A 92,897-nucleotide genomic window follows, 5' to 3' on the forward strand; every position below is an offset into this window, starting at 1 on the left:
GACATGTTGCTTAGCACCCAACCTTTAGCCATTCGCTCACAGTGCGGGTACTCGCGCCTGCATGCATAATTTGCTGAATCGCTTCTACGTTATGTTTTTCAGTGACTAGGCCTGTGTAGCTTTTCTGCATATTCCATTTGCCGGCGCATTTATCTTCACAATTCACTGTGGCTAAATACACAGGTCCCATGCCAGGCATTTGCAATGGGAAGTAATTTACCCTGGCAAACGTAGTGCGCAGGTTTTTAAGCTGGTTGTATATGTAGTTACATTTCATGCTGGACGTATCCTTGGCTGCGCTGGTTTTCTAAAAGCTTGTCTTCTTGTTCACGTCGCTTGGCATCGGCCAGCAACCGTTCACGCTGACTGGCTATTTCATCGCGCAGTGGCTTAAACGCTTTTTTTACGAAAATCATAGGGCTGCCTCCTGCATGCTTTTGCGCATGTCGTCTCGACTGGGCTGTGTATAAACTTGGGTGGTCGTAATGTGCTCGTGACCTAGCACCTCTTGCACTTCACGCAGCGCTGCGCCGGTTGATGCATTCTGTAAACGACGAACTGCCCACGTGTGGCGAAGCCAATGGGGTGACGCTTTTACGATGCCGGCAACATTGCACCAGTGCGTCATGCGTTCTTGGTAACTGCGAATACTCATGCGCTGGCGACGTCTAGATAGAATGAGCGCTGTATCTTCGTACGCTTTTTCAGGTGCTGCAGCAATCATGCGCTTGCGAATTTTTAGCAGCGCTTCAAGAGCACGACGGGCCGCGTCGACAAGGTAAATTTCTTGCTTCTTATTTAAGCCGCGCTTGTTGCCTTGCTTGCCACCTTTTTGCATGTGTGAGGCAATGTGCAGGTAGCCTTTATCTAGCGCTAGCAGCGCGTCGTCTACGTTCAGCAAATGCACCGTTTCAACACGCCGGGCCGTGTAGCGCATTAATAGCATCCAGTTAAGGTCGCGCTCTGCTTCAATGTCTTTGAATTTACGGATAGTACTAAACAGCACTTTCTCTTCTTCACGAGTAAAACTCTTAACTTCAGCCATGCGCACGCTCCTTTTGCTGTTGCTTTGCTAATAAACGCTCTGCTAGTTCATCGCCAAAAAACAAACCTAGTGCACCAGGCTTAAGGGCAATAGTTTGATTGGCGCCACAGTTCGTGCTTACTGAACGAATGCCAGCTTTACGCAATGCGGTTGGAATGTTGGTTTCGTTACTCATGGGGCAACTCCATTTTCAACATACCAGCATTGATACGCACAATTTCGTGCAAGCCTTTACGTTGACGCTCGTTAAGATCTGCGTATTGCAGATTAAGCAGCGCTCTCACCATGGTTTCATGCACTTGAAGCTGCATTTTTTGACGTTTAATAATGAGCTGTAGTTGAAGTGGTGACATTTCGCCTTGCTCTCGTTGTGGCGCATCGGCAGCAGGCACAGGTAACATTTCAACGTTTGAATGAGCCATGGTCAGCCTCCGCTTTGTTTTGAAGCACAATTTGCATTTTGAACCAGTGGGCAACTTTGATGTTGCCAGCCCTGGTAATACGGTTGAGCTCGGTTGGGGTAATTACGTCGTCTTCGATTGCGTCGTAAATGGTTTGGCAGGTCTGCCCTACTGACGCTTGCCACGAACAAAACTGGTCGAGTAATTTACCTTCTGCTTTCGGGCTAGCATCAACCGGCACAGCAACGAATCCCAACATGGCGTTAATCTGATAAAGCAGCGAATAACATTGGGTGGAAGCCATCATTTCAATAGCGTCGATTAGCCCTAGCTTATAGCTGGGTAAATTGGGGTTTAGTTCGTTGCGTACTGTATTCGCCGTCTTACCCAATGCGCATGCAAACACCTCTGCAGCGTGTGGGTGGCTTTTGAGTAGCAGGTGCGCAGAATGCAAAACTGCGTTATAATTCCTTGGACTTTGCATTAGATCATCCTCATGGTTATGCATTGTTAGTTCCTGCCATGGGCACCTGGTCCGTGCTCGTGGCAATCACCTCTTCTTCGCTTGTACCAAGCAAATTCAGTTCATCGTCTACCTTCTCGGGGTTAAATGCGTGAAATAACGCTGTGAAGTCGTTTAGTGAAATGGATTGAACGAACGCAATGCAGCCGTCAAACATGAAGAACATTGACGCTTTCATTACATCGCCATCAGGCAAGCTCACTTTAAAATTTCTAATTCTTAGCGACGAGCCATAGGCCATTTGATAACGGCCAGATTCCATACACGTTATGCTGTAACCGTTGTTGTCTTTGTCTACAATGGCATTGCACGAAAGTCTGACTCTCAACTGGCCTTTGTCGGCATGTGAATTTTTAGACTTTTCTCTTACAGCCGAATGCGCACTGCTGTGCTTTACTTCAGTTAATGAAGGCATGCAGGTTACTCCTGAATTGCAGCTGAAGTGGTGGCTTCAAAATTACGAATACCTGCCTCGACAGCCAACGCAATGATTTGCGAGTTAGAGCGCTTTTCACGCTTAGCGGCCGCCTTGATACGTTTTTCTAATTCAGCACTGGGGCGAAAACACATGGGTTTGTTTTTTACGCTAGACACTGCGAAATCCTCTTTTTTGAGTTAGTATGTTTACAAATGAATACATTGTTATTATAGGTTCAATATTTGGGATTTGAATTCATTTATTGGGATTTTTAATACCGATTTTGAATAAGACTATGAATTATCCAAACGAAAAAGAATTTACGCCGCGTCTTGAATGGGTGTTGGCTGACAGAAAAATAACGCCGTGGGCTAAAAAATTGGGCTTATCATCGGGTACGGCTGCACGATTATTAAGTAACGTTGTGCCAGGTACCGACATTCTGACGGCTATCATGCGCACTGAGCATGTAAATTTGAATTGGTTGCTGGAAGGGAAAGGCACGCCGTTTATGTTAGATAGCTATACGAATGCAGACGCCTTCGAAAATATGTTATCTATTCACGCACAAGACGCCCAATACACTGCATATCTATCCGTTGATATGCAAAGCAGTATGGCTTCTGTTGTGTTAGTACAGCCAGCCACGTTCGAATTTAAAAACAAGTCAATTGAATATCAGCAGATAGAAACACTCTATGGTCCGTGCAGAAACCCGTTGGCATTATCTGAGGTATTAAAGGGGTGTGACATTCACAGCTTCAGTTTAACGCAACTTGATGCAATGGCATTTAGCCGTGGTCAGTTTGGTACCTATAAGCTGCTGGGCGACGACAAGCACAAGGGATTGGTGAGTAAAAGTGGTGGCGTCGACTTCATGGTGCAAGACGGCAAGGGCGTCTACTTTGCTGAGATGAAAAATAAGGCAAAACGTGACGCTATGACAGTTGACCACCTTGTGCCCAAGAACTTTACTTTTTCTATAGATGATAAATTGGAAGTACTCAACATGGTGATCATGTGTGCCGAGGAGCATCATATTGCTGATAAACTGGATAAAGCCACGAAAATGGAAGTGGTAGAAACACTCGAAGAAATGCATAAGCCCGTTTCGCAAATAACTCCCACTGAAATAGAGTTTGCGCTACGGGCCAGTGTTCACTAAGCTCGTTTTTGTGGCCGTTGGCCAAACCACCAAAAGAATATAGTGGTGGCGATGTACGCCACCATTCGCCAAATCTCCATTGCCGCGGCTAAACGAACGTCTTCACCCAGTCCGTCGACCGATTCAACCAGCGCATTGGCTTCTACCAAAATAATAGTAATTGCAACAGCTACGTAAACCGTTAATGAAGGTCGTACTAGCCCCCGTATCACATCAACTATACCAAGCAAGCCAATAATCCACGTTGGAGCCCCGTTCTCTGGCATGTATTGACGCTTGTCGTGTTCGTAGCTTACGGTTTGCATGGCATAAGCGTTGCTGTCAGCTTGGGCGCTGGCTTCTTGCTGAAGAATACGCAGATTCGCGGTAGATTCTAGTTCTACCATCTTCGCGTCGTGTGCCAGGCGCACATTCTCTTGTTCAATATCCAATGCCCGGGTTTTGTATTGAAACAAGCTTTGCACTGCAGAGCCTAAAATACCCGTTGCACCACCACCCACTACCGCCATTAATGCGTCACCTATCCACTCAATCATGCTGTTTCTCCCAAGCATTGATAATTGTTATGCGTGCTGGTTTGCCAGCAAGAATGTTGTTGAAGTCGCCTATTGCCCTGCGTGTATCGAAAATGGCGCGTTGGTTTTGGTAGGTACCGACGCGGTAACCCATTAATACACAGCCTAGAACGCTTGTCTTAAAGCCTTTTTCTTTGTTGCCGGCAAACGTGCCAGCATGAGCGAGAATACCGCTTCGTTCTGGTACATTTTCAATTAGATAAAGGTGTGAGCGGCCACCAATTGGTTTACGGGTTTTCACCAAACGCATTGAATACGTGCCTGCTGTAATGCAGCTAAGATTGGGTAAGTTATTGCGCCACGGCAATTCAAGGGTGTGTGCAGACCAGGGGCCAATGTAGATATTGCCTGGTGTACCTTGGTCGTCGGTCTCGTGCCGTATTAGCTGAATATTCAAAATTTCAACTCTACTTTGACCAGGCGATCGTTAATGTCTTTGTTCACCAGCTGCTGTTCACGCATCTGAGTTTTGACTTCTTCAAACTGGCGGCGCCATATTTCTTGATCACGCGCTGCGTCTTCGGTGGTATAGCGTTTTTGATTGACCAGGTTAAAGGTGGTGATAATTGGTCCAATGCTAGCTTTAAGCTCGGCCATTTGAATATTGAGCTTTTTAACTTCTTCCTGCAGCTGATTGTCTTTTGACTGAATATCTTCAAACACAAAGTTACTAAGAAAAATTAATAACGACAGTATTAACGTTCCCGAGTTGTGATAGAACCAATTCGTTGGCCCTGTTTTGTCTATGTCTGCCATTACCTTACCTGTTGAAATAACGTAGAAGTTAACAGGTTGCATTTTGACAATTGAACACGCGCAGTGTTAGGGCAATAGTGGCGTCTATTTTATCTTCACAGACGTAACAGCTTCGCGACCTCGGCCCCAATCAATGTGCTTTATTCCTCGTAGTTCAGCCCACTGACGAATAGCGACTTTTATAGGAGGCGATAGGTTACCGTGCCCTAGGTACACGGTAACGCCATCTACCCCTTCAGATTGAGCAATAAATTTAAACACGCCCTCTGGTGATTTCAGTCGCACAATCCTTGCTGTTACGTATTCTTCAACTTCAATATCGTTCAACTGCGTTACCTGATAAGACATGCTTATGCCCTCATTAACCTTGCTTTCTGAAATAAGACGCTTTCTGATATGGCTCTATGACTTTGGCTGTCATTACAAGACCGTCTTTATCGTCGGTGACATACAGCACGAATGTCAGTGTCAAATTACCGTTTTCATCCGTTTGCAAATCACCAATTCTGGCTGCGATAACGTCACCACGTATCATGTGAGGGTCGTCGACAGAGCTTATTTTTGACGTTGGTGTGGATATGACTTCGACAGCATGTACACCTGGTTGGTCAAACAAAAAGTAACCCTCTGCAGATGTTTGTATTCCATCGCTAGGGGTAACAAGGAAGCGGAACGCTTCTCGGTTAGAGCGCCCTTCAAATGCTTGTACCGAACCGTCGTTAACCACAGTCCATTGACGTGTATCCAATAGTTTAAGCATTTCGCTAACAGCGAAGGCGGCCACATCGATGTTCACGGTACCAGGACTACTTTCTGCACCTTCATCGTCAACAGTAACCAGCTGAAACGTTAAGCGCTGCGACGTTGTTTTGCTGGGCGACGTTGCCGTAGGCCGTGCAGGGTCGTCTAGGTTAAGGGTTACTGTATCGCCAGCAGTTTGTGTCCAGCGCCATTCTACAATTGTGCCGTCGGTATCTTGCGAACCCGTGCCATCGAGCGTGAATTGCGTAGCTGCTGCTACTGACTGGTCGGGGCCAGCGTTTGCGACTGGAGGTTGGTTCACTGGTTCTTCACCTTCGATGTATTGAATTAATGACGCCAAAGCTATATCGGCTAATCCATCCATTTGCACAGGGTTACTTAAATGTACGCCATCGCCACCCGTAGCCCCAAGCACAGTGGTAGGCTCAGTAATAAAGATATTATCATCTTCATTAGCAGCTTCTATCTGCCCTGCACGAATACCTGCTTGACCTGTTGTTGTTCCGTTACCGCTCCAATTGCTACCCGTTAACGTGTGTAAAGCAACGATAATTGTATCAAGGCCCATATCGGACTTTACAAAGCCAGCGTAACGAATCACACCATCTTTATATTCTGTTGTTGTTGTGCTATTTGAAGATAACGCATCATTTTCACCCAACTGCAAAAGGTTTAAGGTCGCACCCCCAACAAGGTTTGAGCGGCGTAGCGATGACATATACAGGTTATTTTTACCAGCAGGAACGGTATCCCCCCGCATTTCTGTAGCGTCTTTCTGCCACTCAGCTATCGTCGTGCCACCTCTCGCTGCGGGAACACAGATTACCGGCTCTGCGTACTCAGCAATAAGCTTGTTAGCTAGGTATATCATCCAAGCGTTACCAGGGTTCCCAACCGGTGCAAGAAAATCATCTACTTGATCTGTTTTATCACACCAAACATTCTTCATTGGCTGTGCAACATCGTTCATACCCAAAAGCCAAGAGGTGTTGCCGCTTCCATCGGTATACAAAGGTTCTGAGGCACCAGAGCCAGCGCCCGCCATATTTGATTGACCACTACCCAAAATAACCAATCGGCTCACCACTGCTTGATAACCCGAGTATTCCGTGTCTTCCCCCTCTATTTTGAACACTAAATTATACGTGCCTATATTTAGAGAAATTGAACGGGTTACTACTCCGCTGGTCGCATTAGTGGCAAAGCTGGAAAACGTTACACCACCGTTTGTACTGTAAAGTATATTTACAGGTGAATCACTGGTAAGGGTTACCGCGACTATTCGTGATGTAGTGAATAAAGCTAGATTTCCGGTAGACCATAAATTTATAGGGTCAAGGGAAACGGAAAGCGTAGGGCTGCTGCCTATTTGCTCGGTGAATGTGCTAGAGCCTTCACTCCATAGTGCTGAATTAGCCATGATTACACCTCAACTACTGTTGATGCATCCCAAGCGATAACATCTGTATTATCGTCAGCCGCTTGTTTATCTGTGGCTATCATTAGAAGATTATCGCCTACCGATACACTACCGAATGCGTTTAGGTTAAACGTTATTGTTGTACCGCTTGTGTCTAACGCCCCGCTGGTAATTGAGTCGCCTAGAGGGTTTGGTGTGATGATGTAGTTAACGCCGCTTAGCCCTTGAATTGCATCTGGCAACGCAAAAGTTACGGTTTTTACTGCTGCGCTAGGTAAACCGTTAACCGTAAAATTGTCATAAGTTGCGCTTGTGCCCCCAGTTCTAATTCCTACGTAGATATTCCCGTCATTTAATGTTGAGTTAACAGTGCCTAAAAACTGACTGTTAACGTAGCAATCTACGCTGCCATTTCTAAAAACGGCTTTCAGTGTCCTAGTAGCTGATTCAGATATACCTGTTGTATTAGTGTCCAGCAAATCCTCTGCTGTTGAGCCATTAACGGTACTAATTAACCTAACTCTTTGGTCGCTGGGTTTATTTATTAGGTGTAATGAATTTCTCCAATCCGATGCACCTTTTATAACTATCCCATGATAAGGAGTCTTGTCTGAGTTAGGAGTAACGTCTACGGAGACCTCGCCCTCTGCTAAATGTTCCATAGTAATAAATGTTGCGGGGTTACCAAATGAGGTGGCTCTTAAAGCACCATTTTCAGCAACAACCGAACCTAGTTGAACATTAAATTCAGCAGGGATTTCATTGTTTTCAAAAGTGTATACCGGCATTTTTTAATCTCTCTATACTGTGATTGTGATTTCGTTAGACCATGCGCCAGTGAGCGCACCGTTTAGGCAACGGCATCTGATCTTGTATGTGCCTGATGAACAGTTAATTGAACGTTTGAAACAACCGACAACCCCAGGTAATCCGGTGTTAGGAACGTCTAAGGTTGACCAACTAGAGCCGCTATCGCTTGATATTTGAAATTCCATATCGGTCATAGCTGCACGGCAAAGGTCTTTCATTGTTGGGTAAGTTTTTAGGACGTGAACAAGCTTTGAGCGTATTCTTACAGGGCTATAAGTGCTGTATGTGCCAAAACCTTTAGGCTGATTTTGAAGCTGCTCGGTAGAAACACAGCGAACACCATCAACCGCACAGTTCCATATTTCTATGTATGGGCTAGAGTGGCTTGGCGAAAATACTTCACGGACTCCCGAAGTTCTAACAAACTCGGTATTAGCAACCGTAGCTGAACCTTTGGCGTGAGTACGAAGCATTTTACAAGCACCTTCGTAACGCGAATGATTTATTTCAGATCGTTTTTTTAAGTCGGTCACTGAGTCAGAACCGTTTTTCAAATCGCATCCGTAAATGTTTACAGAGTATTTGAACGCTTCTTCACCGTGATAATCACCGTTAACAACAAAACAATCGGAATTACCAAACCGGCTGTCATAGTTTCCAAAATTAGACTCTAGCAGTAAGTCAACATCACAAAAATGTAGTTGCTGCTCTTTTACGAAAGGTCCATACAAGTCACCTGCTACTGCTGTCTGCCATGTTTCGTTACTACCTTCATAACCGCCAATAAAATCCATTTTGTAAACTTCAAGCGACTCAGCACCACGAAGGTTAATTCCGTTTCTGCGATTTCTAACTGTTACGTTCTCAGCAAGATAGTGAGCATTAGCGTTTGAACCTCTATACCCGTCACGTTCGTTCTGTTCAAGAACACCAGATAAGTAAATATCTGCGGTATACAGGTCTTTTAGTCGTGTTACAGGCAACACATCAAACATCAAATTAACGTCGTTACCGTCAACCGTAGCACTCAACTGCGGCACTGCGGGTGTTTCGGTTCTTAGTAGCTTTCGCACATAAATATTTTGAACGTTACCTTTGTAGCCGTTGGTTGTAACTTGAACTTGTGTTGCGTTAGCTGGCGCACGAATAAGCCATACCTCGGTACCTTCTAAGCTATGGCTGTATTGCCCTACGGCACTACCGATTTTCGGTGTGACTGAACCACTTTTTCTATCAACCAGTTTCAAAGAGATTTGATAAACTTCACCAACTTCAAAATTGTAGTTAGCACTTAGCGGGTTACTTGTGCTGTTCGCATAGTAGTTACTGCCGCTTTTAGACCAACCCAAACCGCTAAATCCATCAGGCTGCACAACCTTTGCACCTACCTCTGGTGAAGGCAGTATTTTAAAACGGTGCATGTAGATAAAGTTTTCAGTGCTATATCTGAAATAGTCTATAGCTTCTTCGCCAGGGTCTAAATGCAACCAAGCATCTAAAGGCATATAGCGCAAAGAACCCTCACCCGTAGGTACTATTCTCGCGCCGCTGGGTAAATCAATCTGGCTAGAAAACGCATTTTCAGCACCTTGTACCGAAACTGCATCCTCCATTTGCGGGATATGCATATATGGTAGTGCAAGCGTTTTGTTAGCGTATACTGGCAACACATCGTCTTTAACTGTGGCTTTCACCCCGCGCCAACTTTCACCTTCCGTGAGAACTACGGTTTCATTGTATAATTCACCGTTCACCGTAACGTTGTTTAAAATAAATGTACTCGCACCACGAGCGTATACAAATGGCAGAGGTGCTAGTGCTTTATAGTCCCCACCGTTTATTGTGATGGTAGAACCTGCATGACCGACAATTACACCAAGGCCACTGGTTTCATCTAAGTTACAACCGCAGTTATTTAGTTCACCGTCTTTTTTAAATTCGTAAGCAAACCCATCACCCTGTAATCTTCGCGTCCATGAGACCATGCAGTCACGGGCCGTAGAAGTTTCAGAGAAGTGAATACCCTTACAGTCGTAAGTTGAGGTTAAACCTTTAACATCAACCTGACATTCAAACCTAAAACCTTCGTCACTAAACCCTTGTGTTTCTACATAGCGAACAATAGCTTTAGAACCCTGCTCCAAGTGAACACCGATAAACGGTATAGGGTTTTCGGCAAAAAGATTATTTTCGTTTACAATCTTGCCGCCTACGATTTCTATTTCAGAGTGACCCGCCCTTACAGCAATGCCAATGTCGCCCGAACCGGTAATATCGAACCCTTGCATTGATACATTGCTAGAGCCTAAGGGGATAATAAGTGCTTTAAGCTTTGTTTTAATCCACGTTAAGCTTCGTAAAACCCAATCAAACATACGATACCCGCCGGTATTTATCAGTCCTGCGTTACTTAAAATGGCACCGTGAATTTCAGTACCCCGATTGTCTTTGGTGAGCGTTAAAAAGTTTTGTGAGTCTTTAAGCTTTACGCTGTAAAAACGGTGATAATCCGCACTAAGCAAAATAAACTCAGACGGTGCATTAACGATCCACGGAGAGCGGTTTTCAAGGCTTGTATCAATTTCACTTTCGCCCACTTGTAGGCCGAAGTAAAACGAGAACCATGCGCCCTCGGTTGCTTCATCAATGTCGAAATTCCAAGGCGCAGTTCTTGGTATCCAGTCTCGTATTTCAGACGGGTGAGACCCTATATAGAAATTGTCACCGCGCTCTATTCGATAGTTCGGGTTTTCTCCGTCACTGTCGTTATAGATTCGGTGATATATGCTATTTATATCTTGAACAGGGTTACATTCCGCCCAGTCTTCACCTTGCGTCCACCCATCCGCAGTTTTTAAATTCACATCAAATAAACGATTAATACTCACTGACAGGTATCCTTATTTTTATTGATTCAACCGTCATACTTCCGGTAATACCGTTGTTTCTTCGTTTGAAATAAATACGCTCGGCGTTAGTAAGAAAACGATAAGGTTCAGCTTCATAAACGATGTTTGGAGCGCTGTTAGAAATAGTGACAGCCATGTGCCGGTTCATGCTGTGAACAACTAAGATGATTTCAAAACTGTAATCATCGTAATCGTCACCAAAAAACCTGAGTGCATCGGTAGAACCATCTGCGTCATTTACGGAATAGTTACGGTAATTGTTAGGGTCTTGCGTCCAGCTTAGCCCCATATAATTAGGCGTTTGTGGTGTTATATCTTCGCTGTACCAGTAACCGTCAGCTTTCTGGTAAAAGGTTCTGAATGGGCTTTTTAGTGTGCCGAACGCCACATCAAAATAGCCGTTTAACGAACGATAGTAAGAACGGTCTGCATCTAATGTGGCCCATGAATTATCAAGTTCAACGTAATCAATAATCCCTTCAAAATACTCGCTGTTAAACTCCCCTATTTTGTACAGTGGGGTTTCTTCTGGGATTGTAGTCTCATACTCATGCCACTGGTGATTAGCCAACGTTGGGTTGTTGGGTAGCCCTAAGCCCCCGTTACCCATAGGATAAACTCTAAGCTTAATGCCGCCTGAGTAAGCAGAGTTAAGGCGTATAATTGTACCCCTCTGAAATATCGCGAACTTTCGTGAGCCTATAACAGTCGGGATAGTTACCCATCTATCGGTTAGTGAAATATGCACCAATCCGCGCACATCATCGTAACGAATTTGAGGTTCGTTATTAGGGGAATCCTCGGGTAACACCTCGGTCTTTTTAAGCGTTGGGTAATCGCTCAAAATATGCGTAAGGCTTAGGTTTTGCTTTACTGGCGGGCTCAGTGCCTGCGTTCGTTTATTGTCCGTATCAATATCATCGGGCAGCTGTTCAATCGAAACTTTACCGCTCACTTCCGAAAAGTCAGGAAAACGAGTAGCAGTTTCTGGCAATACTTCGTTTATATCCCCTTGAACTTGCGTCCAAGTAGGCCACTGCGTAGCCGTTGTTGGTGGGTCGACAATCATTGAAAAGCTAATTTCACTAACATTACCAGGACCATCACCGTATGCTTCGGCTAGTCCGTTTTGTGCTTCTGTTAGTGAAGTAATAGCGGACAATAAGGCATTGTTTTGACCAAGCGGTATAAGGGTCGCGCTTTTCTCTACTATGTCATTGCCCGTATAAGCAATAGCCAGCGTTAAGGTGCGATTAACGGTGTTTCCGCTTGTAACCACTCGAGGTCTATCACCTGCAATGAAAATCACGCTACCCGGCACTACTGAGAAGTTAGAATCGTTGGTGTTTATCTGTACCAGATTACTATTGTTTGTAAGTGTAACGCTTGGGAATTCTCTCACTGTGCTCATGACGGACGCCCCTCGACGCTAATTAGACTCAACCTTTGAGAGTCGATAAATTGCTGCAATAGCGCACGTTGTTGACCTGTAACCCTCAGACGGTATGAAAATGTTCCCAGTGAAGTATTAGTATCTGTATAAGTGAACGAACCTCCCGTTCTATCTCTTTGATTACAACTAGGCTCAGCTCTATCATCCTGATAGAACTCGTTATACTCCACTGTGCCTGTAATAACCTTTCGCTGAAGTTCTGACCATCCCCCACCACCAAGGCTACGTTCAAGAATAAGCGTGGCTTGGGGTACGAAGCTTGAATCTGTAGGGCACGCACCATCAGACGTGTGGTTTCCATCCCACCCAAAACTACAGCTAACCGTTTTAGGATTTCCATTGGTTGTGAATGGGCCAACTTCCACTGAAGGGTTAAGAGTTAGAAGTGTTGAGTCGCCACCATTTATCAATTCACCCGTAGTTAACGAGCCCCCTAGATATTCATTAGCAAAACTGTCCTTCCAACCGTATTTACCGTTTGATTTGCGCAGCTGGCTGTAGTCTGGCTCACCGTCTGTATTTAAAATAGGGTCGCCTTCCCATATCACTAAATTATCAGGACCAAACCCGTCATAGTCTTGAACACGCATAAAATGCTCACGAACGGTTACTTCCCGAGCAGCTCTAATAGTTCCCGTAAACTCAGTATTTGCACCTATTTCTAACTTGCCAGTAATAGTATTGAGGTTAAAAAACACTACGCCTGCTTGACTGGCGAACTTAAGGTTGTCCATGTAAAGGTGAATTGATGAATTGTTGTTCCCGCCCTGAATACTTAAGCCAGTAAACTCTTCGTTTTCGTCTACCACGCCTAAGTAGTAAGTGCCGCCAAGCTCACCAAGCTGGTCTTCCAACGCCTGCATGAAGTTAATAACAGAAAGTTCTTCACCCGCCCTGTTTGTCACTTTTACTTCTTCAAACGACCGAACCAGTGGTGCGCCGGCAATCCAATCGCCGTTCTCATCTTCATAGCCGATATTTACCTGCTTAAAGTCTGCAAATTGCGCCTCAACTGTCTTGGTACCTACTTTCTGCTTAAGCCCAATTATCTCTGTGCTGTTGATTTGATTAGCGCTAACCGCTTCGGTAACGTTGTAAATAAGCTGCTGGTACTGATCGCCCTGCTCACTGGTTTGGGTACTCCAATAAGACACATCATTAGTAATCGCTTCAATGTGATCACCTAGTGCTGCGGGTAAGCCAGGCCACTGCACCAAAGCAAAGGTTTCTGGCACAAAATCTTGTGCATCAATACCAATCAGGTTGGGAATAGTCACCGATAACCAATTAGGGTCTGCAGCTGTGTCGTTTACCAGTCGGTACCAAACCGTTACCGTGCCGTTGTGCGGCGTGTTGGTGATAGTAATTGTAAGGTTACGACCAGCATTAATGGCGGCGTCAAAGTTCTCTTGTGTACTACCTTCAAATGAGTACTTCCATTCGTAGGTTGCTCGGCCATTCGGTGGAGTTGGGCCATTAACTATTACGCGCCCTGGCAAAATATTAATGCCAATATCATCGGTCGGGGTTGAGGTCGCTCCTACGTTAAACGCCATTTGTGTAGCCACACTGTTTTTTTCAAAGCGGTTCTGAGCAGAAATTGCAACGCTGTAGTCGCCCAATGCTAAATTGTTAATATCCAATGCAGGTAGCGTCGGGTAATAGACCTGGCTAAAACTATCTGCAGGTTGTTTGGTGATTAGCACTACATAACGGCGAACGCTATCTGGTGCGCTATGCTCCCACGTTAGTAAACCTTGCCGATAAGCATCGTTTGGCGTTGGCGAATAATTAATATTCTGTGGCGCTGACACGTACGTATTGTCTATGTCAGTGTTTGGCGTTAAGTCTCGCTCTGAAGGTATAACGCTATCGCTATAAATCTCTGCAGTTGTTTCTTGTAGAACCAATGTCCAAGTAAATGATTCAGTGTCAAAGTCGAAGTCGATAACTTCGTATTCTTTACCGATAATATTGTGCTCTTTAAACTCAATGTTCACCACTTTGCCAGGAGAACACTTAATACCTTTCCAGCCAACCACGACCTTAAGCGTATCGCCAGCGGCTAACCGTTCCATGTAGACTCTGTTTAAGCGCTGACACATGGTGTCAGAATTGGTGAATGCCAATTGTCGTGCATGCTGCAGATATTTTTTATCGCGTGTATCACGGTAATATTCACTGAAGATTTCAGTGCTATTCGTTTCTTGATAAAAGGAATCAGGGTCGATGAATTTGGCAACAACAGCATTGCACCTGTCTTCAAGCGGTGTGTATGGCTGACGGTCTACGTCAGCTTTTAAATCATCTTCAGTTAGTGTAACGGTTGCAGGACCTCGATAAGCTGCAGTTAAAAGCCAATACTTACCGCCAGCTTCAACCCAGCGACCACCGCAGCTTTTAAGTAGCTCGTCCTCAACAATCCGTTGCCCTTGTGATAGGTCTATTACACCGTTACAAGTCCAGCGCTTTTCAGTGTGCGTATCGCCGTTCTTATCTTCGAAGCTAATAACTTCATCGCATAAATTTGCTTCGTAGGCCAAGTTAGCCAGGTCAAACATTTCAATGGGTAATACTTCGTCACCGCCGAAGCGCTTCCAGTACAAATTGATAAGAACAGGGTTTTCGGTCCATTCCCACGTACTTTGGTCATCGGCTCTATGGTCACCGCTGCCCCCTACACTACTGTCTTTTCTTGGGTCGTAGCACTTTATGCCGGCAACTAAAAATTTAACGTCCTGTACGCCGTTCGGGAAGATGTCAGGGTTCACTTCGTACTTGTGATAAGCGTACGTTATGCCGAAACCTATGCAGTCTTCATCTACATTGGTCATTTCTGTACGGGCAGTAGCGTTTGCTGTTGTTTGGTCACCTAGCGCCACTTGAATTCTGTAGCCGTTACCACTTAGTGAAGACGTGTCTTTTCCATCAAGCTGGTAAAGCTCTACGCTCTCACAAGGGTGTGCAGCCAATGGTGTGAAGAACAAGTTGTATTCTTTCTTATTAAGCGTGCGCTTTTGGTACTTAGTAATAGGCCCACTTGTCACTGTTTTCCCCACAATCATAAGTCGCGGTGAATTACTTTCTGTGCGCAGGTCTTGGTGGCCAGTGCCAAGGGCGCTGGTATCTGGTATTTCTGGCTGAAGCAGTGAGCCGAACACACCACTAATTAAACCAAACGCAAATTTTAGACCGCCGCCGACTAAGCCAACCAATGCGCCACCAACGGCTTCAACCGCTTTACCCACTAGCCAACCCTCCAAACATTTTTAATTAAAAGTGGAGAGAATGTTTCTATCCCATATTCACCCGGGGCGAGTACTTCACCAAACATAACGCCTGCTATGTCTCTGCCGTCATTTTCAAATAAAACAACATCACCGCGACGCACCTCTAGCCTTGAAACGGTTGAACCAAAAGCGTGGGTTAGTACCGCTTCTACACTATCGAATCCCTGCTTTTTCAATTGTTTCATAGCGCCAAGTTCGCTCTTGTATTTGCCGCGAAACGTGGCTGCAGGATCAACACCTGTAATAGCAAGCGCCATGTCAGCTACAAACAAACAGCAGTCATTCACACCCCACTCAAAGGGCGTGTGCTTTTTACTTTTTACAAAATCTGTCAGACGAACTGTCCAGTCAGTGTGTCTTATCATCGCTGCCTCGTTGTTGTACCGCCACCTCTACCACCGCGGCCACCACTGCTTACGGCGTTACTTCCGCTGTAACTACTTAGCGGCCCTTTAGCTACGGCTTCGACGTCATCTAGAAAGCTGTCGTTAGGGTAAATTGCACGCTGACTCGCTGCGCTGTACGTGGTGTAGCGTTTTGGTTGGCTCCATCGATGGGTGTAGCTAACACATTCGACAGAAATAGTCGGTGGAGCGCTGTACTTGGCAGGGGTGTTGTTGACGATGCCGAGATAGATAAGCTGCTTTGCAACCAGCTGCTGGTCGTCATTAAAGACGCCAAGGTACAAACGCACTTCCCCGCCTGCCGCATCATCTTTAAGCGCCTCAGCAAGTACCGACGTGTCGGGGGTAATAAGTGTTAGCGTTACTCGAGGAGCGCTACCCTCTTTAATTACACTTACCATTCCATTGTTAGCTACGCCCCAATAGGTTTCGCCGTCTGATTTGATTGGGCCTGCACCATTGTGAAACCGCGCCATGCCAGCAGGCCACTCGATAGTACCCATAATGCAGGCGCACTTTTCAGATTGGCTAAGAATGGCTTCAACTTGCGGTTCGAGGTGATAAGTCATGCGCGAATACTCGTGTAGCCGCTGATAGAAAAATCATTCAGCACCAGTTTTCGTTGCGCGAAGCTCGGCCCCTGCTGGTTGTCAGGCAGCATCATTTTATTCATTGGGTCGTTAACGACTAAGCCGGTACCGCTTATCGGAATACTTAGCAATTGAGGCCTAAAGCGAAGCGTACATTCACCGATGTTGTCGGCAACGGCATCTTCTAAAAGTTTGTATAGATAGTTGTCTAGCTGGAAACGATCGCCAGCAGGCGCTATCAATGTGTTAGGAATGGCGTTCTTAATTTTTAATACCGTGCCTGATTGGTCGTTTCCATCAACCACGATGTTACCTGCCCAGTCACCTAACTGAGTATGGGTACTATCCCACATCATAAATTCGCCGCGGCTACCGTCTAACGAATCAATAAAGTTTGAAAGCTCTCGCCCTTGTGCATATCGAACCTTCGACCATGAACCGCTAAAGGTCCAATAAGCACCTGGTCGCGTCCACACTTCAGAGGTTCGCCCAGGGCCAGTCGATACACTTGAATTGGGTACAATTTTAAATTGCAGGGATGAAGGCAAAATATGCCGTGGGAAAATAGGTAAACTCATCGCGATGCCCTATAACCTGAATACACTGGGCCTGTACCCGTCTTAAATTGCTGACCGACTTTCGCTAACGTTTCTTGCTGCTGACGTTCAAGAATAGGTGCTAGCTGCGTCATTACCTCTTCAGTGTTGCCACCTGAAACATTGATTGTTCTGTTGTCGTTGAATACAACGCTGCGCCCACCGCCATCGTTGGCCGCTTGTCTGTTTAAAATGTTGGCGGTGTCTACACGGCTAGTAACGGTCGCTGGGCCTTTTACGAATTCAGGGCCATATTCACCGGCAATACCGAACTTACCTGATGGGATATGCCCACCTTTATCGAATAAACCTGCAAACATTGCGGCCATGGCTGCACCTACTGCGGCAATGGCTGCTATTGAGCCTATTGAGTTTGTACCAGCTGTTGCTAAGGTGGTGGCCGCTGCAGCTGGGGCCATGGCACCGGTAATAGTTGTTGCTGAGGTTGTTGCCGCGGCAGTGGCTACTGCATTTTCAGAAAGCGCCGCTTTCTTGTTAATGAGCGCGAGTACTAGACGCCTTGCGCCTATCTCAATAAGGCTTGCGACAACTTGCTTTGCCGTGCTTCTAAACACGTTTTTAAGCCCATCACCAAGATTCTCACTTTCAAATAACGCGTCTGCTGTTGCCTGCCCGATACGCATAGAGAAATTATTGATTGTGCTTTCCCACATTTTTGCAAACTCATCAGATAGAGACTCTTGGATATCCTCCATAGCATCGGAGTGCCTTTTCTGTTCGGCTTCAATCAACTGATTTATTTCTTGGCGCTTCGATAACTCCTGCTCTGGTAAACTATCTCGATAGGTTTCTAAATCGTTGATGTTGTTTTTGTGATTATTAACCTCTCGTTGCGCTGGTGTCATGGTACCCACAGCAATACTTTCAACCCGTGATTGAAGCGACTTCGCTTTATTTAAGTTATCCAGCTCCTGCCCTTGGAGAATCAGCTTTTGCTTTAGTGCATCGTTAATATCTTTCAGTGCACCATGCTCGATGTCGTAGCGAATTTGAGCCTCACGACTGGTATCGCCATAGAGGGCAAGCTCTTCGTCGTTTTTAGCAATTAATTTATTCACTTCATCTGTAAGTGACGTTACCGCACTTTTTTGCTCAGTTCTGATATCTACATCTTGTCTATGAGCGTCGTAACGCTTTGCAGCAACGATAAGCGCTTCTTTTTCTGCAGCAGTAAGGTCTTTTAGCGAGCCGTGGGTAGTTTCATATGAGACACGAGCGACTTCGCCTACTTGACCGTAAAGAACGCGCTGACGCTCAAGGTCAGCGAGTAATTTTGCAGCGGATTCTCGCTGCTTTGTAATGTCTGCCGTATTAACAACAGGATCATTGCTGGCGTTACCTTTTGATAAGATAGACTGAAGTTGAACAATAATATCGGTAAGACGCTGCACTTCTTTTTCTGCGGCAATAACGTCTTCAGTCGTCGTTTTAAAGTACGGATTTTCGAAGCGTTTACGCAATTCCTCTGCTTGTTCCTTAGCAAGTTCTAACTGACCTGTGTAGCGTTGAAGTGCGCCTACTGCCTGCGTTCTTGTGTACTTAGAAAACGGGCTGAGTGTATTTTGAAGCGCCTTTACTTCATCATTTAATTGTTTAGTACTGTTTTTTGCTTCATCAGACGATGTGGCCCATTCATACAGCGCATAGGTACCTAATAAAACCACGCCTGGTATGCCACCTATAGCAGCCCATAAACCACGAGCTACAGCTGTCGCGGCTCTGCCTACTACCGCATATTGCGCTGTTGCAAGGTTAAGGGCTTTTTGACTGGCGATAACTGCTTGGTTAGCAGCGGCTAAACGAGTAAGAGCGCCGGCACGCAATGTATCGTTGCTGGCAACTTCAAGCGACCGTTTGGCCGCTAATTGAAGTGAGAGGTTATGCTCATGCTGCCTTTTCGCTGCTGCGAGTGTTGCTGCTGTTGCTGTTTGCTGTGCAACCGTTTTGCGGCCAAGTTCAACACCGTAATTACTGATAGCCGCTGCACCGCGAACCAGCGCTACGGCTGTTAAGGTTTCGACAGCAGTCGTTAGTGTTTGCGCGTTATCTCTCACAAACGTGAGTGCTTCACCGGTGGTTTCAAGCAGCTCGCCGTAAACATTGCTAATGGGTTGTTCAAATGCGGCAATGGTTTGCACGCGCAAGTTCTCTAGCGCGTTTTCTTGTGCGGTTATGTTGTCAATGTTTGCTTTGGCTGCACCATCATATTCACCCAGCGCTTTAATGAGATCATCTCTGAACATGGCACTGGTTACTTCGCCGTTTACTACTAAGTCTCGATAGGTTTTACCCTGAAGGCCGGCCGCTTTGGTGATAGCTTGCATTAAGCCAGGGATAGGCTCCATCACCTGGTTGAATTCAGCAGTTTGCACCGTTGGCTGGGAAAGCGCTTGGCCTAAGCCATACATTAGGTTACCCAGTTGATCGGTACTCACGCCCAGTGCGCTTTGCGCATTACTTAAACCTGTCATTATATCGTATTGCTGTTGCTGATTAATGATGTCGCCTTTACGCAGTGCAGCTAGGCTGGCATAACTCTCGCCCATAACCAGTACAGACTTGCCATGATCATCTGCTAGCTGCGTTAAGAAACTCAGTGAATTAGCGTAGTCTTGGGTGTCTACGCTTAAGAAGCGAAGGCGTGTGCTGAACTGCTGATAATCAGAAAGGGTGTCTTTAATATTTACCGCGGCATTCTGCGCTGCAAGCACACCAAAAGCACCGGCAATGTAACCGCCAAGTGGCCGAACGGCTGCGCCCAGGCTTCGGCTTTGTACTTCAAGTTGCTTAATGTTTCGCGTTGCTGCAGATGCTGACGTATCAGTAGTACGTAAACTGCGAGATAAACTGCTTTGACTGGCAATAACGTCGCGCATTTCGCGCTGTAATTGCTCTAACACTTGCTCATAACGGTCTAGGCCATCACGGGCGGCATTCGTGTTTTGCTTAGAAAGACTAACTTCCTTGTTAAGTGCGGCCTGTTGGCTCACTAATTCCTTTAGATGATTATCCAACTTACCAACCGCGTTTTCCAAAGTGGTAAAACTGCCAGCTTGGCTAGTGGCTTGCGAGGTTCCACGGGTAAGCTCTTTATTAAGGGCTACCTGCTGTGCAATGGCCTGCTGATACTCCTTGCGCATACCTTTAGTATTGGCAAGTAAGTTAATCATTATATCTAGGTCACTTTTGCTCACTGGCACGCTCGTTAAGTGTTGAGACTACGTGACGGCTAAGAACCCTTAACTTTTGGTAGTCCAATTTGCTGTACTTGCGGCCTGTTGCTTGTGCATCGGCCATTACTGCAGGGATATCTAGCGCAACTCTGAAACCTTCGGTGTAAACCCATAGGTCATCAACATCTAAAAACCAGTAAAATGCAGCTTGGTTTTCAGGAAGAAGTTCTAGCACTCGGTCTTGGAAGTCTTCGTCTTCTTGGAGAACCGCTTTTATCTGCGCTTCGTCCATCCCGTAGCCGTCTCTTAATTGCGCTATGTATTCCTGTTTGTCGCTACTTGTAACGCTAGGGCCTACCCAAAACTGGGCGGCCTCTAGGAGTTTTTTTCCGCTACGCCTGCGTCCATCTTTAAGTAGGCGTTATAAAGACCAACACGGTAATTGGTATCTGAAAGCAACTCTGCTTTGTCTTCATCACTTAGCTTTTCTAGATTGGCTTCAGTTTCACCAGCTTCTAGCATCACAGCTTTAAGTAACGGGGTTTGGCCTTCCTTGGCCGCAGCATCGAACTCTTTTTCAGATAAGCGCTTAAACCGAGCAAAGAAGTTATGTTCTTCAAGCGCCCCGCCGTCTGCAGGTACCTTTACAGATACAGGCCACACGACACTTTCTTTTCGTTTAATTTTTAATTGCATTAGCTCACCGTAATTTTGTTTTTACCAATGGCGCCATACGGCATCACAAACGTGCGTTTACCTTCAAATTCGCCGTAGCCCACGCCTAAAATTTGTAGCTCGGGGTTGGAAAAGGTAACGATATTGCCTGCTGTGGTACCGTGCTGAAGCGAGAAAGGTAGGAACACCTCCGCTTCGCTATTCACAATCGCGAACGGGTCGAAGTCGCTGTGATCAGGCACTAGAATTTCAATTTCACCTTCTGGCGCAATGTCATCAATGCTCACACCTTCATAACCTGGCAAATCGGTGTAGTTCACTTCGTTGTTTTGGTCTGAAGAGTAGTTAATAAGCGCATATTCACTGCCGTCTAGCGTGAACGTGGTGTATTGGTTACCCACCTTTACAGGCTTAAGTTGATTGAAAGAAGGAGTGGGCATAGCCTCTTTTAATACACCGCCGTAGGTACCTGTAATGGTTAGGGTGTAGGTAGGCAGTGCACCGTTGGCAACAGCAACACTTACATTGGCCTGTGCACCCAATACTTTATGGTTTCGGCCAGCGTGGTAGAAATAAATAGTCGCATCGGGCCAACTATCATCGTCCAGTTGTTCGTACTGCACATCAGTGCCGGCATTCACCGTTTCTGAGAACGCACCAATTTTAATTAGGTCGTTATAAACGGGGGCAGTACCAGCCGTACCGGAACCAGCAATTTCTACTTCAGTTGAAATAGTAAAATGCTGGCCCACTAGCATTTGGGGCTTATAACCTAGGGTTGCATCGTCCAGTTCACGGTCTAACGTTTCAATTTCTAGCGAAAGTTCGGCGTTTTTGGTTTGGATGTGCTTCGGCGTTTCGCCTGCCGCAATATAATCTTCACCAATGACTAGGGCTGGATTCGCTGCAGCGTTAAACACTGCCATGGTGAGCAGAAGGCGTTTCACCTTATACTTTTGATACTTAGCACTCATTGCTTAGGCTCCTTTGCTAATTTAGCGACAGGTGCCTGCTTTGCGGTGTGCTTTGTACTCAGTACCTTAACTGGCGCTAATTGGGCTAGTTGGGCACTGGAAAGCTCACCGTCTTCAAAAGTGTTTACACCTGGTGCGAAGTTAATGCCGGCGCTGCGCACTGGCTTCGTAGATGAATTGGTTACTGTAATAGGCATGGTCGCCCCCTTTTTCTGTAGTGCTCAGTGTCGCAATGAGGGGGGCGCAGCGTTAGGGCAAAAGTTAAAGGTCGTTAAAGCGCAGTTCGAATAAAACCCAAGCGTGAATAGGATCCATCTGGCGCGAGGTTCTGGCGCTGACCAGTTCAAGGTTAAGCGGTTCGTTCGCTTCACCATCTTGGGCAACTAATTCTTTAATTAATTCGAGCATAGAAAATTCAATGGCTTCTTTTTGCTCGCCAGTGGTGTTCTCGTTCACCAGCTGCTGGGCCACTATCATAAAGTTATGCACTTCGTCTTCAGTGTCGTACAAGCTACCGAACTGCGGAAAGCCAGAGGACAATACGGCATAAATGCGTTCGTGCTTGTCCATTTCGGTGTCTAAATCGCTGTAATTTCGTGTGACATGGTGAATGCCAACTATTTGCTTAAGGTTATCTTTAACCGTGTTAAGCCGCTGTTCGGGGGTCATTTTGTTTTAACCTCTAATGCAGATTTAAAGTAAGTCAACGCTAGGTTTGGCGCTTTCGCTTTGATATGTTCAAGCGCTGGCCTCATAAACGGCTGCGCTGGGGTGCCTTGATAGAAAATTTTGGTCTGTATGAGATAGGCCAGCTGCTCAATGCTCATGTCTTCGTCGTCGGGGGTAATACCTTTAACGTCCATCCAATCTAAAATAGTTTGGTCTGGTACCCATCCACCGCGGCCCGTGCCCTCTTCCACATACCTGGCATAATGAACACCAGCTACCACTTGATGAAAACTAGCGGATTGCTGCTTAGCGCGAATTGAATTGGTTAGGGTGCTTTCTGCTTTCGGGGTGTGGCGCTTCGCTTCTCTGGTACCTTCTTGCGATAAACGGCGAAGTAATTTTGCGGTAGTTCCATCGATGGCGTTAACACTGCGCTCTAAATAGTTGATTAGAGCGCGAGTGTTAAGGTCTAGAATGATTTCGTTCATAGCGTTTCAGCTATACGGCCAGCTTCCTCTTGAAGCGCTTCAAACGCTAATTTGGGGCTGCCATACTGAATCTTGCCTGCATTCCCTTTGGTAGTAACTTGCGTGCCAGGCTCTCGCAGCACTAACAGTTTCATTACTTCCATTTGGCAGAGTAAAAGTAGTAGTGCCTGCTTGCGTGGCTCTATCTCTATGGCGCCATTATTCACTTGGTAGCGAGCATAGTAGAAATAGGTAAATCGACTGCCGAGATTACTAATCATCTGCGCAGTAGGTGCAAAGCTAAAGTAAATACTCCCTTCGTTGTAGGTCACATCAGGTAACCGAGAAATATAGCCAGGTTCCCATGGTGCTGCGCGCTGGTCAAAGCCCCACGCCGTTTCCTTGTACGCCCAAATGTTAGAGGGCGCTGGGTATATCTGCACGCCAGGCTGCAAAGAAATGGTGTCGATACCTGTTGCCGGCGCAAGTCTTGATAGCGCATCAAGTGCGTTATCAACAATGGTGCTGGTTATCGTGATATCGTCAGTATCAAGCAGTTTAGTACTGCTTGATACCGATACCAATAAGCTTGCTACAAGATCCGCTTTACTGATTGACATGCTTTTGTTGCTCTGCCCGTTTTGCTATTTCATCGTTTACCATTGCTACCTTGGCTTCATCTTTAGCAACGTCAAGCAGCAATGCATCTAAGTCTTCAACGCTAGACAATGCTAATGCAAATTCCTCTAGCTCAACGCTGTACTCACGAGACTTAATTTCATCTGTAATGGCATCAATCGCGCTAGCACGGTTTTGGCCTTGTTCCTCTTCAGCCTGAAGCTGTTGAAGTTGGTCTTGGGTGAACGATTCAAGCTTTTCTTTCAATTTAGCTACTGTTGTAGCCAGTTCGCCCTTCGCATCAAACGACATAGCTGCCACTTGGCTAGATGCTGATTGCTTTGGTACTTCAACAATACGTGTTTCGCCAGGAGGAATCATTTTACCAGCTACAAACATAATTGCTGCAGAGGTATTGGTAATCGCTTCTTTAACTTTCATGGTTTTTACCTTTTAGCCAGTTAATAAAAAAGGCAGGCAATGTGGCCTGCCCTTTTTGGGTTACATGACTGGCTTAGCGGCCAGTGCCCGAGTACACAACAACCGAGGTATAACGATCGGCCAGTGGCTTAGGCGTGTGAATAGCGTTGTATTCTTCACCGTAGGCTTCTTTGGTACCGTTCATTTCACCCGTCTCAGGGTCGCGACCTTCTTGCATTTCGCTCATAGAAAACGCTTTTGCTACACGATAATGCGTAGTACCACGTTGGCCCATAAGGATACGTTCGTCACCTAAGTCGATGCCTGGCGCATTCGTAGACCATGCTGGCATTGCTTTAATGGCGGCCAAATCACCCATACCGTTCGTGTCGCTACCGTCACGCTTAAGGCTAACAATGAATTGGTCTGCGTTGGTACACATGTCGTTAAGCGTGTTGCTCATAAGCAGGAAGTTAGGCGCTTGGAAGCGGTCGTCTTTCATTACCGCTTTACGGTTACCAATCTTACGTAGCAAGCCGTTTAAGTGCTGCTCAAGCTTAGTGTCTGCTGGCAGGTCAATGTCGAACATTGCCACGTTTGTTGCACGAGAATATGAAATTGTTGCATTTGTCTCGTTAGGTGTAACCACTTCACCCGTTTCATCAACAAACTGAATGTAGCCCAAGTTACAGTTAGCCAATACGTAATACGTACCAGATGCCTGGTTACCCGTTCCGTCAAACGGCAAAATTTCTGAGCCGCCGAACATGATAGTAATTGGGTTAGATGTATTGCCCACAGTATTGCCTTGAAGGTCGAATACTTGATGTGGACGAACCACTGGGAACGCGCTGGTTTTCACTACTGTATTTGAGCCGTCAAGCTGTGAAGCGATGTTCTCTGCAGTAACTTCAACCGCTGCTAGGCTGTCTGAAATACGTAGCATTTCATTGGCTAGGCGACGCACTACAATTTCACGTAAAATACGTGAACAAGACGCCACATGACGGCCCCATGCATCCCAGTTAATACCGCTTACACGAGTAAAGTGCATTAATTCATTAGACACGTTGAACGCGATTTTCATTGCGTTTACGTATGCCATATCGAAGCGAGTTTGAACACCTGCTTTCGGAATACCACCGCGCTCAAACACTAGGCCATCGTTACGGCCTTTGAACGGTTTACGCTCTTCATACGGAATTTGCGTGGTTGATTGTGCACCCGGGTCTGTCTCGGCTGCTACCAGCTGAAGAATATTCATGTCGTGCAGGGCTTCACGAATTACTTCACGACGGAAAGCATAAGGTAGCGCTGCATCAGAAATACTGCCTTCTTCACCGTTTAGTACTTTGTATTCGCGGTTAAGCTGCTGGTTATACTGACCATCAAACAAGGTAAGTACTTTATCTACGAACGGGTCAACCGTTTCAGATAGGCGAATTGAGCCGTTTGAGAATGACGACGTTTGCTTAAGTTGCTTACGCACATCTTCAGCAAGTTTCATTGCATTAGCATTGTGACCAGAAGCCAGTACAACAGAACCCATCGGGCCATTGCCGCCTTGGAAACCCATGCCAGCCAGTTTGGTTTGCGCTTCTAGCTCTTCACCCAGCACAATTTGCTGTGTTGCCAGTGCTTTTACTTGGCCTTCTGTCATCTCTGCAGTAATAAGATCAGCCGATCTAAGCAGCTTCGCTTTTACACCTTCAGAAAGGCCTTCGGTGCCATTCACTTGCTCAGTGAATAGTTTAACGTTTGCATCGCGCTTAGTTTGAGCGTCAGACAGCACTTTGGCTTTGTCTGCTTCTAGCTTTTCGAATAGCGCTTTAACTTCAGATTCAGACAGGCCAGTACTGTTTACGTTAACAACAGGCACTGCTTCTGGTGAAGTTTCAGCAAGTGCTAACGCCGTTTCTTGCAGACTCGCCATTAACGTTTTTTGCTGGGTTTCATCTGAAATGCCTTCAAGCACTTTCTTAGCTGTATCTACCCATTTAGATATTGCCGACTCGCTTAGCTTTTTATTCGCAAGCGCCTCTTTAAATAACTTAAGTAATTTTTCCACGTTTGATTCCTTAGAGAATTGAACCGCCAGCTGCTGTGAAATTAGCTGCATGCCATCGAAGTCTTCACCTTCCGATAGCTCTACACGGTCTAGATTTTTAATACAGGGGCGAACCACCAAGCCAGCCGCCAAAAGCGTGGGGCCAAATTCGGTATGGGGCTCTTCGTTGCTGACGAAATTTTCAATAAATTCCGCTGACAAGTAGCGATAACCTTTCTTTTCAATCAGTTCTTGACCGAAAGGCGTCCACGCCACTTCACCACGCAGTTTGTTCCCATCCAGGAATAAGCGTGTAATTGTGCCTGCCGCACCGTCACTCGGGTTATGGGCTTTATCTATGAAAATGTCCTGACCAAAAACACCTTTATTGAAGTTATTCACCATGCTTTGCAGCATTGTGGTGCTAATTTCAAAGTGTCCGTAGCGAGGGTCAAAGAATTTACCCGTTCGGGTGATAGTAACCACTGAGGTCTTTTGTTCGGCATCCACCGAAACTGCAGAGGCAAGAAAGCGCACCGTCTTCGTATGAGTAGGTGCTTCCAATTGGATTTTTCGGTTGTGTTGGGGCATGTCCACACTCAACTATTATTAACCTAGTTTGAGTGTGGCAGTGTAGAAAACGCAGCGTTAGGGCAAACTTTTAACCAAAACGGTTTTTCAAGGCCTTCACTTTCGACCTGATCATGGTTTCTTTTAACAGGTCATTTTGTAGCAAGTTGTTCTTATAAACACCCAGTACACCAATGCGAATATTGCCCGATTGATTGCTTAACCACTCTATTCGGTCTTGCTTGGTGGCTCGGTCTTCGTCGGTCACTTCATCGGTAAATACAGCTTCTACATAGCTAAGGGTATTCGGGTGAGCAGGCCACGGGTTTTTGCCTTTTGGATAAACGCCTCTGCCTAACCCAAATCGGTTCACACTTGCATGCATGTCGCAAATATCCACCCTTGGGTGATTAGGGCTAAGCATAAAGCGTGTACCGATAATGTCGTCATCATCTTCCAGGCTATTCTGAAAGGCGATACCATGAGCGCGATTTAGCTCTGTTCTAAACAAACGCCTAGCTTGCCAATAAGCCGCACCTTCATCCTTACCTTGTGCTTTGAGTACGTTTCCTATCTTCTCTGCAGATGCATTATTAACTTTGTTTTTAATTTCTTTAGTGGGCAACTCGTTGTTGGATACCAAACTGGCCGCTGCTTCGCTGGCCGAATGCCCTTGAATAACTGCGCTGTTTATTGCTCGTAGTACTTTGTTCTTATTGTTGTCGTTAATTATCCAAAGTCGGTCAGATAGCTGTAAGCCGTCGTCTTGGGTGAACTGTTTAACGAAACGCGTAGTTCGCTGGGCAATATCTAGCGCCGATTGTGCAACTGAATGCGACAAAAATGGCTTTACACCAGTATTAGCCGACGCCAACAAACTTCTGTTTAGCAGTTCGGTTTGCAGACTTGCCAAATTATTAAGCGCACGTTCTATGTCGGTGCGTAGTGCGGAAAGCTGTTGTAAGCGAATAATGCCGATACTGTCAGCGTAGAAAAGGAGAATACTAATCACCTCTTCTAAGCTGCTCTCATAGTAGCTTTGCAGTTCAGCCAGAGCGCTAAGGTCGAGGGCAAAGTACTCTTTTAAAGCCAATGCCTGTGCCCGTTTTATTATTGCTTTCTTGCGTGATAATTCACTCATGATCACTCACTCATAATATGGCTTGCACATCATTAATAGAAAGCAGGCGTACCGTGGTATCAGCAAGTTCATACCTAAAGCCAGCATACCTACCTAGTAAAACTCTATCCCCTGGCTTAACTATCATCGGCGCCCTTTTACCGTTTTTAAGCACGCGGCCTTCGCCAACCGCTAACACAGTGGCTTGGTTTGACGGGCGACTGTCAATAACATCTAAGACAGACGACGAATTTTCCGGTTTTTCATCAGTAACAACTAAATTATCACCAATGGGTTTAAGCGTTTCGGACATAGGTTGCAGACTCACCTTTAGGCTCATTACCTGGTGTAACTTTAACACGAGGTTTTGGGCTGTCGTTAGTTGGTGTGCCGTCATCATCGTCTTGTTCGCCAGGATAAGGATCACCACTTGATTTCTGGTCTTTGATTTTATCCATAACGTAAGCAGGTTCGAACCCTGCCGTTTCCCATACTAATGAGTCTGGTACACCCAGCGCTTGATACTTAAGCGCCAAGTCTGCTTTCTGATTACGTGTTTCTGTTTTGCGCTCGGTAAACTGCACATTGAAGTTATAAGAGTCGGGATTAATACCGGCTAACAGCAGCTGCAGGCGAAATCCCTCAAAGTAAACTTGTGAAAGGGTATCTTGCAGGCCCTCTATTTCTTCAAAGTAGTCTTTTTTAAGGTCTTCTAGAATGTCTCGGCTTAACCCATCTGAATAACCAAATAAACCTTTTGGTGCTGGGGCGCCGCTAAAGAACGTATCGAGCAAATGCACAACATCGTTAATTTGGTCTAGGTTAGCATCGCCATTAACCCCAGTAACGCCACCCTTTCTGTTTGAATAGAAATCTGTGGTCATTAACCCCTTTTCGTTTTCAATGCCGTTTTTATACTTCTGAAGTTCTTCCGCTGTGGCACCATCAAGAACGTGGCTAAAGCGCTGCGGTGCGCGTGTTCGTCTGCGAATTACTAAATCGTCTTCGGTCATTTGCAGCTGCTTCCACGTTTTTCGTGTGGCATCTAAATAAGGGCGACCATTACAACCAAAATCGTCGTAGTTGTCGGGGTCAATTCTGACAACGGAAAGCTGCCAAAAAGCAAACTCAGCAATAATCTGGTACCCACCAACGGGGTCTAATTGCTTATAGGCTGCGGCGATGTTTTGAAGTTGGCCTGTTGGCAACGTATCAGCAAGAATGGTTTCTGCTGGCATGCGAAGGCCAGACACCATGTTTCGCTGGTCATTCACAACCCACTGCATGGCAAGCGCACCTTCCATCACTGCACCTCGTGCGTCAGAGTGAAGCTTTTGAGGATTATTAAGACCAAGACGGGCAACCCAAAGCTTAAATAGCCGGCTAATACGGTCGTTTTCTTTTCCATTCCACTGCAGACGAATACCGTTTTTTGTTGCATCTCGGGCCATGCGCCTATGAATTCGTTTAACACGAGGGTCGGTGCGGTCCATTTCTCTTATGTGGTGAACTGACGCTTTATACTCAGGAGACACATAAAGTTCATTGTACAAACGTCTTACATAATTTTCAGTGTTAACCGTGGTACCACCACGCGTGTTTGCTTTGTGCTGGGCCTCTTCGCTCTTACTTACAGCATCTACCGAGGAAGTATGGCGGCCAAGCGCTCGGTTAATTGTTGCAATAATTCCCATACTCTCTATACCCCTGGTAATAAAATGGTGGTGCCTAGCAATTCTTCGCGACTTCGGGAAGATGACATTACGGCTGTATTTGGTTTTGGTTGGCCTCGTGTAGCAAGCGCCCACACAGACGCCATAGCAGCGTCGAATAAGTCATCGCCTATTTTCTTTAGCACCATTACGTAACTTGAATAACTCTTACTGGTTTCTTCTGGCTTAATGTTCGATAGCTGCTTAATAAAGGTTTTCATATCTGAAATCGCTAAACTATCGATATCTAAGCCGGACGGCTCTAAATGTTCGACGTAAGGAATAACGGCGTGGCCGTGGTGGAAAACCCCTCTTAATGCTTGCGCCATACTGTGTTTTATTGAGCCCTCAAAACGCAAGGGTGCAAAGGCCCAATCATTCCATGCTGAAGCATTCGACTCACCATCATTAATCGCTCGTATATCAACTGGGGTGAGGCCTTCATAATAAAGGTCGTGGTTTAACTGGGTAAGCATACCTAAGCCGTAAGCATCGCCTATGGCGTAGTCGGGACGAAAGTAACGCCAGAACGCAAGCAAGTCATTTTTAACAACCGAGTCGTCGGTACCTGCAGCCCATGTCTTTGCAAACACAAAAACAACATAGTTTCCGACTTGCTCAGTAACAATAAATGCATGCTTTGATGCCGTAGCGCTCTCACCATGGCCTGCAGCATCGTAACCAAAACTTAATAAACCGCGTTTTCTATATCTGGCACCAGGCTCGGGGATAACCATTTCAATGTTGGTTTTTGCGCCCATCTGAATGGCTGCACGAATATACTTTTCCCAAATTAAGTTAGTAGAACTGGTGTTAATGCACAGCAGCTGGCGAATGTACTCTTCGGGTGAAAGCTGAACTTTCATGTCGTCGATAAACTTACCGTTTAGGATCCCAAGCTCTACCCCTAAGTGACAATCGACCGTAGGCAATAAGTGATATTTCTTCGTTTCTAACAAACTTGAAAGTACCGACGCCCCTTTAAATACACCTGTAATTCTAATTATTGGTTCGTTCTTGGCGTTTTCGTCAGCACCTAAGCGGCGTGTCGAACCCATGGTAAGTAGGAAACGGGAATTAAGGCGCTCTTGGTCTAAGTCGTCGACCTCTTCAATAGAGGCCAAGGTTAAATCGCCGCCGTCGATTTGGGAAAAGATACCGTAACCTCGCGCTATGCTTCGGTTGCAGAACCTAAAATAAGTATCGCTCATTTGCTTACGGCCATTACGGTATTCAATAAAGTTACCGAGAATTTCAGACCGACGAATAGCGTCTAGGTGGTAGTTAAGGTTAACCAGGCTTTGTGCTTCTTTGGGCGCCACAATCCCCAGTTCTTGGTCGGGATTCGTTGCCAGGTATTCGAGGTTCCACATTTCTTTAACTGCGGTTTTACCTGTACGACGGCAACTGTTATCGATGGTGTTTGGGTACCTATCCATTTCATAACACTTAAGTACCTGCATTGGGTCTAGTGTTATGTCGTGAACATGCTTATGCCAAAGGGAATGGTCACCCTTGTAACGCATAATTTCAGCTTCAGCCAAATGCTGCAGGCGCTGCCTTTCTTTTGCGGTTACACGTTCAGCCATCGCCGTTCGCTTTCTTGTGTTCTAGCAATATTTCATCTTGGCTAAGCGCATTCTGAGAATTCACTATTTTTTCGCGCAAGCTATCGAGTAATTCATGCTGTTTATTTTGGAAGTCGGCCAAGCTCTGCTTATCTTTGCCTTCTTGCTGTAAGCGGCCCATCTGAATTTCATTCTCTTCACGCACTTTTTGCGTCATGCCCAAATCAGCCAGGGTAAGATTGTTTTTGCTCATTAGGTCGAAGATATGCTTAAGCAGCGGATTGGCTTTCGTATCCATAATGGTGGTTTTCTTGCCAGTTTCACTATCAGTGTACTGAGCAAGGTGAAAGCCACCGTCTTTATCAAATGAGAATGCCGGTGTTTCTAGCACGACACCTTTATTAATTACGCTTATCAGCATGTCATCCATTAACGAAGCAAAGTTAGCCTGTTGCATCGCTTGGTGCTCTCTCAGCATTTTTGGGTCGTGACTTTCAATGGCGATCAGATGGCGCATAAATAATTCAGTTTTGCGCATGCATGCCACTTGCTGGCTGCAGTAGTCAAAATCGATATCGCATGTTTCACACGCATCATATTTGCCAGGCTTCGCAGGAAAATAGAGCGCTTGCTTTGCCGCTGCGCCGTGTTTCAACGCATTAAATCGCGTTCTTAACGCTTCCTCTGGTGTAGGGTGGCCGTCCAAGTTTGCTGCAGAGGCCGCTTTACCTTCCAGTGTTTTGGGGCCTGTTGATTTCACATAGCTGCTGAATAAGCCGCGCTGCCATGGAATTTGCTGCGAATGCGCTCTACATGACGGGCAAGTGGCAAAATAACGGTAAGGGTGAGCTAAATTTTCATCACTAACCACTTCCTCGGGCTCTGAATCCCACACGTGCAAACACACATCACATTTAAATGTAATGTGGTTACGTGGCTCTAAGAACTTGCTTTTGTCCGTTTTCATACTGCCATTTTGGTGCAGCAGAAAAAGCAGCGTTAGGGCAAATTCACATTAGGGGGGAACTATTTAAAAAATATACAGCTATGCCGCTTTTCTCAATTGTGGCGGCAACTTACGCCTAAATTCGACCATTGGCACGTTAATAGTTCCCAGTAAGGAGGGCTCGGGGAGCCACTTAGTTGGCTCTCAAATCGTCCTACCCACATCCATTTATTTTAATTCCCAAAACAACGCGTTTAGACATTAAATAACCCTAATTCAATCAAGTTGTTAAACCCGTTCTAAAAAGGGATAATAGAAACAATCTATCTTTCTTTTTAAAGCACGGGCAATGTCCGTCTAGATTCCTCGAAGGAATTGCGTTTTTCATGACTGAATTTTTACTGCTATTGATTGGTACAGTACTGGTTAACAACTTCGTGTTGGTCAAGTTTCTCGGGTTATGCCCATTCATGGGTGTTTCTGGAAAACTAGAGACCGCCATGGGCATGTCTATGGCAACCACATTCGTACTCACTCTCGCCTCTGCAACAAGCTATTTGGTAGAAACCTATTTACTCGCACCTTTGGGTATTGGTTATTTAAGAACACTAGCTTTTATCCTTGTTATAGCAGTAGTGGTTCAGTTCACTGAAATGGTGGTACACAAAACCAGTCCTACCTTATATAGGCTACTGGGTATTTTTCTTCCTCTCATTACGACTAATTGCGCAGTATTAGGCATTGCACTTTTGAACCTCACAGAACAGCACAATTTCATGCAAAGCCTCATATATGGTTTTGGCGCTGCCGTTGGCTTTTCGTTGGTACTAGTGCTTTTTGCTGCGATGCGCGAGCGACTCGCAGCAGCGGATGTACCTGTTTCATTTAAAGGCGCGTCAATAGCCATGATTACGGCAGGTCTTATGTCTCTTGCTTTCATGGGCTTTAGTGGTTTGGTGAAGCTATAATGACGATGTCTACTGCCATAATTTTTGCCGTTGCTGCAATCGGTGTATTAGCCCTAATATTTGGCCTTGTTTTAGGCTACGCCAGCATCCGCTTTAAAGTGGAAGGTGACCCGCTCGTAGAGCAAATAGATGCCGTGCTTCCACAAACCCAATGTGGCCAATGTGGCTATCCAGGATGTAAGCCTTACGCTGAAGCAATAGCCGAGGGCGATGATATTAATAAGTGCCCTCCCGGTGGTGAATCTACCATCAAAAAGCTTGCTGATTTGATGGGTGTTGAACCTAAACCCCTCGATGCAGCCCACGGCGAGGAAGACGTCAAAAAAGTCGCCTTTATTCGTGAGGATGAATGCATTGGTTGTACGAAGTGCATTCAAGCATGTCCTGTTGACGCTATTTTGGGCGCGGCAAAGCATATGCACACTGTCATTACCGATGAGTGCACAGGGTGCGACCTGTGTGTAGACCCCTGCCCTGTTGACTGTATTGATATGGTTCCTATCACTGAAACTACTTCTACGTGGAAGTGGGATTTTTCATCATCACCTAAAGGTGATATTCCCATAAAAATGGTGTCGTAATTGTGATGTATCCAAGTTTTGATTCAATTATAGAAACCTTAAATGCGGGAAAAACATACTCGTTTCCGGGTGGTGTACACCCAGACGATAAAAAGGCCCTTTCTAACACTTCTATTATCCAGAAGCCTTCTATGCCCGAATTATTGGTAGTGCCGCTTCGACAGCATATTGGCTCAGATGGAATATGCTGCGTAGAGGTTGGTGATACAGTATTAAAAGGTCAAGTTCTCTCGCAAAGCTCTTCGCCTTTTTCAGTGCCTGTTCACGCGCCAACTTCGGGTGAAGTCGTGGCTATTGCGCCGCATGTTGTGGCGCACCCTAGCGGCCTTACAGAAATGTGTGTTTCGATACGCCCTGACGGCAAAGATACATGGTGTGAACTGTCTGCTACTACGAATTACAGTAATGTCGACAAAAGCCAGCTGATTGATGCTATCTGTCAGGCAGGTATTTCAGGCATGGGCGGTGCGGGCTTCCCTACTCACATTAAAACATCGACCTCAAAACCAGTTGAATTTCTCATTTTAAATGGTATTGAGTGCGAGCCATATATTACTTCTGACGATCGCCTTATGCGCGAGCATGCGTGGCAAATACGCCAGGGGCTGGATATTCTTGTACACTTAATCGGCCCCAAAGCGATTATTGTGGCAGTAGAGGATAACAAACCAGAAGCGTTTGAAGCGTTAAATATTGCCTGCCAGGATAAGAAAGATTATCGGGTAGTCAGCGTAGAAACCAAATACCCTGCTGGTGGTGAGAAACAACTCATTCAAGTCATCACTGGCCGAGAAGTGCCAAGAAACGGCCTTCCAGCGGATATTGGTGTAATGATGTTTAACGTAGGCACCTGCTACGCTATTGCTGATGCCATTTTGCATGGCAAACCACTTATTGAACGAATTGTCACTGTGACCGGTGAAGCCGTTGAGTCACCCAGCAACTTCCGAGCACTGATAGGTACTCCTGTTTCTCATTTATTGAGCGAAGCCAAATACAATCCGAAAAAGCAAAAAGCGCCTAAAGTGGTAATGGGCGGACCCATGATGGGATTTACCTTATCGGATGCAACCATACCCGTGGTAAAAACCACCAATTGTTTACTTGTTCCTGCAAAAAAAGAGCTCGTCGACGACAATGTTGAGCGACCATGTATTCGCTGCAGCGCGTGCGCTGATGCCTGCCCAGCCTCTCTGCTACCTCAGCAAATGTTTTGGCATGCCAAAGCAAAAGAATATGACAAGGCGGAAGAATACGACCTGTTCGACTGCATTGAATGCGGTGCTTGCGCGTACGTTTGCCCGAGCGAAATACCGCTAGTCCATTATTATCGCCAAGCCAAAGTAGAAATTCGTCTACAGCGTGATGAGAAGAATAAAGCAGAAAAAGCAAAGCAACGTTTTGAAGCTCGCAAAGAACGCTTAGAGCGGGAAAAGCGTGAACGTGAAGAAAAGCACAGAAAAGCCAAAGAAGCGCGTTTAGCTGCTAATAAAGCGAAAGAACACAATGCTGAAGCAGTCGATAACGCCAGCAATACTGACGTAACAGAAGCGAAAGACAAAGTGGCCGCGGCGCTTGCTCGCGCGAAAGCTAAAAAAGCTGCTTTGCAGGCTAATTCAAGTAATGAGAGTACAACGTCGAACACTGGCGAACCAAGCACTGCAACAGACGATAAGAAGGCTCAGGTAGCGGCCGCTATTGCCAGAGCTAAGGCGAAAAAAGCGGCGCAAGCTCAAAGTGAAAAGGTCGACGAATCATCGTCTATTCAACCTGCTGCGCCATCGCCTGAAGATGAGAAAAAAGCCAAAGTTGCTGCAGCTATTGCAAGAGCAAAAGCGAAAGAAGCAGCACAAGCTGCTCCCTCTGAAGAGCCGATCCCCGGAAACCACTCAGACGAACACGCAGACAAACATGCAGACGAAGACGTCGCAAAAAACATAGAAGAATTTACCGCTGATAACAATGTAAAACTATCAGCAGAAGAACAGAAAAAAGCGCGAATTGCAGCGGCAGTGGCGAAAGCAAAAGCCCAAAAAGCGGCCAAAAGTATGTCCGAAAATGGGCTGCCAGAATCGTCATCTCCAGCACAATCTCCTTCTCAAAGCATCGCTCAGTCAGGCGAGCAGAAGAATGAGCAACAGGACGAGAAACGGGCAAGAATTGCCGCAGCAGTAGCTAAAGCGAAGGCCAAAAAGGCAGAGGCTGAAGTAGCGCAAACGGTTAGTTCTGCCGGTAATGAAAAAGAAAACGAAGAAATCGTTCATTTACCAGAAAGCAACAGTACTCAACAAGAAAGCAACGCAGACTCTTCCGGAAAAAGCGAGGCGGACGAGAAAAAAGCCCGAATTGCAGCAGCCGTAGCCAAAGCTAAAGCGAAAAAGCGTGCCCTAGCAAGCCAAGAAGAATCATCGCCTACCGAAAACAATGAGACAGAGAGCCAGGCGAAGGGCGAACCGAGTGAATCACCCTCGCAGGACAATGCAGAAACGAACACGCAAGACGGCGCTCCGATGTCAGGGCAGGATGAAAAGAAAGCACGTATTGCCGCAGCTATCGCTAAAGCTAAGGCGAAAAAAGCCGCTGCAGATAAAGAGAAAGAATCACAATGAAATTAAGTTTATCGAGTTCGCCACACCAGCGGGTTAAACGCGATACGGGTCAAGTCATGCGCATGGTGATTTACGCCATGATCCCAGGAATGATTGCGCAGTCCTTCTTTTTTGGTTGGGGCATGTTAATACAGTCAGTGATTGCTGTAGTAAGTGCACTGGTTTTTGAAGGCCTTATTTTATACCTTCGGAATCGCCCTATAGAGCGCACACTTACCGACTATAGCGCCGTTTTAACTGGGCTTTTAATCGCAATAAGCATTCCGCCCACCCTCCCTTGGTGGATGACGGTAACCGGTGTTTTCTTTGCCATTGCAGTAGCTAAACAAGTTTATGGTGGCTTAGGATTCAACATTTTTAACCCTGCAATGATCGCTTACGTTGTTCTGCTCATTTCGTTTCCTGCCGCCATGAGCTTATGGTTGCCTCCCACTACTCACGCTGGGATTACTCCGAGCTTCTTCGACGCTGTTTCGCTGATATTTACGGGGTTTACAACAAGTGGATATGACGTTACTCAGCTTAAAACCATTGCCGATGGTGTAACGATGGCGACACCATTGGACACGTTGAAAACCGATCTAACTCAAGGTGTCACCTACTCAGAATCACTCACTAAGCCAATTTTCGATGGCGGTTTTTTTGAAGCCGCTGGCGCAGGCTGGGGAATAGTGAGTATTGCTTATTTGCTGGGTGGACTATATTTATGGAAAACCCGCATAATCAGCTGGCATATTCCAGGCGGCATGTTAATGAGTGTGTTTGTCTGCGCTTCACTGCTTCATTTAGCCAATGCTGATTACTATGCCTCACCGCTTTTCCATTTGTTTAATGGCGCAGTTATGGTTGGCGCATTCTTTATCGCCACCGATCCTGTATCAGCATCGACCACACCTAAAGGGCGTATCATTTTTGGGGCGGCCATCGGCTTTTGGATTGTTATCATTCGGACGTTTGGTGGATATCCAGATGCTGTAGCGTTTGCAGTGATCATTATGAATATGGCTGTACCGCTTATCGATTATTACACTCGCCCACGTGTTTATGGGAAAAATGCCGATAAAGGTCGAGGTAAATATTAATGATGAAAGACAGCTTAACTAAAAACGGGTTGATGTTAGGTGCGTTTGCCGTCGTGACTACCGCTCTTATCTCGCTTACCTTTTATGGCACTAAAGATAAGATTGAGCAACAAAAGCAGCAGAAACTACTGAGCGTGCTCAATGAAGTAGTGCCCAGTGAATTTCACGATAATCCACTATACGCAAACTGCACTCAAGTGACGGCAACCGAATTAGGCGCAAAAAAAGCGCACAAAGTTTACCGAGCCACGTTGAACGGTAAACCGAGTGCAGTGGTGCTTGAGGCCACCGCTCCTGACGGTTATAGCGGTGATATTGATTTAGTTGTAGGCGTCAGTGTGAACGCATCTGAGTTTTTAAATTCAAAAGACAATGAGGGTGTAAATAAAGTTAATCAAGACGAGAGAAAACCTACTGAAAATAAAATGACGGTACTCGGTGTTAGAGTGATTGAACACAAAGAAACGCCAGGGTTAGGCGATAAGATTGAGCTTGCGGTTAGTAACTGGATCACCACGTTTAGCGACAGACCTTTCTCAAACGATAATTTAGCACCATGGCAAGTCAAAAAAGATGGCGGCGAGTTCGACCAATTTACTGGCGCAACCATTACGCCACGGGCGGTAGTAGGCGCAGTGCGTGAAGCCTTGTTGTATGCACAGGCTAACCAGTCGGCGTTATTCTCTGCCCCTAACACTTGCCAACGCAAAGATAACGCTAACACCGCTGAGCCTAACGACATTTATGAGGCACACCCTCAACAAGTAGAGGAGCTTTAAACGTGACCGATTTTCGCGACCTATCGCTACAAGGGCTCTGGAAAAACAATCCAGCTTTAGTTCAGCTGCTTGGGCTGTGCCCCTTGTTAGCGGTTACCGCTACCTTTATCAATGGCTTAGGTTTAGGCCTTGCCACCATGCTTGTTCTGATTGGTAGCAACGTAACCGTATCATTAGTGCGAAACCTAGTAAGAAATGAAATCCGTATCCCTGTTTTCGTCATGATTATTGCTGCCTTTGTTACTATTATTCAGCTGCTAATGAATGCATTTACTTACGAGCTTTACTTAGCCTTAGGCATTTTTATTCCGCTTATTGTCACCAACTGCGCAATCATTGGTCGCGCTGAAGCATTTGCCTCTAAAAACGACCCTCTTGCCTCCGCTTATGACGGGCTTATGATGGGATTAGGTTTTACTGCCGTATTGGTCATTTTAGGTGGTATGCGTGAAATTTTGGGCGCAGGAACATTATTAGCCGGAGCTGATAGGCTATTTGGTCCAATTGCTGAAAACTGGACAGTCGTGCTGTTTAGTACCGAGAACCCTTTCCTGCTGGCCGTTCTTCCTCCCGGTGCGTTCTTAGGAATGGGCTTGCTCATCGCTATAAAGAATATTATTGACGCAAAAATTGCTGCACAGCAAACTGTAACAACAGAAAAAGCTGCACGGGTGCGTGTTACTGCTGAAAGCTAGTCATCCTTTACCGAGACCATAAAATAAGAGTAAGAGTCTGTCTTAATGTTAGATGTTGCTAAGCCCATCTCAAAGCAAGAAAAAGTCAAAGAAATCATGCGAATTTTGGATGAACTTTATCCAGAAGTACCTATTTTCCTAGATCATAAAGATCCCTACACTCTTCTAATCGCTGTGCTGCTATCAGCGCAGTGCACTGACGAAAGGGTCAATCAGATTACTCCGAAGCTATTTGCTCGCGCCGATAACCCTTATGACATGGTGATGATGAGTATTGAAGAAATTCAAGACATTATCCGTCCTTGTGGTTTATCGCCCATGAAATCTAAAGGGATCTGGCATTTATCCGACATGATTATCAAGCTACATAACGGTGAAGTTCCAGCAAGCTTTGAGGCATTAGAAGCGATGCCGGCTGTAGGACATAAAACCGCAGCAGTTGTCATGTCTCAGGGGTTTGGCATCCCTGCATTTCCCGTAGATACCCATATCCATCGACTCATGTATCGCTGGGGCCTTTCAAACGGAAAAAGTGTAGAGCAAACCGAGCGTGACGCAAAACGCCTGTTCCCCCGAGAGAGATGGAACGACCTGCATCTACAAATCATTCTTTATGGAAGAGAATACTGCCCTGCCCGCGGATTTGACTTAAATAAGTGCGTTATTACACGAGAATTCGGAAGGAAAAGCTTCATTAACGAAGTACTCAAAGAGCAAGAGAAAAAACAAAAGCTGATGCTGAAGAAGCGGAAATAAAAACATTTTAAGAGGAGTCGAAAGACTCCTTTTTTATTTTTTTCTATCTCATATAACAGATCGCACCAAACGACTTTACGATTAACGAACCACTAGGGCTTATGGTTTGCCTCGAAAGCACCAATCAAATTGGCTATGATTGATATGTCATATTTGTGCCAACGCAAATAAAATAGAAATATAAAAATAACTCACGGAGAACACATGTCTCGATTAAATACTATCGCTAAAAGTTTAGCGCTTGGTGCATTGGTAAGTGCTTGCAGTTTTGGCGTTTTCGCTGAAAGCTCACCAATTACGCCTCAACAGAAAAAAAATGCTGAAGCACTTATCCAAAAAGCACTAAAAAGTGACTTAGGCTATAGCATTGTAGAATCACTTACTACAGAAGTAGGCCCTCGATTAGGCGGCTCTGAAGCAGAGAAACGCGCAAGAGATTGGGGCGTTGAAGTAGGAACTCGATTGGGCTTCGATAAAGTTAGTGTAGAAGAGTTCACTATGCCTTTTTGGGATAGAGGTCATTTACATATTTCACTTACTTCACCCTATGCACAACCGCTTTATGGCACTGCGTTAGGTGGTGCGGCCCCTTCAGAAAAAGAAATTAATGCAGACATTGTGTATTTCCGCGACATTCACGCTTTAACAGCTGTTGAAAACGGTGCTCTGGAAGGCAAAATTGCCTTCGTCGATGGCGACGCCATGGTGAAAAGTCAAACAGGTGCAGGCTACGGTCAGGCTAACCAACGTCGCCGTATAGGGTGGCAGCATGCTCAACGCGGTGGTGCTGAGGCACTGGTAGTGCGTTCAGTGGGTTCGGATTCTCATCGTTTTCCTCACTCAGGCATGATGAGTTCTGATGGCGAAAACTGGGCAGATATCCCCGTCGTTGCTATCTCAAACCCAGATGCTGATCATTTACGACGTCTACACAATCTTGGTAAACCACTCTCACTTTCGCTTCATTCGGAATCCAAGTGGAAGGGCGAAGTAAGCAGCGGCAACGTCATTTTAGATTTAGTCGGTAGTGAAAAGCCTGAAGAAATCGTGCTTATAGGCGGCCACTTAGACAGTTGGGACTTAGGTACGGGCGCGGTCGATGATGGTGCTGGTATTGCAATAACAACGGCGGCTGCCGCGTTAATTGCTTCACTTCCTGAACGCCCTAAACGCACTATTCGTGTAGTTATGTTTGGTGCTGAAGAAGTTGGCCTGTTAGGCGCATTTGCTTACGCAAAACAGCATGAGAAGAACCTTAATAATCATGTGCTGGCGACAGAGTCTGACTTTGGGGCGCAAACTATTTGGCAACTGGTGTCTAATGTAAACTCCGAAGCAACAGTACTAGTAGATGAAATCGCAAAGATTCTTTCTCCACTTGGCATTGTTCGAGGCGGCGCTGATATCGCCGGCGGCGGTCCGGATATTATTCCACTTGCAGCGAAAGGCGTGCCTACAATTAGACTGAATCAGAACGGAAGGGACTATTTCGATCTTCACCACACTCCGGATGACACTTTAGATAAAATCAATCCCGATGAGCTTGCGCAAAACATCGCAGCATACGCAGCTAGCATATACTTACTTGCTGATTCCGAGATAGATTTGAAAGCAAAATAATTTCGAAGAAACGTCTGTTTTTTCACTAATGCTTAATGCAATTAGGTCAGCATGCAAAACAAGTATGCTGGCCTTAACATAATCTAACGCTATTTTTGTATATGCTTTGTATTATTGTCGGCCAATAATGGCGTACTACGGTAATGATAAACGTAGCTTTTCATAACGACGTAAAGCTAATACTAAGCGCATAGATGATTAATATTCGACCTAAGATTTGCCCAACTTGTGCCGTTAAGACGCTTTTACCAATTCAGCAACGAATCGTCTAACTTCTTCACGTGAAGTGAGAACAACATGGCGATAGGTATTTGCCTCTTTAAAAGCAACAGTGGTTTTGTTGGTAGAGATATTTGAAATTAACGCTGAAGATGTCGCGCTATTGAATGTAGATACAGAATGTTGGATTTGCATATTAAGAACTTCTTTATAAATGTAGTTTGTTTTGAATTCCTCGCAGGTTGTGTTAAGAAATTTTAAAACGGAAAGTAGGCTCTCTGCGCCTCGCTCAGCGAGTCAAAGAGCCCATATTTAGTAGATAAGCGTTAAGGTCTTATCGAACTACTACGTTAGCAGCCTGTGGACCTTTTTGACCTTGTTCAACTTCGAAGCTAACTTCTTGGCCTTCAGCAAGAGTTTTGAAACCGTCAGAAGTGATTGAACGGAAGTGTACGAATACGTCCTTACCGCCAGCTTCAGGTGTTAGGAAACCGAAACCTTTTTCTTCGTTGAACCATTTAACTGTGCCGTTTACTGAATTAGACATAATAAAAACCTTTTTTAAAAAAATTGATGTTGTGGTGAAAATCACCGATAGCAATAGACATAACCAAGCTAGTAAAGCAGTTGTATATCTAAATAGAACTTCAATTTGAAGGAATAAAGAAAGGTACAGCGCAGTATTAGGTAAAGCATATAACATATCTAGAGCGAGACAGAAGGTACAGGTAAAACATCGTCATGTCCAATCATTTCGCGTTTATTTTTTAGTCGCGTGTTTTATTAATGTATCTATGTAACTTTTAAATGACTTTAATTCACCAACAAAAATTGTATAACTGTCTTAAAGGGTTAACATTTATTTATTAAAGTCACACTGCGTTGTGTTTTTTGCTCTGTTCTCAAACTAAATATCACTGTAAGCCCTTAATTGATATGCGGTGTTTTCGCTTGAATGGAGAGACATTAACCACGCAATAATCATGCAGTACGCCGCAAGCCATTACTTTCGGTGTCGGCAAAATAGGAATCTGTTATGCGAATGCTTCACACTATGCTTCGAGTTGAGAATTTAGAATCATCACTTCATTTTTACACCTCGCTAATGGGTATGCGCCTTCTTCGTCAATCAGAGAACAAGGAATACGAATATACCTTGGCATTTGTCGGTTATGGCGATGAGTCTGACAGCACAGTGCTTGAGTTGACCTACAATTGGGGCGATAACACTTATGATAAAGGCGATGCCTATGGCCATATCGCTATTGAGGTTGACGATATCTACAGCTTTTGTGAAAACTTAGCGGCAAACGGCGCTGACGTTTATAGAAAGCCCGGCCCCGTAAAGGGCGGCACCACCGTGATAGCCTTTGTCCGTGACCCCGACGGCTATGCGATAGAACTTATACAAAACAAATCTATCTCGCTCGAGCACTGATAGTAATGATTTAACTGAGGCCTAATAATTTAAAAGGCTTAGAAGAGAAAAGGCAAATAACAATGAACACATGGAGTAGTGCTACTGTGCAGTACAAAAAGTTAGTTTATTCAAATAGTGTGAAAGGTAAGGCTATACAGAAAAGTCTTTTACCTGCTTTACTATTAGTGTGTTCAAGCATTTTCACATCAAGTGCGCCACTTGCTAACACTAATGAAGCAAACGCTACTAAGTCCTTCACGGTTATTGCACATCGCGGCGCATCAGGATATTTACCAGAACATACACTTGAAGCTGCTACGCTTGCCTTCTCTTTGCGGCCCGACTTTATAGAACAAGATGTAGTCATTACCAAAGACGATATACCTGTTGTTTTACACGATATTCATCTGGAAACCGTTACCGATGTTGAAGACGTATTTCCCGCTCGGCACCGTGCTGACGGAAGGTATTATGCACGGGATTTTACACTTGCAGAATTGAGAGCACTAAGAGTACATGAACGTACAGGTGGCAACGGTACCCCCGTATTTAAGGATAGATACCAAGGTAAACACGCGAATTTTAAGATTGCTACATTAACTGAGCACTTTGAGCTTATCAGCGAGCTTAATCGCCAGTTTGAAGCAGCTGTTGGCGTGTATCCTGAAGTTAAGTCTCCTGCTTTTCACCACGACGAAGGCGTTGATGCGAGTAAGATTGTCATCGACACCCTCAATGCGTTCGGTTTCGGTGTGGAAAATAGCAACAGCTATATTCAATGTTTTGATTTTAAAGAAGTGAAACGCATTCGCGAAACATTGGGTTATAAAGGCAAAGTGGTGATGCTTATAGGCGAGAATAGCTGGGGCGAAAGTGACACCGACTATGATTGGGTTCGTTCTGAAGAAGGTATGAACGAAGTAGCATCTTATGCTGATGGTATAGGGCCATGGTTAGGCCACCTACTGAATAACAAAGCAATGGCAAAGGGGAAGATTGAAGCGGCAAAGTGGCTTGAGTTCGCTCACAAAAACGGGCTGACGATCCACCCTTACACCTACCGAAAAGACGCTTTGCCTGACAGCATGACAAGCGAGCAAGTGCTAGACATGCTTGATAAGGTTGTAAATGCTGACGGTGTATTTACTGATCACTTAGTCCCAGTTTTGTCATGGCGATCTACCAAGAAGTAGAGGGCGAAATTTTCCCCTCCATTTCTTATACTTTGGTAAGTTGGTAATAGCCAACCAGCGCTTAAGATTTAGACAGACGTACTACCACTCGTCGGTTTTGCGCACGGCTTTCTCTCGTATCGTTTGGCGCGATGTGGCGTTTTTCGCCATGACCGGTAAGCTTAATTCTATCTTCAGGCACACCAAGCGTTGTGAGGTAACTTTTGACCTCATTAGCGCGGCGTATAGAAAGCTGCTCATTGTTCCAACGGCCACCGTAACTGTCGGTATAACCATCAAGAAGCACCAGTTCTAGCTCGCTGTCCTCTTTTAAATACTCACCTATCATAGTAAGGCGCTTTTGTGAGTACTTAGTAAGCTCAGTGCTGTTGTTTTGATAAGACAGTACCGTATAGGCGATATCGTCAAAATTGAAAGGCAGTAAATTAGATACACACTTAACGAATTCGCGATATACACTCGAAAAATTACTTGCGTTTAGCGCTACACTGACTTGGTCGTACTTATTGTACCAATCTTGATAATAGATGGTGGGCCAAAAACCTTTTTCTAGTTCAGATAGCATCGTCCATGCAGCGTCTTTAGGCAGGTCACCATTATATTGTTTCCGAAGCGACATATCCGCAATAGGCTTAGGTGCAACGCCCGGCATCCACTTTGGTGGTACAGAATAAACAGCAGCCATATCAAATTTACTGGGCAGCAAATGCATATCCAGCTCAAATTCCATATTGAGCTGTTTTGATGCGGTGCTTGTGAACATGGCTTCACCATATCCTGGCAAATCATGATTAAGCGTACACTGTAAGCGTGTGTCGGTATCGATACGCCAGCTAGAGCTCTCTATTGTCGCAGAATACTGCCGCATGGCGGCTTGGGAGGAAAGTGAACTCACCATCCCGATCAACGCGATATATTTTAATTTCGAGACCATTTCGACACCATTACGAAAATCAAACTAAACCAGGTGCAGGCTACATTTTTCATCACCTCACCCTTTTGAAAGCCACATTATCCACGCTGCTAAGTAAACTCGAACAAGCTCAATTTACCTTAGTAAAAACTATCGCCATAGCAAATATGGCAGCGCGTAGTTCCACCTATAATGTGTTTATCGTCCAAAGTGTAGAAAAGTTTAGCGCCTAATACCATTCACTTTTCTTGTTTTAGCTACTAATCTCATCTTCATTTGATAGTCTTCAAATTGAAACTGGCAACTCAGTAACATCCTTGCGATAATTCATTATTCTCGTACGTTCTCATGTTGGTGCACATTTAAAGTCATCAACTTGTTTTTCTAATCTAGTCTACAAGAGTGTTTATGTCTGCTAACCCGCCCCTTCTTTCCCAGCGCTTTAGAGGTTATTTTCCCGTTGTCATCGACGTTGAAACAGCCGGATTTAATGCAGGTACCGACGCTCTATTGGAACTCGCGGCGGTAACCGTCAAAATGGACGACAACGGTATTTTGCACCCGGATCAAACTTTCCATTACCATATCGATCCTTTCGAGGGTGCGAATTTAGAGCCCGCAGCGCTAGAATTTAATGGTATTGACCCTAATTGTGCTCTGCGAGGCGCTATCGAAGAAAGTGAAGCGATGAAAGATCTCTGTAAAGGTATTCGCAAAGCGCAAAAAAATGCCGATTGTCAGCGGTCGGTTATTGTGGCTCACAACGCTACTTTCGATCAGAGTTTTGTCAATGCTGCGTTAGAACGCTGTAATATTAAACGAACGCCATTTCACCCTTTCGTATCCTTCGATACAACAAGCCTTGCTGGCTTGGCGCTAGGACAAACTGTTCTGGTAAAAGCTTGCCGTGCTGCTGGCATTGAATTTGATCAAAACGAAGCACACAGTGCACTGTATGACGCGCAGAAAACTACCGAATTATTTTGCTATATGGTGAATCGATATAAAGCATTGGGCGGCTGGCCTGTAGGAAGCGAAGATTAAACTAAAAGGCCTAATCTTTCGATGATGAGCATGCTGCTTAAATGCAGATGTGTAATTATCTATACGGATTGGTGAAAAACAAGAACGGCGCCAATTGGCGCCGTTCTTTTATTGATTTTACGGGGTTAACTTATAACTTGTCAGCTTCTTCAGATAAATACTTAGCCACGCCTTCAGGTGACGCATCCATACCCGCTTTACCTTCGGTCCAACCCGCCGGGCAAACTTCACCATGCTCCTCATGGAACGCTAGTGCATCAACCATACGCAGCATTTCGTCTACGTTTCGGCCAAGTGGCAGATCGTTTACTACTTGGTGACGTACCATACCTTGTTCATCGATAAGAAATGAACCGCGGAACGCTACACCGTCTTCAGGGTGCTCTACATCATAAGCTTGGCAAATATCATGTTTGACATCCGCCACCAAAGTATACTTAACAGGGCCGATACCACCTTGATTTACTGGAGTGTTTCTCCACGCGTTGTGTGAAAATTGAGAATCGATCGACACACCAATTACCTCAACACCGCGCTTTTTGAATTCGTCGAAACGTTTGTCAAACGCAATAAGCTCAGACGGGCAAACAAATGTGAAATCTAGCGGGTAGAAAAAGACGACTGCTTTTTTACCTTTTATAGCTTCGCTTAGCGTGAAAGTATCAACAATTTCACCGCTACCAAGCACTGCTGCCGCAGTAAAATCTGGCGCCGGGCGGCCAACTAATACACTCATGAGTCTCTCCATTTAAATGTGGATTGTAATAATAAAAATAATTACTTAGCGCAATTATTTAAGATAACTATCTATGAGCAAAGGTAGGTACTATTATTCGAATAACAATACCCTATGCTGCTTTTTCTGACAGATCATACCAATCAGAGAGCAAAAACCTTTTTGCATAGTTCAAACAGCAATCAATTTCACTGCATTAAATTTTAAATATCTGCTTGCCAAATTCATGAATAGCAATTATTATCATTTACAGATTCATTTGGAGTACGTTTAATGTTTGTTTGTATGTGCTATGGGGTAACTGATAAGAGCATTCGCGCGGCTGTTGAAGAAAACGGTGTGGGGAATATGCGTGAGTTACGTCAACATTTAGAGCTTGGTTCTCAATGCGGCAAGTGCATCAATATGGCACAGCAAATTATTGATCAAACAATTGTCGATGAAACCTTATTTAAAAACGTGGGCTAGGAACGTTCATTAGGCCCATTTCACTTTATTCCATCTGTCCCTTTTTTCTTCCGTCTCTATCACAATGCCTTCTACTTTCCGCAGCATTAATGTGGCGAAAAACACGAAGAACCTCACTTGATTATCCTTTCTATAACACCATTCAAAGCAGTGATTTGAAATACAACTGTCGGACTATCACTTGAAAGTATATTCAAGCCCTGCGTAATAGAAAGCACCATTAATGCCACTTGGAGATGTAGGTGGGTAAAGCGCCCCAACCTCTCCTTGAAATGGATTTTCTTCAGGAAGCGCGTCGAAGAGGTTTTGCGCTCCAAAGGTAAGCACAGTGTGCGGTAGTACTTGCCAAGAGAGTTGAGCATCAAACGTGGTTAGCGCACTGCCAAAAATATCCATACCCGCTGAGGCATCAAGATGGTCCTCATAAAATTTGCCGTAATAATTTAAACGCCAAGTAAAAGCCCAATTACCTTTTGATTGCTCGAGAGTAAGACTGCCTCGATGACCCGGCAGGTTATCTTCTAACATTTTAACGCGAGCCTGGGTTAGATTTGGTAAAAGTTGTATTTCGCCATTGACTAGAGCTGGGTAGCGAGTAACCCGTTCCACCTGCGTGTCTGTCCAGTTATAAGCGAGCAGCAAAGAGTTTGACCAATCCTCATGAGAAAAGCTGTAATTTACAACGATATCGACACCTTGTGTCTTCGTATCAAAATCATTAGTAAAATATTTAGCTGCATTATATTTAGCTGCATCAAGGCGCCCCTTAGCGATGAGTGCAGTAATGTCCTCTTCGGTCAACGGTATAGCTGATGTGGTACTTATTCTATCCGCAAGACGAATATTAAAATAATCCAAAGTGGCAAAAAAGGTCTCACTTGCCTGCATAACCACCCCTAAACTGAAGTTAACCGACTCTTCGGGTGTCAGTGGCGTTGCACCGAGCTGGAGCGATATTAGGTCGGTAGGCGGCAGCGTCGCCTGGTCCTCCAACCCGTTTATACCATAGGCAGTGGTGACATTGATTACGTTGCTTTGACCCACTGTGGGTGCTTTAAACCCGGTATTAACCGACCCGCGTAATGCAAACAGATCGTTTAATTTATATCGAGTACTTACCTTGCCGTCGAACGTTGAACCAAAATCACTAAAATGTTCAACGCGTGTCGCCATACCAAACTGCAATTCTTCTGTAACGAAAAGCTCAACGTCCGCATAGAGCGCCCAATTATTGCGACTCCAATGGCCTGCTGACTGCGGCTGATAACCTGGGAAGCCGTTTGACCCTATAGAAAATCCTTGATTCAAGCCCAGTGGAGGCTCTAGTGCGTAGGGACCTGCAACATACGACGCTTCATCACCCGCTTTCTGAAAGTAGGTTTCTTTGCGCCATTCAACACCCAGGGCAATGCTGATTGGATCTTCAAAAATGGTTTGTATTAACTTGGTAAAGTCCAGATTAAACGTACGTTCTACCTGCGAAACGCCTCCAGGTGAGAAAGTTGTGGGTGTTTGAGGGCCCAATGATGGATTAACCGTATTTGAAATAGTGTACTCAATATCACTGTATCCAAGTGTGGCGCTTGCATCCATCGCCCAGCCATCGGGAAGTTCGTGCCTTATTCCCATAGCAACTGAGGCATCAGTAATCGATCCGCCAAATTGGGGCGTAAACCCGCCGGGAAACCACTCGTTAAAGGCAAAACAGTTTGCACCAAGCGCGGTTGAGTTATCTGCTATTCGTTGATAATCGGGATTTGATAAAACATTACTACTTGAAAGGGTAATAGAAGGGCATGTAATACCGTTTTCCAGCCCATCTAAATCCGCAACAATAAGACGACTTTCTCCAGTAGCAGAGTCCGTGCGGCTAAACACACCTTCACGAGTTTGTGGATTTCGAAAATAGAATCCACCATTAATCTCACGGCGTGCCGCGGTAGCAAAACTATACAATTTCGATGAAGAAGACAGGTCAAGGCCAGCATTGAGTGCGAGCTTGATATCTTCGTTCACATCTAACGCCCCCCAAATTTGAGCAGGTGTTTGAATAAATGTATTACCTTGCTCTTGAAGGTTTTGAGCATCAGTGCGTTGAACAGAACGAGATGTACCATTTTGCTGCCTGTACTCCGCTGTGGCGTTGATAAAGCCTGTCTCTCCTATGCCGAAACCTTTATTCGCCTGAAATTGAAAAAGCTCGCCGTCACCTTCGCTGTATCCGCCAAGCTTCAAAGCGACACTGCCTCCTTCTCTTGCATCTTTCAAGACGAAGTTAATAACGCCAGCAATAGCATCTGAGCCATACTGAGCCGATGCCCCATCTCGCAGTACCTCTACTTGCTTCAGGGCATAAGCGGGTATAACTGAAATATCTGGCCCTTGTGCCCCATCAGATAAACCGCCACCTAGAAACGTGATAACCGCGGAGCGATGTCGTCGTTTTCCATTTAGAAGCAACAGCGTATGATCTGAAGACATACCTCTTAAATTCGCAGGCCTCACCAAGCTGCTAGCATCATTTATTGGCTGGTCATTTACATTAAGAGATGGAACCATCACGCTCAACATAGAGAGCACGTCGGTATTACCTTGAGAACTTAGCGCGTCGGAGCCAATAACATCGAGAGGGACCGGTGAATCCACAGCACTTCTAGGCGAGTTTCTAGTACCAACGACAGCGATTTTTTCAAGTCCATTAGTCTTTTCCTCAACCTCATTCTCGTTGTCTTCGCTTTGTTTTGGTTTCGCTAGAAGGGATGAGCGCGAACGAATACTCAATACGCCGTTTTCATCACTAATAACGGCAAGCTCCGTTCCTTCGAGAAGCTGGGTCAAGGCTTCATCCAATGTAAACGTACCTTCTAAAGCATTCGTCTTTACTTTCCTTGCTAGATCGAAGGGAAACAACAACGTTGTATTGGCTTGTTTAGCAAGCTCAGTCAGCGCCTCATTGGCGTTTTGGGCAGGTATTGAAAATGTAATTGCATCAGAGGAAGACTGGGTTTCAGACGAAATGGGCGAGTCGCTAATATTTTGCGCAAACACCGTTTCCGTTGGCCATAAAAGGAGAAAAATACCAGAGACTATATGCGCAGGTAAAAACACACTAGATATAAAGCGTTTGAGTATTTTATTTTGCGAACGACAACAAGCCGAACACGCGAAAGCATGCAGCTTTTTTCTTTTATTTTTAGATTGCCTGCTTATTGCAAAATTGCCGTACTGCAAGATATTAAATCGATGTGCTTATTATTTTAATTATATTGTCACATTAAATAAAATGATGCCAATGAGTAATCATCGAAAGCACCCAGCTTTCAGAAATATTTAACTTTTCGCAGTGCTCAGTTCAATCGTTGTTTCAGTGACTCGTTGATAATTAATATTGAAACTGCTCTTTAGCGCAGAAAGTAAGCCATCTATATCGCCTACTTTGAAGTATCCTGCTACACGTCGTTTACGTAAACTATCGTCAGAAATGTGAAAACGAACAGGTGTATAACGTCCAATTTCTGCCAACACGGCATCTAATGGCTCGCCTTTAAATACTATCATGCCCTGCTGCCACGCTAAATCATCGTCAATATCATTTTGCGACATACTCTCGCGGGCTTCTACTTTACCTAACACAGTAGCTTTCTCTCCCGCAAACATCAGCAGACCTTCTTCCGAAACGGGGCGTTTTCCAAATAGAGATTCGTTTGATGATGATGACTTGAACCGGTCTTTAACCAATACTTTTCCATCAGTAACCACTAATTCAAATGCATTGTCGTCGACGTACTGCATATTAAAAGCCGTACCAACTGCTGTTACCGTATTATTACCCGCGGTAACCGAGAATGGGCGCGTTTTATCGTGAGCGACTTCAAAGTGAGCTTCGCCTTTCAACAACACGATATTGCGCGCCGTTGATGTGAAGTCTACGGTGACTGTAGAGTTTGTATTCAGGTGAAGCTGTGAACCGTCTGCTAGGGTAACGTTTTTCTGCTCCCCCACCCCTGTTTGCACTTTCTGGCTTACAGCGGCGAATTCAGGCGCGTTGTCTAACCATGTACGCTGAACAATAACGCCAACAGCAATTGCCATGACTAAGAACGTTGCTGCAATGCCCCAAACTGCTGTTTTCGGAAGGCTGTGTTTTTTCAACGGTTGGCGGGCTGTCGGCTGAGGGAATAGCCCACTTAGTTCATTAAGCACCGACATATCGTCCCATAAACTTGCAGCATCTAATAATGCTTGGCGGTGGGAATTACTTTCAGATAGCCAATCGTCTAATACTTCTTTTTCGTCACTTTTTAACCCGCGGTCGAGACGGCTTATCCAAAGGCAGGCTTGCTCTTGAATATCTTCTTTGCTTGAAAACTGGCGAATATTGTTCATGTTAACTACTGCTTATGTCCTGAGTCGCGGTAGCAGTGGCACGGGGGGATGCACTGTCCTTTGAAAGCTCAGCTAAATATCTAGAGCACATCATTAAACCTTTGGCGACATGCTTCTCTACGGTGCTTTCACTTAGCCCCACAAGCTCTGCAATTTCTCTTTGTCGCATGCCATATACTTTTTTGAGTAAAAATACGCGTTTTACATCAGCTGACAGCGTGTCTGTCGCTCGGCAAAAATGAATAAAGCGCTCTTTACTTTCTACATTCTTTTCTAAACTGTGCCCAACAAGTTCGTAAGGCAACATATCCATATCGTCCAACTGCTGTTTGTTTTTATTTTCAGCTCTTGCAACATGGTTTAGCGCTAAGTTACGCGCTGTTTTGAGCATGTATGTCCGCTCGTATTGTATTTCTTGTTTTAATTCTGCTTCGTAACTCTTTATAAAAGCTTCTTGCACGATATCTTCAATGTCGTCGGCGCCAACAATAGAACCTACCGCGCGCATTAACTTAGAGCGGTATTTTAAAAAGGTTTCAGCTACTGTCGACTTTCTCGTCATAATAATAAATGTTGCGTGTTTCGATTTGCTTACATGGGCATCAATAATGCCTGTTTTTTGGTAAATTTTCACGTAAATGATGATAGAAGATAAAAGGGGAGCTAATGCTCCCCTTCACTTCGAAACATTTGTGAAAGTTGTTTTCGCTATAACTAGCGATTAGAAAGAATAAACACCTCTTAGATAATAGAAGCCACCGTTAATACCGATTGGTGAGGTAGTTGGATACAACGAACCTGCGATACCGGCATACTGTGTATTCTCATCTGGGTATTCATCAAAGGCGTTTTTCGCGCCTACCGTTACAGTAAACTCTTCAGTGAAGTTATAAGCTACTTCTAAGTCCACAGTAAACTCTGAACCTACTTTATCAATAGGCAATGCAGAATCTAAGTGATCTTCAAAGATGCTACCGTAATAGTTCAAGCGTGCAAGGAAGCGCCAGTCACCGTTGGTGTGATTCGCTGTTGCACTGTAGCGCACTGCTGGAAGGTTGTCTTCTAGCATGCGAATACGCTCAGCTGAAATGTTGTCCGATGCACGGTCAACCTCTGTCGATGTCCAGTTGTAGGCAAGTGAGAACTTAGTCTCGCCGCCCATCATCTCCATCGAGTAGTTTGCTACTACATCAAGACCTTCAGTAGTTGTATCGAAGTCGTTAGTAAAGAAACTGATCTCTTGGAAACTAGAAGCATCGTTAATGCCTTGCGCAATAAGTGCTGCAATATCGTCTTCAGTTAACGCAATACCAGACGCTGTACTAATACGGTCAGTCAGCTCAATGTTGTAGTAATCAGCAGTAATGAAAAGACCATTTTCAAAGTCGGCTACTATACCAAACGTGATACTTTCTGATTCTTCAGGCGTTAACTGCTCGCCACCTTTAAGCTGCGATACTGGGTCTGTTGGTGGTAGCGTTGCACGGTCGATTAACTGACCACCCGTACCGAACGCTGTTGTAACGTTACGCACGTTACTTTGACCAAGCGTAGGCGCCTTAAAGCCAGTTGAGAATGCACCGCGGAACGCGATGTTTTCAAGCGCTTGCCAACGGAACGCAATTTTACCTTTTGTCGTATCGCCGAAGTCAGAGAAGTCTTCGTAACGAAGCGCACCGGCTAACATGAAGTTTTCAGTAATATAGGCTTCTGCGTCAACGTAAAGTGCAATGTTGTTGCGGGACACACGACCTTGGCTATTGGCCGCCAAGCCAGGGAAACCATTTGAGCCAATGCCAAAGCCTTGTGTCGCCAGCGGACCTATTTCATAAGAGGCTGTATCACCTGCAACGCTCTCATAACTTTCATTGCGATATTGGAAACCTGTCGCTACGAATAGCGGTTCGTACAAACCAACATCGAAAGGTTTAGTAAAGTCAATATCAAGAGTTTGTTCAGACTGTGTATAACGACCTGGGCTGAACGAGGTTGGCGTATCTGGACCTAAAGACGGGTTGATTGTATTGCTGATAGCAAAATCTACTTCGTTTTGGCCAAGGTTCAAACTCACGTCATAAGTAATGTCGTTATCCAACTCACCTTTGGTACCAAACACAAGAGACATGTCCGTTACCGTGCCGCCAAAGCGAGGTGTAAAGCCACCAGGAAGAATCTCGTTAAACGCGAAACAGTCTGGATTATTTGCTACTTCACTAATGTAACGTGGATTAGTAAGTACGTTGTCGCCAACCACGATATCAGTTGGACAGTTACCTGACATGTCGCCAGTCAAATCACCTACAAGCAACAATTGTTCGCCGTCAGCATTTGTACCACCGTCGTTTACTCCACCACGGTTGTGTGGGTTACGGAAATAGAAACCGCCTTCAACTTCACGTTCAGCGAAGTTACCAAACATATAAGCTTCTGAAGTAGCAGACAACTCAATACCAGCGTTAGCAAACAGTTTGATGTCGTGCTTAATTTCAGGAGAACCCCAAATTTGTGCAGGATCTGCAACGAAAGTGTTACCTGCTGCAACAAGTGCCGCTGCATCATCACGCTGAACGCTGCGAGAGGTATCATCAGCTGTACGGTATTCAGCTGATAGGTTAAGGAAACCATTTTCTGAAAGTGGCAAACCGACATTACCAGACAACTGGATCATGTCGCCGTCGCCTTCATAGTAAGAACCGTAACGGGCTTCAAACGTTCCACCTTCAGATGCATCGCTAAGTACGAAGTTAATTACACCTGCAATGGCGTCTGAACCGTATTGTGCTGCCGCACCATCACGAAGTACTTCTACCTGCTTCAGGGCTGCCGCTGGAATAACAGAAATATCTGGGCCTTGTGCACCGTCAGAAAGACCGCCGCCAAGGAAGGTAATGACTGCAGAGCGGTGACGACGCTTACCGTTAACTAAAACAAGCGTATGGTCTGACGCCATACCGCGAAGGTTAGCTGGACGAACAAGCGTTGATGCATCGTTAATTGGCTGGTCGTTCACGTTGAAAGACGGAACAACAGTTTGCATCATAGATACCATATCTGTGGCACCCTGCTGCTTGAATTCTTCGTCGGAGATAATATCAATTGGAACGGCGGAGTCAGCTACTGAGCGAGGAGCTGCGCGTGAACCAACAACGGCAATTTGCTCGAAATCTTCAGCTTTCGCACTTTCTTCTGCTTCTTGCGCATAAACTGGTGCAGTAGCCATTACTGAAAACGCAGCAGATGCAGCTAGAACGCCCCGTACGTTTCTGGTCAATAAAGACAAGGTTGTATTCATGGTGGTTTCCCGGATTTTCTCGAAAGCACTTTGTGTGTTTTGCACACATCAAAAAAGTGTTCAGAGTGGTTGTTGTTTTATACCTTCAACACTGACTCATTAGCGGTCAGATGACTGTGTTATAGAACGCAAGATTTTAAAAAACAAACCTTTTTCGATGAAATAAAAATATTTTTTTAGACCGTAGAGGATTTGGTTTTCTGGCCTGTCTATATAGATTTCGTGGGGATAAAAGTACGTAGCTATTGGCGGACATTAATGAAAAAAGCCAGCTGTAAGCCGGCTTTTTAATCTATTTTTATGATTTTAAAAATAGGGGATTTAAGACAACGATTATTCTGCTTCTTTGTACTTAGCAGCAGTTTCTTTGATAAGCGGCTGTAGTTCGTTTTGCTGGAACATTTCAATAATAATGTCACAACCACCCACTAACTCACCCTCTACCCACAACTGTGGGAAAGTTGGCCAGTTCGCATACTTTGGCAGTTCAGCGCGAATATCAGGGTTTTGTAGAATATCGACATACGCAAATGGTTCGCCACATGACATCAACGCTTGCGATGCTTGTGAAGAAAAGCCACAGCTAGGGAGTTTTGGTGAACCTTTCATGTACAACAAAATTGGGTTTTCTTCGATTTGCTGCTTGATTCTATCCAGCGTTGATTGATTTTCAGTATTATCCATTTGATTCCTCTGAGCACAAAAGTGTATTCCCAGTTAAGTGGGAATGCATGAATGATTTATCAAGGTGAAGGGTATCATATTTTTAGCGTTAATTACTCATCACCATATTGATCTTTTCACTGCCTGTAATGCTATCTACCAGTACGTCGAATCATTATCTTCGATGATAAACATTGGTTTTTAAAAAATTTCACAATTTTGTCATTGAGTTATAGGACTTTATCCCCACATTTGGGATATGCTTTATCATCTAAAGTGATATAGACAACCAAGGGTTGATTGGCACTTATTGAACAGGCGAAGATAAGTGTGCTTTAGACTAAAATACTAAACCAACATGGAGACCGTCATGGCTTTTGAATTACCAGCATTACCATACGAACAAAATGCACTAGAACCGCATATTTCTGCTGAAACGCTTGAATATCACTATGGCAAGCACCACGCTACTTATGTAACTAAGCTTAACGGCCTAGTTGAAGGTACTGATATGGAAAACAAAAGCCTAGAAGAAATCATCAAATCTTCTGAAGGCGGTGTTTTCAATAACGCAGCACAAGTTTGGAACCACACGTTCTATTGGCACTGCCTTAGCCCAAATGGCGGCAGCGAGCCTACAGGCGCGCTAGCTGATGCGATCAATGCAAAATGGGGCTCATTTGCAGACTTCCAAGCAGCGTTTAACGACAAAGCAGTGAACAACTTTGGCTCAAGCTGGACATGGCTTGTTAAAACTGCAGACGGCAGCCTAGATATCGTTAACACTAGCAATGCAGAAACGCCAATTTCTGGTGACGACCTTACACCAGTACTAACAGTCGACCTTTGGGAACACGCTTACTATATCGATTACCGTAACGCGCGTCCTAAGTACCTAGAAAACTTCTGGGCACTGGTTAACTGGGAATTCGCAAGCAAAAACTTCGCGTAAGCCAAATGCCTTAATGTGGAACACATTTAGTTCTGCATAGCGTTAATAAATTTGAATGGAAAGCCCCGCTCACGAGCGGGGCTTTTATTTATGTGAAATTGCTCGTTAAGAGACACTAAATTCTTATTAAAGTTGCATTTTTCGTTAGACGAAAAGATTAAAAACTATACACAATAATTACTATCCTTTTCCCAAATACCTACTAAGCTGAAGTTACGGGGTTCCGTATTTAAGGGGTATTCATGGGTATTTTTGAACACTATCAAAGTCGCTATGAAGAGCGAAAACAGGAAGAGTTCACCATTGGGGAGTTCCTTGAAATTTGTAAGGAAGATCAAAGCGCTTATGCAAACGCTGCAGAACGTTTGCTACAAGCTATTGGTGAGCCAGAGCTAATCGACACTGCCAACGACCCGGCGCTCAGCCGCATTTTCTCAAACCGCGTTATTTCTCGATATCCAGCTTTTTCAGAATTCTACGGTATGGAAGAAGCGATAGAGCAAATCGTTTCTTACCTTAAGCATGCCGCACAAGGGCTTGAAGAAAAGAAACAAATTCTTTATTTACTTGGCCCTGTGGGCGGCGGTAAGTCCTCGCTAGCAGAGCGTCTCAAGGAGCTGATGCAGCATGTACCTATCTATATGCTTAAAGGGTCTCCGGTCAATGACCACCCTTTTTGTCTATTTGATGTTAAAGAAGACGGTGACATCTTAGAGAAAGAATATGGCATTCCTAAACGCTATTTAAAAACCATAATGTCGCCGTGGGCTCGCAAGCGCCTACATGAATTTAACGGCGATATTACTCAGTTCAGAGTTGTTCGGGTTTATCCTTCGGTGCTAGACCAAGTGGGTATAGCGAAAACAGAACCCGGTGATGAGAACAACCAAGATATTTCAGCGCTAGTGGGTAAAGTTGACATTCGTCGGTTAGAGCAATATGCACAAAACGACCCTGACGCTTACAGTTATTCTGGCTCGCTGTGTAAAGCCAATCAGGGGTTAATGGAATTTGTGGAAATGTTTAAAGCGCCAATTAAGGTGCTGCACCCACTGTTAACCGCCACACAAGAAGGCAACTATAACCCAACAGAAGGCTTCTCTGCCCTTCCTTTCGACGGTCTAATTTTGGCCCACTCCAATGAATCTGAGTGGCAGACATTTAGAAACAATAAAAACAATGAAGCCTTCCTAGATCGAGTCTACATTGTAAAAGTGCCTTATTGTTTACGAGTTAGTGAAGAGATTCGCATATACAAGAAGCTGTTGGATAGTAGTGAGCTTAACGGTGCACCATGTGCTCCAGACACTTTAGAATGCTTGGCTCAATTTACCGTGTTATCTCGTTTAAAAGAGCCTGAAAATTCCAGCTTGTTTTCCAAAATGCGAGTCTATGACGGTGAAAGCTTAAAAGACACTGATCCGAAAGCTAAGTCATATCAGGAATACCGCGATTACGCGGGTGTCGACGAGGGTATGGAAGGGTTATCTACTCGATTTGCATTTAAGATCCTCTCTCGAGTTTTTAACTTCGACCATCAAGAAGTGGCGGCAAACCCGGTTCATTTGTTCTATGTATTGGAGCGTCAAATTGAACGTGAGCAATTCCCACAAGAAACCGCAGATAAGTATCTGGAGTTCTTAAAAGGTTTCTTAATTCCACGCTACGTAGAGTTCATCGGAAAAGAAATTCAAACTGCATATTTAGAATCTTACTCTGAGTATGGGCAAAATTTATTCGATCGCTACGTAACCTATGCTGACTTTTGGATCCAAGACCAAGAGTATCGCGACCCAGAAACTGGTCAGCTATTCGACAGAGCATCTCTCAATGCAGAGTTAGAAAAAACGGAGAAGCCTGCCGGAATCAGTAACCCGAAAGACTTCCGTAACGAAATCGTGAACTTTGTTTTGAGGGCCCGTGCAAATAACAGCGGTAAAAACCCAGCGTGGACTAGCTATGAAAAACTGCGCACTGTGATTGAGAAGAAAATGTTCTCTAACACGGAAGACTTGCTGCCGGTTATCTCTTTCAACACCAAAGGCTCTGCAGACGAGCAGAAAAAGCACGACGACTTTGTAAACCGCATGACTGAAAAAGGCTATACGCAGAAACAAGTTCGACTGCTATGTGAATGGTACTTGCGCGTACGTAAAGCATCATAGGGCTTGAACTACGTGGTTTTAAAGCGTGCACTGGCACGCTTTAAAACGGGCATTTGACGTTCACAACAAAGTAAGCAGGTGTGTATGGCGCATTTTATTGACCGAAGGTTAAACAGCAAAGGTAAGAGCACGGTAAACCGCCAACGCTTTATCAAGCGCTATAAACAGCAGATAAAGCGCGCGGTTTCTGATGCGGTAGGCAAACGCTCGGTAACCGACTTAGACTCTGGCGAACAAATTAGCATTCCCGCCAGAGATATTTCTGAACCTATTTTTCATACAGGTCGAGGTGGCAGTAGAGACATTGTGCACCCCGGCAATGATCAATTCATAGCAGGTGACAAAATTGACCGGCCACCCGGTGGCGGTGGTCAGGGTGCAGGTGAAGGCGATGCAAGCAATGAGGGCGAAGGTCAGGACGAATTTGTATTTTCTATATCCAAAGACGAATATTTAGACTTACTGTTTGAAGATTTAGCGCTACCTAACTTAAAGAAAAATCAGTTTGATAAGGTTACTCAATTTGAAACTTATCGCGCTGGTTATCAAACCGACGGCGTGCCGAGTAATCTAGATATTGTTCGTTCGTTAAAAGGCTCTGTTGCAAGGCGCATTGCCCTTAGCGGCAGTGATAGAAAGAAACTCAGAGAGCTTGAAGAAAAGCTTGCACTGCTTGTCGAGGACAAACACGAGAATACGTTTGCAATAAATGCATTAAAAGAAGAAATCGAAACACTTAAAGCGAAAATTGCACGGGTGCCTTTTATCGACACCTTCGATTTGCGTTTTAAAAATTATGACAGACGTCCTCTTCCCTCGAGTAAAGCCGTAATGTTCTGTCTAATGGATGTGTCAGGCTCAATGGATCAGGCCACCAAAGATATGGCTAAACGGTTTTACATCTTGCTATATCTGTTTTTAACGCGCACCTACGAAAATGTAGAGGTGGTCTATATTCGCCACCATACTCAAGCTAAAGAAGTCGATGAGCAAGAGTTCTTCTATTCACAAGAAACAGGGGGCACCATCGTTTCGAGTGCTTTGAAATTAATGGACGAAGTGGTTCGCGAGCGCTACAGCAATGGAAATTGGAATATCTATGCTGCTCAGGCATCAGATGGCGACAACTGGGCTGATGACTCACCGCAATGTCGCGACCTCCTTACTGCCAAGTTACTACCAGCGACCCGCTATTACGCTTATATCGAAATAACAGAAAGACAACACCAAAGTTTGTGGCGTGAATATGAGAAAGTTGCCGCTACTCACGATAATTTTGTATGTAAGCACATACAAACCCAGGCCGACATCTACCCTGTGTTCAGAGAGCTATTCAAACGCTCTGCACAAGATGCGCAGCAAGGAGCCTAATATGACAACCGACGCTATGGCAAAAGAAAACAACAAGCCTGAAACATCAAGACGCCACTTATTAAGCGATGGGCCCGACTGGACGTTTCCACTTATCGAAGAGTATGAACAGCACATCGATCGCATTGCGAAGAAATTTAAACTCGACACTTACCCTAATCAAATTGAGGTAATAACCGCAGAACAAATGATGGATGCCTACGCCAGCATAGGCATGCCACTTAATTATACCCACTGGAGTTTTGGCAAAAAATTTATACAAACTGAGCAGCAATATCGTCGTGGTCAAATGGGTCTGGCCTACGAAATCGTTATTAACTCTGACCCCTGCATTGCATATCTAATGGAAGAAAACACCATTACGATGCAAGCACTGGTTATGGCACATGCCTGTTACGGCCACAATTCATTCTTTAAAGGGAACTACTTATTTAAAACCTGGACTGACGCCAGCTCGATTATCGATTATTTAGTTTTTGCCAAAAACTATATTGCAAAGTGCGAACAGAAATACGGCTATGAAGACGTAGAAAACATACTTGATTCCTGTCATGCGCTAATGAACTATGGCGTTGACCGCTACAAACGTCCACAGAAAATCTCGTTACAAGAAGAGAAAAACAGGCAAGAAGAACGGGAAGCATACCTTCAATCTCAGGTAAATGAACTATGGCGAACCCTCCCCGATAGTCCGCACAGCAAACACAAAGAAAAAATTCGGTTTCCACAAGAGCCCCAGGAAAACCTGCTTTATTTTATCGAAAAAAATGCACCGCTACTTGAACCTTGGCAGCGTGAAATTGTGCGTATTGTACGAAAAGTTTCCCAGTATTTTTATCCGCAGAAACAAACTCAAGTGATGAACGAGGGGTGGGCCTGCTTTTGGCACTATCATATTTTAAACCAGATGTACGATGAGGGTTTAGTAAGCGACCGCTTTATGATGGAGTTTTTGCACAGTCATTCAAGCGTAGTTATGCAGCCAGAGTACAATAGTCCCTATTACTCCGGTATAAACCCGTATGCGTTAGGCTTTTCCATGTTTATGGACATTAAGCGAGTTTGCCAGTCGCCTACCGAGGAAGATTATAAGTATTTGCCAAGCATAGCCGGTAAGGACTGGTTGGAAACCGTGCATTTCGCTATGGAAAACTTTAAAGACGAAAGTTTTATCAGTCAGTTTTTGTCGCCCAAAGTCATTCGCGACTTTAAGTTATTCGCTCTCGAAGACGACACCAAAAAGCCTTTTATAGCAGTGAGTGCAATTCACGATGAAATGGGTTATCAAATTATCAAGGAGAAACTGTCCGCCCAGTACAATTTGAGCAATTTGGAACCTAATATTCAGGTACATAATGTGGACGTAAGAGGCGATCGCTCGCTCACCCTTCGCTATATTCCTCAGCGGGGCATTCCCCTAGGGGATTCAAAAGATGAAGTCATGCGCCACTTACATAGGCTTTGGAAATTCGACGTACGCTTAGAGCAAGACAACGGCGACGACGGCGTTGAAGTGATAGCAGAGTGTAAGCGCACACCGCAGGCGTAAGCCTGCGGTCAGCCCTCAAGACAAGATTTTAAGCCGCCTTTGCACTTTCCATCTCTTTTCGTGAACAAATTAACAATGACAGCGCGCCTATTGCAGCAAATACCGCAGCAGTGACGAACGTCTCATAGGCATTCGTTCCCTGCTGCCATTGCTGACCTGCCATATAGTTGCCAAAGGCGCCACCAAGGCCAAAGGCTACACTGATATAAACGGCTTGCCCCCGGCTGTGATACGCCTTAGGTAAAAACTGGTGGATAAAGTGTACCGATACTGCATGGGTTAACCCAAAGCTTAGGGCATGAATAAGTTGGCTCAGCACGATAACCATAAAGAAATCAGCAAACGCCGCCATGACGTACCAACGTAGCCCTGTTAGCGCAATACTCACAAATAGTAGGTTCCATACGCCAAACTGACTGATAAGCCGGCGGGCGATAAGAAATACTCCTACCTCAGCCAGTACACCTAGCGCGATAAAGATCCCCGTTTCCTGGCCGCTGTATTCGAGGTCGCGCATATAAAGTGCAAAAAAACCGTAATAGGCTCCAAAACTGATTTGCAAACATGCAGAAGCAAAGATAAATACCGCAAAAGGTTTTTGCTTTGCGAATTTCCAAATACTTCCCACCGCAGAACTCTCAGGCGCAGACTCTTTCGGTGCGCGTATAAATAAAGTACTGATGAATAAAAGCGCCAGCACAAAAATACTCGCATGTACGGGCGTGTCGGTAGAAAAAATATCCAGGGCCTTTCCAACACCTACCGTTAAGCAAATGAAACCAACGCTTCCCCACAACCTTATTTGCCCGTAGGTGGTATTAGTGTTAGCCACCGAGTTCATAGTGATAACTTCAAGTTGCGGCAGCACTGCCGTCCAAAACATCATCATTAAACCGAAGGCCAAGGTAAGTCCCCAGAAGCTGGTGAAGTAGAGCACCGAACTGAACGTCAATACGGTAAGGAAGCAGCCCAAGCGCATAACACCAATAGCATTACCTGTTTTATCTGCTACGCCCGCCCACAGTCCCGGCCCTAGTATTCTCGCGAGGGTGATGACGGCAAAAAGCTCCCCAATCTCTGCCGAAGAAAAGCCCCGCCCATCAAGAAAGATTCCTAAATAGGGTACAAGTACACCAAGCTGCCCGAAATAAAGCCAGTAGGTGATAGCAAGAATAAAGAGTGCCGTTTTGCTACTTGCTGCGCTATTTACGGTGTTTGCACCAGCGCTTTCAGTATTCTTTAGGCCATTGTGTGACAATTCACATCTCCATATGCAAAAACGCCACTAGCACAAAACTGGCAGTGGCGAATGGTGAAAATAATTAGCGCAACACAAGGTTAATACTGCGCGTTTTTAATCCGTGTAATTGTTGCGGTATTAGGGTTGCTGCGTTGATAGTAAAAAAACGCTATGCCTGACCAGCAATGGGCTTAGTGGTCGAAAGCACGCCTGCATTTTGCGCACGGTGACGCAGCAAATGATCCATCAATACTATCGCCAGCATGGCTTCGGCAATTGGCACTGCACGAATGCCCACGCACGGGTCGTGACGGCCTTTCGTGACAATATCAATTTCTTCATTGTCTTTATTAATGGTTTTGCCCGGAACAGAAATGCTCGAGGTCGGCTTAAGTGCCATATGCACTTCAATATCCTGGCCAGTAGAGATGCCGCCTAGTACGCCACCTGCGTGATTAGACGTAAAGCCTTCAGGGGTAAGCGTATCGCGGTGCTCACTACCTTTCTGGTTTATGACATCAAAGCCGTCACCAATTTCCACGCCTTTTACCGCGTTAATGCCCATCATGGCGTGGGCAATTTCAGCGTCTAGCCTGTCAAATACAGGCTCGCCTAGGCCGACGGGTACGTTTTTCGCTACCACTGACACTTTAGCACCAATGCTGTCACCAGATTTTTTAAGGTCGCGCATGTATTCATCAAGTGCTTCAAGCTTAGATTCATCTGGGCAGAAAAACGGGTTGGTGTTGGTTACGCTGTGGTCAACCTTATCAACGGTGACAGGGCCAAGCTGAGACAAATAGCCCAACACCTCTATACCGTGCACTTCTTTTAAATATTTCTTAGCAATACCGCCAGCGGCTACGCGAATCGCTGTTTCGCGGGCTGACGAACGACCGCCCCCGCGATAATCTCGGCTACCGTATTTTTGATCGTAGGTATAGTCGGCATGCCCAGGACGAAAACGATCTTTGATATTACCGTAGTCTTGGCTTCGCTGATCTTTGTTTTTAATCAATAAGCCAATGCTTGTACCTGTAGTTTTACCTTCAAATACGCCAGATAGAATTTGTACTTCGTCATCTTCTCTTCGCGCCGTGGTGTAACGTGAAGTACCCGGCTTACGTCTATCCAAATCAACTTGAAGGTCTTCTTCTGTAATCTCAAGTCCTGGAGGGCAACCGTCTACTACACCGCCTATCGCAATGCCGTGGCTTTCACCAAACGTGGTTACAGTGAAAAGTTTTCCGAAGCTGTTACCTGACATAATTAACTATTAATCCTTACTACTAAAATACTGTACTAATGTGTCTTTGCGTACCGCGAAAATACCTGAACCGCCATTTTCAAACTCTAGCCAAATGACTTCCAAACCCGGGAAACGTTCGCTCATGTGCACTTCGCTGTTCCCAACTTCAACAAATATCCAGCCGCCATCATTGAGGTATGTTGGTGCTTCTTTGAGCATGATATCAACAAGTTCTAGGCCATCTTCACCGGCGGCAAGGGCCAGTTCAGGCTCGTGGTGATACTCTTCTGGCAGGTCAGCCATGTCTTCTGCATCAACATAAGGCGGGTTCGATACGATAAGGTCGTACTTCTGCCCTTCTAAACTTGAAAACAAATCAGACTGAATGGGATAAACACGGTGGCTAAGACCATGCTCCTGAATATTGATATCGGCCACTTCCAACGCATCTGTGCTGATATCTACCGCATCCACCTGCGCTTCTGGATACGCGTGAGCAAGCGCGATAGCAATACATGCTCCACCTGTGCACATGTCAAGAATACTAGTAGGCGCGTTCTCCACAAACGGGGCAAACTCATTTTGGATAAGTTCAGCGAACGGCGAACGAGGAATAAGCACTCGCTCGTCTACGTAGAATGGCATACCGCAGAACCAAGCTTCATTAGTAATATATGGCAATGGCATGCGCGTTTGTACACGCTTTAAAACAAGCTCTGCAATTTTCTCGCGCTCGCTTTTCGTCAAACGGGAATTTAAAACATTCTCACCCGCCTGCTCTAAAATCGGATGAGGTAAATGCAGTGCCTGCATTACAAGGTTAGTAGCTTCGTCCCACGCGTTGTCAGTACCATGGCCAAAGTACAAGGCTGCATCATTAAAACGGCTGGTTGCCCACCGTGTCATATCTAACAAGGTATGCAGATCTTCAATGGCTTCTTCAAGGTAGAACTTATCGGTCATGGCGTTTGGGTACATCAAAAATTTCAAAGCTGGTATCATACCCAAACTTCATACCGATTCACATAATTAACTACGTCCCGAATCTTTCTATTCGTTATAATTTAGGCGTTTTGTATTGTTTAACTCGAGTTTATTGACCAAACCTATTGCTGATGAAAACCTTTAAAAAAGAACTTAAAGCATTGAAGAAGCAGCTTTCTGAACCTAAACGCCAAACTAATCAGGCGAGGCATAGAAAAGCTAGCGATATAAATGCGGAGGAAGAAACCTTCTCATTTACCGATGCTATGAAGGGTGTAACGCCTTTATCACAAGATAAAATTGAGCCCAATAAGCAAGTTGAGTTGTTTAAAAAGTCTCAGCAAATAAAAGGTAAGCATTTAAAGCACAGTAAGCAATTAGCGGCGAGTTTCGACTTTTCCGATATGTACCAAGCGGCGCTGCCTCAAGAAGGTCCTATGCGTTTTTGCCAAGAGGGCGAATCTACACATATTTTAAAACAGCTGCGTCGCGGAGATTACTCGCCAGAAATGACGTTGGATTTACACGGCCTTACCCGTGAAATGGCAAAAATGGAACTAGCCGCGCTTATTCATACGGCAAGAAAAGAGCTAATAGACTGTGTTTGCGTAATGCACGGCTTTGGTCAGGGCGTACTGAAAGCCGCCCTGCCTCATTACCTTGTTCAGCATCCGCACGTGCGCGCTTTTCATCAAGCTCCGCTAGAATATGGCGGGCAAGCAGCGCTTTTAGTGCTGGTCGATATCCCGCTTCAGAACAACAAGCGCTAACGCTTATTTATTCTCATCAGCGCTATTGTGCATAAAGAGATAGGTGTAATACATCATCATCGCTACAATAATACCTATACCTAATAGTGAGCCCCATACCACAGGATCTTTCATCATCGTCCACAACATAATTTGTCTCCTCTTCAACTACGTTAATAATAGAAGAGGCGCGGTCTAAATAATGTGATCTAGATCAAACCCTATTTCCAGCACTTCAACGGCGCGATAATTTGTTGATCTGAGTCAAAATGCTATCGATACTAGGTCTCTATTTCCCATTCAAAGTATTTAAAGCCTTGTCATAATGAGCGTGATTAAATGCTTACTTGTAACGATTGAATAAATTCAGATCTCCCTCTCTACCAAGCAGTGCTTCTGCATTTCGGCAGAGTTTCTCCATCGACTCGCTAACTTGGATTTCAAAGTTGGGAGGAACTGCTCGCAGGCTATGTTGAAAAATTTTCGCGTTGACATGATTGGCAAGTAAAAGAAAACCACGACATCCATAAGTTCGAAGAAAGGGAAGCCTGGAACAAAGTTGAGACGCCGCCGTATGGGTAATAGTTAAACTTTTATCAGGAATAGAAAAAATGACCCATTCATCGAGCTTTTGTCCCGCTCGCGATATATTTTTAAACCATCCATCAACCGCTCTATCATCATAAACATTGCTTGGTATATCAAAAAGCACGTTATTCACATTGAAAAAACGATATTGGTGCTGACTTCCTACCATGGCTACCTCCTGTTAAGCCTGTAGAATAGTTAAGGCAACCGCCTTAACTAAGATCAATACTTTATGGCTTTATTAAACCCAGAAATAACTTATGTAAAGTCATTACTCTTTAACGCGGGCGCGTTGGTCTATTTTGCAGGCCTGCGTAGATATAAATAACTTATCGCTGAGCCATGCTTCCGCTTCTTCAGTAGCGTCGAAATATTTGTAAGGAAGCTGAGAAGACGCATAAACTCTCGACCAAAATATTTTCTGTAGCGCCTTCCCTTCAGATTCGTGTAACACAATCGCGGTAGCAATTAATCCGGTGGAGGTTGCCTTCGCCACAATGGCTTGACCTGAAATTGTCGCTTCCATCGGGGCCAACGCTAAACCATGTACGTTTACCAGACTCCCCCAACACGGTTGGTCAATTTTCTTTCTTTCGAGCCCTACTACCCCCTCATATTTTTGCATAAATTCAAGGTTGAACGGGCCTACAAGGTCAATAAATAATATGCCCTTGGCCTCTAGAAACTGCGCGCGAACTTCTCCATGCGCCTTAAATTTTTCTCTGTCCATACTTTCCTCCACTCGAAAAGTATAAGACACAGATAATTTTTTGCTTAATACTTTGACATTGAATATGGCCTTTTCGTAAAAAAATGTATTGAAAATCATTCTCATTTACAATATCTTGTAGATGCCTGTTCGACGTGAGTTAAAAAAACGGTCTTGGCTTAGCGTCGCTGAGGGATAGACGCCCGTCTATCCCTCATTTTTTTTCTAATCAAACTTGTTCTCTTACCTTTTTGAAAAGTATTTCAAAGCACAAAAAAACGCGACTAAATGCCGCGTTTTGATTTTGTAGTTTATGTTTTAACTAAACAGCTTCATAAACCAACCTTTCTGCAAGTCTTCCTCGCAGGTTTTAAGTTGAGTAGCATAGCGTAATGAACGTGCTTTAACTTTTGACGCGACTTTTTTAAGCCATGGTTTTCGGTCATAGCTTCTGCGCTTATATCCGCCCCAGCCCTCGTGATAATTTAAGTATTGGGCGTAAGCGTCCCATTTAGAAATGCCGTTCACTTTTTGCGACTTGTAAATAAACCAGCCCATGAAGTCGATAGCGTCTTCGAAATCATCACGATCTGCACCACTGTTATTGGTTTCCCTCATGTAGTCAGACCACGTAGGCGTTTTCGCTTGTGAATACCCATAAGCTGAACTCACCCGTCCCCACGGAATAAGCCCGAAGAACACATAATCACGAGGAGGAAGCGCATCATGGCGAAAGGAACTTTCCTGATACATCATGGCCATGGGTACATGAATAGGCACGCCCCATTTATCTCTTGCATCGGCAGCTGCATCATACCAATCGTCTTTTTCATAGAATATTTCGCACAAATTGCTGATGTCTTTAGGAGGCGTAGTTGCACATCCAGCGATAAGCAGAGGAAAAAGAACGATGAGTGTTGATAAAAAAACAACCAATTTTTTGAACTTTTGGTTCATAGCTTGTCTTAATTAATGTTCTAGTAAAATGTGTGTTTCCCTGGAACCCTTCGATGCCTGACTTATGTCAGGCATTTTTTTTTGCTGGAGGCTCAGCGAAATAGTCACGAATAAAAGTATCGAAGTCTTTAGTGTCAGCAGCTTCTATTTCTTTCTGCGCTGCAAACGACGTCTCCGCTTGCGCAGCAAACCCTGCAGCATCTGTATCGGTATACTCGAAAGACTTCATCTCAGCTTGATAGGCCTGGGCTAACTCTAAGCCTAGCACGCCATTATCTTTGTCGCTCTCTATCAAAGTGGAAAGTAATTTTCCAGACGGTGTTAACTCTGGGTTCTGCACTTTCTCAAATTCAGTTTTAACCGCTTGCGAATAACGAGATGTATCGTTAGCTAAGTCGAGAAGTTCCGCGGCTTGCTCAAATGAACTGAATAATGAAGTACACCAGTTGGGAAGAGAAATGTCTTCACCGCCGTTTTGAAGCAGCAGCTCCGGGCTACGTCCTTCAAGTACGACCTTGTTCATGTTTTCTTTCGCTTCTTTAAGCTGTGTTTCGTCTAGTTCTGGGCTTGGCATGAGCAAGCACGACACTAAAAACACATCTAAGAAATCAAACTGAGTCTGTGAGATACCTATTGCTGAAAATGGATTTACATCCAAGGCACGAACTTCAATATAGCTTATACCGCGGCGCACTAGTGCGTCTGTGGGTTTCTCCATAGACTGGGTTGGCTGCTTAGGACGTATCGGCGAGTACAACTCATTTTCTATTTGAATAATGTTGCGACTTAATTGCTGATAATTCCCTTCTTCTCCTGCAGCAAACTGGCTGAACCGAGAAGACGGAGTGTTCATAGCATCACGTAGTAGCTTGACGTAATTATCTAGCTGATTGTAGCAAATCTTAAGTGAAGACTGCTCTGCGCTTGTATACCCTAAATCGCTCATCCGCAAACAGGTTGCATAAGGCATATATACAGTACCCTTACCAACTTTCCTAAACGGAAGTGCATGTTGCTTTCCTTTCAAGAATGAGCCACACAGCGCAGGGGACGCTCCATATAAATAGGGAATTAGCCAACATAGACGGCGGTAATTGCGAATTAAACCAAAGTAATCCGAAGAAATTTGATCTTGTGAATACGCGTTACCATTGAGCTCTGCCCACAGCTTCCAAAAACTGTCTGGCAATGAAAAGTTAAAGTGAACGCCAGCTATGGCTTGCATCATGCTTCCGTAGCGGTTTTTAAGGCCAATACGATAAACACGTTTCATTTTACCAACGTTCGACTCACCAAAATAAGCAATAGGAATCTCGGCTTCATCTTGAATGAAGCAAGGCATACTTAGCGGCCAAATTTGCTCGTCACCAATATTGTTAATAACAAACTTATGGATATCTTTTAACTGAGAAATTGTTTTAGCAGCGCTGCTCTCTGGTGGCGTAATAAATTCAAGCAGAGATTCAGAAAAATCAGTGGTTATTGAATCATGGGTAAGCGCCGAACCTAATGGTTTTGGATGAGGAGTTTGTGCCAGCGTACCATTTGGATTGATACGCAGGGCTTCGCGCTCAACTCCGCGCTTAATATCTTTAAGCGCGGCGAGAAATTCGGGTGACTTTAGCGCAGCTATGCGCGCTTCAAAACGGGATAAGTCTACAGTCAAAATGGTGGTCCGTTATGTCAATATTGCCCCCAGTTATGGGGGACAATAGTATAAATTCAATAAAAATTAATCTATCAGTTTAACGTTTCTCGGGTGTTACTCTCTACTGACAACTCGATAATCGGCATCGATAGCGCGTTTAACTGGGGTAAAATTTTTGCTTTGTCGCCCACTACAATAATTTGCATCTTGTCTAGATTCAAATATTGCTTTGCCAACGCATCTATCGTTTTCTTGTCTATGTGGTTAATTATGTCTAGCTGCTCTTCTCGATAACCTTTTTCTAGACCATAGCTTAATAACTGTCTTAAGAAACGCGCTTTACTGGTTGGTGTTTCAAACTCAAGTGCATCACTTAACGTAAATGCATTACGCATGAACGCGATTTCTTCTTCTGTTACGCCCTCGGTGCGGTAGCGATTGATCTCTTTCAAGATTTCTGTGATACCCTCACCGGTGTTGACCGCTGTAAGATCTGTACTCACTTCGAACCACCCGAGTGTTTTACCACCGACAAAACCGCTATTAGCACCGTAAGTAAAACCTTTATCTTCTCGCAGATTTAAATTAATGCGACTATTAAAAGCGCCGCCTAATGGGAAGTTCATAAGCCGAGATTTGAAGTGATCGCCTGTTGCGTCAAAAGGTAAGCTTCTATCGACAATATAAACCACTGACTGTACGGCTTCAGGACTATCTATCAGGAAAATTTGATTTTCATCATACTTTGGAAATTCACTGTAATCAGCAAACTCATAAGTTTTACCTTGCCACTGCCCAATAAAATCGAGCGTGTTGACCATGGATTGTTTAGACAGGTTGCCAACGGCAACAATACTCGCCTTATCGGGTGAATAGTAGTTAGCGTAAAAACTTTTAACATCATTAAGCGTAATGTTTTGAACGGTTTCCAGTGTGCCTTCATCCGGCAAACTCACGCGATTTTCATCGCCAAACAAGATAAGATCTCTTGCTCGTCGCGCTAGGCTAGAAGGGGTTTGCGCTTGTTGCTGCAGTCCTTGTATCACCCGCTCTTTCATACGCGCGAAGTCTTCTTCGCTGAACGCTGGGTTGAACAGCTTTTCTTTTAACAGTGTCAGCGTTTCATCTAGATGCTTAGTGAGTGTAGATACATAAATTTGCGAGTACCTTCCTGCGGTACTAAAACGTATAGCACTGCCTAATTTAGCAAGTTCACTGGCCAGTTCTTCGTTACTGTAGTTTTTTGTTGTCTCGTTCATGAGCAGTGCCGTTAGGTAAGCTGTACCCGCTTTACCCTCTGGGTCTAGCAACATGCCACCGTCCATACCTATAGTTAGCGTTACCGTAGGCGTTTCTGTGCTGGTTACACCGAGTACTTCAATTCCGTTAGCAAGTTCAGCCTCCCAGTAGTCAGGCACATCAACGACTGGCGCTTCACCAGCTACAGGCATAACACTTCTATCAAAACTAGATGGTGCGCTACTGAACACTTCTTCATCAGTGACCTTCACAGTTTCAACGTCTATGTTTCTTATAGGGCGCTCAAAATTTTGTTCAGCCGCAGCAAGCGAGACCTGTCCCTTTGGCACGACGCTCAATACAACGCTATTTGCGTCTTTAATATACTTTTTATAAACGCGCATTACGTCTTCAGCTGTCACTGCATTGTAGCGCTCAATGTCTTCAGCAATCAGGTCTGGCGTTTGATAGAAAGTTTCATTCGCAGCAAGCGCAGAGACTTTGCCGGAAACGCTTTGCAAACCAAACACGGTGCGAGCCTCTATTTGCCCTTTTGTACGGGCTAAATCGTCTGACGTTACACCACGCTGCTCAAACTCTTTGAGAGTTTCATTCAGCACATTCTGTAGCGTTAACAAAGAAGTGATTTTTGCAGGATTTGCTAGCGCTAAAAGTTGGAATTCACAGGCAAGTTCACGGCAAGGATGAGATACCACTGCTTGTACTGCAATGCCTTCTTTCACTAAATTTTTGTAGAACAATGATGTTTTTCCGCCGCCCAAAATATCAGCGAGCACATCAAGCGGCGCTTCATCTTCATGGCGACCATATACGGTGGGATAAGTAATTTGCAGAAGCGGAAGATGCACTTTATCTTCTAAAGTAATATAGCGCGTTTCTTTAAGCATCGCGGGCTGAGGCTTAGGTTCTTCTACCTTAGGACCCGCTGGAATTTCACCGAAATACTTATTAACCCACGCTTTGGTTTTGGCAACGTCGATATCACCACCAATGGTGAGAACGGCATTGTTAGGACCGTACCAGCGTTTAAAAAACGCTTTTAAATCATTAACATTAACTCGGTCTAAGTCTTCAACATAACCAATGGTCATCCAGGAGTAAGGGTGGCCTTCTGGGTATAGTGCCTCGCCATTGAGTTCAAAACGCAGCCCATAAGGTTGGTTATCTACTCGCTGTGCCCGTTCGTTCTTAACGGTCTCTCTTTGGTTTTCAAACTTGGTTTGATCTACGGCTTCTAGCAGGTAGCCCATACGATCTGATTCTAGCCATAACACCTTTTCTAACTGATTAGCCGGTACAGTTTCAAAATAGTTAGTGCGGTCGGTATTTGTGGTGCCGTTCAGATTACCGCCAGACTCGGTAATAACTTTAAAATGCTGCTCATCAGCAACGTGCTTAGAGCCTTGAAACATCATATGTTCGAAGAAGTGTGCAAAGCCAGATTTCCCTATATCTTCCCTCGCAGAACCTACATGATAAGTAACATCTACATGGACCAGCGGGTCTGAGTGGTCTTCATGAAGAATAACGGTAAGGCCGTTCTCTAGCTTATACTTTTCATAGGGTATGGATACGGCGGTTGTTGCAAGTTCTTGAGACGTCGCTTCGTTCTTAGATTGTTCTATTGACACGTGCTGACATGCCGCAACAAACATTACACCTATTGTGAGACTTAAAGTACGTAGGGTCAGTTTTCCTGACATGATGATTCCTTTTAAAATAACAACGCTTTTTCACTACAAAATTAAATTGAGAAGGCACTGATAACGTGAGCCGTATTTTGCAATAGCGAATTTCCGAAGATTACCAGACTTTTTAGCGCTTTACCTGTTTGGACTTTGTTATGATTGTATTAATTTATGTATTTCTGAAATACACTGACGCGATGAAGTCTTCATATACTACGTTTTGGCCAATGTAATCGGCAGACGTGATGTATGAAATAATCAATGATCTCCATTTGATACAAAAAACAAGTGGCTAAATAAGGATAAGCGCATGGATCAGTCAACAACAGTACTCGATATTGATTTCGGAATGTCTCAGTTGAGCGGGAACAAAAAACTTTTGTTTACTTTACTAGGCAAATTCACCGATGAATACCGTACTCTTGATGCCAGTTTGCAAGCCCATATTGCCAAAGGCGACTTTAACGAAGCCTACTCTCTTGTTCATACCCTAAAAGGCGTAACAGGTAATCTGGGGCTGTTTGCTCTACATAATGCTAGCAAGCCAGTAGAAAGCGCTTTTAGAAATGAAAATCGCGTAGCTGATGAATATCCCGTATTTTTAGGTCTGCTCAATGAAACGATCGCTGCGGTAGATGCACTAATTCAGGAGCCCGAAACAGAAGCACCGTCGTCAACCCAAGCGACTGGAGCCGCAGCTGAGCAAGCCAGAAAGCAATTACTGGCTGCGCTAAAAGCCAGTGAGTTCATCGCACAAGACAAACTAGATTATTGGCTTGATGCCATTGCTTTGCCTCAAGAAAAGCGTGCAGCTATCGTTGATGCGGTTGACGAGCTTGATTACGAAGAGGCCATTTCTGAGTTAGAAAATAGCTAGTGCAAGCTATTCCAATTATTTTTGAGGACGATAACGTCCTCATTGTTAACAAGCCTGTAGGCATTGCCATGCACGATGCTGTTGATGAAAATGGCGTAATTAAAGAAGGTAATGAAACGATAACACCCTGTGAAAACCTGAGTTCAACTGCACAGACAGATTCAAGAACAGATGGATTAGTCTCGCTTCTTAAAAAACAGCTTACACTAACAGAATTGCATCTGTGCCACCGCTTAGATACTGGTACATCAGGCTGTTTATGCCTTGCCAAAAACAGCCAAACAGCCGCCGAAATCGGCGCGCTCTTCTCATCTAGACGTGTAAATAAATACTATCTAGCCTTGAGCGCTCAAAAACCTAAAAAGAAACAAGGTATGATAATCGGCGATATGAAAAATCGTCGAGGTGGGCAACGTATCCTTCTAAAGACTCAGGAAAACCCCGCCATCACCCAGTTTTTCAGTAACGCGGCAAAGCCCGGAACTCGCGGTTTTATCGTTAAACCTCACTCGGGGAAAACCCATCAAATTCGCGTGGCGCTCAAAAGTATCGGCGCGCCAATTCTCGGTGATACACTATATGGGGGTGAGGCATCAGACAGGCTGTATCTTCATGCATGGCATTTGCACCTTCCTTTGTCTTCTGGTGAATTAGCAGTTACTGCACCTTTCGATACAGGTGAAGCAATCAACGAAGCCGATGTGCAGACTTGGTACAACGGGCTTAATGCACCAGAAACTTATCCATGGCCTTCTCTGCCCGCACGCTTTATGCCGGTGCGCTAGGAAAAATGCGCTACATGCTTAATAGGTGCCAATAGTCATAATAAAATAGAAGCTACTTTGAATGTTTAATAGATGCTAATGGGTAAACTACATATAGTTGGCGGCGGTGCCATAGGAAGCCTAATTGCTGCGAGCGCCCAGAAAAACGGCGTGCCGTATGACTGCTACCCCAGAAATAGAAAAAGCATGCCGTCATGGGCACAATGGCAAGATGGTCAAACCACCATGCTCAAGCCTGCCAAGTTTGAACCTGTCACGCTGGCAGAAACCGATGTGCTGATACTCCCCCTAAAAGTATATCAACTTAAAGCAGCCTTATTGCAGTGGCTTCCCTATCTCACACAACAACCTACAGTAGTACTGCTTCACAACGGTATGGGCGGGCTTGAGGCCGCAACAGAGCTGTTAGGCTGTGACTATCCGCTGCTGCTTGCCACAACCAGTCATGGCGCGTTAAAAGTAAGCGCGTCGAGCGGCGATTTTCATGTTAAGTATACTGGCGTTGGCTCAACCCAAATTGGCGCGCCCCAAATTTACGCGCCTACATGTGATAGACCACCACCTGACACGCTGTCAGACCTCTCACAAAAAAAGCCCAAGCTTGCCAGCGCAATTGCCGCATTACATGACGCATTCCCTCCTGTGCAATACCAAAGTAATATCCTAAAAGCGTTGTGGACGAAGCTGTCGGTTAATGCAGTAATTAACCCATTAACGGCGCTTCACAATATTCAAAATAAGTACATTATTGATGCTGAATTTGAACAAAGCCGTATCGGAATTTGCAATGAATTCACCCAGGTTGCGGATGCTTACGGGCTAGATTTTGATGCAAAATCAGTTCATGAAAACGTGCTGTCGGTAGCCAAAGCGACCGGAGAAAACTATTCAAGCATGCATCAGGATGTGGCCCACGGTAGGCAAACAGAAATAGATGCCATCAATGGTTATATTGTGGAAATGGCAAAGAAAAAGGGTATTCCCGTTCCCGAGAATACCCTTTTAGTAGAGCGTGTTAAGGCGCTCAGCCTTTAAGCAAAGCGCAGACTTACTTATACATAAGCAGGTCGACGCTCTTTTTTATTACTCTTACTTTTTACTCTTGTTCGCCCGCTTCTTGTGCGTCTTTTGGCGCTTGAGGCTTCATGTGTGGGAACAAGATAACGTCTTTAATCGTTGAGCTATCAGTAAATAGCATAGCTAAGCGGTCAATTCCGATACCTTCACCCGCTGTTGGCGGCAAACCATATTCAAGCGCGCGAATGTAATCATCGTCAAAGTGCATGGCTTCATCGTCACCAGCGTCTTTTTCTTCTACCTGCTTGGCAAAACGTTCCGCCTGATCTTCTGGGTCGTTAAGCTCGCTAAAGCCATTCGCTAATTCACGTCCACCTACGAAGAATTCAAAGCGGTCGGTAATGAATGGGTTGTTGTCGTTACGGCGCGCAAGCGGCGATACTTCCCACGGATATTCTGTAATAAACGTAGGTTGGATAAGTTTCTCTTCCGCTGTCGCTTCGAAGATTTCGCAAAGGTACTTACCTGCACCCCAAATACCGTCAACTTCAGGCTCTTTAATGTGGAGCTGTTTTGCCATCGCTTTAAGCGCGTTAAGGTTCGCCTCTGGGTCGCGGATGGCTTCCTCGTTAGCTTCTGGCCAGTACTTAAGAATAGCTTCGCCCATGCTTAAGCGGTCAAACGGCTTACCAAAGTCGTATTCAACTTCAGACGTTACGTTACCTTCAGCGTCTTTAGTTGTGTTTTTGATAATGCTTGTACCAAGAATATCTTCTGCCAGCGTGCGCAGCATATCCTCTGTAAGGTTCATCAGGTCGTTGTAGTCTGCATACGCTTGGTAAAACTCAAGCATAGTAAACTCTGGGTTGTGACGGGTTGATAAGCCTTCATTACGGAAGTTACGGTTAATTTCGAACACGCGCTCAAAACCACCAACCACTAGGCGCTTAAGGTAAAGCTCTGGTGCAATACGCAGGTACATATCGATGTCTAGCGCATTGTGGTGAGTCACAAACGGCTTCGCGGTCGCGCCACCAGGAATAACCTGTAGCATTGGCGTTTCTACTTCAAGGTAGTCACGCTCGGTAAGATAATTACGAATACCGTTTACAATCTTGCTACGGATCATGAAGGTTTTGCGGGTTTGTTCGCTTGTGATCAAGTCAACGTAGCGCTGGCGATATTTCGTTTCCTGATCGCTCAGACCGTGGAATTTTTCTGGCAATGGACGAAGTGCTTTGGTGAGCAACTCGTATTGCTCCATGTTCACGTAAAGATCGCCTTTACCTGACTTATGTAGGTCACCCGCCACGCCAATAATGTCACCAATATCTAGTGCACCATATTTTGCTTTGAGGGCTTTTTGCGTGTCTTTATCCGCGTATGCCTGAATGCGACCAGTCATATCTTGAAGCAGCATGAAAGGACCACGCTTAGCCATAATACGGCCAGCGATGCTTACTTTGTTACCCTGTTCTTGCAACGTTTCTTTGTCGAATTCACCGAACTTAGCTTGAAGCTCATCCGCATAGTTTTCGCGACGGAAGCTGTTTGGGAAACCGTTTGCACGGCACTGCTCGCGAATAGCGCTTAGCTTTGCACGGCGCTCTGCAATCAATTTGTTATCGTCTGTTTGTTGGTCAGTCATAACCTTTCACTTCGTTGTTCGGTTTACAGCCCAGATTTCAGGCTGGCTTCAATAAATTTGTCCAAGTCGCCATCTAGCACGGCTTGAGTGTTGCGTGTTTCCACGCCAGTGCGCAAATCTTTAATGCGAGAGTCGTCTAATACATAAGAGCGTATTTGACTTCCCCAGCCGATATCAGACTTGCTATCTTCCATCGCTTGTTTTTCGGCGTTTTGTTTTTGCAGTTCAAACTCATAAAGTTTGGCTTTTAACTGCTTCATCGCCTGATCTTTGTTTTTGTGCTGCGAGCGGTCGTTCTGACACTGCACCACAATGCCCGTCGGCTCGTGAGTAATACGTACCGCAGAGTCCGTTCTGTTAACGTGCTGGCCACCCGCGCCCGATGCGCGATACGTGTCTATACGTAAATCAGACGGGTTAATTTCAATATCGATGTCATCATCAATTTCTGGATATACAAACGCTGATGAAAACGACGTATGACGGCGGTTGCCCGAGTCAAACGGTGATTTACGTACCAAGCGGTGAACACCTGTTTCCGTACGTAGCCACCCAAACGCATATTCGCCCTGAATACGCAAAGTTGCGCTTTTAATCCCGGCTACATCACCGTCTGATACTTCAATCAGTTCAGTTTTAAAACCGTGGGCTTCACCCCAACGCAAATACATGCGCAGCAACATATTGGCCCAATCTTGTGCTTCTGTACCACCAGAGCCCGACTGAATATCAATATAGCAATCGTTTTCATCGTTAGGACCGGAGAACATGCGGCGAAACTCAAGCACTTCTAGCTGCTCAATTAAGCCTTCAAGCTCAGTTTGTGCCTCAATAAAGGTATCTTCATCTTCGGCTTCAACGGCCAATTCGACAAGACCTTCAACGTCTTCAGTTCCCTGGTCGAGCTTGTGGATCGTTTCTACGATTTGCTCTAGGGCCACTTTTTCTTTGCCAAGCGCCTGTGCTCTGTCTGGCTCGTTCCAAACGTCAGGGCTTTCTAACTCTCGGCTAACTTCTTCTAAACGCTCTGACTTTGCATCAAAGTCAAAGATACCCCCTAAGCGCTTCGGTGCGCTCGCGGATATCTTTTATCGCATTAGTAACGGGGTTTATTTCAAACATAGTCCGCTTATTTCGTTAAAAATTTAAGACCGCGGATAGTACCGAATTTAGAGGAATTTTGATAGGGGTTGGCGTAAATATTGCGACGCTGATTTTACCTGGTTATGCGAACACTTTTTGAGCACTAAAGATAAAATGAACAATTTTACCGTTTAACGGCTTGCAGCCAGTATTGGTTTTACCGCCAATACCCATAAGATAAAAGTTATAAAGCGCTATATGCTTTACAAACCCTGTGACTACTGCACCGGTTTAATGCAATCACTTATTACAACTGTGCATTGCGGCCTTGGAATCGTGATACTCGACAAATGGAAACGCAATAGGAAAGGTATGTCGCTAAATAATTTTTCATATGCTGTTATCGGCGTGCTGCTTGGGCTTTTGGTATTGGCATTAGGCCAACTGTTCGACTGCCAGAATTTAGCTGGCGCGACCATGGCACTGCAATGCCCGAATGGAACGCCAATTTCAAAATTGTGGGTAATAGCTTCGATGCTGATAGCGGGGAGCGGAATAGCTGCTTGGCTATATCGAAACCGTAATTTTTAAGCAAGCTCAGATACGTATAAAATTTCTGTATTTAGCTGCAAGCATCTTCAAAAACAACAATCACACAAAAAGGGGCGGCGCCCCTTTTTGTTCTATGTACTCTTTAAACGTCTGCCGATTGAAGGTCTATTTGGCAAACGAATAATCCGTATAACCTCTTTCATCACCACCAAATAAAGTATCAGGTTTATGCTCATTTAGTGGCAAATCGTTAGCTAACCGATGCGGTAGATCTGGATTAGCGACAAAAGGACGACCAAAACCAATCATATCTGCCCATCCTTCTGACAGCGCGCTTTCGGCACGCGCTTTGTCGTACTTTCCTGCATAAATCAGTATACCGTTGAATGCTCCGCGAATAGACTGCTTGAAAGATATTGGCATTTGCGGTGCATCGTCCCAGTCGGCCTCTGCAATGTGCATATAGCCAATCTTGAAACTATTAAGCATGGAAGCAATGGCAAGATAGGTCTCTTCAGGATTATCGTCGACTGTCCCGTTTAATGTTGTTAGTGGCGCTAAACGTACACCTACTTTATCAGCGCCAATTTCCTCACACACGGCCCGCACCACTTCTTTTAAGAATCGAATACGGTTTTGTAAAGTCCCGCCGTATTCATCTGTTCTTGCATTACTCTGAGAATCAATAAATTGGTTAAGCAAATAACCATTAGCCGAATGCAATTCGATACCATCAAATCCTGCTTCCAAAGCATTTCGAGCCGCGACGCGATACTCTTCCACCACCGCGTCTATATCTTTAATACTCATTTCACGTGGCATTACCGACTCGACAAAGCCCGGGTTGCCGTCTTCATCAACGAACACCTTTACTCCTTGTGCTTGAATTGCCGATGCGCTAATCGGCTGCTGCCCCTCCGTATTGGAAGGATGAGATACTCTCCCCACGTGCCAAAGCTGCGCAAACATCACTCCACCCGCTGCATGCACTTTATCTGTCACCAATTTCCAGCCTTCGATTTGCGCCTGGGTATAAATGCCCGGCGTCCACGCATACCCCTTACCGAGCACAGAAATTTGCGTGCCCTCGCTTACGATTAGCCCTGCGCTTGCCCGCTGAGCGTAATAAACTGCCATTAAGGCATTGGGCACATCACCAGGCTGGGTTGAGCGAGAGCGAGTCATTGGCGGCATAACAACACGGTTTTTAAGCGTTTTTCCAGCCAGCGATACGGTTTGAAATAATTTCATAAATCGGTCCTTTCAGCTTCTTTGCATTGTAAACGTTCAGATAGCAGTAAATATAGGACCTATAAGCTAGGTCAGAACCCGTATTTCTAACAAAGCACTTTTGCATTTTTCGCAAAAATATTAGCTCATTTCGACGACGTTACCCTAAATTTTTACACCTCTACTCTTGACGCAGAAAAATTTAAGCTTACACTTGTTCGCTGAATGAGAGTACAGTTGTACGCTTAAATATTGTCATCACTTTTGTATTAAAGATATTCAGACAGAATATAGGTGTGAGTTCTACATTGAGACTATTACTAAATAAATTTACTGATAGCATACTTCACCATGGCTCTTGGAAGGGCTACTGGGAAGTACTGGTGCAGCAATTTAAACCTGCTTGGCGCGACGGCTATTTCAGAGCCAGAATTGTGGCGGTAAAAAACTTAAGCACTGATATGCTTGAGGTGGTACTTAAGCCTGAACGGGCTTGGCCTACGCATGCCGCTGGGCAGCATATCGCATTGACCATAGAAATTAATGGCAGGCTCACCACTCGCGTTTTTACTGTAGCAAGTGGCGCAAACACTCATCGGCGAACTAAATGCATACGTCTGGTGACAAAAGTGAAAGACCAAGGTGCCCTAACGCCTCACCTCCATTCTTGTCCACCTAACCAATGGGTAAATATCTCGGCGCCAATGGGGGAATTTATATGGCCGAAAGTTGAAAAGCCCCTTCTCATGATAGCCGGCGGTTCGGGTATAACCCCTTTTATTGCAATGCTCGATGATGTCATAGAAAAAGCACAACTCAATAACACACCGGTGCATTTACTTTATTTCGCCAAGCCCAATGAACACGTTCTGATTGACGAATTGTCAGCTTTCCAAAAGCGCTGCGAAAGCTTCTCTTATTCAATTTTAACCAAGCAGAAAGACGGTGATTTAGAAGCGCATTTATCTTACTTTGCTAACGCACACTGGTTAGTATGTGGCCCAAATGCTATGTACGAGCAGGCAAGGCGCTTTGCAGAGCTAATCAGTGCGCCCCTTTCGAGTGAGCACTTTGCTGCGCTTCCAGCTATAAACAGCTCCAGCCCCGGCCAAAGTGAAACCTTCTCGTTGCTACACAACGGCGAAACTTTAACTATCGACAATCAGCAATCCCTACTTTCACAACTTCAACAAGCAGAACAACCCGTAACATACGGCTGTGGCATGGGCATTTGTCACCAGTGCCAATGCGTTAAAAAACGCGGCGTGGTGAGAGATACCCGCACTGGCGAACTTTCAGATAGCGCAGAGCAACTTATCCAATTATGTGTGTCACAAGCTGTTACCGATTTGGAGATCCAATTATGACCACTAGCGTTACGATAGACACACAGCATCGTGAAGAAGTCACTGAGCAAGCACAGTTACCGGTGCACAAAACTCAGGAGATTCAAGTAGCTCAGCCAAAGAGCAATGGAAAAAAGCCTAACTATGAGTTACTCGCTGCTCAGTTTGATGAAATTAAGGCCGACGTAAAACGAAAAGTGGGGACAGAAGATGCCTCGTATATTAGACGCATTATTCTTATTCAGCGAGTTTGCGAGTGGAGTGGACGCATACTACTCATGTTGGGGTTCATTCAACCGCTGCTTTGGGTTGCCGGCGTATTGAGTTTAGCTACGGCTAAGATTCTCGATAATATGGAAATAGGCCACAACGTGATGCACGGTCAATATGACTGGATGAATGATAAACATATAAACTCAAGACGCTACGAATGGGATATTGCTTGCGACGGTTCCAGCTGGAATCGAGTCCATAACTACGAGCATCACACCTATACCAATATTATTGGTAAAGACAGAGACTTTGGCTATGGCTTGCTTCGCTTATCTAACGACTTTAGATGGCGGGTAAAAAACCTTTGGCAGTTCGCGACATATATCGTGCTTAGCGTAATGTTTCAGTGGGGCGTGTCTTACCACGAAATGGCTGCGGAGCGTGTCTTTTTTGGAAAGAAAAAAGACAATCGCAAAAATCAGGTTACCCATAGCGAACTAAAAAAACGTTTTTTTAGCAAAGGTGCGCGTCAGTTAGTCAAAGATTACGTGCTATTTCCGTTGCTAGCTGGGCCGTTATTTTTATGGGTATTTACCGGCAACCTTATTGCCAACTTATTACGCAATTTATGGACTTCTACCATTATCTTTTGCGGTCATTTCACTGGCGACGTAGAAACGTTTAAAGAGGAAGATTGTACTAATGAAACCCGAGGACAGTGGTACTATCGTCAGGCACTAGGCTCTTCGAACATTAAGGGCGGAAATCTGTTTCACGTTCTCACTGGGCATTTGAGTTTTCAAATAGAACACCATTTGTTTCCTGATATTCCTGCAAGGCGTTACCGGGAAATGGCCCCCAAAGTAGAAGCCGTATTCAAAGAACACGGCATGCACTACAACACTGGCGGCTTTATAAAACAATACGCCAGCGTGTTAAAGCGAATTATTCGCTACTCTTTTCCTTAACCAGTTGATACCCTAACCAGCCAGCCATAGCGCTTGCGCTGGTTAGGCACGTCCCCCACGCCCAATCAATCAACATGATAAACAAAGTAAAACCTTCAATAATGCTGTACGCCGTTAAATTGTAGGCGCCATAACTGGCCAACCCTAGAAGCGCGCCATCGATCCCAGCATAAAGTAGCGACTTATCTCTGTTCGCCACCACAGCAAGTACAAACACCACGCATCCATACATAAGGTAAAAAACCACCCAAGGCCACGTGATAAATTGACTTCTAAGCAGAGGAGCCATTTCACTTTGATACCAGCCATCCGCAATAACGCCAAGCCACAAGAAGTCGAGCACACCAAAACACACAAAGATTGCAATTAAGGACACTACAATGTTTTTCGCAAAGCGAATGATATTGGAAAGCATGAAACTTATCCCTGTTGGTGGCATAGAGTGACCTTAATGAGGTTACTCTATTATTGGTTATTAAACTAAGCATAGCACCGTAAACATATGCCCCATTATCAAGGCTATTCTGTTAACGTTTTTGCCCTTCCAGTTCTTTTAGCTTCGTATAAAAGATGATCGGCACGCTCTAATACTGACTCAATCTTATCAGTGCTTTTAAATGTTACAATACCGGCAGAGAAGCTTACGTTAAATGGTACTTCCTGCTCTCCCCAGTACTCAATGCCCTCTACCTCTTTTCGAATAACATTTATTATTGCGCTCGCCTCAGAGATATCTGTTGCTTGTATAACCAACAAAAACTCTTCTCCCCCATACCTGCATAAGCGATCTATTTTACGTATGCGTTTTATGATGATTTGACTCAGTGTTTTGAGCACTTCGTCTCCCAAATTATGCCCATAGTTGTCGTTAATTTTTTTAAAATGATCGACATCTAAAAGGACTGCACAATTAACCTGTTCAGGTGAGATAAAGGTCAACCAACTGTTGATAGCTCTTCTAGTATAAGCACCGGTTAGAGAGTCTACGTCAGCCAAGGCTTTTGAGATATTGTGTCGACGTCGGTACCACAGCGTGGTGAAACCTAGAATAATAGCCAAACCGCCAAACAATATACTTTTTAGAAAATTAGCTTGGTTGGTCAATTGGTCTTTTTCTCTATTAATTTTTATATTTTTAAGTTCAGTGATTTCAATTTCTTTTGAGAGAAAGTCATTACCGAGATTAGCATTTGAAGATGAGATAAGCTGGTTTCTATCTAATTTTAGCGACCGATATTTAGTAGCGAATTGATACGCTTTTTTGTAGTTTCCCTTTACTTCATAAATTCTCTGGAGATTTTGATAAAGCCTTAGGTTGATATCCGTTGGTGAGGGGTGCAGTGCTGACCAAGTCTCATATTTTTCAGTAAGAGTATCAATCTCCTCAGAGAATGTGACAGGGTCATTACCATCTAATGCTTCAATTAGAGTTAGAGCTGTCTGAATATACGCCTCTATCATTGGCGAAGAGCTATTGCTAGTACTTGCATCAACAACAGCCGCTATTCGCCCAGCTAAACCTCTTATTTTATCGACTTCGGCTTCTGTCATATAATGCGTATATACAGATAAATTAAGTATTAATGCGACAATCAGATTATCTGTATCGTCCTGCTCTGTTGCTAATTCAACAGCCGATTCTGATTTTGCTAAAGCTTCCGAAAAGCGCCCTAATTGGGTCAATGCTTGGACTGAAGCAATGTAGTCTACAGAATATCGCTCACTTACAGGCACTATCGATAGAATATAATCTGCGTACTGCAAGGCCTCAGAGTAAAGCTGAAGCTCTATGAGTATATTCGCTATATATGCTGCAATTTCTCTTTGAGTTAGCATAGCTTTGAACGAATCTTCTTTCTCAACGTTCAAATAATTAAACGAATATTTAAATTCGACTAATGCGTCAATATGCGATTTTGATTGAAATTCATTGCCTAGCCATGCACTTACAAGAGCAACAGCCTTACTATTTGAGGCTTCGAGCATTTCAGATTTTAAGCGTCTAAGTTTTTCTATCGCTGGACTTACTTGTTGTTCATCTCCATCGTGTCTAGCCGAACTCGAATAAATAAAGTACGATCGAACTCCAGCATAAAGTTCAGCATCTAGGCTTTTAAGGGCATCCCAATCATCCGTATCAATTAGCCTGCTTGGACGGCTAAACCAGTTTTCAACTGCTTTATCTCCGTTAAAACCTTCCCAGATAACGTGTTTAAAGATAAGCCCCAGCGAGGAGTCATCCCGAGGGAGACCTGACGACTTAATTTGTTTGCTTAACTCATTATTCAATTGTTCATTATTATTCGACCAGAGGGTTATCGCTCTATATGTTACCTGATCGTAGCGGCTTAATTTCGTTAAATCTTGAGCATTCGCTTCACTCACATGAAGTGCGAAACACAGAAGTATTGAAATTATGAATACCTTCAATTTATTCAACGGCATTAGCTAACTCTTATATTCTCTATAATAAAAGTAGGTTTTTATTTATAAATAGCCATTGAACTTTGGTATCCAATCAACAACGGACACCCCAAATAAGTCGGAAATACTTTACTCAAAACTTACACTGCATATTGTAACAATAGACGCTTTTGAACCTCAAAGTAACGTGGTTTAAACAAGCGTAAAATAAAATGAAAAGAACAGTATTAGTAGTAACGACCTCTTTAATTGTGAGTGCGTGCGCCCACAGGCCACCACCTTTAGACAAGGATGAAATATATTTTGAGACCAAGATCAAGCAAGACGGCACCAAGCTTTTCGCGTTTAGCATTCCTTCAATGAAACAACCAGGTGGCGGTAAAGGTGGCGGCGCTAAAGATGGCGGCGGCAGAGGAGGCCGTGGTGAAGGTGGTGGTCGTGGCGGCCGTGGTGGACAAGAAAACCGAGGAGGCTCATCACAAAAATCGTCAGATAGCGGTGAGAGAATGACAGAGCAACTCTATGCCTCTCTTGATGAAAAATTGGATGAAACAGGTTATTGCCAAACCGGCTATATAGAAATCGATACACATCAAACCGAAGATAGGCTGCACCTATTAGGCGAATGTAATGAGACGGCGAGTGAACTGGACAGACTCGACTTTCCTGCACGTTAGTTGACTATTGGTTGATGAAGCGCACCGCCGTTGGCATGTGCATCATTCAACGCCCGTTAGCTTTAACGCCTCTTAATCAACACATAGGGTATGCTCCACAATCCCCTTAGACACATAGGCTCTGCAGCCAAATAAGTCAGTAGTTTCTAAACACACGCCACTGACCTTTTGCCCGGCTTCTACCTGATTTTTTCCTGTAACACAAGCCACTTCACACTCGCTGCTGTCACTACACGCTTTACCAGCATCATTCGCTGGTAGCACACAAGCATAAGCCTGCTGTCGGCCTACTTTCTTCCACTTACCACCTTGTTTGTCGCACACTTTTTCAGACTCGATGGAATAGGCTTGCTGTACCAAGGGCAAGGAGGTGTCAACAACTTGCTCTAATCTTTCGACGTCTTCAACACTCGCGATTGGCTCATCAATAGGTTCTGGGGGCTGAGCGCCACAAGCAGACAAGGCTGCACACGCGCCTGCTACTAACCAGATTCCAAAACGCTTATGTGCTCTACTGCTTGTTTGTTTCATTTTTTCTCTCAATTTATTTTACTTTTTAAACCACTACTATTTAAAAACCAAACCATTTAAGCCCTACACTACTTAAGACCTAATTTATTTAAGACCTCTGCTACCTATGACAACTGCTATTAGATAAGTTCTTATTTTGTCGATAAATCCTTATTTGCTTATTGCGCTATGCCTAATAAATTATCAAACCTATGAAATTTTAGTGCTACCTCGACGGGTCTCTACATACACTTCGCAAAACTAGCAGTATTTACGGACGCTTTATGACACTAAACCAAACCGAAAGCATGGTCACCGCATTGCTCACTTTTAGCTTCGCAGTTCTTGGCCTAACATTTTTACTGGGTGCAAACCCCAATGCACTTATCGCTACATTTAATTTCTACTCGTTAGGCACTGTGTTGAGCCAGAGTGCCCTTGGTGCTTTTTCTGGTATCGCGTTGCTGTTGCTACCGTTAATGACCATTGCAGCACGTTTTAACCTAGTTTCAGCAAAAGCAGTAACACTATATGCCGCTTTTGTAACTGCCATTCCATTACTGACGTTATTATCACCAACGAGATGGATGGCCGATTTAGGGGGCTTCCCGATTATTGGCAGCGGTCAAGGCATCATTAAGTACTTCGCAGTATTACCGCTTTTCCTATTCTTGTTTTATCGCGAAAAATTTTCGCTCAAGCAACTTACATACCTTAACTTTGCTCCTGTAGCCATGGTCTTATTATGGATAGGAGGCATGAAGTTTTTCGAGTTTGAAGCTAATGCGATTGTGGGGCTAGTTGAAACATCACCGTTTATGTCGTGGCTATATGCTGTGTTTAGCGTTCAAGGGGCATCGAATGTAATTGGTGGGTTTGATGTCCTCTTTGCACTGCTATTGGGTGCGGGCATCTTTACTAAGAACAAGCCGATGATCATTGCGAGCGGACTGGCTTGTTTATCGGTTTTTCTTATGACACAAACGTTTTTGTTTACTGTGCCGGATACTTTTAACAGCACGACTATCGTCAATCGCCTAGGTCAGTTCGTTATTAAAGACCTTTGGTTTGTCGCTAATCTTGCTGTGGTGGCTTACTTTACGCTGTTCGAGGCAGTTTCACGAGAACGAGAAGAAGCGCAGTTGGGTCAATCGCCACAGTAGAGCTTTACGGCAAAGTCAGGTTAAAGATGTTGTAGTAATTAACCACTACTTCACTTATCGTTTATTCGAAAATGGTCACTTGGTTGCGGCCATATTCTTTTGCAGTGTAAAGTGCTTGGTCGGCATGGGTTAACATTCTGTCGTGATCTCTCGCGCCATCAGCACTTGCTACACCAATACTGATTGTGACTTTCAGCGTTTGCGCTATAAAACTGAAATCATGTGCTGCCACGATTTTTCGAACATGATCCATAGCAACACTTGCATTTATCAAGTCACATTCTGGTAACAACACAGTAAACTCTTCGCCGCCCCACCTTGCACATTTAGCATAATGCGGAACTTCGCGATTTAATATACGGGCCACCTCAGTAATGACTTTATCTCCTACTAAGTGGGAGTACTGATCATTTACCTGTTTGAAATGGTCGATATCGATAACGGCAAGACATAGAGGAGATTGTTTCGCTTTAGCCTCTTCAAAATATTGTACAAGCCAGCGGTCGAATGCTCGTCTATTTGCAATACCGGTTAGATCATCATGAGTTGCTTGGAACTCGAACCGCTTGGTTTGTAATTCTAATGACCTGGTTTGTTCATCGACCCTTTGTTTTAAAATCATTTCTGATTTTTTCAAGTGATGAAAACGTACTTTGTAAAGTGCATAGATAACGAAGCAGAAGAAAAGAAATACCGAGAATTTAAAAGCAAATGTCTGATAAATGCTGGGTAGCACGCGAATAGAAAATGGTGACGTAATCTCTTGCCAGGTGCCTCCAATGTAACGAGCACGTACTTTAAACTGATAACGACCAGGTGCTAAATTAGTGTATTCAGTCATTCTAAATTGATGACGGTTAACCCAATCTTGGTCATATCCTACTAACATAGCCTGATACTCTATACGCGAAGGCATAGCGAATCCCAACCCTGCATACTGAAACGCAACTCGCGTGTTTAACGGCGTTACGTCTACTTCCCTTTTATCCGTATCAAATTGCTGGTCAGCACCGTCCAGTAGTACCGCCTCTATACTTACCGGAATAGGGAATTCACTCAGCATGGCAAGGTTTGCAGGCGTTACTGTGGCGAGCCCTTTCGCAGTAGGAAGCCAAACATTTCCGTCTACATCAACAAACTGAGATGGCTGTGACCCACCATTGATTTGAATACTCGCCAGGCCATTTTCTTCCTTAAAATGCTCAAATTCCAATAATGCACTTGGATGTGTCAGACACTCCTTAAGACTTGATAGTGAAGTGAGAATGACCCCTTGGTTTGAACTTAGCCATACACCGCTGTTGTGATCTATACCGATTGAAAACAGTTTATCTACGGGAAGCCCCTGCGACTTTTCGATTACACTAAGTGCCTTAGTAGCATTGTCAAAATACGCAAGGCCTCGATCGGTTGTAATCCAAGTACCCTTTTCAACAACGCTAAAACTGAACGCGTGCTGTGCATCTGAATGTTCAGGAAACGAAACTACGTGCACAATACCCTGTTGGATATAGGCGAGCCCTATCCCTGTAGCAATCCAGATTCGTCCTTCACGATCTTCTGCCAAGCCCATCGAAAAATGGGCAGGTAGCCCATTTTGTTCATTAAAATGGATTAGCTTTCCATCTGGCGTTTGTTGAACTACACCTTGCGCCGTGGCATACCAAACACTGTTATCACTCGCTAAAAGAATGGCCCTTACTTCATTACTCGGTAGCCCTAAATGTCTATTGAGGTAAGGAGTAAGTTGGTCATTTTCATATCGCAGCACACCTTTTGTATAGGTGCCAACTAACGTTACCTCTTCAGTTACCGCTGCCAAACTGAGTACAGAAAAAGCTTCACCCGTAGCGAGCGATGCGCTGGAAAACGCATCATTGGAAAATATATCTAATCCAGCACTTCCACCTGATAAAAGTTTGCCATCAGACGTTTGCAAAACAGTTCGCAAAAAGTCTCCACTCATTCCTTGGCTTTGCGAGAATGTGGTAAATAGCGCGCGACGCAGCCTAAACAAACCACCATTAGTGCCAATCCAGATATTTTTTTCCAAATCTTCAAGCAGTGAAAAAACGCGGTTATTGGGAAGACCTGCTGTCGCATCCAATTTTTCTAGGCCTAAGTCACTCAGACGATAAAGGCCATGATTGATGGTGCCTACCCAAATGCTATTTTGATGATCAAGCAAAATACTACTAATTGATTTGTCGGCAAGTGAGTTGTGAAGTAGCGCGAAGGTACCGTTTCTTTGCTGCCAAACACCGTGTTCTGTGCCAACTAAAACACGTTTTTTGCTATCAAGAGCGAGAGTAAATGATGGACCAGAGAGTATGTTGTGGTCGGGTACAGCTATCTGAAATTTATCGTTTATGTATTTGAATAACCCTTGATTTGTTGCAAACCAGATTACTCCAAATCCGTCTTCGATTATGCGGTAAGCACTCGAATTTACAATGTATTCTTTTTGCGTGCCGTCAGGCGTTCTCATTGCAATCCCCATGTCTTCCAGCGCAAACCACAACACGTTATTACTGTCTCTGAATGCATGATTAACCATTGAAGACAGGGGCGCTTGAGCATGCCACTGCTCGGCAATAAGCGACGTTACACCGCCTCGGTTTCCTGCCACAAGTAGCTCGTCGCGGGACTTGTTGTAATACAAGCTTCGAATGCCGGAGTCTGGTAATCCCGTTTGCGCGCCGCGGGTAAATACAGTGAACTGCTGACCATTGAACCGAGCTACACCTTCCCAAGTACCCGCCCATAGATACCCATTGGACGTTTGTGCTAATGCGTGAATACTATTGTGAGGAAGCCCGTCTTTCGTTCCCCACGATTGAGGGAAATAACGGTTGAGCGGCATGAGCTGAGAAGACTCTACCGAAAAGCCATCTATGGGTATCACCCACAGCAAACACATCACAAAAGTGAGAGACACAAACTTCAATGGCTTCTCGGTATATTATTAGATAGACGATGTAATAATACCTCTATCTATTAACTAACACAAAAATTGTGGTTTTTAGTTATCTTCGGTCAACAACAAGTTAATCCAGACTAACCTGTGATCTGAGCTGGCTTCGCGGTCTTTAACTAATCGATATAGGTCACTGGTTTTTGCAGGCCAGAAAACGCCAGTATCGTTCACATCGAAGCCAAATCGAGATGGCAAAACATAGTCAGCTCTGGCTCCCCAATAGGCAGTAAAGCGGTTACTAAACTCCGCTCCTGACGCGCCTGCACCACCTGCGCTTGTTGGAATTATGTCGTTATTAACTAACGGGTGCTCGGTTAACTGTTCAATTACACCCTCGCGATGTTTATCTCCAATATCCGCCGCGTTAAAATCACCAACAAGTACAAAACGCGCGTTCTCTGACAGGCTGACTTTCTCGCCATTATCATCGTAGATGTAGGCTCCTTTATCCGGAGAAAGATAATCTGCCATAAGCCTAATTTCGTCAAAGTTGCGTTTGCCGTTGCGATCCTCGCTTCCATCGAAATTAGGTGGTGTTGGATGCATAGCAAGTATGTGTACGGTTTTATCTCCTACTTTCACCGGCACATCCCAGTGAGACTTAGAACTCAACCTTAGCGCGGCCCACTCTTCTACGTCGTACCAAGGCTTGCCCTTATCAGTACTTCCGCTCTCATCGGGAATAATTGGAACCTGTGGGTGAGGCATGTGATGCCATTTAAACGTCTGAAAGGTGCGAATACCATCAACATCAATAGGGTATTTTGACAAAAGCGCCATGCCATATTGCCCGGGATAAAGCCCAAAGCCATATGCATCGCCACCAAAACCTTCTGCTTTGCCATTGTTATCTAAGTCGAATGTCGTGGGCTCCCCTGTGTTGACTGTGGCCACATACGTATATGGGTAATCCACAGGCTCAAGGCCACCTTGTGAAACATTCAGGTAGTTCTTAACAAATGCTTCTACCCCTTTACGCTTATCTGCAATGTAGTCAAATTCGTTCAACATTAAGATATCGGGGTTAACGCGTTGAATAATTTCAGCAATGTTTTTAACTTGGCTATGCTCACCCGTTGAAAGAACGTGTTGAAGTACTTCATCGCTTGGCTCCATGCCCAAGGCTTTATAATTGGTGGCCTCCATACTTACGTTAAATGTGGCCACTTTAAGCGTGTTAATCTCTTCTGCACTAATTTGCGCACCTAATAGGGTCGTGAACAGAAAAGCTATTTCTGTAAAAAGCAATGTAGTCTTCATGTTGTTACTTATTACCTAGTGAGGGGTGAGGGGTAAGGAATAAGGTACAAAGATATCAAGAATAGCTAGGTTGCTGAAATTCTTTGTTTCCACAATTTCTCTGTCAAGCAGACACACCAACCTTTTAATTTTTTACAACACGAACAAAATGAAGAATATTTTTCTAAAAAAGTACTATTCAAACAAAAAAATTAAACGTTATTTCTCTAATCGCATTGATACCCTTGTCGTTAACAATGAGGAGATCAACATGACGTGCTGGGTTACACAAGCCATAAATACTATTAACGCTGATTATCAACGCTCGGCTGATACGCATCTAATTAAACTAGCGCCAATAGCGTTCAAAAATATCGATATCTATTTAAAAGATGAAAGCACGCACCCTACGGGGAGTTTAAAGCACCGCCTTGCCCGCTCACTTTTTCTATACGCCCTTTGCAATGGAAAAATTGTGCAGGGAACAACGGTTGTTGAAGCTTCATCGGGCAGTACTGCAGTATCTGAAGCTTACTTCGCCAAAATGATTGGTGTCCCCTTTGTTGCCGTTATGCCTAAGTCTACCGCCCAGAGTAAAATAGCCCTTATTGAGCGGTACGGAGGGCAGTGCCACTTTGTAGATTGTCCTACTCAAATGCACAGCGAAGCCACTAAGGTAGCGAAAGAGCTTCACGGTTACTTTATGGATCAGTTCCTCTACGCCGAACGTGCTACAGACTGGCGCGGCAATAATAATATTGCTGAAAGTATCTTTGAGCAGATGAAAGCTGAACCTCATCCTGTGCCTCACACCATAGTAATGAGTGCAGGCACAGGCGGCACGTCGGCAACAATAGGCCGCTATATACGCTACAAAGGTCTAGCTTCCAAACTTGTAGTCGTCGATCCTGAATTCAGTGTGTTTTTTGAAAGTTTCAAAACAAAAGATCACACGCTAACAGCAACGAGAGGAAGCCGCATAGAAGGGATTGGCCGCCCTAAAGTAGAAGCCTCTTTTCAACACGACGTGATTGACGAGATGATTGCGGTTCCCGACGCGGCAAGCGTTGCCACCATGCATTGGTTAAACAATACCATGGGAATTAAAGCCGGCCCCTCTACAGGCACGAACTTATGGGGGGCGCTACGTATTGCCAAGCAAATGAGCGAAAACGGCGAAGCTGGGTCAATCGTTACCCTCATGTGCGATAGCGGTGAGCGTTACTCAGATACTTACTATAGCGCAGAATGGGTGCATGAAACCATAGGTTCACCCGACCCATATAATGTTGAACTGAGTAATATTCCACTGCGATGAAACTTTGCTAACACCATAACGTTCGCAGTTTAAAGTGTCTGTGCGTTGTATATGGCGCAGCACTTTATCTGTAATGTTTATCAATATACATTGGTTGCAATGTAATTTTACAAGCTAGCCAAATCATTAAGAAAATAAAAACTATCGTTTCAGCGCGGTCGCGTTTACAACAGTGTTGTCTATCGACAGTGCTTTCGCATCCACTAATTTATATGTAAAAGTGTGAAGCATAGCAAGAGA

89 protein-coding genes (1 of these 89 cut by a window edge) are annotated in these 92,897 nt (G+C 44.7%); 27 read left to right on the forward strand and 62 right to left on the reverse strand.

The features are described from left to right. The 9 genes in view from GVO62_RS05740 to GVO62_RS05780 are tightly spaced (at most 5 nt apart) and all read right to left on the reverse strand, a layout consistent with a single transcriptional unit that may run on beyond the window. On the reverse strand, window positions 1–5 hold the start of the coding sequence (locus GVO62_RS05740; RefSeq protein WP_159118122.1) for a hypothetical protein. It extends 262 nt beyond the left edge of the window; the window shows 5 of its 267 coding nt (coding positions 1–5); its start codon is at window positions 3–5; its stop codon lies off the left edge, out of view. Between the two features lie 5 nt (window positions 6–10). Then, entirely contained in the window at window positions 11–277 is a 267-nt protein-coding gene (locus tag GVO62_RS05745; protein ID WP_159118123.1) for a hypothetical protein, read from the reverse strand. Next, entirely contained in the window at window positions 267–416 is a 150-nt protein-coding gene (locus GVO62_RS05750; protein WP_159118124.1) for a hypothetical protein, read from the reverse strand. The genes GVO62_RS05745 and GVO62_RS05750 overlap by 11 nt, the downstream gene beginning before the upstream one ends. After that, window positions 413–1,045, reverse strand: coding sequence for a tyrosine-type recombinase/integrase (locus GVO62_RS05755; protein WP_159118125.1), 633 nt, complete (start codon window positions 1,043–1,045; stop codon window positions 413–415). The genes GVO62_RS05750 and GVO62_RS05755 overlap by 4 nt, the downstream gene beginning before the upstream one ends. Beyond that, window positions 1,038–1,220, reverse strand: coding sequence for a hypothetical protein (locus GVO62_RS05760; protein ID WP_159118126.1), 183 nt, complete (start codon window positions 1,218–1,220; stop codon window positions 1,038–1,040). The genes GVO62_RS05755 and GVO62_RS05760 overlap by 8 nt, the downstream gene beginning before the upstream one ends. After that, complete coding sequence (locus GVO62_RS05765) at window positions 1,213–1,467, reverse strand: hypothetical protein (protein WP_159118127.1); 255 nt, start codon at window positions 1,465–1,467, stop codon at window positions 1,213–1,215. The genes GVO62_RS05760 and GVO62_RS05765 overlap by 8 nt, the downstream gene beginning before the upstream one ends. Beyond that, on the reverse strand, window positions 1,448–1,954 hold the full coding sequence (locus tag GVO62_RS05770) for a phage regulatory CII family protein (RefSeq protein WP_159118128.1): 507 nt from the start codon (window positions 1,952–1,954) through the stop codon (window positions 1,448–1,450). The genes GVO62_RS05765 and GVO62_RS05770 overlap by 20 nt, the downstream gene beginning before the upstream one ends. Next, window positions 1,947–2,384, reverse strand: a complete 438-nt coding sequence (locus GVO62_RS05775; protein ID WP_159118129.1) for a hypothetical protein — start codon at window positions 2,382–2,384, stop codon at window positions 1,947–1,949. The genes GVO62_RS05770 and GVO62_RS05775 overlap by 8 nt, the downstream gene beginning before the upstream one ends. Window positions 2,385–2,389: 5 nt before the next feature. Continuing rightward, window positions 2,390–2,563, reverse strand: coding sequence for a hypothetical protein (locus GVO62_RS05780; RefSeq protein WP_159118130.1), 174 nt, complete (start codon window positions 2,561–2,563; stop codon window positions 2,390–2,392). Between the two features lie 119 nt (window positions 2,564–2,682). Between GVO62_RS05780 and GVO62_RS05785 the strand changes: the two genes are divergently transcribed. After that, window positions 2,683–3,552, forward strand: a complete 870-nt coding sequence (locus GVO62_RS05785) for a hypothetical protein (RefSeq protein WP_159118131.1) — start codon at window positions 2,683–2,685, stop codon at window positions 3,550–3,552. Here the strand turns inward: GVO62_RS05785 and GVO62_RS05790 are convergent. From GVO62_RS05790 to GVO62_RS05920, 27 genes are all read right to left on the reverse strand, one after another. Further along, window positions 3,549–4,088, reverse strand: coding sequence for a hypothetical protein (locus GVO62_RS05790; protein ID WP_159118132.1), 540 nt, complete (start codon window positions 4,086–4,088; stop codon window positions 3,549–3,551). The two genes, GVO62_RS05785 and GVO62_RS05790, sit on opposite strands and share 4 nt — an antisense overlap. Beyond that, complete coding sequence (locus GVO62_RS05795; protein WP_159118133.1) at window positions 4,081–4,524, reverse strand: DUF5675 family protein; 444 nt, start codon at window positions 4,522–4,524, stop codon at window positions 4,081–4,083. Before GVO62_RS05795 ends, GVO62_RS05790 begins: the two co-directional genes overlap by 8 nt. Continuing rightward, window positions 4,521–4,883, reverse strand: a complete 363-nt coding sequence (locus GVO62_RS05800) for a hypothetical protein (RefSeq protein WP_159118134.1) — start codon at window positions 4,881–4,883, stop codon at window positions 4,521–4,523. Before GVO62_RS05800 ends, GVO62_RS05795 begins: the two co-directional genes overlap by 4 nt. Window positions 4,884–4,967: 84 nt before the next feature. Continuing rightward, the gene (locus tag GVO62_RS05805) at window positions 4,968–5,231 is read right to left on the reverse strand and encodes a hypothetical protein (RefSeq protein ID WP_159118135.1); all 264 of its coding nucleotides are present in this window, start codon (window positions 5,229–5,231) and stop codon (window positions 4,968–4,970) included. Window positions 5,232–5,244: 13 nt separating this feature from the next. Beyond that, a complete protein-coding gene (locus GVO62_RS05810; RefSeq protein ID WP_159118136.1) occupies window positions 5,245–7,065 on the reverse strand; it encodes a PKD domain-containing protein in 1,821 nt (606 codons plus the stop codon). Between the two features lie 2 nt (window positions 7,066–7,067). Continuing rightward, on the reverse strand, window positions 7,068–7,853 hold the full coding sequence (locus tag GVO62_RS05815; protein ID WP_159118137.1) for a hypothetical protein: 786 nt from the start codon (window positions 7,851–7,853) through the stop codon (window positions 7,068–7,070). 12 nt (window positions 7,854–7,865) lie between these two features. Then, window positions 7,866–10,763, reverse strand: a complete 2,898-nt coding sequence (locus GVO62_RS05820) for a hypothetical protein (RefSeq protein WP_236547081.1) — start codon at window positions 10,761–10,763, stop codon at window positions 7,866–7,868. After that, the gene (locus GVO62_RS05825; protein ID WP_159118138.1) at window positions 10,753–12,195 is read right to left on the reverse strand and encodes a hypothetical protein; all 1,443 of its coding nucleotides are present in this window, start codon (window positions 12,193–12,195) and stop codon (window positions 10,753–10,755) included. Before GVO62_RS05825 ends, GVO62_RS05820 begins: the two co-directional genes overlap by 11 nt. Beyond that, window positions 12,192–15,485: a phage tail protein gene (locus GVO62_RS05830; protein ID WP_159118139.1), complete on the reverse strand. Its 3,294-nt coding sequence runs from the start codon at window positions 15,483–15,485 to the stop codon at window positions 12,192–12,194. Before GVO62_RS05830 ends, GVO62_RS05825 begins: the two co-directional genes overlap by 4 nt. Beyond that, window positions 15,485–15,892, reverse strand: coding sequence for a DUF6950 family protein (locus GVO62_RS05835; RefSeq protein ID WP_159118140.1), 408 nt, complete (start codon window positions 15,890–15,892; stop codon window positions 15,485–15,487). The genes GVO62_RS05830 and GVO62_RS05835 overlap by 1 nt, the downstream gene beginning before the upstream one ends. Continuing rightward, the gene (locus GVO62_RS05840; RefSeq protein WP_159118141.1) at window positions 15,889–16,500 is read right to left on the reverse strand and encodes a hypothetical protein; all 612 of its coding nucleotides are present in this window, start codon (window positions 16,498–16,500) and stop codon (window positions 15,889–15,891) included. The genes GVO62_RS05835 and GVO62_RS05840 overlap by 4 nt, the downstream gene beginning before the upstream one ends. Continuing rightward, on the reverse strand, window positions 16,497–17,099 hold the full coding sequence (locus GVO62_RS05845; RefSeq protein ID WP_159118142.1) for a hypothetical protein: 603 nt from the start codon (window positions 17,097–17,099) through the stop codon (window positions 16,497–16,499). The genes GVO62_RS05840 and GVO62_RS05845 overlap by 4 nt, the downstream gene beginning before the upstream one ends. After that, window positions 17,096–20,332 carry a tape measure protein gene (locus tag GVO62_RS05850; RefSeq protein ID WP_159118143.1) on the reverse strand — a complete coding sequence of 1,079 codons (3,237 nt, stop codon included), beginning with the start codon at window positions 20,330–20,332 and terminating at the stop codon, window positions 17,096–17,098. Before GVO62_RS05850 ends, GVO62_RS05845 begins: the two co-directional genes overlap by 4 nt. Then, window positions 20,319–20,603, reverse strand: coding sequence for a DUF1799 domain-containing protein (locus GVO62_RS05855; protein ID WP_159118144.1), 285 nt, complete (start codon window positions 20,601–20,603; stop codon window positions 20,319–20,321). Before GVO62_RS05855 ends, GVO62_RS05850 begins: the two co-directional genes overlap by 14 nt. An 83-nt stretch (window positions 20,604–20,686) precedes the next feature. Beyond that, window positions 20,687–21,007, reverse strand: a complete 321-nt coding sequence (locus GVO62_RS05860; protein WP_159118145.1) for a hypothetical protein — start codon at window positions 21,005–21,007, stop codon at window positions 20,687–20,689. Then, complete coding sequence (locus GVO62_RS05865) at window positions 21,007–21,960, reverse strand: hypothetical protein (RefSeq protein WP_159118146.1); 954 nt, start codon at window positions 21,958–21,960, stop codon at window positions 21,007–21,009. The genes GVO62_RS05860 and GVO62_RS05865 overlap by 1 nt, the downstream gene beginning before the upstream one ends. Further along, on the reverse strand, window positions 21,957–22,157 hold the full coding sequence (locus tag GVO62_RS05870; protein ID WP_159118147.1) for a hypothetical protein: 201 nt from the start codon (window positions 22,155–22,157) through the stop codon (window positions 21,957–21,959). The genes GVO62_RS05865 and GVO62_RS05870 overlap by 4 nt, the downstream gene beginning before the upstream one ends. Window positions 22,158–22,221: 64 nt before the next feature. Further along, on the reverse strand, window positions 22,222–22,629 hold the full coding sequence (locus GVO62_RS05875) for a hypothetical protein (RefSeq protein WP_159118148.1): 408 nt from the start codon (window positions 22,627–22,629) through the stop codon (window positions 22,222–22,224). Beyond that, window positions 22,626–23,117, reverse strand: a complete 492-nt coding sequence (locus tag GVO62_RS05880; RefSeq protein ID WP_159118149.1) for an HK97-gp10 family putative phage morphogenesis protein — start codon at window positions 23,115–23,117, stop codon at window positions 22,626–22,628. Before GVO62_RS05880 ends, GVO62_RS05875 begins: the two co-directional genes overlap by 4 nt. After that, window positions 23,114–23,716 carry a hypothetical protein gene (locus GVO62_RS05885; protein WP_159118150.1) on the reverse strand — a complete coding sequence of 201 codons (603 nt, stop codon included), beginning with the start codon at window positions 23,714–23,716 and terminating at the stop codon, window positions 23,114–23,116. Before GVO62_RS05885 ends, GVO62_RS05880 begins: the two co-directional genes overlap by 4 nt. After that, entirely contained in the window at window positions 23,703–24,155 is a 453-nt protein-coding gene (locus GVO62_RS05890; RefSeq protein ID WP_159118151.1) for a hypothetical protein, read from the reverse strand. The genes GVO62_RS05885 and GVO62_RS05890 overlap by 14 nt, the downstream gene beginning before the upstream one ends. A gap of 73 nt (window positions 24,156–24,228) precedes the next feature. Continuing rightward, on the reverse strand, window positions 24,229–26,772 hold the full coding sequence (locus tag GVO62_RS05895) for a phage protease (protein ID WP_159118152.1): 2,544 nt from the start codon (window positions 26,770–26,772) through the stop codon (window positions 24,229–24,231). 70 nt (window positions 26,773–26,842) lie between these two features. Next, a complete protein-coding gene (locus GVO62_RS05900; RefSeq protein WP_159118153.1) occupies window positions 26,843–27,892 on the reverse strand; it encodes a hypothetical protein in 1,050 nt (349 codons plus the stop codon). Window positions 27,893–27,902: 10 nt separating this feature from the next. Then, on the reverse strand, window positions 27,903–28,184 hold the full coding sequence (locus GVO62_RS05905) for a GroES family chaperonin (protein WP_159118154.1): 282 nt from the start codon (window positions 28,182–28,184) through the stop codon (window positions 27,903–27,905). Further along, window positions 28,168–29,565: a portal protein gene (locus GVO62_RS05910; RefSeq protein ID WP_159118155.1), complete on the reverse strand. Its 1,398-nt coding sequence runs from the start codon at window positions 29,563–29,565 to the stop codon at window positions 28,168–28,170. The genes GVO62_RS05905 and GVO62_RS05910 overlap by 17 nt, the downstream gene beginning before the upstream one ends. Before the next feature lie 5 nt (window positions 29,566–29,570). Further along, complete coding sequence (locus GVO62_RS05915) at window positions 29,571–31,172, reverse strand: hypothetical protein (protein WP_159118156.1); 1,602 nt, start codon at window positions 31,170–31,172, stop codon at window positions 29,571–29,573. After that, window positions 31,165–32,118: a hypothetical protein gene (locus tag GVO62_RS05920; RefSeq protein ID WP_159118157.1), complete on the reverse strand. Its 954-nt coding sequence runs from the start codon at window positions 32,116–32,118 to the stop codon at window positions 31,165–31,167. The genes GVO62_RS05915 and GVO62_RS05920 overlap by 8 nt, the downstream gene beginning before the upstream one ends. A 365-nt stretch (window positions 32,119–32,483) precedes the next feature. On the opposite strand from GVO62_RS05920, the gene rsxA reads away from it, so the two are divergent. The 8 genes from rsxA (at window position 32,484) to GVO62_RS05960 (ending at window position 41,187) form a co-directional block, all read left to right on the forward strand. Then, entirely contained in the window at window positions 32,484–33,065 is a 582-nt protein-coding gene (gene rsxA / locus GVO62_RS05925) for an electron transport complex subunit RsxA (protein WP_159118158.1), read from the forward strand. Further along, on the forward strand, window positions 33,065–33,646 hold the full coding sequence (gene rsxB, locus GVO62_RS05930) for an electron transport complex subunit RsxB (RefSeq protein WP_105931837.1): 582 nt from the start codon (window positions 33,065–33,067) through the stop codon (window positions 33,644–33,646). The genes rsxA and rsxB overlap by 1 nt, the downstream gene beginning before the upstream one ends. A gap of 5 nt (window positions 33,647–33,651) precedes the next feature. Further along, on the forward strand, window positions 33,652–36,255 hold the full coding sequence (gene rsxC, locus GVO62_RS05935) for an electron transport complex subunit RsxC (protein WP_159118199.1): 2,604 nt from the start codon (window positions 33,652–33,654) through the stop codon (window positions 36,253–36,255). Continuing rightward, entirely contained in the window at window positions 36,252–37,337 is a 1,086-nt protein-coding gene (rsxD, locus tag GVO62_RS05940; protein ID WP_159118159.1) for an electron transport complex subunit RsxD, read from the forward strand. Before rsxC ends, rsxD begins: the two co-directional genes overlap by 4 nt. Further along, window positions 37,337–38,116, forward strand: a complete 780-nt coding sequence (locus GVO62_RS05945) for an RnfABCDGE type electron transport complex subunit G (protein ID WP_159118160.1) — start codon at window positions 37,337–37,339, stop codon at window positions 38,114–38,116. Before rsxD ends, GVO62_RS05945 begins: the two co-directional genes overlap by 1 nt. A gap of 2 nt (window positions 38,117–38,118) precedes the next feature. Beyond that, window positions 38,119–38,811, forward strand: a complete 693-nt coding sequence (locus GVO62_RS05950; RefSeq protein WP_159118161.1) for an electron transport complex subunit E — start codon at window positions 38,119–38,121, stop codon at window positions 38,809–38,811. Between the two features lie 45 nt (window positions 38,812–38,856). Further along, window positions 38,857–39,567 carry an endonuclease III domain-containing protein gene (locus GVO62_RS05955; RefSeq protein WP_173359488.1) on the forward strand — a complete coding sequence of 237 codons (711 nt, stop codon included), beginning with the start codon at window positions 38,857–38,859 and terminating at the stop codon, window positions 39,565–39,567. A 204-nt stretch (window positions 39,568–39,771) separates the two neighbouring features. Further along, a complete protein-coding gene (locus tag GVO62_RS05960; protein ID WP_159118162.1) occupies window positions 39,772–41,187 on the forward strand; it encodes a M20/M25/M40 family metallo-hydrolase in 1,416 nt (471 codons plus the stop codon). Between the two features lie 234 nt (window positions 41,188–41,421). Here GVO62_RS05960 and GVO62_RS05965 read toward each other — a convergent pair whose 3' ends face one another. Then, complete coding sequence (locus tag GVO62_RS05965; RefSeq protein ID WP_120960249.1) at window positions 41,422–41,601, reverse strand: hypothetical protein; 180 nt, start codon at window positions 41,599–41,601, stop codon at window positions 41,422–41,424. 139 nt (window positions 41,602–41,740) lie between these two features. After that, window positions 41,741–41,953, reverse strand: a complete 213-nt coding sequence (gene cspE, locus GVO62_RS05970) for a transcription antiterminator/RNA stability regulator CspE (protein ID WP_105932040.1) — start codon at window positions 41,951–41,953, stop codon at window positions 41,741–41,743. 489 nt (window positions 41,954–42,442) lie between these two features. Between cspE and gloA the strand changes: the two genes are divergently transcribed. Further along, a complete protein-coding gene (gene gloA, locus GVO62_RS05975; protein ID WP_159118163.1) occupies window positions 42,443–42,844 on the forward strand; it encodes a lactoylglutathione lyase in 402 nt (133 codons plus the stop codon). 62 nt (window positions 42,845–42,906) lie between these two features. Further along, entirely contained in the window at window positions 42,907–44,019 is a 1,113-nt protein-coding gene (gene glpQ / locus GVO62_RS05980) for a glycerophosphodiester phosphodiesterase (RefSeq protein ID WP_159118164.1), read from the forward strand. Between the two features lie 61 nt (window positions 44,020–44,080). On the opposite strand, the gene GVO62_RS05985 is transcribed toward glpQ, so the two are convergent. Continuing rightward, the gene (locus GVO62_RS05985; protein ID WP_159118165.1) at window positions 44,081–44,953 is read right to left on the reverse strand and encodes a flagellar protein MotY; all 873 of its coding nucleotides are present in this window, start codon (window positions 44,951–44,953) and stop codon (window positions 44,081–44,083) included. A gap of 387 nt (window positions 44,954–45,340) precedes the next feature. On the opposite strand from GVO62_RS05985, the gene rnt reads away from it, so the two are divergent. After that, the gene (gene rnt / locus GVO62_RS05990; RefSeq protein ID WP_159118166.1) at window positions 45,341–45,976 is read left to right on the forward strand and encodes a ribonuclease T; all 636 of its coding nucleotides are present in this window, start codon (window positions 45,341–45,343) and stop codon (window positions 45,974–45,976) included. A gap of 130 nt (window positions 45,977–46,106) precedes the next feature. Here the strand turns inward: rnt and GVO62_RS05995 are convergent, their stop codons facing one another. Next, window positions 46,107–46,712: a peroxiredoxin gene (locus GVO62_RS05995; RefSeq protein WP_105931825.1), complete on the reverse strand. Its 606-nt coding sequence runs from the start codon at window positions 46,710–46,712 to the stop codon at window positions 46,107–46,109. Window positions 46,713–46,985: 273 nt separating this feature from the next. On the opposite strand from GVO62_RS05995, the gene GVO62_RS06000 reads away from it, so the two are divergent. Further along, the gene (locus GVO62_RS06000; RefSeq protein WP_105931824.1) at window positions 46,986–47,180 is read left to right on the forward strand and encodes a bacterioferritin-associated ferredoxin; all 195 of its coding nucleotides are present in this window, start codon (window positions 46,986–46,988) and stop codon (window positions 47,178–47,180) included. Window positions 47,181–47,357: 177 nt separating this feature from the next. On the opposite strand, the gene GVO62_RS06005 is transcribed toward GVO62_RS06000, so the two are convergent. The 5 genes from GVO62_RS06005 to GVO62_RS06025 form a co-directional block, all read right to left on the reverse strand. Continuing rightward, complete coding sequence (locus GVO62_RS06005) at window positions 47,358–50,228, reverse strand: TonB-dependent receptor (protein ID WP_373996008.1); 2,871 nt, start codon at window positions 50,226–50,228, stop codon at window positions 47,358–47,360. Window positions 50,229–50,510: 282 nt separating this feature from the next. After that, window positions 50,511–51,566, reverse strand: coding sequence for a FecR family protein (locus GVO62_RS06010; RefSeq protein ID WP_159118168.1), 1,056 nt, complete (start codon window positions 51,564–51,566; stop codon window positions 50,511–50,513). Between the two features lies 1 nt (window position 51,567). Then, the gene (locus tag GVO62_RS06015) at window positions 51,568–52,128 is read right to left on the reverse strand and encodes an RNA polymerase sigma factor (protein WP_373996009.1); all 561 of its coding nucleotides are present in this window, start codon (window positions 52,126–52,128) and stop codon (window positions 51,568–51,570) included. A gap of 159 nt (window positions 52,129–52,287) precedes the next feature. Further along, window positions 52,288–54,858: a TonB-dependent receptor plug domain-containing protein gene (locus GVO62_RS06020; RefSeq protein ID WP_159118170.1), complete on the reverse strand. Its 2,571-nt coding sequence runs from the start codon at window positions 54,856–54,858 to the stop codon at window positions 52,288–52,290. Between the two features lie 333 nt (window positions 54,859–55,191). Beyond that, window positions 55,192–55,542 carry a Grx4 family monothiol glutaredoxin gene (locus tag GVO62_RS06025; protein WP_014948765.1) on the reverse strand — a complete coding sequence of 117 codons (351 nt, stop codon included), beginning with the start codon at window positions 55,540–55,542 and terminating at the stop codon, window positions 55,192–55,194. 349 nt (window positions 55,543–55,891) lie between these two features. Here GVO62_RS06025 and sodB point away from each other — a divergent pair, with 349 nt between their 5' ends. From sodB to GVO62_RS06045, 4 genes are all read left to right on the forward strand, one after another. Then, on the forward strand, window positions 55,892–56,473 hold the full coding sequence (sodB, locus tag GVO62_RS06030) for a superoxide dismutase [Fe] (RefSeq protein ID WP_159118171.1): 582 nt from the start codon (window positions 55,892–55,894) through the stop codon (window positions 56,471–56,473). Between the two features lie 242 nt (window positions 56,474–56,715). Continuing rightward, window positions 56,716–58,638, forward strand: a complete 1,923-nt coding sequence (locus GVO62_RS06035; RefSeq protein ID WP_105931819.1) for a PrkA family serine protein kinase — start codon at window positions 56,716–56,718, stop codon at window positions 58,636–58,638. Window positions 58,639–58,722: 84 nt separating this feature from the next. Beyond that, entirely contained in the window at window positions 58,723–60,009 is a 1,287-nt protein-coding gene (locus GVO62_RS06040; protein WP_159118172.1) for a YeaH/YhbH family protein, read from the forward strand. A 1-nt stretch (window position 60,010) separates the two neighbouring features. Then, entirely contained in the window at window positions 60,011–61,558 is a 1,548-nt protein-coding gene (locus GVO62_RS06045; protein WP_159118173.1) for a SpoVR family protein, read from the forward strand. 28 nt (window positions 61,559–61,586) lie between these two features. Here GVO62_RS06045 and GVO62_RS06050 read toward each other — a convergent pair whose 3' ends face one another. The 3 genes from GVO62_RS06050 to prmB form a co-directional block, all read right to left on the reverse strand. Next, the gene (locus GVO62_RS06050; RefSeq protein WP_159118174.1) at window positions 61,587–62,816 is read right to left on the reverse strand and encodes an MFS transporter; all 1,230 of its coding nucleotides are present in this window, start codon (window positions 62,814–62,816) and stop codon (window positions 61,587–61,589) included. 151 nt (window positions 62,817–62,967) lie between these two features. Further along, on the reverse strand, window positions 62,968–64,065 hold the full coding sequence (aroC, locus tag GVO62_RS06055) for a chorismate synthase (protein ID WP_105931815.1): 1,098 nt from the start codon (window positions 64,063–64,065) through the stop codon (window positions 62,968–62,970). 9 nt (window positions 64,066–64,074) lie between these two features. Then, window positions 64,075–65,010: a 50S ribosomal protein L3 N(5)-glutamine methyltransferase gene (gene prmB / locus GVO62_RS06060; protein WP_159118201.1), complete on the reverse strand. Its 936-nt coding sequence runs from the start codon at window positions 65,008–65,010 to the stop codon at window positions 64,075–64,077. 152 nt (window positions 65,011–65,162) lie between these two features. Here prmB and smrB point away from each other — a divergent pair, with 152 nt between their 5' ends. Continuing rightward, the gene (smrB, locus tag GVO62_RS06065; RefSeq protein ID WP_159118175.1) at window positions 65,163–65,801 is read left to right on the forward strand and encodes an endonuclease SmrB; all 639 of its coding nucleotides are present in this window, start codon (window positions 65,163–65,165) and stop codon (window positions 65,799–65,801) included. A 3-nt stretch (window positions 65,802–65,804) separates the two neighbouring features. On the opposite strand, the gene GVO62_RS19590 is transcribed toward smrB, so the two are convergent. The 6 genes from GVO62_RS19590 to GVO62_RS06090 form a co-directional block, all read right to left on the reverse strand. Beyond that, entirely contained in the window at window positions 65,805–65,930 is a 126-nt protein-coding gene (locus tag GVO62_RS19590) for a hypothetical protein (protein ID WP_268891112.1), read from the reverse strand. 193 nt (window positions 65,931–66,123) lie between these two features. Beyond that, window positions 66,124–66,537 carry a hypothetical protein gene (locus GVO62_RS06070; RefSeq protein WP_159118176.1) on the reverse strand — a complete coding sequence of 138 codons (414 nt, stop codon included), beginning with the start codon at window positions 66,535–66,537 and terminating at the stop codon, window positions 66,124–66,126. A 102-nt stretch (window positions 66,538–66,639) separates the two neighbouring features. Beyond that, on the reverse strand, window positions 66,640–67,098 hold the full coding sequence (locus GVO62_RS06075; RefSeq protein WP_159118177.1) for a hypothetical protein: 459 nt from the start codon (window positions 67,096–67,098) through the stop codon (window positions 66,640–66,642). 297 nt (window positions 67,099–67,395) lie between these two features. Beyond that, window positions 67,396–68,034, reverse strand: coding sequence for a transglycosylase SLT domain-containing protein (locus GVO62_RS06080; protein ID WP_159118178.1), 639 nt, complete (start codon window positions 68,032–68,034; stop codon window positions 67,396–67,398). Window positions 68,035–68,101: 67 nt separating this feature from the next. Continuing rightward, window positions 68,102–69,700: a glutamate--cysteine ligase gene (gene gshA, locus GVO62_RS06085; RefSeq protein ID WP_159118179.1), complete on the reverse strand. Its 1,599-nt coding sequence runs from the start codon at window positions 69,698–69,700 to the stop codon at window positions 68,102–68,104. A 74-nt stretch (window positions 69,701–69,774) separates the two neighbouring features. Further along, window positions 69,775–72,645 (reverse strand): M16 family metallopeptidase, encoded by a 2,871-nt coding sequence (locus GVO62_RS06090; protein ID WP_159118180.1) that lies wholly within the window; start codon window positions 72,643–72,645, stop codon window positions 69,775–69,777. A 295-nt stretch (window positions 72,646–72,940) separates the two neighbouring features. Between GVO62_RS06090 and GVO62_RS06095 the strand changes: the two genes are divergently transcribed. The 3 genes from GVO62_RS06095 (at window position 72,941) to GVO62_RS06105 (ending at window position 75,327) form a co-directional block, all read left to right on the forward strand. Further along, complete coding sequence (locus GVO62_RS06095) at window positions 72,941–73,507, forward strand: Hpt domain-containing protein (RefSeq protein WP_159118181.1); 567 nt, start codon at window positions 72,941–72,943, stop codon at window positions 73,505–73,507. After that, window positions 73,507–74,292 carry a pseudouridine synthase gene (locus GVO62_RS06100; protein ID WP_159118182.1) on the forward strand — a complete coding sequence of 262 codons (786 nt, stop codon included), beginning with the start codon at window positions 73,507–73,509 and terminating at the stop codon, window positions 74,290–74,292. The genes GVO62_RS06095 and GVO62_RS06100 overlap by 1 nt, the downstream gene beginning before the upstream one ends. A gap of 78 nt (window positions 74,293–74,370) precedes the next feature. Further along, entirely contained in the window at window positions 74,371–75,327 is a 957-nt protein-coding gene (locus GVO62_RS06105) for a ketopantoate reductase family protein (protein WP_159118183.1), read from the forward strand. A 61-nt stretch (window positions 75,328–75,388) separates the two neighbouring features. Here GVO62_RS06105 and lysS read toward each other — a convergent pair whose 3' ends face one another. Continuing rightward, window positions 75,389–76,957: a lysine--tRNA ligase gene (gene lysS, locus GVO62_RS06110; protein WP_159118184.1), complete on the reverse strand. Its 1,569-nt coding sequence runs from the start codon at window positions 76,955–76,957 to the stop codon at window positions 75,389–75,391. A 23-nt stretch (window positions 76,958–76,980) separates the two neighbouring features. Further along, a protein-coding gene (prfB, locus tag GVO62_RS06115; RefSeq protein ID WP_159118185.1) for a peptide chain release factor 2 occupies window positions 76,981–78,079 on the reverse strand; the annotation gives its coding sequence in 2 pieces (ribosomal slippage) (window positions 76,981–78,003 and window positions 78,005–78,079; 1,098 coding nt in all). 333 nt (window positions 78,080–78,412) lie between these two features. Between prfB and GVO62_RS06120 the strand changes: the two genes are divergently transcribed. Continuing rightward, the gene (locus tag GVO62_RS06120; protein WP_105932038.1) at window positions 78,413–78,631 is read left to right on the forward strand and encodes a hypothetical protein; all 219 of its coding nucleotides are present in this window, start codon (window positions 78,413–78,415) and stop codon (window positions 78,629–78,631) included. Between the two features lie 126 nt (window positions 78,632–78,757). On the opposite strand, the gene GVO62_RS06125 is transcribed toward GVO62_RS06120, so the two are convergent. Beyond that, on the reverse strand, window positions 78,758–79,843 hold the full coding sequence (locus GVO62_RS06125; protein WP_159118186.1) for an alkene reductase: 1,086 nt from the start codon (window positions 79,841–79,843) through the stop codon (window positions 78,758–78,760). Window positions 79,844–80,118: 275 nt separating this feature from the next. Between GVO62_RS06125 and GVO62_RS06130 the strand changes: the two genes are divergently transcribed. Continuing rightward, window positions 80,119–81,189, forward strand: coding sequence for a flavin reductase family protein (locus GVO62_RS06130; RefSeq protein ID WP_236547082.1), 1,071 nt, complete (start codon window positions 80,119–80,121; stop codon window positions 81,187–81,189). Then, a complete protein-coding gene (locus GVO62_RS06135) occupies window positions 81,186–82,349 on the forward strand; it encodes a fatty acid desaturase family protein (RefSeq protein ID WP_159118187.1) in 1,164 nt (387 codons plus the stop codon). Before GVO62_RS06130 ends, GVO62_RS06135 begins: the two co-directional genes overlap by 4 nt. On the opposite strand, the gene GVO62_RS06140 is transcribed toward GVO62_RS06135, so the two are convergent. Both GVO62_RS06140 and GVO62_RS06145 read right to left on the reverse strand, forming a co-directional pair. Further along, window positions 82,327–82,764, reverse strand: a complete 438-nt coding sequence (locus tag GVO62_RS06140) for a DUF2177 family protein (protein WP_159118188.1) — start codon at window positions 82,762–82,764, stop codon at window positions 82,327–82,329. The two genes, GVO62_RS06135 and GVO62_RS06140, sit on opposite strands and share 23 nt — an antisense overlap. A 104-nt stretch (window positions 82,765–82,868) precedes the next feature. Beyond that, the gene (locus GVO62_RS06145; RefSeq protein WP_159118189.1) at window positions 82,869–84,794 is read right to left on the reverse strand and encodes a GGDEF domain-containing protein; all 1,926 of its coding nucleotides are present in this window, start codon (window positions 84,792–84,794) and stop codon (window positions 82,869–82,871) included. A gap of 191 nt (window positions 84,795–84,985) precedes the next feature. On the opposite strand from GVO62_RS06145, the gene GVO62_RS06150 reads away from it, so the two are divergent. Further along, window positions 84,986–85,450, forward strand: coding sequence for a hypothetical protein (locus tag GVO62_RS06150; RefSeq protein WP_173359477.1), 465 nt, complete (start codon window positions 84,986–84,988; stop codon window positions 85,448–85,450). Window positions 85,451–85,522: 72 nt separating this feature from the next. On the opposite strand, the gene GVO62_RS06155 is transcribed toward GVO62_RS06150, so the two are convergent. Next, window positions 85,523–85,981 (reverse strand): hypothetical protein, encoded by a 459-nt coding sequence (locus GVO62_RS06155; RefSeq protein WP_159118190.1) that lies wholly within the window; start codon window positions 85,979–85,981, stop codon window positions 85,523–85,525. Between the two features lie 263 nt (window positions 85,982–86,244). On the opposite strand from GVO62_RS06155, the gene GVO62_RS06160 reads away from it, so the two are divergent. Continuing rightward, window positions 86,245–87,123: a DUF417 family protein gene (locus GVO62_RS06160; RefSeq protein ID WP_159118191.1), complete on the forward strand. Its 879-nt coding sequence runs from the start codon at window positions 86,245–86,247 to the stop codon at window positions 87,121–87,123. 61 nt (window positions 87,124–87,184) lie between these two features. Here the strand turns inward: GVO62_RS06160 and GVO62_RS06165 are convergent, their stop codons facing one another. Together GVO62_RS06165 and GVO62_RS06170 are read right to left on the reverse strand one after the other, a co-directional pair. After that, entirely contained in the window at window positions 87,185–90,043 is a 2,859-nt protein-coding gene (locus GVO62_RS06165; RefSeq protein WP_308469234.1) for a ligand-binding sensor domain-containing diguanylate cyclase, read from the reverse strand. A 102-nt stretch (window positions 90,044–90,145) separates the two neighbouring features. Then, window positions 90,146–91,360: an endonuclease/exonuclease/phosphatase family protein gene (locus GVO62_RS06170; protein WP_173359475.1), complete on the reverse strand. Its 1,215-nt coding sequence runs from the start codon at window positions 91,358–91,360 to the stop codon at window positions 90,146–90,148. 250 nt (window positions 91,361–91,610) lie between these two features. Here GVO62_RS06170 and GVO62_RS06175 point away from each other — a divergent pair, with 250 nt between their 5' ends. Next, a complete protein-coding gene (locus GVO62_RS06175; RefSeq protein WP_159118192.1) occupies window positions 91,611–92,657 on the forward strand; it encodes a PLP-dependent cysteine synthase family protein in 1,047 nt (348 codons plus the stop codon). Window positions 92,658–92,897 lie beyond the last annotated feature (240 nt).

It is taken from the genome of Alteromonas sp. KUL150, assembly GCF_009811475.1.
Lineage (GTDB): Bacteria > Pseudomonadota > Gammaproteobacteria > Enterobacterales > Alteromonadaceae > Alteromonas > Alteromonas gracilis.

Bases quoted from the DNA above. Each gene is read 5' to 3' on its own strand.
- GVO62_RS05745 (WP_159118123.1), bottom strand. From the start codon at position 277: ATGAAATGTAACTACATATACAACCAGCTTAAAAACCTGCGCACTACG.
- GVO62_RS05750 (WP_159118124.1), bottom strand. From the start codon at position 416: ATGATTTTCGTAAAAAAAGCGTTTAAGCCACTGCGCGATGAAATAGCC.
- GVO62_RS05755 (WP_159118125.1), bottom strand. From the start codon at position 1,045: ATGGCTGAAGTTAAGAGTTTTACTCGTGAAGAAGAGAAAGTGCTGTTT.
- GVO62_RS05760 (WP_159118126.1), bottom strand. From the start codon at position 1,220: ATGAGTAACGAAACCAACATTCCAACCGCATTGCGTAAAGCTGGCATT.
- GVO62_RS05765 (WP_159118127.1), bottom strand. From the start codon at position 1,467: ATGGCTCATTCAAACGTTGAAATGTTACCTGTGCCTGCTGCCGATGCG.
- GVO62_RS05770 (WP_159118128.1), bottom strand. From the start codon at position 1,954: ATGCATAACCATGAGGATGATCTAATGCAAAGTCCAAGGAATTATAAC.
- GVO62_RS05775 (WP_159118129.1), bottom strand. From the start codon at position 2,384: ATGCCTTCATTAACTGAAGTAAAGCACAGCAGTGCGCATTCGGCTGTA.
- GVO62_RS05785 (WP_159118131.1), top strand. From the start codon at position 2,683: ATGAATTATCCAAACGAAAAAGAATTTACGCCGCGTCTTGAATGGGTG.
- GVO62_RS05790 (WP_159118132.1), bottom strand. From the start codon at position 4,088: ATGATTGAGTGGATAGGTGACGCATTAATGGCGGTAGTGGGTGGTGGT.
- GVO62_RS05800 (WP_159118134.1), bottom strand. From the start codon at position 4,883: ATGGCAGACATAGACAAAACAGGGCCAACGAATTGGTTCTATCACAAC.
- GVO62_RS05805 (WP_159118135.1), bottom strand. From the start codon at position 5,231: ATGTCTTATCAGGTAACGCAGTTGAACGATATTGAAGTTGAAGAATAC.
- GVO62_RS05810 (WP_159118136.1), bottom strand. From the start codon at position 7,065: ATGGCTAATTCAGCACTATGGAGTGAAGGCTCTAGCACATTCACCGAG.
- GVO62_RS05815 (WP_159118137.1), bottom strand. From the start codon at position 7,853: ATGCCGGTATACACTTTTGAAAACAATGAAATCCCTGCTGAATTTAAT.
- GVO62_RS05825 (WP_159118138.1), bottom strand. From the start codon at position 12,195: ATGAGCACAGTGAGAGAATTCCCAAGCGTTACACTTACAAACAATAGT.
- GVO62_RS05835 (WP_159118140.1), bottom strand. From the start codon at position 15,892: ATGATAAGACACACTGACTGGACAGTTCGTCTGACAGATTTTGTAAAA.
- GVO62_RS05840 (WP_159118141.1), bottom strand. From the start codon at position 16,500: ATGACTTATCACCTCGAACCGCAAGTTGAAGCCATTCTTAGCCAATCT.
- GVO62_RS05845 (WP_159118142.1), bottom strand. From the start codon at position 17,099: ATGAGTTTACCTATTTTCCCACGGCATATTTTGCCTTCATCCCTGCAA.
- GVO62_RS05855 (WP_159118144.1), bottom strand. From the start codon at position 20,603: ATGGACGAAGCGCAGATAAAAGCGGTTCTCCAAGAAGACGAAGACTTC.
- GVO62_RS05860 (WP_159118145.1), bottom strand. From the start codon at position 21,007: ATGCAATTAAAAATTAAACGAAAAGAAAGTGTCGTGTGGCCTGTATCT.
- GVO62_RS05865 (WP_159118146.1), bottom strand. From the start codon at position 21,960: ATGAGTGCTAAGTATCAAAAGTATAAGGTGAAACGCCTTCTGCTCACC.
- GVO62_RS05870 (WP_159118147.1), bottom strand. From the start codon at position 22,157: ATGCCTATTACAGTAACCAATTCATCTACGAAGCCAGTGCGCAGCGCC.
- GVO62_RS05875 (WP_159118148.1), bottom strand. From the start codon at position 22,629: ATGACCCCCGAACAGCGGCTTAACACGGTTAAAGATAACCTTAAGCAA.
- GVO62_RS05880 (WP_159118149.1), bottom strand. From the start codon at position 23,117: ATGAACGAAATCATTCTAGACCTTAACACTCGCGCTCTAATCAACTAT.
- GVO62_RS05885 (WP_159118150.1), bottom strand. From the start codon at position 23,716: ATGTCAATCAGTAAAGCGGATCTTGTAGCAAGCTTATTGGTATCGGTA.
- GVO62_RS05890 (WP_159118151.1), bottom strand. From the start codon at position 24,155: ATGAAAGTTAAAGAAGCGATTACCAATACCTCTGCAGCAATTATGTTT.
- GVO62_RS05895 (WP_159118152.1), bottom strand. From the start codon at position 26,772: ATGCCCCAACACAACCGAAAAATCCAATTGGAAGCACCTACTCATACG.
- GVO62_RS05900 (WP_159118153.1), bottom strand. From the start codon at position 27,892: ATGAGTGAATTATCACGCAAGAAAGCAATAATAAAACGGGCACAGGCA.
- GVO62_RS05905 (WP_159118154.1), bottom strand. From the start codon at position 28,184: ATGTCCGAAACGCTTAAACCCATTGGTGATAATTTAGTTGTTACTGAT.
- GVO62_RS05910 (WP_159118155.1), bottom strand. From the start codon at position 29,565: ATGGGAATTATTGCAACAATTAACCGAGCGCTTGGCCGCCATACTTCC.
- GVO62_RS05915 (WP_159118156.1), bottom strand. From the start codon at position 31,172: ATGGCTGAACGTGTAACCGCAAAAGAAAGGCAGCGCCTGCAGCATTTG.
- GVO62_RS05920 (WP_159118157.1), bottom strand. From the start codon at position 32,118: ATGAAAACGGACAAAAGCAAGTTCTTAGAGCCACGTAACCACATTACA.
- rsxA (WP_159118158.1), top strand. From the start codon at position 32,484: ATGACTGAATTTTTACTGCTATTGATTGGTACAGTACTGGTTAACAAC.
- rsxB (WP_105931837.1), top strand. From the start codon at position 33,065: ATGACGATGTCTACTGCCATAATTTTTGCCGTTGCTGCAATCGGTGTA.
- rsxC (WP_159118199.1), top strand. From the start codon at position 33,652: ATGTATCCAAGTTTTGATTCAATTATAGAAACCTTAAATGCGGGAAAA.
- rsxD (WP_159118159.1), top strand. From the start codon at position 36,252: ATGAAATTAAGTTTATCGAGTTCGCCACACCAGCGGGTTAAACGCGAT.
- GVO62_RS05945 (WP_159118160.1), top strand. From the start codon at position 37,337: ATGATGAAAGACAGCTTAACTAAAAACGGGTTGATGTTAGGTGCGTTT.
- GVO62_RS05955 (WP_173359488.1), top strand. From the start codon at position 38,857: ATGTTAGATGTTGCTAAGCCCATCTCAAAGCAAGAAAAAGTCAAAGAA.
- GVO62_RS05960 (WP_159118162.1), top strand. From the start codon at position 39,772: ATGTCTCGATTAAATACTATCGCTAAAAGTTTAGCGCTTGGTGCATTG.
- GVO62_RS05965 (WP_120960249.1), bottom strand. From the start codon at position 41,601: ATGCAAATCCAACATTCTGTATCTACATTCAATAGCGCGACATCTTCA.
- cspE (WP_105932040.1), bottom strand. From the start codon at position 41,953: ATGTCTAATTCAGTAAACGGCACAGTTAAATGGTTCAACGAAGAAAAA.
- gloA (WP_159118163.1), top strand. From the start codon at position 42,443: ATGCGAATGCTTCACACTATGCTTCGAGTTGAGAATTTAGAATCATCA.
- glpQ (WP_159118164.1), top strand. From the start codon at position 42,907: ATGAACACATGGAGTAGTGCTACTGTGCAGTACAAAAAGTTAGTTTAT.
- GVO62_RS05985 (WP_159118165.1), bottom strand. From the start codon at position 44,953: ATGGTCTCGAAATTAAAATATATCGCGTTGATCGGGATGGTGAGTTCA.
- rnt (WP_159118166.1), top strand. From the start codon at position 45,341: ATGTCTGCTAACCCGCCCCTTCTTTCCCAGCGCTTTAGAGGTTATTTT.
- GVO62_RS05995 (WP_105931825.1), bottom strand. From the start codon at position 46,712: ATGAGTGTATTAGTTGGCCGCCCGGCGCCAGATTTTACTGCGGCAGCA.
- GVO62_RS06000 (WP_105931824.1), top strand. From the start codon at position 46,986: ATGTTTGTTTGTATGTGCTATGGGGTAACTGATAAGAGCATTCGCGCG.
- GVO62_RS06010 (WP_159118168.1), bottom strand. From the start codon at position 51,566: ATGAACAATATTCGCCAGTTTTCAAGCAAAGAAGATATTCAAGAGCAA.
- GVO62_RS06015 (WP_373996009.1), bottom strand. From the start codon at position 52,128: ATGACGAGAAAGTCGACAGTAGCTGAAACCTTTTTAAAATACCGCTCT.
- GVO62_RS06020 (WP_159118170.1), bottom strand. From the start codon at position 54,858: ATGAATACAACCTTGTCTTTATTGACCAGAAACGTACGGGGCGTTCTA.
- GVO62_RS06025 (WP_014948765.1), bottom strand. From the start codon at position 55,542: ATGGATAATACTGAAAATCAATCAACGCTGGATAGAATCAAGCAGCAA.
- sodB (WP_159118171.1), top strand. From the start codon at position 55,892: ATGGCTTTTGAATTACCAGCATTACCATACGAACAAAATGCACTAGAA.
- GVO62_RS06035 (WP_105931819.1), top strand. From the start codon at position 56,716: ATGGGTATTTTTGAACACTATCAAAGTCGCTATGAAGAGCGAAAACAG.
- GVO62_RS06040 (WP_159118172.1), top strand. From the start codon at position 58,723: ATGGCGCATTTTATTGACCGAAGGTTAAACAGCAAAGGTAAGAGCACG.
- GVO62_RS06045 (WP_159118173.1), top strand. From the start codon at position 60,011: ATGACAACCGACGCTATGGCAAAAGAAAACAACAAGCCTGAAACATCA.
- aroC (WP_105931815.1), bottom strand. From the start codon at position 64,065: ATGTCAGGTAACAGCTTCGGAAAACTTTTCACTGTAACCACGTTTGGT.
- prmB (WP_159118201.1), bottom strand. From the start codon at position 65,010: ATGACCGATAAGTTCTACCTTGAAGAAGCCATTGAAGATCTGCATACC.
- smrB (WP_159118175.1), top strand. From the start codon at position 65,163: ATGAAAACCTTTAAAAAAGAACTTAAAGCATTGAAGAAGCAGCTTTCT.
- GVO62_RS19590 (WP_268891112.1), bottom strand. From the start codon at position 65,930: ATGTTGTGGACGATGATGAAAGATCCTGTGGTATGGGGCTCACTATTA.
- GVO62_RS06070 (WP_159118176.1), bottom strand. From the start codon at position 66,537: ATGGTAGGAAGTCAGCACCAATATCGTTTTTTCAATGTGAATAACGTG.
- GVO62_RS06075 (WP_159118177.1), bottom strand. From the start codon at position 67,098: ATGGACAGAGAAAAATTTAAGGCGCATGGAGAAGTTCGCGCGCAGTTT.
- GVO62_RS06080 (WP_159118178.1), bottom strand. From the start codon at position 68,034: ATGAACCAAAAGTTCAAAAAATTGGTTGTTTTTTTATCAACACTCATC.
- GVO62_RS06090 (WP_159118180.1), bottom strand. From the start codon at position 72,645: ATGTCAGGAAAACTGACCCTACGTACTTTAAGTCTCACAATAGGTGTA.
- GVO62_RS06095 (WP_159118181.1), top strand. From the start codon at position 72,941: ATGGATCAGTCAACAACAGTACTCGATATTGATTTCGGAATGTCTCAG.
- GVO62_RS06105 (WP_159118183.1), top strand. From the start codon at position 74,371: ATGGGTAAACTACATATAGTTGGCGGCGGTGCCATAGGAAGCCTAATT.
- lysS (WP_159118184.1), bottom strand. From the start codon at position 76,957: ATGACTGACCAACAAACAGACGATAACAAATTGATTGCAGAGCGCCGT.
- GVO62_RS06120 (WP_105932038.1), top strand. From the start codon at position 78,413: ATGTCGCTAAATAATTTTTCATATGCTGTTATCGGCGTGCTGCTTGGG.
- GVO62_RS06125 (WP_159118186.1), bottom strand. From the start codon at position 79,843: ATGAAATTATTTCAAACCGTATCGCTGGCTGGAAAAACGCTTAAAAAC.
- GVO62_RS06135 (WP_159118187.1), top strand. From the start codon at position 81,186: ATGACCACTAGCGTTACGATAGACACACAGCATCGTGAAGAAGTCACT.
- GVO62_RS06140 (WP_159118188.1), bottom strand. From the start codon at position 82,764: ATGCTTTCCAATATCATTCGCTTTGCGAAAAACATTGTAGTGTCCTTA.
- GVO62_RS06145 (WP_159118189.1), bottom strand. From the start codon at position 84,794: ATGCCGTTGAATAAATTGAAGGTATTCATAATTTCAATACTTCTGTGT.
- GVO62_RS06150 (WP_173359477.1), top strand. From the start codon at position 84,986: ATGAAAAGAACAGTATTAGTAGTAACGACCTCTTTAATTGTGAGTGCG.
- GVO62_RS06155 (WP_159118190.1), bottom strand. From the start codon at position 85,981: ATGAAACAAACAAGCAGTAGAGCACATAAGCGTTTTGGAATCTGGTTA.
- GVO62_RS06160 (WP_159118191.1), top strand. From the start codon at position 86,245: ATGACACTAAACCAAACCGAAAGCATGGTCACCGCATTGCTCACTTTT.
- GVO62_RS06165 (WP_308469234.1), bottom strand. From the start codon at position 90,043: ATGTGTTTGCTGTGGGTGATACCCATAGATGGCTTTTCGGTAGAGTCT.
- GVO62_RS06170 (WP_173359475.1), bottom strand. From the start codon at position 91,360: ATGAAGACTACATTGCTTTTTACAGAAATAGCTTTTCTGTTCACGACC.
- GVO62_RS06175 (WP_159118192.1), top strand. From the start codon at position 91,611: ATGACGTGCTGGGTTACACAAGCCATAAATACTATTAACGCTGATTAT.